Annotated in this window: 91 protein-coding genes, 2 tRNA genes, 1 other RNA gene and 5 pseudogenes; 48 read left to right on the top strand and 51 right to left on the bottom strand. The window is 41.1% G+C overall.

Translation table 11 applies throughout. The features are described 5' to 3' along the window. The 5 genes from RMY27_RS10415 to RMY27_RS10395 form a co-directional block, all read right to left on the bottom strand. Positions 1-2,571 (bottom strand): Hpt domain-containing protein (locus RMY27_RS10415; protein ID WP_322662868.1); only part of this gene is annotated, 2,571 nt, incomplete at its 3' end. Between the two features lie 143 nt (positions 2,572-2,714). Next, positions 2,715-5,651: a methyl-accepting chemotaxis protein gene (locus RMY27_RS10410; RefSeq protein WP_322662866.1), complete on the bottom strand. Its 2,937-nt coding sequence runs from the start codon at positions 5,649-5,651 to the stop codon at positions 2,715-2,717. Positions 5,652-5,665: 14 nt separating this feature from the next. Next, positions 5,666-6,196: a chemotaxis protein CheW gene (locus tag RMY27_RS10405; protein WP_322662863.1), complete on the bottom strand. Its 531-nt coding sequence runs from the start codon at positions 6,194-6,196 to the stop codon at positions 5,666-5,668. 13 nt (positions 6,197-6,209) lie between these two features. After that, positions 6,210-6,575 (bottom strand): response regulator transcription factor, encoded by a 366-nt coding sequence (locus tag RMY27_RS10400; protein WP_069073698.1) that lies wholly within the window; start codon positions 6,573-6,575, stop codon positions 6,210-6,212. Positions 6,576-6,836: 261 nt separating this feature from the next. Continuing rightward, complete coding sequence (locus RMY27_RS10395) at positions 6,837-8,015, bottom strand: response regulator (RefSeq protein WP_322662862.1); 1,179 nt, start codon at positions 8,013-8,015, stop codon at positions 6,837-6,839. 383 nt (positions 8,016-8,398) lie between these two features. Here RMY27_RS10395 and hmpF point away from each other — a divergent pair, with 383 nt between their 5' ends. Then, positions 8,399-10,162, top strand: coding sequence for a pilus motility taxis protein HmpF (gene hmpF, locus RMY27_RS10390; RefSeq protein WP_322662860.1), 1,764 nt, complete (start codon positions 8,399-8,401; stop codon positions 10,160-10,162). A gap of 56 nt (positions 10,163-10,218) precedes the next feature. Here the strand turns inward: hmpF and RMY27_RS10385 are convergent, their stop codons facing one another. The 4 genes from RMY27_RS10385 to RMY27_RS10370 form a co-directional block, all read right to left on the bottom strand. Continuing rightward, positions 10,219-10,620, bottom strand: coding sequence for a hypothetical protein (locus RMY27_RS10385; RefSeq protein WP_322662858.1), 402 nt, complete (start codon positions 10,618-10,620; stop codon positions 10,219-10,221). Continuing rightward, complete coding sequence (locus RMY27_RS10380; protein ID WP_322662857.1) at positions 10,604-10,903, bottom strand: type II toxin-antitoxin system HigB family toxin; 300 nt, start codon at positions 10,901-10,903, stop codon at positions 10,604-10,606. The genes RMY27_RS10385 and RMY27_RS10380 overlap by 17 nt, the downstream gene beginning before the upstream one ends. 30 nt (positions 10,904-10,933) lie before the next feature. Next, the gene (gene tilS, locus RMY27_RS10375; RefSeq protein WP_322662855.1) at positions 10,934-11,947 is read right to left on the bottom strand and encodes a tRNA lysidine(34) synthetase TilS; all 1,014 of its coding nucleotides are present in this window, start codon (positions 11,945-11,947) and stop codon (positions 10,934-10,936) included. Positions 11,948-12,014: 67 nt separating this feature from the next. Continuing rightward, entirely contained in the window at positions 12,015-12,353 is a 339-nt protein-coding gene (locus RMY27_RS10370) for a KGK domain-containing protein (protein WP_322662854.1), read from the bottom strand. Positions 12,354-12,762: 409 nt separating this feature from the next. Between RMY27_RS10370 and nrdJ (RMY27_RS10365) the strand changes: the two are divergent. The 3 genes and pseudogenes from nrdJ (RMY27_RS10365) to RMY27_RS10355 all read left to right on the top strand — a co-directional run. Next, positions 12,763-13,992, top strand: a pseudogene (gene nrdJ, locus RMY27_RS10365) (ribonucleoside-triphosphate reductase, adenosylcobalamin-dependent); the annotation flags it as partial. A 285-nt stretch (positions 13,993-14,277) separates the two neighbouring features. Next, a pseudogene (gene nrdJ, locus RMY27_RS10360) lies at positions 14,278-15,351 on the top strand (ribonucleoside-triphosphate reductase, adenosylcobalamin-dependent); the annotation flags it as partial. A gap of 182 nt (positions 15,352-15,533) precedes the next feature. After that, a complete protein-coding gene (locus tag RMY27_RS10355) occupies positions 15,534-15,752 on the top strand; it encodes a hypothetical protein (RefSeq protein ID WP_322662852.1) in 219 nt (72 codons plus the stop codon). 492 nt (positions 15,753-16,244) lie between these two features. Here RMY27_RS10355 and RMY27_RS10350 read toward each other — a convergent pair whose 3' ends face one another. After that, positions 16,245-18,014, bottom strand: a complete 1,770-nt coding sequence (locus RMY27_RS10350) for a WD40 repeat domain-containing protein (protein ID WP_322662850.1) — start codon at positions 18,012-18,014, stop codon at positions 16,245-16,247. A gap of 406 nt (positions 18,015-18,420) precedes the next feature. Beyond that, positions 18,421-18,816 carry a hypothetical protein gene (locus tag RMY27_RS10345; protein WP_322662848.1) on the bottom strand — a complete coding sequence of 132 codons (396 nt, stop codon included), beginning with the start codon at positions 18,814-18,816 and terminating at the stop codon, positions 18,421-18,423. 332 nt (positions 18,817-19,148) lie between these two features. Here RMY27_RS10345 and RMY27_RS10340 point away from each other — a divergent pair, with 332 nt between their 5' ends. Together RMY27_RS10340 and RMY27_RS10335 are read left to right on the top strand one after the other, a co-directional pair. Further along, positions 19,149-20,129 carry a dienelactone hydrolase gene (locus tag RMY27_RS10340; RefSeq protein WP_322662846.1) on the top strand — a complete coding sequence of 327 codons (981 nt, stop codon included), beginning with the start codon at positions 19,149-19,151 and terminating at the stop codon, positions 20,127-20,129. Positions 20,130-20,140: 11 nt separating this feature from the next. Then, positions 20,141-20,818, top strand: a complete 678-nt coding sequence (locus RMY27_RS10335) for an SDR family oxidoreductase (RefSeq protein ID WP_322662845.1) — start codon at positions 20,141-20,143, stop codon at positions 20,816-20,818. A gap of 1 nt (position 20,819) precedes the next feature. Here RMY27_RS10335 and RMY27_RS10330 read toward each other — a convergent pair whose 3' ends face one another. The 3 genes from RMY27_RS10330 to RMY27_RS10320 all read right to left on the bottom strand — a co-directional run bounded on the left by RMY27_RS10330 (position 20,820) and on the right by RMY27_RS10320 (position 23,894). Continuing rightward, the gene (locus tag RMY27_RS10330) at positions 20,820-21,872 is read right to left on the bottom strand and encodes an aromatic ring-hydroxylating dioxygenase subunit alpha (RefSeq protein WP_322662842.1); all 1,053 of its coding nucleotides are present in this window, start codon (positions 21,870-21,872) and stop codon (positions 20,820-20,822) included. A 183-nt stretch (positions 21,873-22,055) separates the two neighbouring features. Beyond that, positions 22,056-22,493, bottom strand: coding sequence for a secondary thiamine-phosphate synthase enzyme YjbQ (locus RMY27_RS10325; RefSeq protein WP_322662947.1), 438 nt, complete (start codon positions 22,491-22,493; stop codon positions 22,056-22,058). 210 nt (positions 22,494-22,703) lie between these two features. Beyond that, positions 22,704-23,894, bottom strand: a complete 1,191-nt coding sequence (locus RMY27_RS10320; protein WP_322662841.1) for a pyridoxal phosphate-dependent aminotransferase — start codon at positions 23,892-23,894, stop codon at positions 22,704-22,706. A gap of 148 nt (positions 23,895-24,042) precedes the next feature. Here RMY27_RS10320 and RMY27_RS10315 point away from each other — a divergent pair, with 148 nt between their 5' ends. The 5 genes from RMY27_RS10315 to RMY27_RS10295 all read left to right on the top strand — a co-directional run bounded on the left by RMY27_RS10315 (position 24,043) and on the right by RMY27_RS10295 (position 28,622). After that, positions 24,043-24,228, top strand: coding sequence for a hypothetical protein (locus RMY27_RS10315; RefSeq protein ID WP_322662839.1), 186 nt, complete (start codon positions 24,043-24,045; stop codon positions 24,226-24,228). 347 nt (positions 24,229-24,575) lie between these two features. Next, complete coding sequence (locus RMY27_RS10310; protein ID WP_322662837.1) at positions 24,576-25,568, top strand: hypothetical protein; 993 nt, start codon at positions 24,576-24,578, stop codon at positions 25,566-25,568. Positions 25,569-25,852: 284 nt separating this feature from the next. Then, a complete protein-coding gene (locus tag RMY27_RS10305; protein WP_322662834.1) occupies positions 25,853-26,044 on the top strand; it encodes a hypothetical protein in 192 nt (63 codons plus the stop codon). A 90-nt stretch (positions 26,045-26,134) separates the two neighbouring features. After that, positions 26,135-27,280, top strand: coding sequence for an AI-2E family transporter (locus RMY27_RS10300; protein ID WP_322662832.1), 1,146 nt, complete (start codon positions 26,135-26,137; stop codon positions 27,278-27,280). 172 nt (positions 27,281-27,452) lie between these two features. Beyond that, the gene (locus tag RMY27_RS10295) at positions 27,453-28,622 is read left to right on the top strand and encodes a homocysteine biosynthesis protein (protein ID WP_322662830.1); all 1,170 of its coding nucleotides are present in this window, start codon (positions 27,453-27,455) and stop codon (positions 28,620-28,622) included. A gap of 149 nt (positions 28,623-28,771) precedes the next feature. Here RMY27_RS10295 and RMY27_RS10290 read toward each other — a convergent pair whose 3' ends face one another. Continuing rightward, positions 28,772-29,797, bottom strand: coding sequence for a hypothetical protein (locus RMY27_RS10290; protein ID WP_322662829.1), 1,026 nt, complete (start codon positions 29,795-29,797; stop codon positions 28,772-28,774). Positions 29,798-30,175: 378 nt separating this feature from the next. Between RMY27_RS10290 and RMY27_RS10285 the strand changes: the two genes are divergently transcribed. Next, the gene (locus RMY27_RS10285) at positions 30,176-31,069 is read left to right on the top strand and encodes a tetratricopeptide repeat protein (protein WP_322662827.1); all 894 of its coding nucleotides are present in this window, start codon (positions 30,176-30,178) and stop codon (positions 31,067-31,069) included. A gap of 246 nt (positions 31,070-31,315) precedes the next feature. Here the strand turns inward: RMY27_RS10285 and RMY27_RS10280 are convergent, their stop codons facing one another. The 3 genes from RMY27_RS10280 to RMY27_RS10270 form a co-directional block, all read right to left on the bottom strand. After that, a complete protein-coding gene (locus RMY27_RS10280) occupies positions 31,316-31,936 on the bottom strand; it encodes a TMEM165/GDT1 family protein (protein WP_322662825.1) in 621 nt (206 codons plus the stop codon). A 312-nt stretch (positions 31,937-32,248) separates the two neighbouring features. After that, positions 32,249-32,380 carry a DUF29 family protein gene (locus RMY27_RS10275; RefSeq protein WP_322662823.1) on the bottom strand — a complete coding sequence of 44 codons (132 nt, stop codon included), beginning with the start codon at positions 32,378-32,380 and terminating at the stop codon, positions 32,249-32,251. A 162-nt stretch (positions 32,381-32,542) separates the two neighbouring features. Next, positions 32,543-33,502, bottom strand: coding sequence for a protochlorophyllide reductase (locus tag RMY27_RS10270; RefSeq protein ID WP_322662821.1), 960 nt, complete (start codon positions 33,500-33,502; stop codon positions 32,543-32,545). A gap of 424 nt (positions 33,503-33,926) precedes the next feature. Between RMY27_RS10270 and RMY27_RS10265 the strand changes: the two genes are divergently transcribed. The 4 genes from RMY27_RS10265 (at position 33,927) to RMY27_RS10250 (ending at position 40,225) form a co-directional block, all read left to right on the top strand. Beyond that, positions 33,927-35,333, top strand: a complete 1,407-nt coding sequence (locus tag RMY27_RS10265; RefSeq protein ID WP_322662819.1) for an AAA-like domain-containing protein — start codon at positions 33,927-33,929, stop codon at positions 35,331-35,333. 138 nt (positions 35,334-35,471) lie between these two features. Next, complete coding sequence (locus RMY27_RS10260) at positions 35,472-37,046, top strand: AAA-like domain-containing protein (protein WP_322662817.1); 1,575 nt, start codon at positions 35,472-35,474, stop codon at positions 37,044-37,046. Between the two features lie 346 nt (positions 37,047-37,392). Then, positions 37,393-39,558 carry a DNA helicase RecQ gene (recQ, locus tag RMY27_RS10255; RefSeq protein WP_322662815.1) on the top strand — a complete coding sequence of 722 codons (2,166 nt, stop codon included), beginning with the start codon at positions 37,393-37,395 and terminating at the stop codon, positions 39,556-39,558. Positions 39,559-39,661: 103 nt separating this feature from the next. Beyond that, positions 39,662-40,225, top strand: coding sequence for a Uma2 family endonuclease (locus tag RMY27_RS10250; RefSeq protein WP_416212327.1), 564 nt, complete (start codon positions 39,662-39,664; stop codon positions 40,223-40,225). Between the two features lie 138 nt (positions 40,226-40,363). Here RMY27_RS10250 and RMY27_RS10245 read toward each other — a convergent pair whose 3' ends face one another. Then, positions 40,364-40,531, bottom strand: a complete 168-nt coding sequence (locus RMY27_RS10245) for a hypothetical protein (RefSeq protein ID WP_322662811.1) — start codon at positions 40,529-40,531, stop codon at positions 40,364-40,366. An 835-nt stretch (positions 40,532-41,366) separates the two neighbouring features. Between RMY27_RS10245 and RMY27_RS10240 the strand changes: the two are divergent. Both RMY27_RS10240 and RMY27_RS10235 read left to right on the top strand, forming a co-directional pair. Next, positions 41,367-42,602 (top strand): annotated as a pseudogene (locus RMY27_RS10240) (glycosyltransferase family 4 protein); the annotation flags it as partial. A 470-nt stretch (positions 42,603-43,072) separates the two neighbouring features. Beyond that, positions 43,073-44,791, top strand: coding sequence for an NFACT family protein (locus RMY27_RS10235; protein ID WP_322662807.1), 1,719 nt, complete (start codon positions 43,073-43,075; stop codon positions 44,789-44,791). Positions 44,792-44,935: 144 nt separating this feature from the next. Here RMY27_RS10235 and tnpA read toward each other — a convergent pair whose 3' ends face one another. Both tnpA and RMY27_RS10225 read right to left on the bottom strand, forming a co-directional pair. Next, complete coding sequence (gene tnpA / locus RMY27_RS10230) at positions 44,936-45,346, bottom strand: IS200/IS605 family transposase (RefSeq protein WP_322662804.1); 411 nt, start codon at positions 45,344-45,346, stop codon at positions 44,936-44,938. 513 nt (positions 45,347-45,859) lie between these two features. Then, a complete protein-coding gene (locus tag RMY27_RS10225; protein ID WP_322662802.1) occupies positions 45,860-48,490 on the bottom strand; it encodes a DNA polymerase III subunit alpha in 2,631 nt (876 codons plus the stop codon). Between the two features lie 193 nt (positions 48,491-48,683). Between RMY27_RS10225 and RMY27_RS10220 the strand changes: the two genes are divergently transcribed. Further along, positions 48,684-49,976: a dicarboxylate/amino acid:cation symporter gene (locus RMY27_RS10220; RefSeq protein ID WP_322662801.1), complete on the top strand. Its 1,293-nt coding sequence runs from the start codon at positions 48,684-48,686 to the stop codon at positions 49,974-49,976. A gap of 526 nt (positions 49,977-50,502) precedes the next feature. On the opposite strand, the gene RMY27_RS10215 is transcribed toward RMY27_RS10220, so the two are convergent. Beyond that, the gene (locus RMY27_RS10215; RefSeq protein WP_322662800.1) at positions 50,503-50,658 is read right to left on the bottom strand and encodes a DUF4915 domain-containing protein; all 156 of its coding nucleotides are present in this window, start codon (positions 50,656-50,658) and stop codon (positions 50,503-50,505) included. A gap of 210 nt (positions 50,659-50,868) precedes the next feature. Between RMY27_RS10215 and RMY27_RS10210 the strand changes: the two genes are divergently transcribed. Next, positions 50,869-51,450, top strand: coding sequence for a calcium-binding protein (locus tag RMY27_RS10210; RefSeq protein WP_322662798.1), 582 nt, complete (start codon positions 50,869-50,871; stop codon positions 51,448-51,450). Positions 51,451-51,718: 268 nt separating this feature from the next. On the opposite strand, the gene RMY27_RS10205 is transcribed toward RMY27_RS10210, so the two are convergent. Together RMY27_RS10205 and RMY27_RS10200 are read right to left on the bottom strand one after the other, a co-directional pair. Continuing rightward, on the bottom strand, positions 51,719-53,431 hold the full coding sequence (locus tag RMY27_RS10205; RefSeq protein WP_322662796.1) for a diflavin flavoprotein: 1,713 nt from the start codon (positions 53,429-53,431) through the stop codon (positions 51,719-51,721). A 119-nt stretch (positions 53,432-53,550) separates the two neighbouring features. After that, entirely contained in the window at positions 53,551-55,290 is a 1,740-nt protein-coding gene (locus RMY27_RS10200; RefSeq protein WP_322662794.1) for a diflavin flavoprotein, read from the bottom strand. A 1,100-nt stretch (positions 55,291-56,390) separates the two neighbouring features. On the opposite strand from RMY27_RS10200, the gene RMY27_RS10195 reads away from it, so the two are divergent. Beyond that, positions 56,391-56,846 carry a helix-turn-helix domain-containing protein gene (locus RMY27_RS10195; RefSeq protein ID WP_289795030.1) on the top strand — a complete coding sequence of 152 codons (456 nt, stop codon included), beginning with the start codon at positions 56,391-56,393 and terminating at the stop codon, positions 56,844-56,846. An 848-nt stretch (positions 56,847-57,694) separates the two neighbouring features. Here RMY27_RS10195 and ssrA read toward each other — a convergent pair. From ssrA to petL, 11 genes are all read right to left on the bottom strand, one after another. Beyond that, positions 57,695-58,087, bottom strand: a transfer-messenger RNA (tmRNA) gene (ssrA, locus tag RMY27_RS10190). Between the two features lie 66 nt (positions 58,088-58,153). Then, on the bottom strand, positions 58,154-58,918 hold the full coding sequence (locus tag RMY27_RS10185; RefSeq protein ID WP_322662793.1) for a class I SAM-dependent methyltransferase: 765 nt from the start codon (positions 58,916-58,918) through the stop codon (positions 58,154-58,156). A 104-nt stretch (positions 58,919-59,022) separates the two neighbouring features. Beyond that, positions 59,023-59,970, bottom strand: a complete 948-nt coding sequence (locus RMY27_RS10180) for a F0F1 ATP synthase subunit gamma (RefSeq protein WP_322662790.1) — start codon at positions 59,968-59,970, stop codon at positions 59,023-59,025. 143 nt (positions 59,971-60,113) lie between these two features. Next, complete coding sequence (atpA, locus tag RMY27_RS10175; protein ID WP_322662789.1) at positions 60,114-61,628, bottom strand: F0F1 ATP synthase subunit alpha; 1,515 nt, start codon at positions 61,626-61,628, stop codon at positions 60,114-60,116. Positions 61,629-61,860: 232 nt separating this feature from the next. After that, positions 61,861-62,415 carry an ATP synthase F1 subunit delta gene (gene atpH, locus RMY27_RS10170; RefSeq protein WP_322662787.1) on the bottom strand — a complete coding sequence of 185 codons (555 nt, stop codon included), beginning with the start codon at positions 62,413-62,415 and terminating at the stop codon, positions 61,861-61,863. Then, complete coding sequence (locus RMY27_RS10165; RefSeq protein ID WP_322662785.1) at positions 62,412-62,984, bottom strand: F0F1 ATP synthase subunit B; 573 nt, start codon at positions 62,982-62,984, stop codon at positions 62,412-62,414. The genes atpH and RMY27_RS10165 overlap by 4 nt, the downstream gene beginning before the upstream one ends. Positions 62,985-63,147: 163 nt before the next feature. Beyond that, positions 63,148-63,579, bottom strand: a complete 432-nt coding sequence (locus RMY27_RS10160) for a F0F1 ATP synthase subunit B' (protein WP_190894666.1) — start codon at positions 63,577-63,579, stop codon at positions 63,148-63,150. A gap of 181 nt (positions 63,580-63,760) precedes the next feature. Further along, entirely contained in the window at positions 63,761-64,006 is a 246-nt protein-coding gene (gene atpE, locus RMY27_RS10155; protein ID WP_012411162.1) for an ATP synthase F0 subunit C, read from the bottom strand. A 222-nt stretch (positions 64,007-64,228) separates the two neighbouring features. After that, a complete protein-coding gene (gene atpB / locus RMY27_RS10150; RefSeq protein WP_175586935.1) occupies positions 64,229-64,990 on the bottom strand; it encodes a F0F1 ATP synthase subunit A in 762 nt (253 codons plus the stop codon). Positions 64,991-65,051: 61 nt separating this feature from the next. Continuing rightward, on the bottom strand, positions 65,052-65,492 hold the full coding sequence (locus RMY27_RS10145; protein ID WP_322662783.1) for an ATP synthase subunit I: 441 nt from the start codon (positions 65,490-65,492) through the stop codon (positions 65,052-65,054). Between the two features lie 268 nt (positions 65,493-65,760). Beyond that, on the bottom strand, positions 65,761-65,856 hold the full coding sequence (gene petL, locus RMY27_RS10140; RefSeq protein ID WP_099101760.1) for a cytochrome b6-f complex subunit PetL: 96 nt from the start codon (positions 65,854-65,856) through the stop codon (positions 65,761-65,763). Positions 65,857-66,052: 196 nt separating this feature from the next. Between petL and aroB the strand changes: the two genes are divergently transcribed. The 3 genes and pseudogenes from aroB (at position 66,053) to RMY27_RS10125 (ending at position 68,392) form a co-directional block, all read left to right on the top strand. Further along, positions 66,053-67,165 carry a 3-dehydroquinate synthase gene (aroB, locus tag RMY27_RS10135; protein WP_322662780.1) on the top strand — a complete coding sequence of 371 codons (1,113 nt, stop codon included), beginning with the start codon at positions 66,053-66,055 and terminating at the stop codon, positions 67,163-67,165. Between the two features lie 73 nt (positions 67,166-67,238). Continuing rightward, positions 67,239-67,787: pseudogene (locus RMY27_RS10130) on the top strand (Uma2 family endonuclease). 284 nt (positions 67,788-68,071) lie between these two features. Continuing rightward, positions 68,072-68,392, top strand: a complete 321-nt coding sequence (locus RMY27_RS10125) for a hypothetical protein (RefSeq protein WP_322662779.1) — start codon at positions 68,072-68,074, stop codon at positions 68,390-68,392. Between the two features lie 157 nt (positions 68,393-68,549). Here the strand turns inward: RMY27_RS10125 and RMY27_RS10120 are convergent, their stop codons facing one another. After that, positions 68,550-68,765, bottom strand: a complete 216-nt coding sequence (locus RMY27_RS10120; protein WP_322662778.1) for a hypothetical protein — start codon at positions 68,763-68,765, stop codon at positions 68,550-68,552. 479 nt (positions 68,766-69,244) lie between these two features. Between RMY27_RS10120 and RMY27_RS10115 the strand changes: the two genes are divergently transcribed. Together RMY27_RS10115 and trxA are read left to right on the top strand one after the other, a co-directional pair. Continuing rightward, positions 69,245-69,556 carry a hypothetical protein gene (locus RMY27_RS10115; protein ID WP_322662945.1) on the top strand — a complete coding sequence of 104 codons (312 nt, stop codon included), beginning with the start codon at positions 69,245-69,247 and terminating at the stop codon, positions 69,554-69,556. A gap of 235 nt (positions 69,557-69,791) precedes the next feature. Continuing rightward, a complete protein-coding gene (gene trxA / locus RMY27_RS10110) occupies positions 69,792-70,130 on the top strand; it encodes a thioredoxin (protein WP_289795041.1) in 339 nt (112 codons plus the stop codon). Positions 70,131-70,178: 48 nt separating this feature from the next. Here the strand turns inward: trxA and RMY27_RS10105 are convergent, their stop codons facing one another. The 4 genes and pseudogenes from RMY27_RS10105 to RMY27_RS10090 form a co-directional block, all read right to left on the bottom strand. Next, a complete protein-coding gene (locus tag RMY27_RS10105; protein WP_322662776.1) occupies positions 70,179-70,724 on the bottom strand; it encodes a dihydrofolate reductase family protein in 546 nt (181 codons plus the stop codon). Positions 70,725-70,869: 145 nt separating this feature from the next. Next, positions 70,870-71,124, bottom strand: a pseudogene (locus tag RMY27_RS10100) (TIGR03643 family protein). A gap of 45 nt (positions 71,125-71,169) precedes the next feature. Next, on the bottom strand, positions 71,170-72,972 hold the full coding sequence (locus RMY27_RS10095) for an ABC transporter ATP-binding protein (RefSeq protein WP_322662774.1): 1,803 nt from the start codon (positions 72,970-72,972) through the stop codon (positions 71,170-71,172). Next, complete coding sequence (locus tag RMY27_RS10090) at positions 72,969-74,747, bottom strand: ABC transporter ATP-binding protein (RefSeq protein ID WP_322662772.1); 1,779 nt, start codon at positions 74,745-74,747, stop codon at positions 72,969-72,971. The genes RMY27_RS10095 and RMY27_RS10090 overlap by 4 nt, the downstream gene beginning before the upstream one ends. Positions 74,748-74,960: 213 nt before the next feature. On the opposite strand from RMY27_RS10090, the gene RMY27_RS10085 reads away from it, so the two are divergent. Next, positions 74,961-76,022: an L-histidine N(alpha)-methyltransferase gene (locus RMY27_RS10085; protein ID WP_322662770.1), complete on the top strand. Its 1,062-nt coding sequence runs from the start codon at positions 74,961-74,963 to the stop codon at positions 76,020-76,022. Positions 76,023-76,293: 271 nt separating this feature from the next. Here the strand turns inward: RMY27_RS10085 and RMY27_RS10080 are convergent, their stop codons facing one another. Both RMY27_RS10080 and RMY27_RS10075 read right to left on the bottom strand, forming a co-directional pair. Continuing rightward, positions 76,294-76,503 carry a type II toxin-antitoxin system HicB family antitoxin gene (locus tag RMY27_RS10080; RefSeq protein WP_322662768.1) on the bottom strand — a complete coding sequence of 70 codons (210 nt, stop codon included), beginning with the start codon at positions 76,501-76,503 and terminating at the stop codon, positions 76,294-76,296. Beyond that, complete coding sequence (locus RMY27_RS10075) at positions 76,490-76,756, bottom strand: type II toxin-antitoxin system HicA family toxin (RefSeq protein ID WP_292703480.1); 267 nt, start codon at positions 76,754-76,756, stop codon at positions 76,490-76,492. The genes RMY27_RS10080 and RMY27_RS10075 overlap by 14 nt, the downstream gene beginning before the upstream one ends. 108 nt (positions 76,757-76,864) lie before the next feature. Between RMY27_RS10075 and RMY27_RS10070 the strand changes: the two genes are divergently transcribed. The 3 genes from RMY27_RS10070 to RMY27_RS10060 all read left to right on the top strand — a co-directional run bounded on the left by RMY27_RS10070 (position 76,865) and on the right by RMY27_RS10060 (position 78,711). Then, complete coding sequence (locus RMY27_RS10070; protein ID WP_322662765.1) at positions 76,865-77,050, top strand: hypothetical protein; 186 nt, start codon at positions 76,865-76,867, stop codon at positions 77,048-77,050. Positions 77,051-77,280: 230 nt separating this feature from the next. Further along, on the top strand, positions 77,281-78,051 hold the full coding sequence (locus RMY27_RS10065; RefSeq protein WP_322662764.1) for a pentapeptide repeat-containing protein: 771 nt from the start codon (positions 77,281-77,283) through the stop codon (positions 78,049-78,051). A 36-nt stretch (positions 78,052-78,087) separates the two neighbouring features. Next, on the top strand, positions 78,088-78,711 hold the full coding sequence (locus RMY27_RS10060; RefSeq protein WP_322662762.1) for a TenA family protein: 624 nt from the start codon (positions 78,088-78,090) through the stop codon (positions 78,709-78,711). A gap of 354 nt (positions 78,712-79,065) precedes the next feature. Here the strand turns inward: RMY27_RS10060 and RMY27_RS10055 are convergent, their stop codons facing one another. Further along, positions 79,066-80,670, bottom strand: a complete 1,605-nt coding sequence (locus tag RMY27_RS10055; protein WP_322662760.1) for an iron uptake porin — start codon at positions 80,668-80,670, stop codon at positions 79,066-79,068. A gap of 405 nt (positions 80,671-81,075) precedes the next feature. Here RMY27_RS10055 and RMY27_RS10050 point away from each other — a divergent pair, with 405 nt between their 5' ends. The 6 genes from RMY27_RS10050 to RMY27_RS10025 all read left to right on the top strand — a co-directional run bounded on the left by RMY27_RS10050 (position 81,076) and on the right by RMY27_RS10025 (position 85,303). Beyond that, positions 81,076-82,017, top strand: a complete 942-nt coding sequence (locus tag RMY27_RS10050) for a metal ABC transporter substrate-binding protein (RefSeq protein ID WP_416212326.1) — start codon at positions 81,076-81,078, stop codon at positions 82,015-82,017. A 93-nt stretch (positions 82,018-82,110) separates the two neighbouring features. Beyond that, positions 82,111-82,887: a metal ABC transporter ATP-binding protein gene (locus tag RMY27_RS10045; protein WP_322662756.1), complete on the top strand. Its 777-nt coding sequence runs from the start codon at positions 82,111-82,113 to the stop codon at positions 82,885-82,887. 12 nt (positions 82,888-82,899) lie between these two features. Further along, positions 82,900-83,769 carry a metal ABC transporter permease gene (locus RMY27_RS10040; RefSeq protein ID WP_322662754.1) on the top strand — a complete coding sequence of 290 codons (870 nt, stop codon included), beginning with the start codon at positions 82,900-82,902 and terminating at the stop codon, positions 83,767-83,769. A 74-nt stretch (positions 83,770-83,843) separates the two neighbouring features. Beyond that, positions 83,844-83,916: transfer RNA gene (locus RMY27_RS10035), tRNA-Phe, on the top strand. Positions 83,917-84,084: 168 nt separating this feature from the next. Continuing rightward, complete coding sequence (locus RMY27_RS10030; RefSeq protein WP_322662943.1) at positions 84,085-84,774, top strand: Uma2 family endonuclease; 690 nt, start codon at positions 84,085-84,087, stop codon at positions 84,772-84,774. A 142-nt stretch (positions 84,775-84,916) separates the two neighbouring features. Continuing rightward, the gene (locus RMY27_RS10025; RefSeq protein WP_322662752.1) at positions 84,917-85,303 is read left to right on the top strand and encodes a hypothetical protein; all 387 of its coding nucleotides are present in this window, start codon (positions 84,917-84,919) and stop codon (positions 85,301-85,303) included. A 41-nt stretch (positions 85,304-85,344) separates the two neighbouring features. Here the strand turns inward: RMY27_RS10025 and RMY27_RS10020 are convergent, their stop codons facing one another. Then, on the bottom strand, positions 85,345-86,688 hold the full coding sequence (locus RMY27_RS10020) for a lipid-A-disaccharide synthase (RefSeq protein ID WP_322662749.1): 1,344 nt from the start codon (positions 86,686-86,688) through the stop codon (positions 85,345-85,347). A gap of 798 nt (positions 86,689-87,486) precedes the next feature. On the opposite strand from RMY27_RS10020, the gene RMY27_RS10015 reads away from it, so the two are divergent. From RMY27_RS10015 to RMY27_RS10000, 4 genes are all read left to right on the top strand, one after another. Continuing rightward, positions 87,487-89,907: a hybrid sensor histidine kinase/response regulator gene (locus RMY27_RS10015; RefSeq protein ID WP_322662747.1), complete on the top strand. Its 2,421-nt coding sequence runs from the start codon at positions 87,487-87,489 to the stop codon at positions 89,905-89,907. 110 nt (positions 89,908-90,017) lie between these two features. Continuing rightward, a complete protein-coding gene (locus RMY27_RS10010; RefSeq protein WP_322662745.1) occupies positions 90,018-91,319 on the top strand; it encodes a sensor histidine kinase in 1,302 nt (433 codons plus the stop codon). Between the two features lie 522 nt (positions 91,320-91,841). Further along, positions 91,842-95,828: a magnesium chelatase subunit H gene (locus RMY27_RS10005; protein WP_322662743.1), complete on the top strand. Its 3,987-nt coding sequence runs from the start codon at positions 91,842-91,844 to the stop codon at positions 95,826-95,828. A gap of 54 nt (positions 95,829-95,882) precedes the next feature. Next, positions 95,883-96,458, top strand: a complete 576-nt coding sequence (locus tag RMY27_RS10000; protein WP_322662741.1) for a Uma2 family endonuclease — start codon at positions 95,883-95,885, stop codon at positions 96,456-96,458. A gap of 56 nt (positions 96,459-96,514) precedes the next feature. Here the strand turns inward: RMY27_RS10000 and RMY27_RS09995 are convergent, their stop codons facing one another. Then, positions 96,515-97,768 (bottom strand): STAS-like domain-containing protein, encoded by a 1,254-nt coding sequence (locus RMY27_RS09995; RefSeq protein WP_322662739.1) that lies wholly within the window; start codon positions 97,766-97,768, stop codon positions 96,515-96,517. A gap of 165 nt (positions 97,769-97,933) precedes the next feature. Between RMY27_RS09995 and RMY27_RS09990 the strand changes: the two genes are divergently transcribed. From RMY27_RS09990 to RMY27_RS09980, 3 genes are all read left to right on the top strand, one after another. After that, positions 97,934-98,068 (top strand): hypothetical protein, encoded by a 135-nt coding sequence (locus RMY27_RS09990; protein ID WP_322662737.1) that lies wholly within the window; start codon positions 97,934-97,936, stop codon positions 98,066-98,068. Positions 98,069-98,232: 164 nt separating this feature from the next. Beyond that, positions 98,233-98,457: an addiction module protein gene (locus tag RMY27_RS09985; RefSeq protein ID WP_322662735.1), complete on the top strand. Its 225-nt coding sequence runs from the start codon at positions 98,233-98,235 to the stop codon at positions 98,455-98,457. Then, positions 98,454-98,690: a type II toxin-antitoxin system RelE/ParE family toxin gene (locus tag RMY27_RS09980; protein WP_322662733.1), complete on the top strand. Its 237-nt coding sequence runs from the start codon at positions 98,454-98,456 to the stop codon at positions 98,688-98,690. Before RMY27_RS09985 ends, RMY27_RS09980 begins: the two co-directional genes overlap by 4 nt. Positions 98,691-98,907: 217 nt before the next feature. Here the strand turns inward: RMY27_RS09980 and RMY27_RS09975 are convergent, their stop codons facing one another. Further along, positions 98,908-99,351, bottom strand: a complete 444-nt coding sequence (locus RMY27_RS09975) for a type II toxin-antitoxin system VapC family toxin (RefSeq protein WP_322662731.1) — start codon at positions 99,349-99,351, stop codon at positions 98,908-98,910. After that, positions 99,339-99,560: a hypothetical protein gene (locus RMY27_RS09970; protein WP_322662728.1), complete on the bottom strand. Its 222-nt coding sequence runs from the start codon at positions 99,558-99,560 to the stop codon at positions 99,339-99,341. The genes RMY27_RS09975 and RMY27_RS09970 overlap by 13 nt, the downstream gene beginning before the upstream one ends. Before the next feature lie 151 nt (positions 99,561-99,711). On the opposite strand from RMY27_RS09970, the gene RMY27_RS35490 reads away from it, so the two are divergent. Further along, the gene (locus tag RMY27_RS35490) at positions 99,712-100,026 is read left to right on the top strand and encodes an addiction module protein (protein ID WP_416212324.1); all 315 of its coding nucleotides are present in this window, start codon (positions 99,712-99,714) and stop codon (positions 100,024-100,026) included. A 410-nt stretch (positions 100,027-100,436) separates the two neighbouring features. Here RMY27_RS35490 and murA read toward each other — a convergent pair whose 3' ends face one another. After that, positions 100,437-101,804 carry a UDP-N-acetylglucosamine 1-carboxyvinyltransferase gene (gene murA, locus RMY27_RS09960; RefSeq protein ID WP_322662941.1) on the bottom strand — a complete coding sequence of 456 codons (1,368 nt, stop codon included), beginning with the start codon at positions 101,802-101,804 and terminating at the stop codon, positions 100,437-100,439. A 406-nt stretch (positions 101,805-102,210) separates the two neighbouring features. Here murA and RMY27_RS09955 point away from each other — a divergent pair. Together RMY27_RS09955 and RMY27_RS09950 are read left to right on the top strand one after the other, a co-directional pair. Continuing rightward, positions 102,211-102,292, top strand: a tRNA-Leu gene (locus tag RMY27_RS09955). Between the two features lie 78 nt (positions 102,293-102,370). After that, the gene (locus RMY27_RS09950; protein ID WP_322662726.1) at positions 102,371-103,153 is read left to right on the top strand and encodes an RNA methyltransferase; all 783 of its coding nucleotides are present in this window, start codon (positions 102,371-102,373) and stop codon (positions 103,151-103,153) included. A 14-nt stretch (positions 103,154-103,167) separates the two neighbouring features. Here the strand turns inward: RMY27_RS09950 and RMY27_RS09945 are convergent, their stop codons facing one another. Beyond that, positions 103,168-103,416 carry a hypothetical protein gene (locus RMY27_RS09945; RefSeq protein ID WP_322662724.1) on the bottom strand — a complete coding sequence of 83 codons (249 nt, stop codon included), beginning with the start codon at positions 103,414-103,416 and terminating at the stop codon, positions 103,168-103,170. Between the two features lie 300 nt (positions 103,417-103,716). Between RMY27_RS09945 and RMY27_RS09940 the strand changes: the two genes are divergently transcribed. Further along, positions 103,717-105,387, top strand: a complete 1,671-nt coding sequence (locus tag RMY27_RS09940; RefSeq protein WP_322662722.1) for an ABC transporter ATP-binding protein — start codon at positions 103,717-103,719, stop codon at positions 105,385-105,387. 68 nt (positions 105,388-105,455) lie between these two features. Here the strand turns inward: RMY27_RS09940 and RMY27_RS09935 are convergent, their stop codons facing one another. Then, positions 105,456-106,394 (bottom strand): hypothetical protein, encoded by a 939-nt coding sequence (locus RMY27_RS09935; RefSeq protein WP_322662721.1) that lies wholly within the window; start codon positions 106,392-106,394, stop codon positions 105,456-105,458. 642 nt (positions 106,395-107,036) lie between these two features. Between RMY27_RS09935 and RMY27_RS09930 the strand changes: the two genes are divergently transcribed. Then, positions 107,037-107,540 carry an N-acetyltransferase family protein gene (locus RMY27_RS09930; protein WP_322662720.1) on the top strand — a complete coding sequence of 168 codons (504 nt, stop codon included), beginning with the start codon at positions 107,037-107,039 and terminating at the stop codon, positions 107,538-107,540. A gap of 65 nt (positions 107,541-107,605) precedes the next feature. Here RMY27_RS09930 and nadC read toward each other — a convergent pair. After that, positions 107,606-108,437, bottom strand: an 832-nt coding sequence (gene nadC / locus RMY27_RS09925; protein ID WP_322662718.1) for a carboxylating nicotinate-nucleotide diphosphorylase, incomplete at its 5' end; no start/stop codon positions are given.

Below are 108,437 nucleotides of genomic sequence, written 5' to 3'. Positions count from 1 at the left end.
AATATAGGTCAATTCATTTGTCGCGACATCTTCAAACAGCAGTTGTGGATTTTCATCGATAGAGTCTAATGAATTAACTTCCAGATCGACAGCAGATATATCTGGGCTTCCATTAGTAAATTCTGGAACAAAATCTAAAGATTCTGGTTGTTGTGGCCTGAGAATTTCTTCTCCAGCATGCTGCGCGAACAAAGGCGTTTCAGGTGTGGAGGTATTGTTGATTATAGGAGAAATAGTTAAGTTACTTGATGTTAATTCATCAAATAAATTATCTCCAGAGTCTGATGATAATATCAAATCTAGCTGTTCTTGATGCTGGAAATTGATATCAAAATCTTCTTCTATATCAAAATTGGCTATAGGAGAAGGTATGGACTGCTGATTATCAGCAAAAATGTCATCAGCCACCGCAGTAAACAGACTTTCATCTAACGCCCTTTCCACATTCTGCTCAATTAAGGAATCGAATTCGTCCTTTTCTTCTGTGGTTTCCTGATTCCAGAAGTTGCTCAGATCATTTTCTGATTCAGAAAACTCAGGTTTTGTTACTGGAGGTGTATCAAATAAATCACTGATTTCTGGTTCACTTGTCGATATTTGTGGCTGTTCTTCCATTTCAGCAAACAGGTTGTCTAAAGACAAGTCTGTTGGCTGGGGTAATTCTATGTAGTCACTAGGGGTAATTTCTTCTACCCAATTTGCATTTTTAGTTTCTAAGAATAAGTTATCAAAATTGTTTTGTTGGTTGGTAGATAGTTCTACACTGGCGAACGGCTCAGTTTCTGGTTGAGTAACTTCGCCTATTGGCAATAGTTCATCATCTAACTCCAGTGTCAAAAAATCTTCGACTACACTATTTTGGACAATCTCGGCAGTAGTCTGGTTTGTATCACTACGAATATCAATAAATTCTTGTAAATTTTCGGAAGAAGATGAGTCTAAATCTATATCAAATTCGTTAATATCGCTCAACTCTAAAGGCGTAGCAGATGTTTGTTGATTTTGCGGTTCTGAATTATCTTTTTCTAGGAAATGGTCGCCAAATAACAGGGATAAATCTTCTGTTGTAGCTGTGGTTGTTGAGTGCAGCGCGTTGCTTATCTCTTCATTAAAGGAGAGTAAGTCAGATAAATCGTTATGAGTGTCTTCAGCCTCAGTGCTGCTCAAATCAATTCCAAAGTCATCGGTAGTAACAATATCTAAGGTTTCTTCTTGATGCCAGCTTTCATCTAGTTCGGGAGTCTCACCGTCAAATAAATCGGCAAGGGTATTTAACTCAGCTATTCCTACCTCTGGGCCATTGGGATCGAGATTGTTACTGATTGGGTGTACTTCGTCATGTGTGGTGAAAGTAAGACTAGTGTTTCTATTTTCGTTTAGTGGTATTTCTTGTAACTGAAGGGAGGGGCGTTCGTCCGAGACGTTGGCGAAGCTAGACGCTCGTGGACTCGCTAACGCGGCGCTATCGCTATTATCTTTGTCTAGACTCAGTTCTTCAGTTGTCTGGGCTAACGCCTTGGTGTCAACAGATAGAATTGACTCTGATTCTGGCAAAATCGGAGATTGTTCATCAAATAAATCAGCGGTAATTTCTAATAACTCAATTTCTGCAAAGCTTAAAAGTGCTTCTAGTTGCTGACTAATTGCAATTTCGGCTTCTCTACCTTGCAGAACTAATTCTTGAGCTTGTTTGATTTCGGTAATGACAATTTTAGCTAAAGTCAGATAAGTATTTTCCGGATTGCCGATCGCACTCGCTGCTGCTTGACACAAACCACACCAGTTGGGCAAATTCCAAGTTTCACCAAGTTTGACTAACTGGTGACAGCATTGCTGGAGGTTTTGCCGAGTTGAAGGTGTTGTAGTTTGCTTAAATAATTGCAACATTTCCCGTAGTGTTTGCAGCACTTGGGCTTGAAACTCGCTCCAGTTATTATTTTCTTTAACGGTGGGCGATAGCGCAGCGTTAGCGAGTCCGCGAGAGTCTAGGGCCTCTTGGGGTGCTACCGAGTCTGGAGATTCCTGATGGGTGTATTCTGCCAGATCGGGAATATCTCGCTGCATGAAAATTTCTGTAAGTGTGGAGACATTCTCTATAGAGGTTGTAAGTTCTGTTGCGTCAGAACTGCTGGCTACTCCACTCTTTGCTTGTTCTACAAGTAGTTCCAGATGCTGATACAGCCATTGAAAAACTGGCTCAGTTTCTGACATCAAAGTATTAGCTGCATCTTCAGAAAGACCATAAGGCCCACTCAAATGCTCTAAAAGCGATTTTAGGGTATCAGAGACACCAAGAAATAAAGACTCTAACTTTTGGTCAATCTGAACCGGATTATCTTTGAGAATTTTGAAACAATCTTCCAGACGGTGGGAGGTATGCTGGATGCTAGTCAATCCAAGCATCGCTGCTCCTCCTTTGATGGAGTGAGCCGCCCGGAAGACTTCACTGATCATTTCCGGGTCGTTTAGAGTGCCCTCTAAATTCAGCAAGCCCTGCTCAATGGTATTCAGGTGATCCCTGGCTTCTTCGATAAAGTAACCCAAAATCCGCTGTTGTTGTTCCGGCAGCATAGTTTTTTAGTCAAGAGTCATTAGTCATTAGTTATTAGTCATTAGTCATTGGTCACTTGTACTGAGCGTTGCCGTTGGCGCAGCCTCTCGTAGAGAAGTATTGATCATTAGCAAATAACAAAGAACAAAAGACAAATGACAATTTATCTGGTTTCCATAGTTTCCACTCGGAAACGTTCAACGGAGGCGATCAAGTCACGGGATACACCTACTAAGTGTTGTAGGGCACCTGAAACTCGCTGTGCTTCTTGGGAAGTTTCTTGCGCGGTCAATTCTACTGATTGCATTACATGAGCAACGGCACGGGAGGTTTCCGTTTGTTCCACAGTGTCGCTAGTAATAGATCGCACAAGAATATCAATGCGATTCGCCACTTGAATAATGTTTTCGAGCGATCGCTTGGCATCTTCTGCCAATTTTGTACCCTTAATTACTTGTTGTGTGCCTTCTTCCATCGCGGTCATTACAGAGCCTGTTTCACTTTGGATTTGCATCACAATTTGTTCAATTTCCTTCAGGGATTTAGCAGATTTATCTGCTAACTGGCGCACTTCATCTGCAACGATCGCAAACCCGCGTCCCGCTTCTCCGGCTCTTGCCGCCTCAATACTAGCATTGAGTGCTAACAAGTTTGTTCTCGAAGCAATTTGAGAAATCAACGCCACAATTTTAGAAATTTCTTGGGAAGATTCCGCCAACCGCTTCACTTTGCGAGTGGTTTCGGCAACGGTTTCTCGAATTTCTAAAATCCCTGCTACGGTATTTTCTACTGCTTCGCCACCTTTGAGAGCGATCGTACTAGCATCACGAGCAACGGTTTCGGCTTCCCGCGCCGCCTCTGCTACCCGCTGAATCGAGTCGGTCATCACCTGTACAGAATTCAGCGTTACTGCCAACTCTTCTGCTTGCCGCAAAGCATCACTAGATAAAGCTCTCGCAAAGGTTTCAGAGTTGGTTGCACCTTTTGTCACATCCTTCGCCGCCACTTTTACCTGTTGAACGATATCCCGCAGGTTTTGAATTGTTAAGTTAAAGGCGTCAGCTACGGCTCCCAGTACGTCGGCTGTCACTTCCGCTTGGACTGTTAAATCGCCTCTAGCAGCTCCTTCCACATCATCCAAGAGCCGAATCACCTGACGTTGCAGGTTTTCTTTGGCTTCTTCTTGTTCATCGGCTTTGCGTTGGGCTTCACTTGTGGTTGTGAAAATTACCCGCGCCATTTCATTAAAGCCAGTGGCTAAATGCCCCAATTCATCTTCGGAAAACACTGTGGCTTGAGCATTCAGATTTCCTTGACGTACAGCCTCAAACTGAGCTTGGAGGTCATCAGTTGTGCGCCGAATTTGTTTAAGCGCTAGATTCCCCATAAAGCCTGCGGTAGCAAAACCTGCAATCCCAGCGGCTAGTGACATTGCCCAACCTGTGTTTCGTACTGATTCTCGTTGTTGGGGTGGCGAAAATGTGGTGGCGACAAAACTAACTGTGGCTACAACCAGCGCCGAGACTATGCCCACACTTCCAGCAATTAGCCATTGTTTCCGTTCGATGGAGGCATTTTCTAATGGTGCTAACCATCCCTGCTCGATGCTGACGTTGGGTTCTAGTTTGGAGATATCTGTTTGGCTAAAGACTGGAACGGCTTCATGGGAACCAGTCATAGAGAAAAGTTCCTCTTCGCGATCAACTGAATTACTTGCAAAAGCCTCTGCTACTTGAGGGCGTCCAGTGTCACTAGTTTCTGATGGAGCAGAATGCATTGTGACATTACCGAAGTTAGAATCTCCTTCGATCAGGTCAAACCCTGGAATATTGCCTAAATCGTCAAATTCCTCAAAGTCATCTAAAAACTCGATATTGCTCTTAGAATTTTCTCCATTCAGTATATTGCTTGAGTCTTCATAAGAGTTTAAACCCTCTGAGCCAAAGGCAGACTCAAATGCTTCCATATCAAAATTTTCATCATCGAAACTATTTTTACCGATGACTTCACCTGATTTAAACTGTTGTTCCTGCCGAGACAAATTACTATTAAAAGCTGATTCTTTATCGGCTGATTTTGTCTGAAAAGGTGATTCTGACTCTACTTCTTTTGGTGCTAACCAACCATGAGATTCAGTTTCAGAAAATTTATTTTGACTGCCGTTTTGCAAGTTATTTTTTGTTGGCAAATCATTTCTAGGTTCTTCTGAAACAATCAATAAAGTTTCGTCTCCAAAACTAGATTTTTTATATTCTAAATTTCCCATAGTCTGCTCTGGAGACTTTGGCTCACTCAACAAATCAGGGAAATTATTCTCGTTATTACCAGTTTGTGATTTAGAAGATGAAGAGTTATTATTGTCAATAGTTGAATTTCCGTCAGGAGAATTTATTCCATTATCTGAGAATTGACTATTTGCTAATGATTCTTCGGAAATATCTTCTGAGATACTTTCCTGCCAAAAAGCAGGCAACTCTAATTCTGTATTCTCCTCCCAGTTTTTATTTGACTCTTGTTCCTGTGATTCTTCATTTATGGCAAAAGGGTCATCACCAAAAGCTATAGAAGAATCTGATATTTTTTCTGTTCCAATACTATCTTCTGTGGGCAGATCGAATGGACTTTTTGAAGATGTATCTTCAACGCCATTCATATTTTCTTGCTGCTCTCCAAAAAAGTTTAAATCAAGGTTGTCGCTGTCAAACTCCTGATTAGGGCTTAAATCTGCTAATTCTGATTCGCTATATGCCAGTGGATCGGATATCTCTGAAGAGTTTATTTCCTCTTGACTTCCTGATGGATCGATCTGCCCACTAAATGACTCTAAATATTGATTGATATTGTCAATTCCATTCTTGGCAAAACCAATAATTTCTAGATCGTTAGTCAAGCCTAAGACCTGTTGATATTCTTCTTTTGCTACATCATAGTGCTGTAAAACATAGTAGATGTGACCCCTCAACAAATGAGTATTGGGGTCATCTGGTAAATTTTGCACCACTTGGTCAACTAAAGTGGCTGCAACCTCATAATTTCTTTGAACATAGGCGGTCATCGCCTGTTGATATGTTGGCTCGTAATTATCAATACTTGCTGCCATTTCCTCCTCCAATTTCATCCTGCCCACCTAGCACTTCGTACAATTGCCATTTGATCGAGCAGTCGTAGACACTGATTATTTTTAGCACCTAATGACCACTCTCCACGTAAAAAGGGAGCCATTGTATCTGGAACACTAGTTGGTGGCATCAGATTCTGGACATCCAACCAGTCCATACCACCGATTTCCTCTACTGCTAAACCCACTATTGTGTCTTGCTCTTCAATGGCAATCACCGAAATTTCAGCTCTATCCGTGTTTAATGCGCCTGCTTCCCCCAGAAATTGACCCAAATCGGCCACCCAAATAACTCGACCTCGTAAATTTAGAGTACCCAAAAGTAAAGGAGAAGCATTAGGAATCGGGGTGATTCTATCAGGACTTAGTTCAATTACCTCTCGGATGCCAGTTGCTTGTAGTGCAAACTCCTGATGCGAGGGAATGTAAAACCTCAAATGTAACTCACCTTCAGGACTTTCTACTTGTAATTCTGGTCGAAAGTGGTCTTGACCGCCGCCACTTAAAAAGTCCGGTTTGCTGACCATGTTGTTTTTATCCTTATCCTCGCAGCAGTTGTTTGACTGTTCCTACCAACTCGGTTGGTTGAAACGGTTTGGCTATGTAAGCATCTGCACCCTGCTTCATGCCCCAATAGCGATCGAATTCTTCGCCTTTGGAAGAACACATAACCACTGGGACATTTTGGGTTTTTGGATCGGATTTTAACCGCCGACAAACTTCGTAGCCGTTCATTCGGGGCATGACAATATCTAATACCACTAAATCTGGAGGTGCTATTTGAATTGCCTCTAAAGCTTCTAACCCATCACTAGCATGGGTAACTGTTAGGCCAGTTGCTTTTAGGAGGTCTGTAATCATCTCCCTTTGCGCTATACTGTCTTCCACAATCAGAACTGTACTCATAAGTGTCTATTTACCTCCTGATTTAGACGTTCCTAATTGGAACATTCCCTGATTCCTCCGCAAGTATTAACTGTATAAATTAATTTTAGGTTCTCACTATTTTCCTGGATATTGACGTTTCACTCAGTTAACTGACTCTGTGATAACATCTTTTAACTCATCTTTTAGTAGATCAACAAATCTTCGATCTGTTTATATGCCCCATAGACGACGGAGACGAAGAAGATGAGGGAGAAATAATCAATGACCTATGCCCAATTTTCATTGGTTGTTGATATATTTCTCTACGAGCATGAGTAACTCTGTCTCTGTAAACGGTTTTGTTAAATAATCTGTTGCCCCGACCATCCTAGCTTTGACTCTATCCATAAACCCATCTTTCCCAGTCAGCATGATAATCGGCGTGAGCCGAAATGCTGTTGAATGTCGCAGCATCGCGCAAACCTCGTATCCTTCCAATTCCGACATGGCAATGTCGCATAAAATTAAATCCGGTTTGAGTTGAAAAACCAGACTCAGTGCCTCTAAAGGATTGGTAAGAGCGATCGCTTCATAACCTTGTGGTTGTAAGATGGAATTTATAGTCTCACCGATGGCGATCGCATCGTCAATACATACTATCCGCCCCATCGGTTTTTCTTTCAATTCCCAGCTATGCGTGTGTGTATCTGGGTGATTAGTTTCTGAATATACTAGTTGTAGCCAACTTTGTTGCACATAAGGGTATATTGCCTTAGCGACTGTCAAAATATCTCGGTTGAGATGGCGAGCTAGTTGTCGCAAGGATGTTTTACCATCAGCCCAATGTTGTAGCTTATTTACGGTTGCTTCTGGTAAGGAAGATTGTAGCTGAACTTTGTCAGATAGCACTGGCAATTGCTCTGGAGACTGAATGTGTGGATAGAGTTGCTTCCATTGTTGCAGCTGCTTGGTAATTTTTGTCACCAATGGAGCAATCTCATAAGTGTTTAATTGTGGGGCAAGTGCCCCACTCTGATGGAAAATGAAGTTACCTTGGCGTAAACTCAGCAAATCAAAGAGAGTTTCATGCACCAAACCGTAAATGATACTACCAGCTATCTTTGGGTTGATGATATTCCGCTCCAAGAGTGCCCAAAGATAGGCATACTCTGGGGCGTCGGTTGGTGGTAGGGTAGCAATTTGTTTGTCGGTGAGTCGCATCTCAACTCGATAATGACGTAAATAATCGCTAATTCTGGATAAACTACTCTCGCCTTCTTGGCAATAGATAATTTGGCCGTTAAGGAAAAAAACGAACCAAGACTGTTGTTTAGAGCGATAAATGTTTGCTCCATCTCCACCCAGTTTGTTGTTATGGTGAGAGCTATAAGCTTCCACCCATAGTTGCCCAGTTCGCTGTCCTAATTCAATCAATTGCAGGATACTGCAAATATCAATTTCATTTAAATTTCCCTGCATTTAGCTAAAAAGTACTCCTTAAGTATTGCTGAATTCTGAATCGTGAATTATGACTTATTCTTTAAGTATTGATTATGGAGTATTGAAAAGATTTTTACTCTATTCTGATCGTCATAGGAAATACATTAAGCTATAAACCTTTATCTTTCGTAATACACTTTGACAAAGCTAGTGTTAACACGGAAGTCATCATCACTGTCATCAGTACAAAATATAAAGGCGCGACCAAATCGCTTCTATAAGTATCAAGACGTAACATTTTGCGTCTATAGTTTTGTCTGTCTTGTTCTTCTAAACCCTGGTTCAGTGAGACAAGTTAACAGAATTATTTAAGGTATATCTCAAAACACGAACTTTAAGTGCATCAATAAAGGACTAACGGTGTGCTGTATTTAGCAGAAGTACAAAAACAGAAAGGTGGTTTACTCAGTGGCGGTGGCAAAACCGAACTGAAACTGCTAGCTTGTCAGCGAACTGACCAGAATTGGAGTACTGTGTCGGAAGAAGTGATTGCCGCTGAGGACGCAAGCAAATTAAATGATGGTGCTTTGGTATTGGCTGAACTCAATCCCAATCGTCAAGTGCAGCGGATTCAAGAAGCAGGGCGTCCACTTGTCAACATTTTGCAAAATTTTTCCCGCCAGTTGGAGAAATTTAAGCTCAAGGAAGATGAGATCGATCAGTGGAAACAGTCACTAACATTTCAGGCGCAAGAGTTGAATCGCCGTGAAATGGACATGGAGGTACGAGCAGAACAGTTGCAGCAATTGGAGGATGAGGTACAACATCTAGAGGAGCAAAAACAGGAAGTTGACACCTCCCGCCAGGAAATTGAACGATTACAAGGAGAAATTGAGCGTAACCGCCAAGAGTTGGAAGGCGCTTGGGAGCATTTACGGGGTGAGCAGCGTCGCCTGGAAGAACGCCAAGCGGATTTTCAACAAGGGACGGTTTTGGATGAGGAGCAAAGTCGAGTAATGAGTGAGTTACTCGATCGCTTGTCTAGTCGTGTTAATCGTACGGAAAAAGTTAGAGAACACCTGCATCTAGCCTTTGAATTGGTCGAAAAGCAGCAAGCGACTCTTAGCCCGCACTGGCAAAAACTGGAGGAGCATAAAAGTGCGATCGCACAACAGCAAGAAGAAGTTGAGCGTTTATCACAAACTTTTAGCGATCGCCAAAATGCATTACAAGAAGCGCAAAATTCTCTAGTTCAGCAAACAGCCCAATTGCAGATAAATACAGCAGACCTTAGCAGCAAGCAAGAGTATGCTCGGCTTGTCAAAGAGCAGTTACGAAACGCCGAAGAGTTATATCAACAGATGCACTCTTTAGCTGCAACATCTGGCGACTTAGTTCTCGGCAAGCAAGCTGATTTGGAGGCTTTGGATAAAATGCCTTTAGAAGAACTACAAAAGATAGTGCAAGACTTGCAGCATAAGTTAGAAATTGACGCTAGCTTTGTTCACGATCAAGAACAAGAACTGAAATATAAACAAGAAGCTATAGAAGAACTCCAAACTAAATTAAATCAAGCATCTGACCATGACCACATCAATTTGGAATTAGAACTAACTGATGAAAAAGACCTTTATCAGATGCTAAACTCCAGTTTGGTGGGACAACGCCGCAATATGCTACAGCACCAGAAATTTCTCAAGCAACATCAAGCTGTATTACTACGACGGCAAGGGCATACTGTTACTGAAGAAGAAGAAAGTAACAACAAAATTAATTTAGAACCGATTCTGTTACAAATTGAAAGCCAGCGACAACAATATTCACAGGAAATCCAAAAGCTGGAACGTGAAATTGAGCAGATTCGTTCTGGTGTTGAACTAAATCAGGGAATGATTGACAATCAAACTCACGATCTAGATGAAAAGCGCCAAGAATTGAAAGCGATCGAGGAAAATTTACTATCCCTACGAAGAACAACCGCTGAATTATCTGGTCGAGTGAATCTTTATCAAGAAGCATTACAACCAATTCAGGATTCTCTAGATGGATTACGGCAAAAGCTGCAAGGAATTGGAGAATCTTTGGATCAATTCCAGGAAACTGGTGATTATCAAGTCCAAGCGATCGCTCAGATGCGTCATACTCTCCAGAGTTTAATGCCTCAGCCGGAATTACTAGCGTCTTAATAAGTTTTGGGGCTTTAGCTAGGCTAAAGCCCAAGTACGAACTAGGAGTTTAGTTATTACTCTATAAATAAACTAGATTCTACATGAAAAAACTCTCCCAGTTTACGAGCTTGTTCTGTATTTATCTTCTCTTGTCCATTTAAAATATTATCAACCAAAGTTTTTGTCCCTAAAACTGATACTAAATCATCTCTACTTATCTCAGATTGTTCTAAAATAAATAACAACATAGACGTAGGATTATTTTGCTGGCTTGACTGATAATATTCTTGTTCAAACTTTTCAATTAAAGTAATTAATAACTGATAAAGCTCGTCTTCTTCTGGGGTGCGTTCCCGGTGCATTAAATCTTCCACTATCCCTAAAGCTTGCTCGTTTTCAGTTTCACTTTTTATAAGTTTGGGAAGATAAGCTGTTAATAACTCCTTGTATTTATCTGGATTAAAAGTAAGGGTCATTTTTCCAGTTCTCCTTATCATATTCTGTATGGTTGAGGATATATTTAATATAAATTAACTGCCCTTCGTAATCTATACTAACAATCAAGCGATATTTATTTCCTTTAATATTGAATACTGTAAAATTACCAACAGCTTCAGCTTTAATAAAAATTTGCTGTACTTCAAGTAAATTTGACCATTTTGCTTTAGTAGCAACCTTATACCAATTGCTTAATGCTTCCTGACAATCTGCATGGTTTTCTGCATATTCTCTTAAGATTCTAAAACTAATAATGTGCATCGTCCCTGGTAACAAAAAGCCTTTAAATAACTATTTCAAACAGATCCAATCGCCTTCTACTTGAGCGATCGCACCACCAGGAAATGGATCAGTTTGGGATCGGTTGGGCGCTATGATTAAAGCGGTTAATTTTTCGATGTGTTCAAAACTGGGCGCATCAGTCAGTATTTGCTGCAATACCTGACGCATCACGCGACGTTGCAACGCCAGTGGTGCTTTCTGCAATACCCGACGATTTAACCGTAAAGGAAGAAGAGGAGTAAGAGAATCTTTTTCATGTCTCGCCCATACCCCATGCCCAATGCCCAATGCCGCATCCCGCAACTCCTGGGCAGCTTTTTCCAAATATTCCACTTCGGCTTGGAGAAGTTCTGCTGTTTGGGCTAAGGCTGATTCTACTTGAGGGTTGAAATTATCTCGCAAATATGGTAATAATTCTTGGCGAATCCGATTACGAGCATATTGCAAATCTTGATTGGTGGAATCTTCCCAAATTGGTAATTTAAATTCTTGACAAAATTGCTCTGTTTGTATTCGAGTAATTTCTAAAAGTGGACGCACTAACACAATGCCCGTAGTTAGAGGGCGTTGCCAAGTTAGGGCTTGCAAACCATCAGCACCAGTACCGCGAATTAAATTGTAGAGGAGAGTTTCGGCGCGATCGCTGGCGGTGTGTCCTGTCACTATATATTGATAATTATTTACCTGAGCGATCGCACTTAAAACTTGATAGCGCCAATCGCGTGCAGCAGCTTCACTATTTATCGGTTTGTTCGCTGTTTCTAAATAAAAGGATATACCCCAAGTTTTAGCTAAATTTTCGACGTGGTTAGCATTAGCTTCGGAGTCAGAACGCCAGCGATGATCGCAGTGAGCAATACCTAAATACCATCCCCATTTGGATTGTAAATCTAAAAGTAATTTTATTAAACACAGAGAATCTTGTCCGCCGGAGACAGCAACTAATAGCCGCTGGTTGCGCTCAAATAAGTGGCGCGATCGGATGGTGCGATGAATTTTTGCATGTAGGGGAGTCCATACCATTTTATTTTTTTCAGCGCACACAGACACAGATAATTTTCTATTATATCTGTGTATATCAACTTGAGTATTAGTTTTTACCTTCCTTTAGTTGCTGCCGAAGGTCATCAAGGGGAGAGTTTTCGTGTTTGATGTCTAATCGATTATCTTCGATTTCAGTTTCATCAGAGCAGAATTCTAGGCGCACTCTAATTTTACCTGTCCGCCATTGTTGACTGGGTATTAAAACACAACATTCAAATCCTTCTCCAAATACTCTTGATCCTGACGATGTAAAGTGTTCTGCCCAAATTTTTTTGATTTCCTTGAATAACTGAAACACTATTTGAGTGCGGGATAAATTTTCAAATGCTTCTTGATAAAAATGCACAACATCATCAGAATTTAGAGGTTCCCATTCATCATTCATAATCAATTTCCTGTAACTAAATTTATAGTTCCCAAGAGATTGAAATTAATTGTTTGGATTTGACTGACAGCCGCAACTTATTTAACTATCACTGCTAGTTAGGGGAAACTAATGAAGAGTCCTGAGTACAATTAGCGGTAGCGGAGCGTTGAGCCATTGCTGAGTAGCGATCATCAGCCTGAAAATGGGGTGATAGAGATAATTTACTTAAAATTAATAGTGCTAATTATAACTTAGTATCTATCTCTTATCCAAGGGTAGAGGACATTATACATCATAAATTTCTGTTGTAATTAGTGCCGGGTAGAGCTAGCGTAAAGTGGACAATTTGACAATCTTTAATACTCAAACTACTTGGCGTATAGTCATAATCTGTCCGCACGTAAGAAGAACGCAAGACACTTAATATATGGTTCAGAATCTCGAAAGAACACGCCAGAGTGCAAGGTTTCCAGAAACTGCACCGGCTGCTAATCCCGTATTTTTTAGAACCTATAGCCGCCGTACAAAGGCCGGACTAAGGGAAACATGGGATGAGGTATGCGATCGCACTATACTCGGCTTAGTCGAGTTGGGAAAGTTAACTCAAGAAGAAGCTGCCACACTGGATAAGATGCAGCGCAGCTTGAAAGCTATGCCTAGTGGGCGCTGGCTATGGGTTGGTGGTACAGACTGGATAACCAAGCCAAAGAACTTTTCCGGGGCTTATAATTGCACTTCTACCAATCTCGAAGACTGGAGCGCCTTCGGCTTAATGATGGATTTGGCAATGATGGGCTGTGGTACTGGGGCCGTCCTAGAACCACAATTTATTAACCAGTTGCCCCACATCCGTAATCGACTAAATGTCACTGTAAAAGGTGAAATTGGCAGCACTCCTGTCCAACTGCGACGTGAATATACTGAAACTCATATAGAAGGAAATAACGTCACTATTCACGTTGGAGATAGCCGTGAAGGTTGGGTTGAATCATATCAAGCCTTATTAGAACTCTCTACTGATGAGCAATTTTCAGCAGAAGTGGAAGTATTAGTTGATATTAGCGATGTCCGAAAAGCAGGAGAAACTCTCAACGGCTTTGGAGGAGTTGCAAATCCGGTGAAATTGCCTGGACTTTATCAGCGTTGTGCTTCTATCCTGAATAAAACTGTAGGGCGGCAATTAAATTCAGTTGAATGCTGTCTGTTAATCGATCAAGCTGCTGTAACAATTGTTGCCGGTAACATTAGGCGATCGGCTGGTATGAGGCAAGGTTCTAGCGAAGATAGTTTGTTTGCCGATGCCAAAGATAACTTATGGCAGCAAGATGAAAATGGCAACTGGCGAATCGATCCAGAGCGTGATGCACTCAGGATGGCAAATCATACCAGAGTTTTTCACCGTAAGCCGACCTTAGAAGAATGTGTTGGTGCTGTCCGCAAACAATATTACAGTGGCGAGGGAGCGATTCAATGGGCTGGTGAAGCCGTAGCGCGATCAAACATAGATTTGCTACCAACACAAGCTTTGAAAGTTGAGTTTTTACAAGCTTATGAACAAGGAACAGCAAAACAGTGGTTAAAAGAACGTTATTCAAATCTTCATGCCAATGAGTTAGAACATCGTTTAGCTCGCTATGGGCTAAATCCGTGTGGTAAGTGATTTTGCCTCACGTTAAAAACCTCGCAAAAACGGGGAAAGCTGAGATGCTAATCCCGTGGTAATCAAAGGAATTAAAAAGTCTTTGACACCGTACAGCGTAGAGAGTGAAACTAGATTACATCCGAAATTAGTGTCTAGAATATAATCTTTCCAAGAGTGCGGGGGCATTTGTGAAAAACACTTTTATTATCTAAAGTCACATCTGCAAAATGTACGCGGAACTACTGCAAATAATCAAGCAGTAGAACTAGAGGATAAAAAGCTTCTAGGGTAACAAATCTGGAAATCATCGGTTCTAATTTCCACTGTAATTTGTCAGAGGTTCACCTTAATCAAATTGACCCACATAACTACAAAGAACAGGAGGAAGCTTTCACTGCTGGGGCGCTATCTGTAGCAGCACTTTTAAATCACAAATTCTTGGAACCACGCTATCAATACAGCCGTGAATTAGACCCGATTGTGGGAGTTTCTTTTACAGGTCTATTTGATTTCTTTGTCCATGCTTTTGGTGTTAATTGGCTGCACTGGTGGGAGGAAGGAAGACCCGCAACTCCACGAGGATTAGCTTTCAAGCGTGAGGAAGAGAAATACCTAAGTTCTTGGAGAGATATTGTACATCGGGCGGTTTGGGATTACTGCGATCGCCACAATCTCAAGCGCCCAAATCGCTGCACTACAGTGCAACCCAGTGGTACTAAGGCTTTATTAACTAATGCTAGTTCAGGGTGGCATCCTCCCAAAGCTCAAAGATTTATTCGCCGGATCACCTTCGGTAAAAATGACCCAGTAGCTTTAGCTTGTATTGACTATGGTTACAACGTCATTCCTTCTCAATCAGACAAAGATGAACAAGGTAATTTGCTTAATGATCCCTTCGATCCACGGGTGAGTGAATGGCTAGTAGAAATCCCTGTTTCTGTAACTTGGGCTGATTTACCAGGAGCTGATGAAATTGATGTTTCTAAGTTTTCAGTCTTAGCCCAATTTGATTTTGTCCTCCAGGTTCAACGTTGGTACGTGACTCACAACACATCAGCAACTTTGGAATTGCGCTCTGATGAAATCGAGCCTTTGGGACAGCGCATTTACGAAACCATTCAGAATGATGAAGGATATATTTCAGCGGCTCTTTTAGCTCGTTTTGATGATTTGCAATCATTCCCACGTTTGCCATTTGAACCAATAAATAAATCAACCTACGATCGCTTAACTCAAGAAGTGAAAGCACGGCGTAAAACAGATGATTTCTGTGCAGTACTAAGCCGCTACGATTTAGGCGAAATGACAGAAGCTGGCCCTAGTGGTTGTGATTCTGATAAGTGTATGTTTCCCGATCAGCAACCAAGCTTGTAAGGGGAGATGAGCAGGGAGTTGGAAAATGAGGGAGATGAGGGAGACAAGGGGGACAAGGGAGAATTTACTCTCCCCTCTCTTCCTTGCCTCTTCTCCATGCTCAATGCCCCATCGCCAATGCCGTAACACGTTACGATCAATTAAGAAGTAATAATTTTTTACGGCAGTGCCAGGAGTCTCTTATGTTCATTGATGAATTGTCACCTATATTCAGAGAATTTACCCAGCATCCAGTCTCATTTGTGGGTGGGTTCTTCTCTGGTGTGCTTCGGCTCAATCTTGCAGACGATCCCGTTAAAAGCTGGCTGGATAAACAAATCCGCTCAAATAGTTACACTAGCAACACAACGGAGGCGCATAACGGCAAAGCCACCGGTCCTCAGCAGATTTCGATTGACTAAAAACTCCATCCATACATAGTTAAATTTACTACAAAAGAAGGAGTCAGTGCTGCCGACGCAGCACTGACTCCTTCTTTCTACAATAGACCTGCCTTGAAAATAAGGCAGAAGGCAGGAGGAAAAGACATTTTCATTGTTCCTTGTGAGCGTAGCTCATGGAGTCTCTTGCAAAAATATATTTTTGCACTCTTAAGGGACTTGCAAAAAATAAATTATCCCAAATTATTTATAGATTTATAGGGGCGCAAGTCCTTGCGCCCCTATGACGGAATATTTTTTAACTGGAAGTCTCTAGGGAAAAGCAATTTAAACTAGATTTTTGCTCATTAATTGTTGTCTCCAGGCTAAACAAAGTTTGTAGCAACAGACTTTTTAAAGTTTGTTGTCCACGATTCTCAAAGACTCCACAAGCACGAATTACATTAGCGAATCATTGTAATCCTGCAAGAAGCAAGCTAAGTAGAAAATGTGAGGATCAATTACAAACTACCATTAACTGCGTTGCCAAATTTTAATTGTCTTATCCAAACTTCCACTGACTAACATTTCACCGGAAGCTGTGAAGGCTAATGCTGTGACTATATTACTATGACCTGTAAATGTACCCAGTAATTCCCCAGTTTGTAAATGCCACAACTTGATAGTTTTATCAGCACTACCGCTGGCGATAATTTGTCCATCGGGACTTAAAGCGATCGCATAAACTCTACCTCTATGCCCTTTAAGGGTATGAAGTAATTCTCCAGTCTCCAATTGCCAAACTTTAATCGTTTGATCCCAGCTACCACTCACAAGCAGTTTAGCATCTGCACTGATTGCTAAGGAACAAACGATGTGAGAATGACCCATAAGGGTGTGTAATGGTTGTGCATCTTTTAAACTTTTGATTCCCGTTTGGGGTGAAGTGCGCCAAACTTTGATTTTGCGGTAACTACCTGTAACGAGAGTTTCGCCATCTCGACTTAAAACTAGGGAATGAGCAGCTGTATCATCTAAAGAAAGTGCGATCGCTACTTGACGTTGCATCAAATCCCAAAAGAGAATTTTTCTGTCATCTCCGCCTGTCGCTAACATTCTGCCATCTGGGGTGAAAGCAGCACACCGCACTACTCCATTGTGTTTGTGCAAAATATCTATCAAGTCTAAAGCGCCTACGTGCCAAAGCTTAATTGTCGAATCTGCACCGCAACTCACTAAAGTCTGTCCATCTGAACTAAAAGCTAGGGAATTCACTTCATCCACCAGCCCAGATATTACCCAAGGATACTCTGATAATGTCTCAATTAATTCACCCTTGCTTAAATCCCAGAGTTTCGTTTCTCCACGACTACCACTTGCCAATATGGGTAAGGCTTTGCCATTGTTACACGCAAAACTGAAAGCGAGGCAATTAATCCCTCTGGTGTGTCCTTGCAAAGTCTGCCAGCATTCCCAGTCACCGACTATATTCTTAAGGTAATGATCTGATGGTAGAGTTTGTATTGTATCTGCGATCGCCATCTCATTAATTACTGGCGACGTGTCTTTTTTACCAATAAGTGATTCTAAATACCAATTTAACCCCCCTGCATACAACAAGTTACTCGGAGTGACATAGAGTTTTGGTTCAGTCAATTCAAGTTGATTTGTAGGTAAAAAGCCTGTTATTATACTTTGTTTCTCGTAACCTAAATTACCTGTAGATGGATAAAACAAACACAGAAAAATTAATACTTGGTGATTTTTTAAATCTTCTTGAGTAACTGACCACCTAATTTTGTCTTTCTTAATACCATTAAAACTTTCTCCATCAGCAACGTAAACTTGAACACTTAGCTGAGGATGATCTTTGAGTGTATAAGGAAATTTACTTTCGCCACACAAATTTCCCTCATCATCTAAAATCATGTTTTGCAAAGTATCTTGTGACACCTTTTTTACCAATTTGCCCAAGCGTTCAGTTATTACTCTGTCAACAATATGCTCCCGGAAAAGATAATCTTGGGCTTGTTGTTGGAAGTATTTGGGAAAAGGTATCGTCCAGTCAGGCGGCTCAGGATATTCCGGCGGGGTTGGCGGCGGATTTTTAGCGAGAACTTCTGCTTGTTGACGAGAAAGTTCTTGGAGTCTAGCCAATGGCTCGCCCCAAAAGGCTATAACTTCAGTGTGACAACCTTTAACTTGACTTTCCAGTAAAGATAAGTCATAAGTTTTAGGTTTTTTCACACGTTGAAGGAAGTCAATTTGTTGAGCTTTGAGTAAGCTAATCCAATCCATCTCCATTCCTGCGGCAAACTATTGCATACCTACGGTAAGCTATACAAATGCAATTACTCAAGTTTAGAATCTTAGTTAATTAAAAATTCAGTAATATTAACAGTCTAATAAAACACAGCCATTGACAAATGTTTCCGTGAAAGAGATAGATGGATAGCACTTAGACATTTCATGAACTGATGCAGTTGAAGTATATAGAATTAGATGATATCAGTCAATTCTAACGGAGATAGAGAATGAGATACTGTTTCCCTAGAAACACTTCTAGCTGTAAAGGAAAGTTGAATTTGAGACGGATTTTAAAGACTACAGTAAGCTGAAGTCAGCAAATAGCTACATAAAAATAACCTAGTAACGATAATTCTCGGAAATATCATCTGAAATCGAAATAAATTCTGAAGATTGGCTAATTTTAACCTTTGCGTTTCGGTTGTCTGGGTGTAGTACTTAGATCAGAAGAGTCGCCAAAAGTATCCCTTGCTTCGATCTGTTTAATTTTCATTTGCAAGTTCAAGTCATCACTGCTAACAATTGTTTCCAAATTCGCTAATCTCCGCTCTAGCAGTTCTATTTGCTGCTGTTGCAAATAGTTAGTTTTGGATTTTTGCTCATCAGAACGCCAAACAGCAACTGTACCAACAGCCGCGCCACCAATAGCAACTAAAGGAAGAATAGCACCGCTTCTAGTAACGGCTGACAGTGGGACGCAAACTCCCAGAATGGCTACTGTAATTACCCAAATTCTTGTGGTGGCAGATAATCTGACATCTTGGTATTGTTCTAGATTTGATTGAGATTTTTTAGCCATAAATTTATCCAAAGAAAAGTTATTTGCTACATTCGCACAAATGTTGACTAAATTACTTCCTACAATCGGGTTAAGTATAATTGCTATCCTAGTATTATCTTTGTAATTATGGTTACTCAGTTATTTATGATCGCTAGATTAGGATTACTGGGAGTAGTTGCAATACGGTTCGGTTCAAGGGGAAAGGGAAAGGGGAAAAACTTTTAACCCTTAACCTTTAACCTTTTCCCCAAAGGTAATTCTGAGTTCAAAATGCTTATCCGAACCGTATTGGGAGTAGTTGTACCTGGGCAATAGAATAATTTTCGGAAAATGATATTAGGAAAAACCAGATGACAGTTGATAATTTTTTCCAAGCTGCTAAAATTGAGGGTTTCCAGTCTCCTTACGATACCATTCACCTGAAAATTTTCTATCCAGCACAGATGCCGAGTCAGGTAGAAATAAATAGAGAAATTTTGCCAGTAGATTTAGAAAAAGCACCTTTTCCAGTAGTGATTTTCTTCAACGGCTTTAACTGTGATGCTCAACAATATCAATGGTTGGCGGTTAAACTCGCTGAACGTGGACTAGTGGTGATTCTGTTTAACTGGATTGCAGAAGTTATGCCAGGAATAATTAGTCTGACTCCAGGGATTGATGTTGAAAAGAGGAAACCAACAATTTATCGTACTGTTCCGACTGCTTCGGCTTTGCCTGCACTGCTAGCGAAAGTGGAACAGTTACAGTCTGAGGGTATTTTAGCTGGAATGCTCGATCTGCAACGAATAATTTTAGGTGGACACTCCGCAGGTGGTAGAGTAGCAATCGAAAATGCCGATCCTGATTTTTTTCCTCAAATTGCAGCATCTTTTGGCTATGGTTTACACACTATGGCAACGTTATCGCTAGGGTATGAGGCAGGTACTATTTTACCCTTACCAGACTCCCTACCACTTCTACTGATGGGAGGAACCTGCGATGGAATAATTGCCAACAGCTGCGATCGCTATGGTATAAGTCCTGGAAATGCTACCACCTCAGTCATCCGTACATTCCAAGAAGCAATTACTGGCGGACGAAATGATAGCTATCTACTACTTTTGGAAGGGGCAAATCACTTTTCGATAGTTAATCAGCCAGACTCCACCTTAAAGACACCCTTGTTGGACTTTCCCGCCACCCAACCCCAACAAAGCTTCCGTTTGCTTATGGGTGAAATCATTAATTTGTTTATTGACACTCATGTTCGTCATCAACCAGAAGCATCTCAGTCGCTTGAGCAATTATTAAATACTGCCAATCCTCTGATAAAATCCTTTGAGCGTAAATAGTTAAATTTATTATGACAATTGGATCTTATATTTTTCTCGCTGGAGCAAGTCGCGGTGTTGGTCGAGAAATTGCTCAATATCTGACATCTCAACAGCTAAAGGTTAAAGCACTCCTGAGAACAGCAACAGTTGCTAGTGAGCTAGAAGCAATGGGTATTGAAGTAGTTCAGGGAGATGCCTTGAATATTGGCGATGTCGAACGCGCAATCGTGACAGATGAACCTATTCACACCGTTATTAGTACAATTGGCGGTTTACCTTCAGATGTAGAAAGGCCGGATTACCCTGGTAATAGAAATCTAATCGATGCAGCAGTTAAAGCTGGAGTGCAAAAGTTTATTCTTGTATCTTCCATAGGTGCTGGCAGTAGTGTTGTTGCTGCGTCACCCCAAGTTTTAGAGGTACTGGGAAAAGTTTTAGCTGAGAAAGACAAAGCCGAACAACACTTAATTGCCAGTGGACTCACCTATACAATCATCCGTCCTGGTGGACTCAAGTCAGAACCAGCAACGGGTAATGGTGTTTTGACTGAAGATCCGCACATTATTGGTAGCATCAATCGTGCAGATGTGGCGCAGTTAGTTGTTCGCTCTTTAAATAGCCAACGTGCCAATAATAAAGTCTTGTCAGCCGTAGACCGAAATATGCTATTCGGGCAAGGAGAATTTGCCGAATTTTCTTTGGAGTAATTTAAGCACGCCAGCGCAGTATTTGACCCTTGACAGGATTGACAAATTCTCGTCTTTCAGCAACAGAACGAGCATACTCCCGCTTTAACTGGTAATACCACTGTGCCTGCATATCTGAGTCTTTAATCAGCCGCAGCACAGGATTATATTTCAAACCAATTTGCTGTTTTTCCACAACCGTTCGGTCTTGGCCAATGAAAGTCCGCGCTAGTACGTGTAACAGTGGCTTGAAAAATCCCACCCAAGGAAGTGTCCAGTAAAGAGCAAAAGTTACTTCAGTTTCTGTGTCTGAAATTGGTGTAACTGCCGTCAAATTAACGACTCGATTATTACCAATGGTGGTTTCTTCAATTCTGACTCCAGGCAAACGAAAGGAAATCTCCGTTTCTGGGACACCACCGCCAATCAGCCAGTATAATCGACCCCCATTTGCTGGTAATCGGTGTCGTCGCATCGTAAAGCCGTAGGGCGAAGCATCAAATTGCTTTACTTCCTCGTGCAATTGCTCATTTCGCCACCACCAAGCACGATGAACGTAGGGTGAATGAGCCGGGTCCATCAGACCTACTACTGCATGATCTATAAAACAAGGAAATTTTACTACTTCTACAAACTGGTGCGATCGCCCATCAAACCCTGGAATTACCGGAATTTCCATCTCAGATGCAGGTTGAGGGTTATCGGGATCGGGCATATATATCCAGATATTCCCTTGGGCTTCGCGAATACTATATGACTGCACGTCGAAGCGACTCAAATCCATTTGCTGCTCCTCCACAAGAGAAGGTATCGCAGTACAGCGCCCAGCAGAGTTAAAGCGCCAACCGTGATAACAGCATTCAACTTCCTGCCCATTGAATCTCCCACAACTCAAGGGCACACCACGATGGGGACAAATGTCTGTCATTGCAGACACTTTGCCATCCTGACTGCGAACTAACAGCACAGGTTCTCCCAAGAAAATGCGGCTGATCATCATACCTGGCTTGATTCGATCGCTAGGCAGAGCATAGTACCAAGTATTACGTAATACAAAATTATCGTTATTTTTCATAACTAATGGCCTCTGCCTTTGACACAACAAAAGTCCTGGTTTGTGGAAAGGAAGGTGATGCTGGAAAACATTCTTTCAGGTTTTTAATTACTGTAGGTAAGTTCAACTGATGTACTTATTAGTCGTGTTCGTAATTCTCTCAGATTTAGGTTGTTCTAAAAGCATTGCGGGTGTGAAATTGGATTATTCGCCAGAAATCTGTACAAATACCGTTCTTTTACGCGGCCCATCCAACTCAAAAAACAATACAGATTGCCAGGTTCCCAAAGCTAATTTACCATCCACAATGGGAATTATCTCACTCGTGGTCAGCATCATTGCCATTAAATGAGAGTGAGCATTAATCGGCTCATCTTCTGGGACATCTCTTAAATGCAAGTCATTATGTAAATAGCTGTCTGATTCCGGTGCTATTTTTTGCAAGAATACTTTTATATCTTCTAATAATCTGATTTCATTTTCATTGATAGACAACGCTGTTGTTGTGTGTTGAGAAAATACTAAAACTTGTCCATTTTTAATTGATGTTGAGGCAATAAAATCTTGAATTTGTGGGGTGATATTATGAATATTAATTTTTGGCTCAGTTTCAATTTCAATTAACTTATTAATAATTGGCATCTGTTGAATTTTATATTTGGGATTGCGGACGAGTACCGCAAGGAAGAAGTCAAAAGTTAACACTGAGCGGAGTCGAAGTGTCAAAAGTCAAAATAATTATATTCTAAGCTCTTGCGTCATTTGAAATCGTATGTTTATTTCCGCTGTTCTGTATTAGGTAGACTAACACAGCTTAACGTCTTCTTGAAGGAGGCAGGAATTGAATGACTTCTAACTTGTAACTATAGTTTCCAAACCCTGTACCAATCTTTCTATACCTTCTTTTGCTGTCTCTTTTTGCAGCGCCCCATAGGCAACACGTAGGTAGCATCCGTCATCCATACCAAAGGTTGTACCTGGAATAACTGCTACTTTATGTTCCTGGATCAGTCTTTTGACTAACTCAAAAGCATCCATTTGGGTATGAACTTTGAGGAAAAAGTAGAAAGCGCCATCTGCGGGAATAATGCTACATAAGCCTTGTAGACGGTTGAGGGAGTCTAATACTAGTTGGCGTACTTGAGCGATGCCTACGGCGGGGTGCGCCAACGCTCCTATATGACTCTTCAAATAATCCTCTTTTGCCTGCAATGCCCCTAAAGCTGCATATTGAGAAATGACTGGCGGACAAATCAAAATTGTATCCTGGACTTTTTTAACGGCGACAAGTAAGTGTTTGGGAATCACCATATAGCCAATGCGCCAACTGGCAAAACCGTATGCTTTAGAAAAACTATAGAGAGAAATGGTGTACTCACTGCTATTATCAAATGACCCAGGTGAAACGTGTTTTACCCCGTTATAGGTAAAGAATTGATATGCTTCATCGCTGATGTGGTAAATACTGTGAGTAGCACAAATTTGATTTACTTGGCGTAATGCGGCTTCAGGATAGACAACTCCAGTGGGATTATTGGGTGAAATTGTCACCACAGCGCGTGTTTTGGGAGTAATTGCTTGAGCGATCGCTTCTGGACGCAGTTGGTAATTTTCATCTGTGGCCACTAATACCGGACGACAACCAGCCATTGCGATCGCCATTTCGTGGTTGAAATAGTAGGGTGTGTTCAGAATAATTTCGTCGCCTGGATTAGTGATAGCAAGAATGGCATTCATAAATCCCATATTGCTCCCTGCTGTCACAACGATACAGTTTTCCTCATTGATTTCAATCCCGTTGAAGGCTTGCAATTGTTCCGCAAGTGCTGTCAGTAAAGGGGGAATTCCCTCTACTGATTTGTATAAATTATTAGCGGGTTCGGCTAAGAATTTAGCTAAAAATTCTATTGCTTCATGTGGTGGGTTGTAAGAAACAACACCTTGTCCTAGAGAAATGGTTCCAGGAGAGTTTTTAATCAGTTCCCCAACCACAGGAATAATTGGCGATTGTACCGCCTGCATACGAGAGGTAAGGGATTCCATATTTTCTTGCCTATATACCTGCTTTTAGTATCTCTTAATAGGGAATAAGCAACTAGTACAGCACAGTGGAAATAAAGCACCCCTTCGGGTTCGGCATTTCCTCATGGGGGCAACCCCCTTTGAGCGACTGTCTCACCATTGCAAATTAATGAAATGTTTACTTGCTACTATCTCAATTCCCGAAGTCAAAATCAAAGTTATACCAATACTCCAAGCTGTGGAAAGTTTAGCGTTGCATCGCGATCGTCAAAGAACTGATTTTAAGGGACTTCCAGTTAAAAAACATTCCATAGTATGGGCGCAAGACCTTGCGCCCATACAAATATACAAATAATTTGGGATAATTGATTTTTTGCAAGCAACTAATATCAAGTTAATAGATGTAATAAAAATCTATTTTCTACATTTAATTTTAGGCTTGGATGAATATAAAATTCGATATCTGTGTTGTTTATTGCTGTACATATCGCTTTTTGTTTTAACCTATCTATACTTTGAATTTTTTTTCAAAGTATAGATAGGTTGGTGTCAATAGATTAGAATAAAATTTAAACCATACTTTACGGACACTTTATATAAAATTTAAGCTTAGTTGATATTAGTAGATATTCGTTCTTTGGCGTGTAAGGTAGAATGCAGCTAGACAACTAAAGCTTGGTTACTACTAATTAGTAAAAAATAATGTTGATTTCACAACGTGGTATTATCACATATGCTTACGGAGCGTCTTATTATCTTGAAATGGCAAAGTCATTAGCACGTTCTCTACGTCTTCATTCACCAAATGTTCCGCGTGCTATTGTTACTGATAATAAAAACGATAAAGATTTACTAGAACTTTATGATTACGTTATAAATCTTAGAGAGGAATACGGTTCTAACGTCAAACAAAAGCTTCATGTTTATGATTATTCTCCATTTGAATATACACTTTGTATTGATAGTGATTGCATAGCAGTAAGAGATATTAACTTTATTTTTGATGATTTTAAAGGCAGAAGTTTTAGTGTGGTAGGTAATGAATATCTTCAAGCAGGTGATAAAGATAAATTCATGGATGTAGATAACACACTCAAACAATTTAATTTGACAAAATTACCTAGATTTAATGGAGGTCTCTATTATTTTGAAAAAAACGATACTACTAAGGCATTTTTTGAAACAGCACTAGAATTTTCAAGAGACTGGAAAAAGCTAGGTATTAGTGAATTTCGTGGTGATGGCCCTAATGATGAACGTATTTTTGGTCTAGCTATGATGTTACACAATCAAAGTATGTTTGAAGATAATGGTCAGACGATGCGAACACCTATCGGTCTTCGTGGTTCTTTTGATATAGATGCGATTACAGGTAAATCTACTTTTCAAAAATACAATCAGGTGGTATCTCCTGCTCTTGTACACTTTGCCTGTGTTTGGGGAGAACATCCCGTATATCGTCGTGAAGTATCAAAGTTAAAAAACATAGACAATGGTTCAGGCAACGAGGCCAAGTCTAATATATTTACCACAATTAAATATAAGTTTGGCTATCAGATTGCTTTATTAAGATATATAGCTAAACGTGTACCTAAAAATCCTAAATATATTCAAGCTAGAGTGAAAAAACTTTTGATAGAAATGCCTGAATTGATTAAAGCTAAATATAGAATTGAGCCAGGTCGGAGCAAATAAAGTTTGCTAAAACTCTGCATTTATTTGTGCTTAACTTGAATTAATCAAAGGCTGCTTTGGTTACTTTCTGTAAAGCTTTAATAGTGTATAATGTGCTGTCTGAGGTTCAGGCAGCACTAACAACGTGTAATAGCGATCGCACTTCACATCCTTCGCTCCTGACAGGTACTGGAAATTATATTTTTGTGAAAACTACAAGGATTGTATCTGTGGGTTTATTCTAGAAACTACAGGGTACAACGCAAATTTGTATGTACCACAAAAATCTGTATTGCCGTACTTTTATGAAAAATCAACTAGGATTAATTCTAAAACTGCTTTTACTCTCGGCTTTCTTATCAGTATTGATTAAGTATGCAGGGCCAAGTCTACCAATTCCGGCGACAGCAACCAACGCGCTGATTATAGTATTGTTGCCGATTGCGATGGTAGCGATCGCTCTACTGTGGCGATTTCAAGCACAAAAACAAAATTAACTCAAACTATCTACGCACAAGTTCCTAAAATCAGCTAACCTAGCTGAATTACAAGAAAATTGCATCTTGCCAACCGTTGGGAGTTAGCCTGTGAACCTGGGTCAATGGATCGGCTTAATCGCCATACTTCTTTGTTTATACATCCTGTGGCAAATTCGGGAAGTGCTTTTGCTGATGTTTGCCGCAGTTGTGTTAGCCACCACCTTAAATCGCCTAGCTAAACGCTTTCAAAGATTGGGGATGAGGCGTGGATTCGCCGTCCTCTTAGCAGTAGCTATCTTTTTCGCAGGTATCGTGGGTTTTTTCTGGCTTATTGTACCGCCATTTGCCCAGCAGTTTCAAGAATTAACCTATCAAGTTCCTAAAGGCTTTGGACGCTTTAATAGTTGGCTTGATGCTTTGAGAACTCGTATTCCTGACCAGTTAGTTCCTTATATCCCAGATATCAATAGTCTCATCCAACAAGTACAGCCCTTCGCCAATCGGCTACTGGGAAACTCCTTTGCCTTTGTATCTGGCTCTTTGGAAGTTGTCCTCAAGATTTTGCTAGTATTGGTTTTAACAGGAATGATCTTAGCGGACCCCGTGGCTTACCGCAAAGTATTTGTGCGGCTTTTCCCCTCATTTTATCGGCGGCGGGTAGATGGGATTTTAGATAAATGTGAAGTCTCTTTGGAGGGATGGATTACAGGCGCTTTCATTGCCATCTTTGTAGTGGGGGTGATGAGTTTGATTGGGTTATCAATTTTGCATGTCAAGGCAGCACTTGCTTTATCGGTTTTAGCGGGATTTTTTAACTTGATTCCCAATTTGGGGCCAACAATGAGTGTAATCCCAGCAATGGCGATCGCTTTCTTAGATGAACCTTGGAAAGCGATCGCTGTCTTGATTCTCTACTTTATTATTCAACAGATTGAGAGTAATTTCATTACGCCTGTTGTCATGGCGCATCAAGTCTCATTGCTACCCGCTATCACCTTAATAGCCCAGCTATTTTTCGTAACTTTCTTTGGCTTTTTAGGATTATTCCTAGCGCTACCTTTAACTGTTGTCGCTAAGATTTGGTTACAAGAGGTGTTAATTAAAGATGTTTTAGATGAATGGGGAAATCATCATAAAAAAGAGACTGAGTTTGTAATAGTGTCTGAATCTCCTGAAACAGATGATAATTGGACGGCAGAAAATCCAGATAGAAATGATAATCCCTCGATTGATGATGATATCTTGAAAAAATAAGATTAGTCACTTGGAGTTATATGAAATTTTGCAAATTTTGAAGCGATTGGGATAATGAGTGCTGGAGTGAAAAAACAATAAGATTCCCAACTTTTTTTATAAGTTGGAAATCTCATACTTTTGAGTCTTTCTCCCCATTCACCATTCAGCAGGAAGCGCAAGCACTGAGAAGATGCGAACAATTGCAGAAATTAACGAGAAAATTAAGCGCCAACGTGCGGTGGTGTTGACAACTGAAGAATTAAAAGCACGAGTTGTAGAAATCGGTGTTATTAAAGCTGCTAAAGAAGTTGATGTAATTACCACTGGTACTTTTGAGCCGATGGAATCAAGTGGTGCAATTATTAATCTGGGACATACCGATCCCCCAATAAAAATTCGCCGTTGTTGGTTAGATGGCGTGCCAGCATACTCTGGTTTTGGGGCAGTAGATTTATATTTGGGTGCGAGTTGCCCTGTGGAGACGACAGATGGGGAAGAAGTGCGAGAACGTGGTGGTGGTCATATAATCGAAGATTTGATTGCTGGTAAATCTATACACGTGAAAGCGCAAGGACAAGTAACAGATTGTTACCCCAGAGCAAATTTTGAAACTACAATTACCAGTGACACAATTAATCAGTTTTATTTATTCAATCCGCGCAATCTTTATCAAAATTTTATTGTTGGTGTAAATGGTGGCGATCGCCCCCTCTTCACCTATCTCGGTCCTTTACAACCGCGTCTGGGGAATGCTGTTTATTCTAATCCTGGTGCGATTTCCCCCTTACTCAACGACCCCGATTTGCAACTCGTTGGTATAGGTACTCGAATTTTTTTAGGCGGCGGTATTGGCTATGTCGCTTGGGAAGGCACTCAGCACTTCCCCTTGCAAAAGCGTTTAGCTAATCGTACACCAATTGGGCCTTCTGCCACCTTAGCTTTAATTGGTGATGCCAAGCAAATGGATGCTCATTGGGTGCGGGGGTGTTACTTCAAAAGTTATGGCCCATCATTAATGTTAGGGGTTGGTGTACCACTACCTGTATTAAATGAACAAGTAATTGAACACTGCGCCGTCCAAGATCAAGAATTAGTAGCCCCAATAGTGGATTTTTCCATTCCCCGGCGCGTCCGTCCCACCTTTGGTTTGGTAAGTTACGCCCAACTCAAATCTGGGTGGATCACCATAGAGGGCAAAGCAGTACGCTCAGCCCCCTTAGCGAGTTTGTTTTTTTCTAGGCAAGTCGCCCTAGAGTTGAAAAAGTGGATCGAAGCAGGTACGTTTACCCTTACAGAACCAGTTTCCCCAATTCCGATGGAGCGATCTTTTCTACCCCAAGACCGTCGGACGGATTTTTGATTGGAGCAGGGGAGCAGGACTTCGGCTCATTTCGGCTACGCTCAATGACCAACGCTCAGTGACTGAGGAGAAGTAGGAGTAAGCCTTTCCCCTCTGCACCTCTGCCTATTGTGCCCCATGCCCCATACCCCATGCCCAATGCCCCATACCTACTCTTGAGTCGGTTTCGGTCGCTTGATGGGTTTAGGAGCGGGTGTTCTTGGTATAGGTTTTGACACCACTGAAGGGTCGCCGCCTGTACTTGTTTTCTTGATGGGACGAGGAGTTTCGCCAGTGCGTCTGGGAGGGAATGGTTTTCTACCACCAGCACCACCACCGCTGCCAGCACGAGGCCCACCTTTAAATGGTGGTTTGCGTTTTTTGGGTAAATCAGCGATCGCTTCAGCTTTTTCTACTACTAAAACGTCTGCTTCCCTCTTGGCTTGGAAGTCCCAGAATTTTCCCACTGCTTTAGTAGTTAGCACACCCCTCAATTTCAACTTAAAATACTTGGGTTTATCAGTTGATTTGCGTGGAGCCTGCCTAATTTTGACTACCAAACTTTTAGCATCAAAAGATTGGTATACTACTTCACCACGAACAGAAAAACCACCATCTGCAACTTCTGATGAAGGTCTGGGGGCAGTTGTATTTAGTTCAGAGTTCTCGGATAAGCCATCATCGAGTGTCTGTAATTGCAACTCAAAATCCGATTCGTCCTCATCTGTTGAGTTTTTAGCCAGATTTTCTGGCTCCCAAACTCCGACGATTTGGATATGCAAGGTATCATTTTCTTGTCTGGTACGTGGATATACTACCCACAAGTGTTCTTTTTCTAAGTCTAGATGATTCTTGACTAAGCTCATAATCCGGCCTAGGAGGACGGCATTGAGTTCTACACCATCTGGAGTCAGCAGAGTACCTTGAGTAAATTGTTCGCTACTAGCATGATAGCGACCCCGGACTAACCCGATCGCTCGATACTGCATCGGTTCGCTGGGAGGCGGAATCGGTTGCTGGCGATTAATCAAGTTCCCATTTGAGTCAGTTTCGCTGGGGTTGACAGGCAAATTGTCAACTTGTTTAGAGGGCTGGGCTGCTATATGAACATTAGCGGCTGCCTCTACATTAGTTGGGCCCTGGTTAGAGGCAGAAGAATTGGAAGATTCAGGCAACGGCATCAGGTCGGAATTCATAAAAACTCCTTGCGGCGGAGACACATCCCATTGTGGGATTTTACAAAGGCAGCTGGAAAGAGCATTTGTGCGACTGATGAAAGTATATTGGCTTTTCACAAAATCACACTAGGGTACTCTATACAATCCTAAAGGCGCTAAATTTAATGTATAAACACTAAATGTCTAATTTAGCGGCTTTACACTAGTTTCGGAAGCATATCATAGCTACAATTCTGACGGCTCCTCCTAAAGTCATCACTTACTTTAGCAGTGTGGATAGTTAATTGTTATAAAATTCACAGGCAATTGGCGGTATTCCGCAAAGTTTTGGAAATTTTTAACTTTACGATTTGTGTAAATGATAATGTCATTAAAATTTAGGAGAAAGACAAAATTGTGTCTCAACCGCGTAATCGTTGGATAGTTCAAGTCGTCTTAGCGGTGGCAATTCTTGCTTTTGTGGGTGTTTCGGTGATTCCCATAATTGGAGCATTTAATAATACGCCACCCTCAAACCAAAATACCGCTAGCACTAGAGGCAGTTTGACCTCCGCTGACCAAAAATCAAAACTGGAAGACGAAGTACGGGGTTATGAACAGGTTTTGCAAAGAGAACCAGAAAATCAGACTGCGCTTAAGGGTTTATTACAGGCACGGCTGCAATTACTGAGTCAAAAAGATAAAAGTGAGGTTAAACCAGCTGATATCCAAGTTGTCATTGAACCCCTAGAAAAGCTAGCCAAGTTGAATCCCGAACAGTCAGAATATTCAGTGTTACTAGCTCAAGCCAAACAGCAAATTGGCGATCGCGAAGGAGCTGCTCAAGCTTATCGCTCGATTTTGTCCACGAAACCAGGTGATTTGAAAGCTTTGCAAGGAATGGTGGCTTTATTGATCAGTCAGCAACGACCCGAAGCAGCCATTGGTTTGTTGCAAGAAACCCTCGCTAATGCAGCCCAAGCAAATACAATTCAGCCTGGTAGTGTAGATATAGTAGCCGTGCAGGTGCTGTTAGGTTCTGTTCATGCTTCCCAGAAACGTTATGCTCAAGCTAGCTCTGTTTATGACCAGGCAATTAAGAAAGATCCCAAGGATTTTCGCCCCGTCGTGGCAAAAGCGATGCTCCTGAAACAACAGGGCAAAGACGCAGATGCAAAACCTTTATTTGATAGTGCCGCAGCTTTAGCACCTGCTAAGTACAGAGACGAAATTAAGAAGGCAGGAACGGTTTCTCCCATTCCTAAATCTGCTAACTCTCCCGCATCTTTACCGGAAAGTACGCCTAAGTAATGGGCATAGGGTATGGGCATGGGGCACAAAAGGCAGAGGTGCAAAGGGGCAGAGGGCAATACTTCTCGGGTTTTGCATTTTTAACTCGGAATCGGGTTTGGGGTAAAGGGTAAAGGGTAAGGGTTAAAGGTTTTTTCTTTCCCTTTTCCCTTTCCCCTTTTTCCCAAAACCCGAGAAGTATTGGGGCAGAGGGGAAAGACTTACTCCTACCTCTCCTCTGCTCCTCTGCTCACCTGCTTCTTTCCCTCACGCTCCTTCAATGGCAGCAACAATACCAAATACTAAAAACAGACATCCGCCAATCAGGGTGAGTTGACGCTCAGAAATGCGTCCGGCAATCATTTTGCCGCCGATAACTGCGATCGCAGCACAAATAGCATGTCCTAAAATTGCACCTATTGTCACTCCAATGGGGTTATTGCCTGCTGCTAGGGCAATAGTGGCAATTTGGGTGCGATCACCCCACTCTGCCATAAATGTCAACGCAAAGGCTTCTACAACAATTGCCAATCCAGTCTTTTGCTTTGGTAACTGCAAATCGGCTTGTTTCACCGCAGCTTCTGCTTCTTGTACAACTTCAGTATCACAAGCAGCAGCAGACATCTTACTAGCGTCATACAACAGCTTGATACCAAAGGCAATAAATAAAGCTATTTCAGCGTAATGAATAAAAACTTTTGGTAAAAAAGATACCGCTTGTCCAAATATCACCGAAAGGATTGTCATCGCCGCCAAAGCAGCTGTCACACCTATAAATACCAGCCGCCGCGGGTGGTGCATTGCTAAAATCACAGCAATAAAAAATGTTTTATCGCCTAGTTCTGAAACTGTAATTAGTAATAAACCTGCGGTAAAAGCTGTTAACACTCTCTCAAGCTCCTGAAGAATCGTTTACCGATGTGAAGCTTGATGAGAACCAAAAGACCTCACCAAGTTTACACTTTTCGGTGTGAACTTAGTGAAGGTCTCGCTTTCAAATATTTGATTACTTGCCATCTGAACCAGGCTCATCGCCAGTATGTTGATTCAGATGTACTGGCTTTCAAGTTTTTTTGCCAGCAGCTACTCCCCTTCTATGCGTCCGTCATTATACATATTTTCCATGTATTAAGTCAAGAGAGTAGCCAATATAGAGGTATAACTGTAGAGTGAAGTGTGAGATACAGACCGATTCAGGGCTTATTGAGGTAAAAACTCATCATCTGTGACTTCTACTAGCTGGTATGGGCAGTTCAGAGGAAACGATTCCATTGATAAGCCAGTTTCAGTTTTTGCTTGCTTAACCGCACTAAATAATAGCTTTTTTAACAACTGTATTGGCTCTGTAGCGCTACTTAAAATAAAGCTATTAATAAAGTCAGAGGTGACGTAATAATCACCTCAACCATTTTTACCTCTACATGATGCCAATTTAAAAAAGTGGATTGATGAATCGATGAATCATGCACAAGGGTAACGCCAAATCATATTCCATTATGCAATTCCAACCAACTTGGCGCTTAGTTCCCATAAGCGATCGCCTTTGTCGTCATCGCGGGCTTGAGGAGAGACTTTTTGCACAAAAGACTTGCCATCTTTCTTCTGGCGATTTCCCCAACTCCAATAGACACCGGATTGATTATACTCAGGATCGGCAACTACGGCAGCAACCCTTTCTCCCGCCAACTCCTGAGACACATATCCCCCAGTAATATACTTCTGGAATAATGGGAAGATTTTCTGAAACAGGGGATAGTGGTTTCTAAATAGCGGCGTTTCTGCAACACATCCCGGATAAAGAGAATTGAAGACGATACCAGTTGACTCGTGAAAGCGCTCATGCAGTTCCCGCATAGTCAGCACGTTGCAAACCTTGCTGTCTTTGTAAGCTTTGACTGGTTCAAATTTCTTGCCATCAATCATCGATATTGGCTCTTTAAACCCTTCTGCAAAGCCTTGCAAATCGCCTAAGTCGGGACGTGGTGGAATTTTTCCACCTAGTTCGTCTGGATTGTGCGTGACTGTTCCTAATATTACCAGCCTTGGCTCTAAAGAAGATTTTTTCAGATCCTCTAGCATCAGGTTGCACAATAAGAAATGCCCTAGATGATTAGTAGTGACAGTTAACTCGTAACCTTCTGGGCTGCGTAACGGCTCTTTGATTAAGGGCATATAAATTGCAGCGTTGCACACCAAAGCGTCTAAAGACTTGCCAGTGGCTCGGAAGTTCTTCACAAACTGTCGAACACTTTCCAAGGAGCCAAGGTCAATATGTATGCTGGTATAACTGTTGTAGGGAATTTCCACATCTTGAGCAGCTTTTTGTGCCTTCGCTAAATCCCGACAGGCTAACACCACATACCATCCTTTATCAGCAAGAGCTTTTGCAGCATACAAACCCACCCCCGAAGAGGCACCCGTAATTACAACCGTTGGCTTCTGATGTTGTTCCATTGTGTTCGCACTCCATTGACTGTCTCTAGGATCTCATACCAGTGAGCCATGATTCTCATCAGCTTTTTCAAGGCTACATTAGCCTGAACTAACTTCCTACTCCAAATAACAGAGAATAATCGTCAATAAAAAAGTATCTAATTATACAAAAACTTAGCAAAAAAATATAATTACAATAATATTTGCGAGCTATTAATAGCGTTTAAAATTGTATCAATGCAATCTTTAATTTTTCTGGTTTCAAGTATTTTTTCAGATGTATATTATTAGTGGGCCAAAAATTATATAGCGTTTCCTAATCACATAAGGTACATCATAGTTACCTTCTCGCTTGTGGGGAGGTGGTTGGGGTGAGGTTCTCATACTTTACTCAACCGATAACCGCTATAAGTAAGTTGCCTACCTGTTTAACAATTTATACACTGTGGATAAGCTTCTACAATCTGTAAAAAAAATTCTCCAAGACAAGCCTCTCGATTCAATTCAGTGGTTTGTGCTTTATCAATCGTGGTTAGGTAAAACTTATGGTGAGATGGCAGAGGTATCAGGCTACGGCAACAATTACATCAAGGAAGTTGGTTCTGAGTTGTGGCAAGACCTTTCTATCGCACTTGGAAAAAGAATAACGAAAAAAAATTTGCATTTAGCCTTGAATAAATACTTACAAGACGAGTTAGGTAATCAAGAAAACCAGATTCAAGAAAAGTTCGGTGAAGAATCTAGCTTAGAAATTGTTTCTCCAGACTTTTTTTCAGCAAGCAAGATAGAATTTCCTAGCGGCCCTGTAGCACTAGCTTCTCATCTATATATCAATCGCCCTTCCCTGGAAGAACTTGTTTGTAATGAGATTTTACACCCTGGTTGCTTAATCAGGCTGAAAGCACCTAGAAAGATGGGAAAAAGTTCTCTACTCAATCGGATGATTGCTTATGCTAAAGAGCAAGATTATCAAATTGTCTATTTAGACTTTCAAGAAGCTGACCAAGACGTTTTTGCTTGCCTGGATAAATTTTTGCGTTGGTTTTGTGTAAATGTCAGTAGGCAGTTAAATCTCTTTCCTTGTATAGATGATTTTTGGGATATAGAAATGGGCAGCAAGGTAAGCTGCAAAATCTATTTTGAAGCTTATCTGTTGCAATACATTAATGATAGCCCTTTAGTTTTGGCTTTGAATGAAGTTCATCGGATTTTTGAACATCCCAAAATTGCCCAAGACTTTCTGCCAATGCTGCGATTTTGGCATGAACAAGCAAAGCAAGATCAAACTTGGCAAAAACTACGGATGGTAGTGGTTCACACCACAGAAATTTATATTCCGCTTAAGCTCAATCAATCGCCTTTCAATGTAGGCATAACAATTACACTGCCACCATTTACCCTTAAGCAAGTACAGAGTTTAGCATTACGTTACGGGCTAGATTGGGCAGGAAACTCGGAAGGGGCAAAACGCCTTGCACCCCTACAAGCAATGGTAGGAGGACATCCCTATCTGGTGAGCCTTGCATTTTATCATCTATGTCAGAGTGGAATGACGCTAGAGGTGTTATTAGAAACTGCATCTACACCAGTAGGAATTTACGGTCAGCATTTACGAGAACTGTTGACACTACTGCAAGAAGAACCAGAATTAATGTCAGCTATGGAACAGGTAATTGCAACAGATGAAAAAGTGGAGTTAGATGCGATCGCTGCTTACAAACTAGAAAGTATGGGTTTGGTTCAACTAAACGGCAATCAAGCTAGTGCCATGTGCGAATTATATCGTCTTTATTTTAGTCAACAGTTTGGAAAGCAAAATAGTGCTAATACTTCTATTAAACTTTCACACTAGTTTTAAGAGTTCATAGTAAATAATAAAGTTTTTACTATGAACCTAATATTTCATCGGGATTATGATAATTTATCAAATTTAGCTATGCAAATTTCCTGATTGAAATATAGAAGAAATTTAAAATTACAAATAAATTAAATGAAAAATTATCGATACCAAGTTGGTGGTACTCTTACTAATGACGCTCCTAGCTATGTTCAGCGGAGAGCGGATGTGGAACTTTACGAAGCTTTAAAACAGGGTGAATTTTGCCACATTTTAAGCTGTAGACAAATGGGTAAATCCTCACTTATGGTGAAAACAAAGCACCGCTTGCAAAAAGAGGGCTTTAGATGTGCCACTGTTGATATGACTAATATTGGTTGTGAAAATATAACTCCAGAACAGTGGTATAAAGGAGTTGTCGGCGATTTATGGTTGAGTTTTAAACTTTTAGGAAAAGTTAATTTAAAAACCTGGTGGCAAGAACAAAACGATCTTTCTTTAGTTCAGAAAACCAGTCGATTTATTTCAGACATTTTGTTAACTCAGTTTCCTAACGAAAAACTATTTATTTTTATTGATGAAATTGATAGTATACTAAGCCTCGATTTCTCTGTGGATGACTTTTTTAATTTGATTCGGTTCTGTTACAATCAACGAGCAATAAATCCAGAGTATTATCGGATTACATTTGCAATTTTTGGGGTTGCTACACCTTCAGACTTAATTATATATCAAAATAATACTACCCCGTTTAATCTTGGTAAAACCATCCAAGTAAATGGTTTCACCTTTGAAGAAGCTCAACCACTTTCTTTGGGGCTAGATATTAAAGACAATCATCCTCAGAAAGTTTTGAAAGAAGTATTAGCTTGGACAGATGGGCAACCATTTCTTACTCAAAAGCTGTGTCGGCTACTTGTGAGTTTATCTCAAGATGATGTGGGTAGAAAGCTGAAAATTCCCCCTGGCACAGAAGAATTTTGGATAGAAAATGTGGTGCGATCGTACATCATTGAGAAATGGGAATCACAAGATGAACCAGAACATTTACGAACTATTCGCGATCGTATCCTCAGAAATGAAAAATTTGCCGCCAGATTGTTAGGAATTTATCAACAAATCCTCCAAGGATTGAAAGTACCAGCCGACGATAGTCGAGAACAGGTAGAACTGTTGCTGTCTGGTTTGGTAATCAAAAAACAAGGTTGTCTCAAAATAAAAAATCGAATCTATCAAGAAGTTTTCAATTTAGAATGGGTTGGAAAAAAATTAGCTTACTTACGCCCCTACTACGAAACCTTTAATGCATGGATAGCCTCAGAAGAAAAAGATAAATCTCGCCTATTGCGTGGACAAGCCTTGATAGATGCTCAAATGTGGGCAAATGGTAAAAGCTTGAGCAACTTAGATTATCGGTTTTTAGCTGCTAGTGAAGAATTAGATCGGCGAGAAGTACAGCAAGCATTAGAGGCTGAACGTGCTCAAGAAGTCGAAGCAAGGCTTGCAGAGCAACAAAAAAGGCTGGCTCAACAAAAGAGAAATGCCACAATAGTGACACTTTTGCTCGTAGGTATGACTATCAAGTTGGTGATTTCTATAGTGTGGGGAGTATCGCTTTTACGAAAGATTGATGTTTTAGAATCACAGCTAAAATGTGCCGAGCCGACTACACCCCTTCAATTTACTCACTGTCCAAAATCAAGAACTGCTAGGGAAACCTCAGAATAACGAGCGTTAAAAAAACTCTCAATACCCCAAGTGCATCCGATGTATAGGTTAATTATCACGAGCAAATTTAAAACAGCTTTCCGAAAATTTACTCGTCGTAATGCTGACTTACTTATGACGATGTTTATTAGCTCAATACAAGTGCGATCGCTAATATTGTAGCGACAGTCTTTAAAGTCAAGAGTAGGCGTAGCCCGTCGTAGACATCGCATCATGTATGATGGTTGATCGGCGTGCGATCACCGTATAGAAACGCAGTTGTGGCCAAAGCTGCCGATGATGTGAGTTAAAATCCTGATATCTTCAATCACTACTAACGCAGACAGCCCCCGAAAAAGCGATCGCTATGCTTCAGTATCCCCATCTCGAACAAGCGCTAAAATATCACTTCGGTTATGACCAATTCCGCCCCGGACAACGGCAAATTATCGAAGATGCGCTGCAAAATCGAGATTTAATGGTTGTGATGCCGACTGGCGGGGGGAAATCTCTATGTTTTCAGCTACCAGCATTGTTGAAAAATGGACTAACTGTGGTAGTATCGCCCTTAATTGCTTTGATGCAAGACCAAGTAGAAGCACTGCGAAATAATAATATTAACGCGACATTTCTCAATAGCAGTTTGAACGCTTACCAAGTGCGATCGCGGGAAGAAGCCATCCTCGGCGGTAAAGTAAAATTACTCTACGTCGCCCCGGAACGTCTGCTCAGTGAAAGGTTTCTCCCGTTTATCGATTTAGTTAAAGAAAAAATCGGTATTTCTAGCTTTGCTATTGATGAAGCGCACTGTGTTTCGGAATGGGGACACGATTTTCGTCCAGAATATCGCCAGTTAAAATCTCTGCGGAAACGCTATCCTGATGTGCCTACAGTCGCTCTCACCGCCACAGCAACCGATCGCGTCCGTAGTGATATCATTCAACAACTAGGACTAAAGCAACCAAGCATCCATCTTGCCAGCTTTAACCGTGAAAATCTTTATTACGAAGTTCGTCCTAAAACTAAATATGCTTACGCTGAATTGTTAGAACTAATTCGAGAAACTGAAGGTTCGACAATTATTTATTCTTTAACTCGTAAAAAAGTTGATGAACTCACGTTTAAACTACAAAATGATAAAGTTATTGCTCTGCCTTATCACGCCGGATTAAGTGATGAAGAACGTAGTAGTAATCAAACACGATTTATTCGAGATGATGTCCGGGTGATGGTGGCAACAATCGCCTTTGGGATGGGAATTAATAAACCCGATGTGCGATTGGTAGTTCACTTCGATCTGCCCAGAAATATAGAAAGTTATTATCAAGAATCGGGTAGAGCCGGTAGAGACGGAGAACCATCTAGGTGTACAATATTTTTCAGCTTTGGTGATGTTAAAACAATTGAATGGAGTATCGATCAAAAAACCGATCCTCAAGAACAGTTGATTGCTAAACAACAACTGCGGCAGATGATCGATTACGCTGAAGGCACTGATTGTCGGCGAACAATTCAACTGGGTTATTTTGGCGAAAGGTTTCTTGGAAATTGCGGTAATTGTGACAATTGTCGTCATCCCAAACCCGTGCAAGATTGGACAATTGAAGCCATGAAGTTTTTATCTTGTGTGGCGCGTTGCAAAGAAAGGTTTGGAATGCTACACATAATTGATGTGTTGCGAGGAGCAAAAAAAGACAAAATTATCCAGTACGAACACGATAAACTTTCTACCTACGGTATTGGTAAAGATAGAACTGTAGATGAATGGCGAATGTTGGGGCGATCGCTTTTACATCAGGGGTTAATAGAACAAACTAGCGATGGCTACTCAGTTTTAAAACTAAATGCCTTAAGTTGGCAAGTCATGCGAAAACAACGCACAGTTTCGCTAGCTGTAACCACAGTGCAAAAGATTGCTTGGGAACCAGAAAGTGAAAAAGCAGAAGTTGCAGAAATATTATTACAGAAGTTGCGATCGCTACGTAAACAATTAGCTGATGAGCAATCTGTACCACCTTACGTCATCTTCCACGATTCCACTTTAAAATTGATGGTACAGGTGCAACCCCAAAACTTAGCTGAATTTGCCAAACTTTCTGGTGTAGGTAGTCACAAACTCGCTCAATATGGCGAAAAGTTCATTACAGAAATTCGCGCCTACCGCCAAGAAAAAGGTTTGCAAAATAAATCGGCTAATAATAATTATGTATTCTCTGCCAACTCATCTTCTTCTTACACTGAATTGCAGACATTACAATTGCATCAACAAGGTTTAAATATAGCTCAAATTGCCCAAAAGCGAAACCTCAGTCCGGCAACAGTTAGCAATCATCTAGAAAAACTAATTGAGAAAAATCAGCCAGTTGATTTAAATCAATTAGTACCTATAGAACATCAACAAAAAATTTGGCAAGTTTTAGAAGTACTCGGTGACATTTCCCTCACTCCCATTAAAGAACAACTAGGCGAAAGCTACACTTTTGATGAAATTCGTTTAGTGCGGAGTAAGTGGCGGCGCGAAAATCGCAAGTGATGATTGAAGAAGAATACAGAATTCAAAATTAATTAGTATGATTTTTGAATTCTGTTTTATTCAAATACAACAGCAAGATTAAAGGAGTTAGCTGATGAGTGAGATGCTTAATACAGGAGTACGTTGGACAATTCATGATGTGGAACTATTCGCAGAAAATGAAGGGACGCGCTACGAGATAGTTGATGGAGAATTATTTATGACCAGGGCACCTCACTTTAAACATCAGCAAACTTGTGGCAGAATTTTCCAACAGCTTAACATTTGGTCAGAGTCTACTGGTTTAGGAGAAGCTGTAATCAATCCCGGCGTTTTGTTTTCAGAATCAGATAATGTGATTCCCGATGTAGTTTGGGCTACTAAAGAAACCTTGGCGCTAACATTGGATGAAGCGGGACATTTAACTGGCGCACCAGATTTGGTAGTCGAAGTCTTGTCTGAAAGTAAGTCAGACGAAAGACGGGATAAGGAAGCAAAACTTAAACTTTATTCTTCCAGAGGAGTAAAAGAATATTGGATTGCTGATTGGCGATCGCGTAAACTAGAGGTCTATCGGCGCGAACAAAGTCAACTGAATTTGGTAGCAACCCTATTTAGTAATGATAATATAATTTCTCCGCTATTGCCTGGTTTTAGCTGTACTGTAGACCAGTTTTTTCCTGTATAAATTTTAGGTTGAATGGAAAAACAGCTTTTATTCTTTTCCCAAAACACAATCTGTATAATTTATTGTTCAGATATCGCCTTGCACCAATAACTAACTTTTCTCCTCATCAAGGCGATATCTCTAGCTCGTCAGTTTACATTAAGAAAAACTGGGAATTTCAGACTTGGAATCTTGTGATGTAAGAGTTGACTGTAAAGGTACAGTTTTTTGGTTTTTGGCAGACAGAATTACAGATAGCAGCTTAGGCAGTGCTAGACAGACAACAGTATTTAACAGCGTCAGAAATATACCATCTATCAAACTCATATATTAATCTTCTCCGTTTGAAAACTGGTGTTGACTATATTTTTAGTTTGAAGCAAAATCAGTAGAATTGCGTAAAAACAAAATTTGGATTTCTTTTAGTGAATATAAGATAAATATATATATATTTATCTTATAGCCAGCCAATTTGATTTTTGAAAGCATCTAAGTATATGTAGGAGATGTTATCGCGTAGCCTAAAGTCGTTTGTCGCCGCTCAAACCTACTTGTAATCCTAGTTTGCTTAGAGATATTGCTGATTGTCCGCACCCAGATGGGAATAAGACAGCAAAATTTTTGTCTACGTATAATACTCGCAATTTATCGTACATTTTCATGTACATATTTCTTTTTGGGAATAATGCAAGAGCTATTTATATTCTTTGTTTTTGGTATTTCCCCTTGATTTTTTGAATGCAGCGTCATACCTCTACTTTTTATGTCTTTTGACTTCCTGCTCTGAGATGTCTTAGGAGGTCAAACCCCCTATTTACCAGATTATATCCTCGCAGAAGTCAGATATCTGAGTCTCTAGAGAGCAAATTAAAATTGCCATATCTATTGCCATATCTATGAAATTAGAGCTAGATATGAATGCAAAAATCTGATTTTTATCTATCAAAAGGATGAGATATAGGTATAACAATTTCCTATATCTAAAGAAACTAAATGTTTATTTTTAACTTAAAAGTATACTTCTGACAGAGGATGTTAAAAAAAATTAGACATAGTAAATTAAAATCAATAATAATCAAAGTTCCTAAACAATTCAGGCAAGTGTGCTATACACGTGCTTGGAACACCCTAAAACTTTGTTAAAATCAGCAACACACAAACTATGAACTCTACCACCGAAAAACGTATCGCCTTGATTTCCGTCCACGGAGACCCAGCGATTGAAATAGGGAAAGAAGAAGCAGGGGGACAAAATGTTTATGTGCGTAATGTGGGTGAAGCACTAGCGCAGCTGGGATGGCAAGTTGATATGTTTACCCGCAAAGTGAGTCTGGAGCAAGACTCGATAGTTGAACATAGGAACAATTGTCGAACTATCCGTTTAAAAGCTGGCCCCCTTGAGTTTGTGCCGCGAGATGAAATTTTTGAATATCTGCCAGAATTTGTGGATAATTTCCTCAAATTTCAAGTAAAAAATGATTTTACATACGAGTTAGTTCATACTAACTACTGGCTTTCTAGTTGGGTGGGGATGCAGTTAAATAAAATCCAACAGAGCAAACAGGTTCACACCTACCACTCCTTAGGAGCAGTCAAGTACAACACTATAGAAAATATTCCTTTGATTGCTAGTCAGCGATTAGCAGTGGAAAAACAAGTGTTGGAAAAAGCAGAGCGAATTGTAGCGACAAGTCCGCAAGAACAGGAACACATGCGATCGCTAGTTTCCACAAAAGGCAATATCGACATCATTCCCTGTGGAACAGATATTCAGCGCTTTGGCTCCATTGCACGAGAAGCAGCCAGGGCTGAATTGGGAATTGATAAAGAAGCCAAAGTTGTATTATACGTGGGGCGCTTTGACCAACGCAAAGGTATAGAAACTTTGGTACGGGCGGTAAACAAGTCTAAACTACGCGACTCGAAAAATATCCAGCTAATTATTGGTGGTGGTAGTACTCCAGGTAACAGCGACGGCATTGAACGCGATCGCATTGAGCAAATCGTCAACGAATTGGGAATGAGCGACTTTACCACCTTTGCGGGTCGTTTGAGTCAAGACATTTTACCTACTTATTACGCCGCTGCCGATGTTTGCGTTGTTCCCAGCCACTACGAACCCTTTGGATTAGTGGCGATCGAAGCTATGGCAAGTGGTACACCAGTAGTAGCAAGCGATGTCGGCGGACTTCAGTTTACTGTAGTTAACGAAAAAACTGGTTTATTGGCTCCAGCGCAAGATGTAAATGCTTTTGCTTCTGCGATTGACCGAATTCTCTTAAGTCCAGAATGGCGAGATGAATTGGGTAAAGCTGGTAGAAAGCGCGTCGAAACTAAGTTTAGCTGGGATGGTGTCGCAAATCAACTGAGTGAACTTTACACCCAATTGTTGCAGCCACAACCAGTAGCGGCAACAGCAAAAGAACTAGTACAATCAACCGCCGAATTAGTGCAATCAAAAGCAAAAGAACTAGTACACTCAACTACAGAGCTAGTGCAGTCAGCAGCAAAAAAGCCAGTTTTAGCTGCTAAATAATGCTTTTGCATAACAGATAATGGTGAGTGAGTAACTCGGATAAAATTTTGGGTTTAAATTTGGCAGCGTAGGCGTAGGCGTAGCCTCTCCAAGAGTTGCCCGCCGTAGGCATCGCTTGAGCTTGGAAAACTCAACACCAACAACAAACTGTATAAAAAACGAACTTATCAGTTAAACGCAGAACCTTATCTTACGATAATTTCTGCGTTTTTTGATTCGCAGCTATCACCAAAGCAAGTAACCGCTATGATAGTTGAGGTCTGTTATGCTTTAACTAAACAAAAATAAAAGCATAGCGATCGCTACCATTTGAATGTTAACAACTAATCGCTTTGCAACCAGTTGACTTTACCACTCTCACAGCTGCTTGTAGCGAAATCCGCGCTAACTGGCTACCATCACGTTTAGAACAGGTTTACCAGCGCGATCGCTACACGATTGCTATGGCATTACGCACCCTGCAACAGCGAGATTGGCTACAGATTTCTTGGCATCCCCAAGCTGCACATATTTGTATTGGCGATCCGCCACCGCGATCGCCAGATACCTTTACCTTTAGCCAACAATTAATACACCAATTGGGTGGTTTAGCACTGGTGGCGATTGAAGCGATCGCTCCTTGGGAGCGTGTGATTGATTTACAATTTGCCCGTCGTCCTGGAGAAAGCGCTCTATATCATGTCTATGCAGAAATCATGGGCAAGTATAGCAACGTCATTCTCACCGACGCTAACAATATAATTATCACCGCCGCTCATCAAGTCAGTCAGCAACAATCTAGCGTCCGTCCCATCCAAACCGGACAATTTTATGAAACACCACCGAAACTAACTGGAAGTGTCCCCTACTTGAGTGAATCTCAAGAACGTTGGCAAGAACGGGTAAGTTTAGTACCAGGAGCAATCAAGCGGCAATTGCTCAAAAGTTATAGTGGTTTGAGTGCTGCACTAGTGGAGTTAATGCTGCTAGAAGCAAATATCGCACCAGAAACATCCACCGATACACTCAATCCCGATGACTGGCGACGGTTGTTTGAGCGTTGGCAAGAATGGCTGCAAGCCTTAGATTCCAAAGAATTTCAACCCGCTTGGACAAAAGATGGTTACACCGTAATGGGTTGGGGTGCAGTTGAAAAGGTCAAAAATATCCAGGAGTTGCTCAACCGCTACTACAGTAACCAAATTGACCAACAGTTATTTTCCCAATTGCGCCATCAGTTGAGTCAGAAATTGAATAATATTTTGACGAAATTACGCAATAAAGCTCAAACCTTTCAGACGCGCTTGCAGCAATCAGATCAAGCCGATGAGTATCGGCAAAAAGCTGATTTATTGATGGCTCATTTGCAAAACTGGGAACCAGGGATGAAAGAAATTATCATTGCTGATTTTGAGACAAATTTGCCAGTAGCGATCGCTCTCCAGCCAGATAAAAATGCTGTCCAAAATGCCCAAAGTCTTTATAAACAGCACCAAAAGCTGAAACGCGCTCGTGCTGCTGTAGAACCGCTATTATTGGAAGTGCAGACAGAAATTGAGTATTTAGAGCAAGTAGAAGCTGCGATCGGCCAAATAGATAACTACCAAACAGCAGAAGATTTGCGAGCTTTAGAAGAAATCCGTGAAGAATTGATTGGGCAAAAGTATCTGGAAGATCCAGAATATCGCAGCCGCAGTGCCAATGAACCCCCCAGCACCAACTTTCATCGTTACCTTACTCCCAGTGGCTTTGAAGTATTAATCGGTCGTAACAATCGCCAGAATGACCAATTGACCTTCCGGGTAGCAGGGGATTATGACCTATGGTTTCACGCTCAAGAAATTCCAGGGAGTCATGTATTACTACGTTTAGAACCGGGTGCTGTGGCAGAAGAAGCTGATTTGCAATTTGTAGCTAATCTCGCTGCATACTACAGTCGTGCCCGTCAAAGCGATCAAGTGCCAGTAGTTTACACTCAGCCAAAACACGTCTACAAACCTAAAGGAGCAAAACCGGGAATTGCCATTTACAAGCAGGAAACCATACTTTGGGGAAAACCACAATTAGAATAATTCAAAATTCAAAATGACGCTCTCTACTTCACCAAAACCTAAATCAGTTATTTTAGTTTTCTCCGCTTGCTTTTTTTGGGTGCAAATTGATTAAATCAATCAGCTTTGATTTGCCCGTAGATATTAGCAGTTTTTTTTTCTTGGTTATGCATCTGCTTTTTCTAAATGGGAATTTACTGTGCCTTCAAGATGATGTATTTTTTGATTTTGAACATATATAACAGCTTGCTTAAGTTGCTTACTGCCCAAAGAGAATATACCATATCCTTCTTGCCAAGCAAATTTTTCTGATGTAGGGCAAAGATTGTGGTTGAAATGGTGAGAACTACTTCCTTTAATTTTTTTCACAAACTCTGCGATCGCGATTGTTGGCGGGATAGATACTACTAAATGTATGTGGTCTTCAATACCTCCAATGGCATGGAGTATACAATTTAAACTATTGGATTTATCAATGATGTAATTATAAAGCTCAGTTTTTTTATTGGAGGTAATTAGAGGTTGGCGTTCTTTTGTTGCCCAAACAATATGATAATAAAGTCGCCACAGAGACATATATTTTTTAAATTTTGTATTTACTTACATATATTTATGTTTCCCATATTGCTCGAAAAAATTATCATATTAGCAGTGTCCATCAGCCAGAAGGCAGCAGCCAGGGAATGAAATTCCCTGTCTGAAAGCTAAAGTCGTCTGAAGACGACTATATGAAACTAGTGAATAATTAAACCAAGTTTTTTCTAGTCCTCTTCTAGAGGACTTGCACCATTAGACAGGGAATTCTATTCCCTGGCGGTCTGGTTGGTAAACCAATGAATTTGGTTAGCGGGACGCCCCCCAATACGGTTCGGATAAGCATTTTTCACTTTCCTTATGATCTGGGGAATGGGTTTGCGGGTAAAGGGGAAAGGATGTATTCAAAACCTTTCCCCTTTCCCCTTTACCCTTTAACCGAACCGTATTGGGACGCCCCCGACTAAAACCCATCAAACCCTGGTATTATTGGCGCATCTTCTTTAATTTTACGCGGTTTCCACCCCACAATAGTTAAAACGAATACCCCTCCTCTCAATTCGGTAAACCCTCTACCCGCATTAAATCCAATTCCCGTTCAAATATTTCATCAATCGGCAACATTTGACCATCAGCAGTCATAAATTTATGGTCTTTTGTTGCCCGAATCAATGAACCATCTTCCAAACAATATTCAAACACCTCTTGTTGCCCGCGATCGTGCCACTGTGCTACAGGTTGCGTATAAATATTTCCATTATTATCAACACTGTACACACTACATTCAATGCCTTTTTCAACAATTTCTCCAATCGGCATTAATCCATATTCTACAGTCAATATTTCCGTGTCATAGCTTAAACAATATTCAGCAAACTTTAACATTTGCTCAAATAATTCATCCGCAACTTTTTTGGGAACACCGTTTTTCGCTGCACCATCGACGAATTTTTCTCGCTGCTTTTGCATCTCAGAAACTTTCTTTTTACCCATCGCGCGGCGCAGCAAGTCAGCTTGTCCTAAAGAATATCCAGCCATATCTTGAGCAATTTTCATAATTTGCTCTTGATAGACCATAATTCCATAAGTTTCATCTAATATTGGTTCTAAAACAGTGTGTTGATAATCAATATTTTCTCGACCATGTTTACGGTTAATAAACTTAGGAATCAGCCCTGCATCTAATGGCCCTGGTCGATAAAGTGCCAAAATTGAAGAAATATCTTCTATATTAGAAGGCTTCAAATCTCGCACTATCTGACGCATCCCAGAAGATTCTAATTGAAATATCCCTTCTAACTCACCTGCTTCTAATAATTCATAAGTTTTTTGTACATCTTTTGGTAAAGTGCTATGTTCACCTTTAGCTAATATCTTCTGGGCTTTTCTTTCCTGGCGCGGAATTTCATCAGGATCAACCCGATACCCTCTAGTTTCTTGAATCAAATCAAGGGTTTTTTGAATCAATGTCAAGTTCCGTAAACCCAGAAAATCCATTTTCAACAAACCCATTGATTCCAAGTCTTCCATGAAATACTGGGTAATCACAGAACCATCATTATTCTTCTGTAGCGGCACAATTTCATCAAGTGGTTCGTCTGAAATCACTACGCCTGCTGCATGAACACCAAAAGTTTTGTTGGTTCCTTCAATTCGCATCGCCATATCAAGCCAGTGGCGAACATGGGGTTCTCTATCATATTTCTCTTTAAACTCTGGTTCTGGAGTTTTATCGGAAACCATCACCTTGAGTTTCGTTGGTTTCCCCCGCACTACAGGAATTAATTTTGCCATTTTGTCAGCTTCCCCATAGGGAATATTCAATACTCTGGCAACATCTTTCAAAACGGCTTTAGAAGTTAGACGGTTAAAAGTAATAATTTGGGCAACTCTATCTGCACCATATTTTTCAGTTACATAATCAATAACTTTATCCCGTTGTTCAATACAGAAATCTGTATCAATATCAGGCATGGATTTCCGTTCTGGGTTCAGAAAACGTTCAAATAGTAGCCCATGATGCACAGGATCAATATTAGTAATTCGCATCGCATAAGCAACTAACGAACCAGCCGCCGAACCCCGACCTGGCCCTACGGGAATATTATTATCTCTAGCAAATTTGATGTAATCCCATACAACTAAAAAGTATTTGGAAAAACCCATCTGCTGAATCATTTTTAGTTCGTATTCCAATCTTTCTTTATAGACGGAATCGACTTCCTGGCGAGATTTGCGATTTAAGCGTTCTAACAGTCCACTCCATGCAACATCTTCGGCGTAAGTGTCAGCAGTATGGCCAGAGGGAATGGGAGGCGTAGGAATCTGAGGCTCACCCATAATATGGTAAGGCTCGACTTTATCAGCGACTTCTTCAGTAGTTGCGATCGCTTCCGCAATAACATCATCCGGCAAATGGTCGCGAAATAGCTGCCGCATCTCCTCACCAGATTTGAGATACTCTGTGCCGCTATAACGCATCCGCTTATCTTCAATAATTAGCTTGCCAGTTTGAATACATAGCAAAGCGTCGTGGGCTTCAACGTCAAAACAAGAAATAAAATGTGAATCATTAGTGGCAACAATTTTAATTCCTAGCTCCCGCGCAATTTTGACTATTTCAACATTCACAATTCGGTCTTCTTGGGAGCCGTGGTCTTGAATTTCTAAATAATAATCATCACCAAATACCTCTTTATACCACTGAGCAACTTTACGGGCTGCATCTGGTCTATTACTGAGAATTGCTTGGGGAACTTCTCCACCCAAACAAGCGCTGGTGACAATCAAGCCTTCATGATATTGTTTTAATAAATCTTTATTAATACAAGGACGAGAAAAAATTCCTTTACCTTGAACACCTTGGAGGTGAGAAATTGTGGTTAATTTGACTAAATTTTTGTAACCTTTGGTATTTTTAGCTAAAACTACTTGATGATATTTTGGTCGGCGTTCTTGTTTCTCAATATCGCCATTAATTACATACATTTCATTGCCGATAATCGGCTTAATATTTTGACTACGGCAGATTTTGATCAGTTCAACGGCTCCATACATGACACCATGATCGGTAAGGGCGATCGCTTTCATTCCCAATGCGATCGCTTGATTCACCAACTCTGGAAGCTGACTTGCCCCATCAAGTAGACTGTAGTCACTGTGAATATGTAAAGGAACAAAGGACATAAGCATCTCCAACCATAAGCCAAGATCCCTCTAGGGGCCTACCTTGTGGTATACCCTTTCGAGCCAGATTTTGCAAAGCAACGGAATCTTAGATTAACAGTTTTTCACCAAAATTAAAGCTGTTCTTTTTCAGGAATTATCACTATTATGAGTGTTGTTTTAATAGTTACAGCAGTTAACCAGTATCTAGCCAATGAGTCAAACAGAGAGAACTACTTCGCCTGAAACCAAAGCTAGCCCTTGGTGGCAGCGTATCCCTCTCACGTTGCAAATTCTCATCGCCTTAATAGCGGCAGTCAGCGTCGGAATTGCCCTTGGTGCAGGGAATCCCAATCCCAGCAATGCTGCCTTAATCAACAATTTAGCAATTCCGGCTGAATTAGTGCTAAAGGCTCTCCGCGCCTTGGCTACACCCCTAATTCTGGTAGCGGTGCTGCATACTTTGATGACTACCAATATCCCTGGTACAGCCGGACGGCGTCTGGCAGTGCTACTTTTAACCAATACTACTGTAGCCATTTTGGTGGGGCTGTTCGTAGCTAATGTACTGCGTCCGGGGACTTGGGGCAATGTAAACACCTCAATAAGTACGGCAATTACTGCTCAGAGTCTCGACCCTTGGGGAATACTCAAAGATGCTGTACCGGAAGCCGTCCTCAAGCCATTGGTTGATAATAATGTCATCCAGCTGATTGTGATTGCCCTGAGCTTTGGTATCGTCCTGCGGGGATTAAAATCTGAACAAATCGCTCAAGGCAAGAATGGATTCCAGCCGATAGAGGATGTCATCGGAATTTTATTTGAAGCGGTAGTCTGCATCCTCAACTGGGTAATTGCCTTAGTGCCGTTTGCAGTCTTTGGGATTGTAGCTAAAACTATTGCGATGCAGGGCTTTGCACCATTTAAATCTTTGGGTGCATTTATCGTCGCTGTATTGTTAGCACTAGTATTGCAGGCGTGCTACTACCTGATCAGAGTAAAATTTGGTTCTTGGGTACACCCACTAAAATTCCTCGCTGGTGGTTCTGATGCCTTTTTGACAGCTTTCTCAACTTCTTCCTCTGCGGCGGCAATGCCCATAACCTTTGAGGTTTTGCAAACAAAAGTCGGTTTAAAGGAATCTTCTGCTGCTTTAGGAGCATTAGTCGGGGCAAATTTCAATAATGATGGCACTGCTCTCTATGAAGCAATGTCTGCGTTGTATATTTCCCAACTGATTGGACAACATCTGAGTCTGACACAGCAGTTAATTGTCATCTTGACCTCGATTTTTGCATCGGTAGGTGCGGCCAATATTCCTAATGCGGGATTGGTAACGATGACACTGGTGTTTACTTCTGTCGGCTTACCTACGCAGTACATCGCTTTGCTAGTTACTGTAGACTGGTTTTTGGATCGCTGCCGCACCGCAATTAATGTTATGGGAGATATGACTGTCAGTGCTTTACTTGATGGCAAAAAGCCACGTTCTGTAGACGAGGCTTAGTTTGCCAGCTTTTAGTTGAGTTCAGCAGCCTTTCAAATATCTAATGCTGTTGAGGTCCTTTGGCGTCACATGCTTTAGTCCAGCAACGTTCTAAAAGTTGTAGACGCCAGATCAATACAAAGCGTTGGGGATTCAATACTAATTTAGTATCCCGACTAAATAATGGCTGGTTCAAATACTGCCAAAGAGGAAATTTAATTTGGGTGTGTTTTGAAGTCATAAGAACAAGAAAAATAATATAAAAGTTGTGTCTAGGAATTACCTAATACTGTTTTTCTAGTTAAAGGCTACCCTGCGTTTTTGCTATTGTCTTTGTGGCAATTGCGGAATTCCAGCAAGTGAATCTATGTTGTTTACGCTTTAATACTGAAATTGCACGCGCGATTTTTCTGATTCTAGATCGCCAAGCCGTTGCTGCCATTGAGATTAGATAGGTAAAAAATTACTTAATTAAACATCATTGATGTTGATTTTTTTATTTTGAATTGCTTTTCATTCCACTGTTACCACCCGCCGAATTTTGTCGCTACGAAACCCGATCGCCATTGGACGACGTACCCCCAAAAGTGCTACCAGCAAAGCCAAACTCGCCCGTACCTGAGTTGAGTAGCCAGAGTTTTTCCTGATGCCAACGCGGGGAGTGGAGCATAGACAGCCTCTGCAAGGTATTTATAGAACCCATATCGAAATCTGCAATTCTCAATATTGCGTGAGATTATCTTCATTACACAAGTCTTGAAGTCTATTTGTAGCTTAGACTACTATTTTTTCTTGTTCAGGAACGACTATTTAAGTTTGTATGTAAATTTATGTAACTTGTTATTTTATCCAGTCATAGATAAAACACAATCTTCAACGTAGTCTAATGTAGTACTTTGAAGGAAGAATAATCATGGCTAATCCAGTTTTTACCGATATTTTTGATAGCAACCTAAACGACAATAACACCACAACAGGTACTAATTTAGACGATGTAATCCTTGGTGATAATGGGAACGACATTCTAACAGGCTTGGCTGGTAACGATCTTCTGTTCGGCAATAACGGCAACGATACAATTAACGGTGGATTGGGCAACGATATAATCAACGGTGGAAATGGCAACGATATTCTTATCGGTGGTGCAGGTACTGACACAATAACTGACGGCGATGGCGACGATATCTACAAGTACTTCAGTACTTCTGAAAGTCAGGTAGGTGTGACACGGGATATTCTCACAGATTTCACATCAGGGTTTGACAAGATCGACTTGTCGGCGATAGATGCCGAACTCTTAACTGCTGGCGATCAAGCCTTTAAATTTATCGGTACTGCTGCCTTCACTGGAACTGCTGGCGAAGTACGCTACTTTACGAGCGGCAGCAACCTATTCGTTCAGGCAGAGATCAATAACGACGGTAACATAACCGCAGATTTAGAAATTCAACTGAATGGAGTGGCAACGATCGCTGCGACTAGTTTCATCCTTTAAGCATTTAGGGTTCGTTTTTAGCGATGTCTATGACGGGCTACGCCTACGCATTTAGAGGATGTTTTAAAAGGGTCTTTTGCTCTTATACCGAGACTTTTAAGACATCCTCTTAGACTTCAGCTTAAAATTGCTTAAGTTTTGTCGATTAACCACAAAAAAATTGGGACGGGCAAGATACCCATCCCACAAGAAAAAAGAATTTTTCTCATCAAAAGCCTTGGTTATGTTAATAGCTAAGGCTTTTTCGTTAAGTTAAATTTCTCACTATTTAATAATGAGTGCCCGTTTTACGATGGTTGATGGCAGTAACAGCATCAGGCTTGAGTAATTTCCCTTCGTCCACAGTTGCATACACAACCCAGTGATCGCCACATTCCAGACGTTGGTTGACTGAACATTCCAAATATGCTGATGAATCGGTGAGGATGGTACAACCGTTATCTGCAACTGCTGTACTAAAGTTGGCAAATCGATCTTCCCCAGGCGCGAAAGATTTACGGAAATGCTTCATGTAGTCTTGATGATTGCCTTCAGGTAGAATATTTAAGGCAAACTTACCGCCTGGATACATCAAAGATTCGATCGCTCGCTCTTTAGCGATCGCCACTGTTATTCCAGGTGGGTTGAAGGTAGCTTGAGAAACCCAAGCGCCTAACATTGCGGTAGACACTTCTCCTTGTTTCGCTGTCACCACGCAAACGGAACCAACAATCCGACCAACAGCCTGTTCTACTGGAGTAGCGGCTTGTTGGGGTAGGCGTACCTTTTTAGCCTTTTTCAGTGCTTGGGCAAAGTCTGTACCTAATTCCTCACAGAATTTGAGAGTGACATCATCAGGTTTAAACTTCACCTTCAGGGTGTCAAAACCAAAGCGATATCCAGCATCCCGGAGTTTACCTTCGATTAAGTCAAATGCTTCGCCACTCCAGCCGTAGGAACCAAATACCCCAGCGAGTTTACTGTTGTCACCACTCGATAACACAATCCCTAAAGCAGTATGAATGGGAGTTGGCGCATGACCACCAATGGTAGGAGAACCGATGATAAAACCCTCTGACTGTGCGAGGTTGATGCGAATTTCATCAGGGGTAGCAAATTCGCAGTTGATTGATTTGACTGCGACTCCACCTTTAGTTAGTCCCAGAGCGATCGCTTGTGCTAAAGTCGCTGTATTCCCGTAAGCTGAAGCGTAAAGTAGGGCAACAGAAATCTCGCGATCGTTGTGAGAACGGCTCCACTCTCCATAAGCTTTGGTGAGTTCGATTAAGCTGCTGCGTACTAAAGGCCCATGACCTACAGCATACATTCTCACCTGCAAATCTGATATTTTCTCCAAAGCTGCTTGCACATGAGGAGTTTGGGGAGCCATCAGGCAGTTAAAGTAGTAACGCTGATCTTCTTTGAGCGCTTCCCAGTTATCATCAAACACCTCATCACCACAAAGATGAGTTGCAAATAACTTATCTGTGTAGAGAATTTGGGTTTGCTGGTCGTAGGTACAAAGTCCTTCCGGCCAACGTGGGCTGGGAGTGGGCAGGAATTTCAAAACATGACCCTTGCCTAAATCCAGAGTTTCTTTCCCCCGCATCACCAAGACATTTAAATCTTGCTCTAAGAAAGCAGCACGCAAATTGTTCGCACCAGGAAGAGAACAGACAAAAGTTACCTGTGGTGCCAGTTCTAAAATTGCTTTGAGGGTTGCAACTCGATTGGGGCTAAAATGACCCAGGATTATATAATCCAAACTTTGTAAATCTAAAGTCTGCCGCAATGCCTCTAAATAAATTTCGGTAAAGCTTTCTGGCGGTGGATCAATAAGTGCGGTTTTATCAGCTTCAATTAAATAGCAATTGGAAGTAGTACCTCTTTCAAGTGCGTATTCAATTTCAAACCGCAGACGTGACCAACTACGCGCTCTGATAGCTTTAGTATTGGTAGCAATTGGTAAAACTTGTACGTCGCGTGGCTTGGAATTGGTCATAGCTGTTGGATAAAGTTAGGGAACAGGAAATAGGGAATAGGTTATAGGGTATAGATCATAGGAAACAGGGGATAGTTTTCTTTGCTGTCCCCTGTCACCTGTTACCTCTTGCCTCTTTCTTAGTAGTAATTACCTACTTTGCGATGGCGAACGGCTGTCAATCCATCGTTTTTGGAGACACGACCTTCTTGCACAGTGCAGTATAAAATCCAGTGGTCGCTGCATTCCATGCTGGTCTGTATTTCACATTCCATGTATGCCAGAGCATCAGTTAGAATCGGCGAACCGTTTTTCGCGGTTTGAGTTTTCACTCCCGCAAAGCGATCAGCACCAGGATGCAAGCGCTTGAGGAAATGTTTCTTGAGTTCTTGATAATTGCCTTCTTCTAAAACGTTGAGGACGAAGCGATCGCCTACTTGCATTAAGGAATCAATGGCGCGGTCTTTCGCAACGGCAATTGTGAATCCTAATGGTTGCAAACTCGCTTGTGTTACCCACGATGCCAGCATTGCACTTGAGACATTATCTTTTTTCGTCGTGACTATATATAGTCCACTACTAATCCGACCTAATGCCTTTTCCATGTTGACATCAAGGGACTTGATTTGCTTGATGTTGCGATCGCGCACCAGCAATTGTCCGATGTCTTTACCCGCTTCTTCACACAACTGGAATGTTGAGGCGCTGGGAGTCTCTTTAATCCGAATGGGTGGGAAAGCTTCTTTGATACCAGAGTTGAGAAATTGTCTGCGGATTGTATCAATGGGTTCATCATCCCCACCGTAACATTCAAACAGCCCAATCAGTTGCTTGTTTTTGGCGACAGCTAGCACCGAACTGATACTAGCTTGGGCGGCAGCGGAAGTTGTCGGGGGCATACCAATAATGATGCCTGCTGCTCTCCCGGCTAGTTCTTGAATTTCTTGGCTTTCAGCAGTACTCAGATCCAGTACTTCTACGCCAACGCCAGTTTTCAGGATACCTTCGGCAATTGCGTGACCAAGACGCTCGCCATAACCATATTCTGAGACAAAAAACAAGCCAACTGTTGTTTCTGCTTTAGCTTGTCTTTGGCTCCAATTTTCGTAACACCCAGTCAGAACATCTAAATGGTGGTATAATAATGGGCCGTGACCATTTGCGATAATATTAATCTTTCCGAGATCGCCCATCCGCTTCATCGCATTCAGCAGCGAACGAGCGTTAGGACCCATCAAGCAGTCGTAGTAAAATCTAAAGTCAGCTTCAATCGCTTCTAAATCTTCATCGAAGGTGCGATCGTCACAAAAATGCATCCCAAAAGCATCACAGGTATAGAGAATTTGGGTTTTGCGGTCAAAGCTAAAGATTGTATCCGGCCAGTGCAGGTTAGGCGCACTCACGAATTCCATTTCGTGTCCTTTGCCGATATCGATGCGATCGCCAGTTTTCACAACCCGCTTGGAAAAAGGATCGTGTACTAAGCCTTCCAAAAACTGAAGCGCAACTTTTGAGGCTAAAACAGTAGCTCTAGGAGCTAACTGGAGGACATCTTCTACTAAACCGCTATGGTCTGGCTCTGTGTGACTAACAATTATGTAATCAATTGTTTTGGGATTTACAAGACCTTTAAGGGTCTCTAAATACAGATCGCGAAACTTCTGGTGAGAAGTATCAATTAAAACTGTTTGTTCGCCCCTAATTAGATATGAATTGTAGGTTGTACCGTTTTGCAGTCCGAATTCGATATCAAAGCGATCGCGATCCCAGTCAAGAGAGCGAATCGCCGTTGTGTTAGGGGCAATTTCTACAGTTTGTATAGTTAGCCGATGTTGAGCGTTCTCTGCGTTGGCCTTGCCGGTCGTAGACATCGCTACCATTATTCGTCTCCGAGCGCAAATTAACAGGTTTTTCTTCTGCCCCCATTCTCCCTATTATTTTTATTTGAAGTTGTAATGAATATCAGTTTTTGAAAAGTTTAACTTGTATCAATTATTGCTGTTTTTTAGCAAAAAATATGACTCAAAAAATTTACCAAATATTAATCTATACCTAAATTTTACTGAATGCTTATTTTGGATATTTATCTGGTTTTATCTTAATCCAAAAATATCATAACGATTATATTTTTAACTAGAAAAACATAATTTAAACAATATTAGATTACTGACCAAGCTACAAACTCAAAATTACTTATAATGCTTAATATCGTCAGAGTATATATTTATTAAATAGAAACATTTATTTTTTTTGGTACTCCCTTAATTAGAAAAAGTAGGAAAGGTAGGAAAGGTAGGAAAAGTAGGAAAGGTAGGAAAGGTAGGAAAGGTGTGACAAATCTGATTAGGTTCCAAAAATCATCAAACAAGCTGCTAGCATTAGTTTATTCAATGGATATTCAATATGTTGTTGCCTTAATCATAAATATGATGGCATAGAATATAAACTTTATGTAAAGTCGATAAAACAGATATTTTTTTAGAGATAATTAAGTCAAATTTCCAGAAACTAGTTGAATAAAAAGGAACTAGGCTTGTATATCTTCTTCTGCTCATCCAAATGGAAACTAGCGTCAAAAGGATTTTTAAAGTTTCGATAAACCTCCGTAAGCACAGGAATAATGTTAGGAATTTAATGATACAGTCCTTTATTATCGACTTTAAACATTAATCAAGATAACGCCAACAAATTTTCTTGTTATAGGTATAAACTACAGCTTTAGTCTATCTGATAAATTTACCTATATAGATTAATGATGTAATCTCGATATGCCTAAATTTTTATAAAAATCCATTGTTGATGAAAAACTGCAAACTTTAATAGTGTTCTCAAGCCAATACTTATCGTGTAGCAGCCTTATTAGACGCCAACATCCTTAATACTTGTAGTCGCTTTTTTAGAATGTATGATCAAATACCTAAGTAATGCAGTGTACAGACGTAAATAGATACAAAAATTGATTGTCAAAAGGTTATTGTTTATGGGATGCCGATTAAAAGTGTTTCTCACAGAAGAAGAAAAGCTGACTTTAGAAGAGTTGAGAAAAGCCAAAGATGTTCCTCAACGTACTAAGGATCGCGCTCAAGTTTTACTGTTGAATACTCGTGGCTTAAAAAATGAGCAAATTGCAAAAGGCTTGAATTGGGCGATTTCAACAGTGCGTCAAACCCTTCATCGTTGGGAAAAAATGGGTTTAGCAGGTTTATGGGATGCTCCTGGTCGAGGAGGAAAACCTCGATATTCGGAATCAGATTTGGTTTATCTAGAAAATTGTTTAGCTCAAGAGTCAGAGACTTATAACTCTAAACAATTAGCAAAAAAACTAGCATCTGAACGTCAAGTAAACTTGAGTGCAGATCGACTACGACGGGTACTGAAAAAAAGGGGAAGAAGGTTTGGAAGCACACGCACGCAAACCCAGAAACAGCAAGCATAATTAGCTAACTAAACCATCTTGGACTCGAATAACTTGCAATACTTTTTGCTTAAGGGGGAAAAGGGAAAGGTTTAGGTTTACCTTTACCCCAAGTCCAATAAGCTTTCCTCAGAGCAAAAGAGAGATTGTTGAGTTTATCCGAAAAGTATTGGAATTACTCTTTTCATTTGAGATGCGATCGCTAGATCGTGAATGACCATCACGATTATCTTCTTGACAAATTCCTGCTTTTTGCAGAGAGAGTGCTTGTTGTTGCTTTACTTCTGCACCGGCTTAATCGATATCTTTTTGGCAGGTTTTTGCTTTTTGCAGAGATAGTGCTTGTTGCGCTTCTTTGTGTTAATTGGGTTTAACTGAACGGTATTGCTATAAGCTAACGCGCCTACATATTGCACTATTCTCTGTGTAGACGGTCATTAGTTATCAGTCACTTGTACTGAGCGTACCCCTCCGGGGAAGCAAGCTACGCGTAGCGTCTCGCAGAGAAGCCGAAGTATTAGTCATTTGTGTTTACCAAGGACAAAGGACAATTGACTTAGGACAACCTCACCCAGTTGATGTGCAATCTTATTTGCGTAACAGCTTATATCATGTCCGCCTAATTAGTTATGATTTCCACAGTCATTGCACCCTACCCCTTAATCCCCTCCCCGCTCTTCGGGAGGGGAGACGAAGCGTAGCTTTGGCGGGGTGGGGTTCTTCGGGTTTAGTAAGTAATCAAGCGAACATGATATTATTAGCTGTTGAACTCAAATTAGCTGTGCATTATAGAAAATTATCATGGGAGTTTCCCATAAAACAAAGTCCACTTACACATCACAGTGTCAAGTGGACTTGTTAACTATTTTTAGTGGATCCGAGCAGAGTCGAACTGCTGTCCAAATTGGGTATTGACCCCCCGCTCATTCACAGGTTTAGCCTTTCTAATCCTCAAGGCGGGAATCGTTCATTATCCCGAACGTAGGATGCTCTGATTTAATCTTAGCTAGCAAGCCAACCAGAGAACGCTTACTAGAGCATCCGTTGGGGGTTGGTCTTCAGTCCTTAACGGAGTCAAACTAAAGACGCTCGAACCTGTAAGAGGTTTTTAGGCAGCTGCTACTAGAGCAGGCTTACGAGCAAAGCTAACGATGTTATTCGCATTTACTTTTTGTTTGAGCCTTTGATTTTCGAGAGGAGACTCACTCTCGACCTGAATCACAGAGCAGCGTTCGCCAACCTGTCGAAACCGTGACGGACCCATGCGCTTCATACTTCGATTATAATACGCAATTCTGCAAATGTGTTAATAGACAAAAATTTTTGCTTTATGCAAGTGCTGCTGAGAAACACATGGTGTCTTGGTAGGAGCTTGGCTGGAGATCATCATTATAGTTGGCACACAGGGTGATGTTTTTGTAGCCGTTTTCCTTTAAACACATGATAAATTCGTCACGCCCAAACCAATGTAGGGGAAGATTTTGTAACTCTGTGGCAACGAGTTTGCTGTCTTTCCATTTTTCGTAACGAATCACAGTCGTGTTAAGTTGATTAAGCCAGTCTATCCGAGATGTAGATTGCAAAAGGATTGTTGATCCATCAGGGCAGTCAATTGGCGATCGCTGTTTAACAATGTTCTCTGTTTTAAAATCTTCGATGGGCAACTCTAAATCAATAAAGATTCGCCCTTGTGGTTCCAGATGTCGAGCAAAAGCTTGTAGAGCGGACATAGCAGCAGTTCGGTTTTCAAGCAGCATAAATGAGCCGAAGGAAACTGCGATCGCATTAAATTTACCAGGAATTTCAAGATTTTTTACACAACCTTGATGCAGAACAGGATTTAAATTTCGATCGCTACAGTGCTTTTGACAAGCAGCCAGCATATCTGGTGAAATATCAATTCCCTCAATATTGATACCAGCTTCTAGCAGTGGAATGAGTAATCGTCCCGTCCCAACCATCGCCTCTAAAATTCTGCCACCAATTGACGAAAGGTGTTTTATGTAGTAACTAACATCAGGATAATCTCGATCGATGGGCTTGGTTATTTGATAAACTTCAGTACATAAAGGCCCATACACCGTCAATGTCATCTAGTTAAAAGTCCCAAATACTAAAATAGCCAATTGCTAATCTTAAAATAATTAGCAATTGGCTATATATTACAACGCACTACAAATAAATAATTAGTTATACCCTAAGTTAGTGCTTCAGCACCGCCCACAACCTCAAGAAGTTCTTGGGTAATTGCAGCTTGTCGAGCTTTGTTGTAAGACAGCGTGAGGGTGTTAATCAGTTCACCAGCATTTTCACTAGCATTACTCATAGCTGTCATCCGCGCTGCTAGTTCGCTAGCTGCTGATTCTTGTAGCGCCCGCAATAGCTGGTTACTTAAATACAGGGGCAATAAAGAATCGAGAATCTGTACGGGATCTTGCTCAAAAATCATGTCAGGAGCCAACGTGCGGACTTGGCTAGTCACTTTCTCCCGTTCTACTTCAAATTTACCACCACGGGTTGTCAAGCGGAAGATTTCATCATCGCCTGCTTCTAGACCTTGGGGATCGAGGGGCAGTAAGGTTTGTACCACAGGACGGGAGCTAACTAAGGAAATGAATCTGGTATAGATTAATTCGATGCGATCGACTTCTTCTGAAAGGAACAAGGAAAGTAGTTGATCGGCAATCTGATTGGCTTCTGCTGCGGTGGGAATTTGCTCTAAGCCGCTGTAGGTGGCATCAATTGGCTGATTGCGGCGTTGAAAGTACTGTGTAGCTTTGCGTCCGACGATCACAAATTGATAGTCTAAACCTTCTGCCTGGATTTCTTTAACGCGGTTTTCTGCACGACGGATAACGTTACTATTGTAGCCGCCGCATAGACCACGATCGCCTGAAATAACCAACAACCCAACTGACTTAACTTGGCGTTTTCTCAGTAGAGGTAGGTTTGCTTCTTCAAAGCGCAGACGGCTTTGCAAACCATACAATACTTGTGCCAAGCGATCGGCAAAGGGGCGAGTTGCTAGCACTTGTTCTTGCGCCCGGCGCACTCTAGCCGCAGCTACGAGACGCATGGCTTCTGTAATTTTTTTGGTATTTTTGACCGACTGAATGCGATCGCGTATTGCTTTTAGATTGGGCATATTCTTGTCCTTAGTCCTTAGTCATTTGTCATTTATCCTCTCTTACAAAGTTCTGAGCGGAGGAAACCTCCGATCAGACTTTGCGCTTTGTCACTAGTCATTAGTTATTTACCAATGACTAATGACTAATGACTGATGACTAATTACGCTGCTGCTTTGAAGGTCTTCTTGTATTCGGTAAGTGCTTCCTTTAAGGCAGCTTCTTCTGCATCACCTAGTGCTTTGGAGGCTCTTACTCCTTCGGCATACTTACCAGTCTTTAAGTATTCCCGCAGACCTTGGGTAAAGGTTGTGACTTTATCTACAGGCACATCATCCAAGTAACCATTAATACCAGCGTAAAGAATTGCTACTTGCTCGTATACTGAGAGTGGCGAATTTTGTGGCTGCTTGAGAAGTTCGCGTAACCGTTGACCCCGTGCCAACTGGTCTTGAGTGGCTTTATCTAAGTCAGAAGCAAATTGAGCGAAGGCTTGCAGGTCGTCAAATTGGGCTAGTTCCAATTTAATTTTACCGGCAACTTTTTTCATTGCTTTGGTTTGCGCCGCAGAACCCACGCGGGATACAGAAATACCTGGGTTCACAGCCGGACGGATACCAGCGTTGAACAAGTCAGAAGATAGGAATATCTGACCATCGGTAATAGAAATTACGTTGGTGGGGATGTATGCCGAAACGTCACCAGCTTGGGTTTCGATGATTGGTAGGGCGGTCATGCTGCCTTTACCTAATTCGTCACTTAGCTTTGCTGCTCTTTCTAGCAAGCGGGAGTGAATGTAGAATACATCTCCGGGGTAAGCTTCGCGTCCGGGTGGACGACGCAGCAACAGGGACATTTGGCGATAAGCTTGGGCTTGCTTGGAAAGATCATCATAAATTACCAGGGTAGCTTTGCCTTTGTACATAAAGTACTCAGCAATAGTTGCGCCTGTGTAGGGAGCTAGGAATTGCAAGGTTGCTGGGTCACTGGCGTTAGCAGCGACGACGATGGTGTAGTCGAGTGCGCCTTTTTCTTGCAATGTCTGCACCACGTTAGCTACGGTGGAAGCCTTTTGACCGATCGCAACGTATACACAAATTACATCTTCTTCTTTTTGGTTGATGATTGTGTCGATTGCGATCGCAGTTTTACCTGTTTGGCGATCCCCAATAATCAATTCCCGTTGACCACGACCGATAGGAATCATTGAGTCAATAGCTGTGATCCCCGTTTGCATGGGTTCGTGTACTGACCGACGAGCAATGATACCGGGTGCTGGAGATTCAATCAAACGGCTGTCTGAGGATTTGATGTCTCCTTTACCATCAATGGGACGACCCAAAGCGTCTACAACTCGTCCAATTAAGGCTTCTCCTACTGGAATCTGGGCAATTCTACCAGTAGCGGTTACGGAACTACCTTCTTGAATTTCTAACCCTTCACCCATAAGCACCGCACCCACGTTGTCTTCTTCCAAATTCTGGGCGATGCCAACTGTGCCATCTTCAAATTCTAAGAGTTCCCCAGCCATAGCCTTTTCCAGACCATAGATCCGGGCAATACCGTCACCTACCTGTAGGACTGTACCAACGTTAGCAACTTTGACCTCTTGATCGTATTGCTCGATTTGTTGTTGGATAATGCTGCTAATTTCGTCAGGTCTAATTGATATGCTCATGTGTCTATCTTGTTTGCTTTCGAGACGGAAAAATTAATTCAGTTAGAGGTTAAGAGTTAGGAGTGATGAGTTAAGAGTGAGTAGTGATGCGTTAAGAGTGATGAGTTAAAAAAGTAAAGGTTAAAAGTTAAAAGTCAAAATAAATTATTGTTTACTTAACTCCTAACTCTTAACTTCCAACTCCTAACTCCTAACTTCTAACCTCTAACTCCTAACTTCTAATCCTAACCTTCTAGCTATTAGTTAAGCGCAATGAAAGGCGACGCAGCTGACCCCTGATACTGGCATCAATTACCTGCGAACCTACTTTAATGATCACACCACCAATTAACTCACTGTCTACCCTGGTTTCTAGTTCTACCTGGCGAGCATTAGTTATGGCAATGACTTTTTCTGTAATTGCCTGCTGTTGAGCTTCTGTGAGGGGAACGGCTGAAACTACTTCCGCTAATACGGTTTGATTCAGCTGCCGCAACAGCGCCAGATATTGTTGAAAAATCGATTCCAAGAATGCAATGCGGCGTTTGTCTACTAGTACCAACAAAAAGTTGCGTAAGTAGGGGTTAGAGCCTTCACCGAGTATTTGTTTGATGAGAGCTTTTTTGTTCTCAGCCTGAATAAACGGGTTGCTGAAGAAGTTTTGTAGCTGTTTGTCTGCTCTTAAGAGTCCCAGTAAAGTACGCGCATCTTCCCCGAACTCTTCTGTCAAATTTTTCGATTGCGCTATTGACAAAAGTGCCTGTGCGTAAGGTTGGGCTACTTCGGCTGACGCTACCTGACTTGTCATACATTGCCTCCCAGTTGTGCGATGCTGCGATCAATTAAACTTTGTTGAGCATCGTCAGCAATCCCGCCTTTGAGTTGTGATTCGACTTTCTGCAATGCTAGTGTAGCAACTCGTTGCCGCAGTTGAGCGATCGCTCGCTCTGTTTCGGTGTTTAAATCTGCTGCTGCCGTTTGTTTCAGGCGTTCTACGTCTTGCGCTGCTTTCGCTAACAAGGCTTCTTTCGTCTTTTGGGCGTTTTCTGTAGCAGATTGGCGGATGCGTTCTGCCTCTGCCTGAGATTGCTTCAATTGCTCTTGCGCTTGGGAAAGGGCAGTCTTTGCCTCTTTTAAGCGCCCTTCTGCTTCCTGAATTGCAGTGGCAATATTGGATTGTCGCTCGTTCAGGATATTGCTTAAAACCTTACGTCCGAAGTAGAATAATATGCCAATCAGAATCGTTAGATTGATCAGATTGGTTTCAAAAATGTCTAGGTTTAGACCGAAACCACCTTCTGCTGCGCCTTCTGCCAATTCAGAGTGAACAGCGTTCGCTTCTGCGGCAAGTAATAAGAATGTGCCCATGATACCCATTTACAAGTGCGCTGCTCGCTTGCTAATACGTTGTATTTTCCCAAGGGGAAATAAAGTATCTTTATCTCGTAGGGAAAAAGTGCCTTTTTTTGACACTTAAATTTTGCGCTCTGGACTAGGGGCCCAGTTGCGCGTATGCTTTCACAGAGCCAGTTTAGTTAGCTTATCTAACTGGAGTTGGCCCCAATAGTTTTTCTAGAATCTGCCTGCTTAGAGCATCAACTTGTTGCTCTAAGGTACGAAAAGCTTCTTGCTTTTGTTGTTCTATTTCAACAGAAGCTTGTTCTCGTTGAGACTGAGCTTCTTTTTGGGCTTCAGCAATTTTCTCGGCAGTAATTTTCTTAGCTTCAAGTTGAGCGGCTTCTACGGTAGCTTGCGATTGTCTGCGAGCGTCTGCGAGTTGTTGCTCATATTCGGTAGCCAAGCGCTCGGCTTTAGCCAAGCTCTCCCGCGCCTCAAGGGTATTCGTTCGGATATAACTATCGCGATCGTCTAATACCTTGGTCAGTGGCTTATAGAAAATTGCATTCAACAAAGCTGCTAGTAGCAGGAATTGCAATGCCATGAAGGGCAAGGTAGCATCGAAATCAAACATTTGTCTCCTCTTTGGCTGGAGTAGCAGTTTTCATGGCTAGCAACGTCATCCAACCTTTCGTATTTTAGAGACCCATAGCCAACAAGGGTCAACTGAACATTAGAAATATTACGATACCCAAAAGATTTTGATTGTAGAGGCGTGATGGTTCACGTCTCCACACTCACAAAAATTTCAGGTATTAGCCGAAGGGGTTAGCAAACAGTAATACCAGGGCAATTACTAGACCATAGATAGTCAAGGATTCCATGAATGCCAAGGTTAATAGCAGAGTACCGCGAATTTTTCCTTCTGCTTCAGGTTGACGAGCAATACCTTCTACTGCTTGTCCAGCAGCGTTTCCTTGACCAATACCAGGGCCAATTGCAGCTAAACCAATCGCTAAAGCAGCAGCGAGAACTGAAGCAGCCTGAACTAATGGATCCATGTTGATTTTCCTTGCTTTGATTACAAAACTACAAAAGTACGTTAACAATTAACAAACGTGGTTTTCACGCTGCACATGAGTTCTTTGATCGCTCTTTGCGATGTTTTGAGCGAATATGCTCTTGGAACTGTGCTATCAACTGAGAAGCTTAACAGTTATCAGTTATCAGTTATCAGTTGTCAGTTTCGCCGCACCCTTGATAACTGTTGACTGTTGACTGGTTTAATGCTCCTCATGTTCATCTCCGCCATGCCCCTCCATTGCCTCATGAATGTATGCTCCGGCTAGGGTGGCAAAAACCAGGGCTTGAATGGCACTGGTAAATAAACCCAAGGCCATTACAGGCAGAGGTACAAATAGAGGAACTAGCAGCACCAGCACCGCTACTACCAATTCATCCGCCAAAATATTACCAAATAGCCGGAAGCTTAGGGAGAGGGGCTTAGTGAAATCTTCAAGAATTGCGATCGGCAACAAAACAGGTGTTGGCTCTATATATTTCTTAAAGTAGCCTAAACCCCGTTTGCTAAAACCTGCGTAAAAGTACGCTAAGGAGGTCAGCAATGCCAATGCGACAGTCGTATTGATGTCATTGGTGGGAGCAGCTAATTCGCCTGAAGGCAGCTTGATGAGCTTCCAGGGAATTAGTGCGCCTGACCAATTCGATACGAAAATAAACAGGAACAGTGTGCCAATAAATGGCACCCAAGGGCGGTACTCTTTCTCACCAAGTTGGTTTTTTGCCAAATCACGAATAAATTCTAAGGCGTATTCCATCAAATTCTGGATGCCCTTGGGAATTCTTTGTGCGTTGCGAGTAGCAGCTATTGAAGCCACTACTAGAATACTAATCACAAACCATGAGGTAAGAAAAACTTGCCCATGAATTTTAAGATTGCCCAACTGCCAGTAGAAATGATGTCCTACTTCTAATTCGGCGAGGGGAAAAGAATTAAAGGCGTTTAAGACACTAAGCATTTGCATTCTTCAAGCATTTTCCCCAACGAGCGAGGATGGGATTACTATCTTTAGTGAGCCTGACTTTTTAAGAATCAGGAATGAACGCAATTTGCACCATATAGACGAAGAGGGTGGCTTTGTAAGTTAGAAATCCCAAAAAAATGGGCAAAATCTGTAGCTCACGCCATTGAGTTGCCACGATCATCACTCCAATAAACAGAGCAAAACGAGTTTTGCTCAGACTGGTTTTCTGACTACCAAGCTGCTCAACGTCTCTAGCCAACATTTTTAAGTAAACCACACCTGTACACGCCCCAATTAAATAATTTAGGGCAATGTTTAAGGAATAAAAAATCCACACAGAGATAAAAATAACCCCCGTCAAGACAAGCGTGATTACCAACAATCGCTGGAAGAGTTCATGGAACTCTTGCATGGAGTTACCTGATTCTGTGCCTCCAGAACCAGTTTTAGCATCTTGTTGCGTTGTCGGAGTGGGCGCAATTGATTCGTCTGACAAGCTCACGGGACTTGAAACCAGTACAGTTAAATATGATGACTGCACATTCAGTCAGCTGAATCATATCATGATGCGGTAACAATACTTTAGGAAAAAACAATTAACTTCTTGTCAACATCAGAGAGTAAGTACCGACAGATTAAAGCCTACAGTAGTTTTACCAAGTCCGCCGAGGTGGGCTTGGTGAAAAGTAAGGGTTTTATAGGATATTGATAAATCGAGGGCAGGCAAGATGCCTACCCCACATGAGTTTTGGGTTGAATATACCTCTCGATTAAATTATCTTGGCAGTCCGCAGACCGAACAGCAATCCTACAGATAAGCCAAAGAATAAACCCAAGAAGACGATATAAGATACAATTGCAAACATTTATTGCTCTCCAGAATACTTCCTAAATCTATTGAATCATTAGTTGTTGGGTATTGGGCATTGGGCATGGGGCATGAGGGTAGAGGATAAATACTTACAACTTCTTTGCTGCTTGCCTGCTTCTTACCAATGCCCTATGCCCATTTCCTAGATTGCGATACAATACAGCCCACGGACGCTTGTTTGGGGTTGGGCAATGACTTCTGTAATTAATGTAAATCTACCAGAGCAGTCTTATGAGATTGCGATAACTTCGTTGAGCTACGCTAACGCACCTTCGAGTTTAGATCAACTGGGTCAACACATGGCCAGTCTCAATCTAGGCAAGAAGGTACTGCTAGTTTCTAATCCGACGATTTTTAAGTATTTTGGCGAAAGAGCAATTACATCCCTAAAATCTGCTGGATTTGAAGTTGCTAGTTGTACTTTACCACCTGGTGAACGCTATAAAACCCTCAATTCCATTCAAAAACTCTACGATGTAGCCTTAGAAAACCGCCTAGAACGTTCTTCTACGATGGTGGCTTTGGGCGGAGGTGTAATTGGGGATATGACTGGCTTTGCAGCTGCAACTTGGCTACGTGGTATTAATGTTGTCCAAGTGCCTACCTCTTTGTTGGCGATGGTAGATTCGGCAATTGGTGGCAAAACTGGCGTGAATCATCCCCACGGTAAAAACTTAATTGGGGCATTCCATCAACCGCGTTTGGTTTTGATTGACCCAGATGTGTTAAAAACTCTACCTATGCGCGAGTTTCGGGCAGGAATGGCAGAAGTTATTAAGTACGGAGTGATTTGGGATGCCGAATTGTTTGCCCAGTTAGAAGCAAGTAAACGCCTCGACCAACTCCGCTATGTAAAACCTGACTTAATAACAAACATATTAATGCGCTCTTGTCAAGCAAAAGCTGATGTTGTTGGCAAAGATGAGAAAGAAGGCGGATTACGCGCAATTCTCAACTATGGACACACCATTGGTCATACAGTGGAAAGTTTGACTGGTTATCGTTTAGTAAATCATGGTGAAGCGGTGGCTATTGGTATGGTAGCAGCCGGTCAAATTGCTGTGGATTTAGGACTGTGGCAAAAGGAAGACACAGAACGTCAAAATGCTTTAATTCAAAAAGCGGGTTTACCGACTCAGTTACCAGATGGGGTAGATATTGAAGCAATTATTGAGGCGTTGCAATTAGATAAGAAAGTCCAAGCCGGCAAAGTTCGGTTTGTTTTACCAACAGAGATTGGTGTAGTAACAATTACTGATGAAGTGCCATCGGATATTATTCGGCAAGTGTTGCGAGGAATGTAAACACTTTGAAGAAGAATTCAGGAGTCAGAATAAAAGTTAGTTGCTCTGTCCTTCAATTACGAATTAATGAGCCATGGTACTCCAAGCCAAAAATCAATTAACTTTGCAAGAGTTCTTGAATCTTCCACTAGGCGAGGGAGATATCACCTACGAACTTATTGATGGTCAAGCAAGTCCTAAGATACAAGCAAAAAAATTCCACTCGAAACTTACCCGTGCCCTTCTCAATTTAATTGAGCAATGCTGTGAGGCAAAAGGAGAAGTTTGCCCAGAATTAGCTATCGCATTAACTTGTCGAGGACGAGATTGGATGCCAATACCTAATATTTTATATATTTCTAATGAACGTTTACCCCTTGATTGGGAGTAAGAAGGAATATGTTCTATTCCTCCTGATTTGGTGATTGAGATTATTTCACCAGGGCAAACCTTTGGACAAATGGCGGCTAAAGCCAAAGACTATTTGGATGCTAAGGTGCTACGGGTGTGGGTATTAGATAGTAAAGCCAGAAGCATTACTGTTTTTTATCCAGATGCAGCACCACAAACTTATATGGGAGAAGAACTACTTACAGATTCTTTGTTTGAAGGACTGCAATTTACTGTTGAACAGGTGTTTTAAAAGGCGAAAATTCCATTCACTACTGAATAGCACAATTCTCTTGCTTTAAACATCCATCAAAATTTAAAGTCATGGAAGGTTTGCCTAACTTTAACCAGTTGCTTGGGCAACTTATCTGGTTAATTTAGATGGTAGCTGTATTTACGCTGTACTGTACTAATAGTTTAGCTGATTAATCATCCATTTGTAGGAGGTAATTAGTAAAGGAATAAGTGTAATTTATTTATAATCAGACCAACACTAATATGCTTGGAAGCTGTATTCACTCAAAAAATATATCAACTATGTTAAACCTAATAATCACCGGATGTATAAAAATAAAACCTTTGGTGCTTTCAACAACTTTTTTACTGGCTGTACAGACTTCTGCCAATGCTGAACAAGCATTTCCTAGTTTGACTCCAAGACAAGCTCAACATTTATCGCGTGACTTGGTTCCATATAATTCTCAAGAATTTTTTAGACAAGGAAAAGATTCAATTGAGAGAGAAATTCAAATTCTTAATCAAAGGCAACAGCGCCCAATTAAACCTATTCTTAAGATTGATTCGGTACCGCAAAGCAAAAAACCACATACTCAACAAAAACCCCAACCTCTTATCTAAGCGAGAATCATCACCCTTCTATGGCTCCTGCTAGTGCTGTTAATTCTTAAGCTGTAGCACATAAGCTATATATCTATGCATCACAACCACTATGCTTTGCTTGTGGTTAACAGAGGTTTTGTATTTTCAATAAATTTTGTTGCAAAATTTTACAATCTTATTCGTCTAGCAAACTCATTAACGCTTGAATTTCAACGTCTTGCTCTTGCGGCTCTGATAATTGAGACTGTAGCTTTAATAATTGACTCTGTAATTCTTCTGCTACATGAAGCATCTCAGACTCTTGGGCAATTTTTAGCTGATTTTCTTTAATTTTGATTTGTTTAAGCAAGTTATTTTCAACATGAATTGAGTTGTAATGTTGAGCAATCATAGCTTTACATTTATTATCAATCTATGGAGTGCGATTTAATTTTCTATCTATGTATTATTCCACACTTTTGTCATTTTTTAAATATCTGGTGATTTAATCTTGATTGTTCATAGTTTTTAGCCTGTTCTGCTCTCAAAATTTTGCAAATATTGACTTAAGGGACTTTCAGCTAAACAACATCTCATATTGAGGGCGCACATTGGTGTCCCTCTAATACAAATGTACGAATAATTTGGGATAATTTCTTTTTTATAAGTTTTTAATCAGAGAAGTTGCAATGCAAGATACTCGTGAGGGCGTATAGCGAGCTGTGCCAGTTTACCTTTGTAGCATATCTATATTTTTATGGGTTTTTACAAAAATGGAAATCATGAGATAAAATTATTTGACTTGGAGCAATGTTTTAGACAACATACATTAACTTGTCTGTTGATTTTCCAAGTCTTGTAGATATATTAAATATTCTTGTTGTGAACAGTATGGATTTAAAGTTTATCAAGAAAAAGATGTATTTTTTTATAAAAATTATTTCTACAGTGCTTATAACAAGCGCAATTGGATTAGAATCGTGGAATATTTATGCAGTAATAACTAATATTAATGTGCCCAGCAGCCTTAATCCAATTTTTTGGATTGAGCGTTTTGCCATGATGAGCCATTTTATTGAGAGCATTATAGCAGCTTTTTATGCACCTTCAAGACAAAAGATACCAATAAAATATGCAACTTATACTTTTTTTGTCGGCACAATTGGGTTATTAGAACTATTTGGTCAACAGGATGACTATTGACGCTTCTACGCCTTGAAGGTATGGGTTTTTGGATTAGATTGGTTAGTAAAATTATGCGATCGCACCCTAAGTACAATACATTATTAAGTTATTAAATATACTCTAGCAGACCAAATTCAGCTATGGGGTTTCCCAATCAATGTAAGTAACTAATAAATCTGGCACTCAGAAGGGAGTATAGTTTGTATAGTTAGCTTTTTGCTGAAATTTTAGTTTGACACTAAGGAATTAAAAAATGTCTACTGATACTGACATAGTTACTTACGTTGAAGAAAGTGAATTTGATGTTGTTTTAAATGGAAGTGAAGAGAAAGTTGTTGTTGTTGATTTTACTGCTACTTGGTGTGGCCCCTGTCGCTTAGTTAGTCCGTTAATGGATCAACTTGCTGAAGAATACAAAGGTCGCGCTAAAGTCGTTAAGGTAGACGTTGACAGCAATAAGCCCATTTTCAAAAAATTCGGTCTTCGCAGTATTCCAGCAGTTTTAATTTTCAAAGATGGTATTTTAGCAGAAACTATAGTAGGGGTTTCTCCTTACGAAGACTTTAGTAATGCTGTTCAGAAGCTTCTTTAGATAATTCGTAATTCGTAATTCGTAATTCGTAGATAGCATCATTAAGAATTACGAATTATTTTCAAGATTACTTTTTCGCCTATAATGCGCTTGCAGTAAACCACTTGGATATTGTTTTGAGTTAATCAGCTCCAATTTTTCTTCAGGGGTAGGTGGTGGGAAAAGATATATACCGCCACCTAAGATAGTTGGAATAATTGAAATAATATATTCGTCAATCAAGCTGTGCTGAAGAAACGAATTGATTAATTTTCCGCCACCAACTAGCCAGATATTTTTAAAACCTTGAGCCTCTATATTAGCTAACGCCTGTTTTACTGGGTCAGAAATAAACACAACGTCCTCACGATCAGATTGGAGATGACGCTGGGTGAATACAAAAGATTTTTTTTCTGGATAAGGCCATCGATCAAAACCCAGCCCTACTTCATACGTCTTGCTACCTAAGACGATCGCATCAATCGATTCGTAAAAATCAGTGTAACCGTAGTCTTCATCTTCTGTATCAAGGAGGGATAGCCAATCAATTCCGCCATCGCTGCGAGCAATGTAGCCATCCAAACTAGCTGCAATGTAGAGTGTAACTTTTGTCATTGTGCTTGTGAATTTGGTAGTTTTCACTCAATGAGTTCAAGCGATGCCTGTGGCAACGCGAAGCGCGATCGCAGGCTTATTTTTTATACAGCATTTTAGCCCTTGATGGTTTATATGACAAAAGAGCAATCGCTTACCTAATTACTTAGGTTTTTTGATTATGCGATTTAAACCGACCTGTAATAAATTCTCGCTGAGATAAATGCTTCGTATTGCGTTTGGTAACTCGTTCTCGCCACATCTTGAAACTAGATTCTTTCATTTCGCGCCTCATTATGGCGATTACCTGTTTCTCCAGTAGCCCAAACTAAGCCTCAATAGCATCAAAAGATGTTCTATCTTCCCATGCCATTTCAATGATGCGATCTATGGTTTCCGAATCTAGGTTAGGGAGCTTCATTTTTTTGTTAGCAATTAGTAAATCTGAGCTATGTATCTATATATTTTACTTTTCGTTTTGAAGAACCATTGTGTCTGCTGCACCCAGTTGCAGAGCATAAAGGTTGGCATAAACACCTTGCTGATTAACGAGTTCGGCGTGAGTACCTTGTTCTACAATTTGTCCCTGCTGAATTACTAAAACCTGATCTGCCTGCGTAACTGTACTGAGGCGGTGGGCAATTACAAAACTAGTACGACCTTGAAGCAAACGAGCGATCGCACTTTGTACTAGTGCTTCTGTGCGGGTGTCAATACTGCTGGTGGCTTCATCAAGAATCAGAATTTGGGGATTAATTAATACCGCACGAGCAATACTGATTAGTTGTCGCTGTCCTTGGCTCAGAGGCGCTCCCCGTTCACCTAATTGAGTTGTATAACCCTGTGGTAGTGAAGTAATGAACTCATGCACATTTGCCAGTTGTGCAGCCGCTTCGATATCAGCTTGGGTGGCGTAAGGAGCGCCAAAAGCTATATTTTCGGCAACAGTACCAGTGAACAAAATATTATCTTGCAGGACAATACCAATTTGACGGCGCAGACTTGCTTGAGTCACGCTACGCACATCAATATTATCAATTTTCACCGCACCGCTTGATACATCATAGAAGCGCAAAATCAAGTTAATAATTGTACTTTTTCCTGAACCGGTTGGCCCGACTAATGCAACCATCTGTCCTGGATAGGCGTGTAAATTCACGCCTTTGAGAACCAGTTGATCTGGATTGTAGCCAAATTTGACATTCTCGAATGTCACCTCACCTTGAATGGGCGGCATTTCTGTGGCATCGGGTGCATCTTTGAGTACTGATGGTTCATCTAATAGTAGAAATATTCGCTCTAATCCGGCGAAAGCAGATTGAGCTTGAGTATAAAACTGACTAAGAATTTGGATAGGGCGGAAGAACTGCTGGACATAAAGTAAAAAGGATGTCACTACACCTACTGTTACAACTCCTGTTACCGCCAGATAACCGCCATAGGCTAGTACGCCTGCGGTTGCTAATGTGTTGAGAAAATCGATCGAGGGTAAAAAAGCTGAAGTAATTGCCACAGCCTCAACGTTGGCATCTCTATTGGCGGCGTTAAGAACGTCGAATTCTTTGATATTCATCTGTACGCGATTAAATGCTTGCGCTTCTCGCACGCTGCCAATATCTTCTTCTAACTTGGCAGAAAGCTCCCCAATAGTTTGTCGGGTGACGCGAAATCTGACTCTTGCCCAACGTGCAAATAAACTTGTGGTAAAAATCATCAGTGGCACAACTAGATTGCTCAATAAACCAAGTTGCAGGTTGATTGAGAGCATGGCAATTACAATGCCCACCAAACTGAAAGTATTGCCCAGCATTTGGGCGATCGTCAGTCCAAATGCTTGATTCACGGTGTTGACATCATTGAGCAATCGGCTCATTAAATCGCCTGCTTCGCTGCGATCGAAAAAGCTGAGTGGCAGACTTTGGATTTTAATGAAAATATCTTGCCTCAATTGAGCCAGCAATCGCTGCATAATCCAGCCGACTCGAATAATTTGACCCCGAATTGCTAAAACACTAAGTCCATAGTTCAGCCCTAGTAGTCCTAACAACAGCAGCAGTCCTTGCAAATTACCTTGTGCAATCAGATGATCGATCGACCAGCCGAGAAAGAATGGCCCAACGGCCTGAGTTATGGCACCAATTAATACTAATGTCAGGGCGATGGGAATTTCTTTGCGATAAAGTAGTACGTATTGTAAAAAGCGCCGCAGGGTGGAAAGTTGCTGACTCGCGTTTTCCTCAGATGCAACAACGGGAACAGTGCCTCTCATTTTTTCTCCTTCGGCTTTACCTGAGATTCCAAAATCACACCGTAGAGTGGACTGGTTTGCATCAATTCTTCGTGAGTGCCTTGTGCTACCAAACGTCCTTTATCCATGAGAAAAATGCGGTCGGCATTTTTCACGGTGCTAATACGTTGAGCTACTACAAAGGTTGTACAAGCTTTTTGACGCATTAAGCCATCTAGTTCGGCTTGAATTTGGGCAGCAGTTTTGGCATCTACAGCCGAGGTACTATCGTCCAAAATCAGAATGCTGTAATCGGTTAGTAAGGTACGAGCGATCGCAATTCGCTGCTTTTGTCCACCAGATAAACCCACGCCTCGTTCACCCACAATCGTCTCGTAGCCATCGGCTAGACCGCTAATAAAATCGTGCATTTGGGCGGTTTTCGCAACTTCAATCACTTGCTCTAAGGTGGCATCAGGTTTGGCATAGGCAATATTTTCGCGGATTGTGCCAGAAAAGAGGGTGGTTTCCTGAAAGACAATACCAATATGCGATCTGAGGCTTTTGAGTGTGAAACTTTTTATATCTCGTCCATCAATGCGAACTGCTCCCTTGGTGACATCGTAAAAGCGGGGAATCAAGTTCATAATTGTGCTTTTTCCCGAACCAGTCATTCCGAGAACGGCGATTAGCTCGTTAGGCTTGGTTTCAAAGGATACTTCTTTGAGAGTTTCGCTTGTCGCTCCGGGATAGCGAAAGGAAACATTTTCAAAGGTAATTCTACCACCACAGGTGTCAAAGGGTACAGCACCGGGGCGATCGCGAATTTCTACCTCTGCATCTACAACTTCGTAGACACGTTCGGCGGAAGCTGCTGCTTGAGCGATCGCGGGTGCGGCAAATCCAATCAACAAAATCGGTTGGAGAATCAACGCTAGGTAGGAGTTAAACGCCACCAGTTCGCCAATGGAAAATCTGCGCCCAATCACCTGCGCTCCCCCGTAGGCGAAAACTGCCAGTGTTACCAAATTACTCAGCAAGAATATCAAGGGGAAGGTATCGCGGATGGCGCTAATGGTCTTCATGTTTGCCTTGACTAGGCCATCATTGAGAGTTGTGTAACGCGACCTTTCGGTTGACTCCCGCACAAAGGCTTTTACTACGCGAATTCCTAGCAAGTTCTCTTGCAATATAGCATTGAGGTTGCTCAGTTGCTCTTGTACTTGCCGAAAAAGTTTGTTATTTCGGCTGACGAATCGTGCCATTAACCATGCGGTTATTGGCACTGCTGTTAGGCTAATCAGTGCTAATTGCCAGTTCATCACCAGCAAAACCACCGAAATACTCACCAATGTCACAACTGAACTGACGACCTGAATTAAACTAGTACCAACAAAGGTACGAATTTGTTCAATGTCGCTGGTGACACGGGTTAGTAGTTGGGAAGTCTGCGCCTGGTCATGAAAGCTGAAACTGAGATTTTGAATTTTGCTGAAAATTTTGTTTCGCAGGTCATAAGCAACACCCTGAGACGCTGCTTCTGCTAAATAGCTTTGTCCAAAGTTAAATACACCACGAGCGATCGCCGCGACTACCATCCAGGCGGCGCTATATAGCACAATTTGGAGATTTTTTGGCGCGATTCCCTCATCAATTCCCCACCGAAATAGTTGTGGAGTGAGTGCGTTTGCGATCGTCAACAGCAACAGGCTGACCAATGCTCCAAGCGAAGTCCATCGGTAAGTGCTTAAACTTTTAAGTACGCGCTGGGTTGCCTTTATCGACGAATTTTCCTGGAGTTCTGGTTGCTGAACCACTACAATTGACCCCTGTATCTTTGGAAAATTATCGTACTTTGATTGTAAAAAAACAATTAGCCATTAGAGAGTGGCGAATGTGAGATTATAGAGCAACTCTCCTATTCGCGGTGAAAATTCCGAGTTTTGGGACAGTGGTATCCGAGAATACCTGCTTGGCAAGCACTGCGGCTAATCAATTTCAATACCGAAGAAAACCAAAGAACAAGAATAATGGCTCAAAATTTTCATAGCAATTCCCAGCTTCCCTTAGATATTTCATCTGCTATCAGTCGCACAGCAAAGCCAAGTTCTGAGTTCTACTCTCTTTTTTCTGAAGAAGAAGTTTCAGGGATAATTCATGCATTAGAAGTCAGACGAGAAGTCCCTCTCAAGTATTCTTATAAAGGGAGAGGTGCAAAAATTTGGAACGATTTTTATCTGAAACACGCTATTCCTAGATGGTATGGAAGAGCAAATGTAGAAATTGACCTTTTAAAAGAAAATTTTAAATACCTGAATAGTAATATAAAAGCTGGCGATAGAGTAAATATTATAGACGTTGGTGCAGGTAATTCATATCCAGTTAAAAAGTTTATCTGCAAACTAAATCAATTAAAAAAGGTTAATAAATATATTGCTTTAGATATTAGCGAAGAATTGCTTCATGTCTCCAAAAGTAATTTCAAAAAATGGTTTCCATTAATCGATTTTCTCAGTTCCACAATTGATATAGAAAGTAGTTGTGTACCCAAAAGTTTATTCCAAAATCAAGCTAGCCTTGAAATTGACGACACAGCCAAAATATTTTTACACTTAGGAGTTACCATTGGAAATCATCAAAATAGAGATCAGGTGTTCAAAAACTTTAGAGATAGCATGGGAAAAAATGATCTTTTAGTATTTACTAATGAAACTGGTTCTAACTCAACATGGGATGGAGTAGTTAGAGGTGGCTGCAAGTATCATGTAGAAGAAGTATATGAATGGGTTCAAAAGAAGATTGGGATAAAATCTGAAGATTGCGAACTAGTCAGAAAATATGATTTAAAAACAGATAGTATTGTTGCTAATCTGAAACTACGTCATGATTACACTATAAATTTTAGTCGAATGGGTGTAGATAAAAATATTGAAATCTCTAAAGGTGAAGAGATTACTATTTGGCGACATCACAAGTATGAAATACCTAAACTATTGCAAGAGCTAGAACGTTCTGGACTACAACTTATTCACTATACTACTAACAAATACAAATCACATATTATGGTGATTTGTAAAGTTGCCAGTAACTAAGCTTTTCAATTAGACTTGCTCTGCGATCTCCAAAACAGTAAGTCTACAGCAAATTGGATATTACTCAATACGCTTGAGTTAGTGCCACAAACCTTAAACTGCATAGCTTGGAGAGTTAAGATTCAAAGCCTCTCTCCTTTTAGGAGAGAGGTCAGGTATATTGCATACAAATGAGACGCACTATAACGAAAATTTTTCCGATCCGTATCTAATGTGGTATTAAATATTTCTGATGATGCTAAAAAATCAGTTTAACTTGCTTTGGTATCAATTAAATATACATCAAACGTGGTCTAGGCTCAGGAACTGGACGCCCCAAATCTTTAGCAGTTTCTATCCATTCTTGCACAACTAATTCTACATTATGCAGTGCTTCTTGATAAGTATCACCGTCAGCAGCACAGCCTGATAACTCTGGAACTTCAGCAATAAAAGCTCGATCTAATTCACTCCAGTAGAGAATAATTTCATACCGAAACATCGTTTTTACTTCCTAGCTTATATTTGAGAATCACTGCCCGAACTTGTTTAATTTGATAACTTTTGGCTTTTCCTTTTTTATGTTGCAGGTTCAATATCTCCTCAACATCAGCTTTGACAAAAATACGATGATCGCCACGAATCCGTTCTTCAAAGCCTAATGTATATAAAAGTTGCCACAGTTGGGCGAAAGGGATATCTGTATCAGAAGTCCCAGAGAGAATTTTGTCTAAGAGTTTGTCTTGCTGACTCACGTTTTTCTGACTGCTTTAATGTTTCTATAGTCTCATATTTATTTAAAATCAGGGTATCCAAAAGCAAATCTATAATTTTGCTCCTGAGTTAGAACATCCCTGATGACAATGACTAGTCCAGTTATAGGGCAAACTTTAGGCTTGGATACTGCTCTGCTAATTGACTTGATTTTAAATAATACTAATTATTTGGATGTTACAGATAATTTCTTTGAAGCGATATTTTGCAGTGAGTTTAATTTTGTAACATCAGTTGCGCCTCTAGTAAAGTGTATTATTTATCTTGACGAATGATGCTCATCTATCCTTGATACTGGGGTTAATAGCTTTAATATCGGCTCAATTTATACTTTTACGACTTTTCTAGAATCCTTTAGCATAGCCTTCTATAGGAAAGTATCGCCAATTTATCAGTGATGTAGGCAACTACAGAGGACAAATTATTGAGATTGCTCATATCATAATGCTGAGGTATAAATCCATCTCACTCAATATTGATATTTAGTAAAAAATATTACACAGCTATGAAAAACCAACTTCTGGGTGCAGTTGCATTTTTAACCACGATTAGTTTGACAACGACCGTACAAGCGGCTAATTCTGAACATGTTAAACAGTTATTAGCAACCAAACAATGTCAAAACTGTGATTTGACAAGTGCAGGTTTAGTGATGGCTGACTTATCTGGAGCCAATTTGAGCGGTGCTAATCTCACAGGTGCTAACCTCAGCCGTGCAAACTTGAGCGGTGCAGATTTGCGGGGTGCAAACTTAAGTGGCGCGAGTTTATTTGGCGTTAACCTGAGCGAAGCTAAATTTAATGGGGCAAATTTGACGGGTGCTGATTTGAGAAATACTTATTTAGCAAATGCAGAACTAACTGGCGCTTACTTAAATGGGACTAACTTCCAAGGTGCAGTTGCGATACCATCACAAATTGCTTCACCAGCAGATTTTTATGCTTTGGGTATAGCAGAAGGGCAAAAAGGCAACCAACAGCAAGCAATCAGTTATTTTAATCAAGCGATCGCAATTAAACCAGAATATGCGGATGCTTATCTTGCTCGTGGTGTCGCTCGTTACCAAGTATTAGATAGACAAGGGGCATTCCAAGATGCTCAAGTTGCCCAAAAATTGTTTACATCCCAAAACAACAGTACTGGAACCCTAACAGCCCAAGCTTTTATAAAAGAACTGCAAACACCCGTCAATGAGAAGGTAAGTACTGGTAAGCCCAACTTCGTTGACTTTTTGGGAAGTATTGGCTCAGTCTTGCTCCAGTTCTTCCCTTTTTAAAGGAGATAATAACAGTTGACAAATGACAAATGACAAATGACTTTATCTAACGAATTATGGGCAGCAAATCAAGACTTAGCCCAAGCTTGCCTAGAACATCCTTTCGTTCAAGGTATCGGCGATGGTACTCTTGAGCGAGCTAAATTTGCTTACTACGTAGGGCAAGATGCTTTTTTCTTAGAAGCTTTTGCCCGTGCCTATAGTATCGCCGCAGCTAAAGCACCAGACTGGTTAGGTTTCACCACATTTCATCATTTAGCTAGTGGAGTTTTAGAAGAACTACGGTTGCATAGTGCCTATGCTTCAGAGTGGGGAGTCAATTTGTATGCTGTAGAACCTGCATCTGCCACCCGCCGCTATACTGATTTTTTGTTAGCAACTGCTTGGAGCAAAGATGTGGGTTTAACTGCTGCGGCGATGTCTCCTTGTATGCGTTTGTATGCCTTTTTAGGAGAAAAATTGGCTTGTAACGGTATTTCTAATCATCAATATGCAGACTGGATTCGTACTTATAGCAGCGCAGATTTTCAGCCACTAACACAACAATTAGAAAATTTGGTTGACAATTATGCCGCTACTGATTCTGTTGTGCATTCAACTTATCGTTATGCGATGTTTTGTGAACGCGACTTTTTTCAAGCTGCGTGGATGTTCAGTTGAGCAAATTCATATCTAGCGACCTTTTTGACCTTTTCTATCTAACTTACGTTGTTTGAAGATATCATATCATGTTCGCTTGATTACTTATTAAACCCGAAGAACCCCACCCCGCCAAAGCTACGCTTCGTCTCCCCTCCCGAAGAGCGGGGAGGGGATTAAGGGGAGCCAGTGCGGTCTTGGGGTCTCCCCAAGTGGAGCATCTGGCGTGTGGGGTGCAATAACTGTGGAAATCATAACTAATTATGCGGACATGATATCAAGCCCAATAAAAATGTTGAGTTCTGTTTTTAAATCTATACACAAAAGAAAAGACGCAAATTTATCTTTTGCGTCTTCTTTTAAGATTTTAAAAAATTAGAAACTGAATGTGGTTCTCAATGCACCAATAACAACATCATCATTAGCGTCGTTATGATCTGGAGATGTTAACCAGATGACTCCAGGAGTAATGGTGATATTGTCACTCAGCTTATACTGGTAGAAGGCCTCAAGATGATAGGATGTATCAGGATCGCTATCCAACCCTGCGATGTCAGAACTTGTCACTTTCGGCTCCATACCAGCGATGATGCCTGCTAAGTTACCTTTTTTACCGAGGTCAGGGAAGCCTAAGGTGACAGCATAGTTCCAAATATCAACGTCTCCACGGGTTCCTCTCAAGCTTTGGCTGTTGGTGTATCCAGCCCAACCACCCAAGACGATATTATCAGTAATGCCAATGGATGCTTGGACGCCGTAAGAATTACTGGAAAAACCCACTTGATCTTCTGGTAAACCCTGGATAGCTGCTATATCCTGGAAAGTGGCGGCATTACTACCTGTGAGTAGTGGTTGATTGTAGGAATTGATGTAAGTTAAACCGATAGAAATGCGATCGCTTGGTTTAACTGTCAGCTGTGCCAATGCACCATAAGAACCATTGAACAAACCATTATTCGGTGTAGGGTTATTAGCTGTACCACTCAAATACCCTAGACTTAATGCCAATTTTTCGCTGAACTCGTATGTTACTCCCAATCCCGCACCATTTATTTGGTTATAAATTGGGTTACGTGTACCAAAGGTAGACAAAGCACCAAAAGCACCATCACCATCAAAGAGATTGACAGTGCTGGTAAGATCGTCTGCTGCACCAGCATTAGCAATAGCGACAACCTCTGTTTTTTCACCCAAGGGAAATCTGTAAAACAGTGCATCGATCGCAGCATCAGTAGTACCATCCTCGCCAGTAAAAAATAAGTTCCCCTCTGGTGTACCAATGTTAGGGCTGAGAATATTATTAGCTTGGATTCTCGTGAACAGCGTATCTTTCCCTGTGAAACTGGTTACTAATTCTAGCCGTGCCCGTACCCCTAAAGTTGTATTCTCGTCTGTAATTTCTGCACCGTTGACTGTATTTCCTGACAACACATCGCTAACAACTGCAACAACTTGTCCTTGCAATTTAGTTGTAGTTGAGAACTGATTCGCCTCCAATTCAGCAGTTCGCGCTTCTACTGCATCCACACGACCTCGCAGTGTCGCCAGTTCTGCGGAAAAATCTTCTTGCAACTTTTGTAATGTGGCTAAATCTTGTTTGTTAACTAAATCGCCAGTGGCTGTAGCAATAAGTTCGTTAACGCGATCGAGACAAGCATTCAAACCAGCAGCAAACTCATATCGTGTTAATGCCCGATTACCCCGATAAGTGCTATTTGGGTATCCTGCGATACAGCCATACCGCTCAACCAAGGACTGCAATGCTTGGAATGCCCAGTCAGTGGGTTGTACATCGGAAAATTGAGATACAGAGGTAACTTGCCCTATGTTCTGATCTTTTGTGTCTGGATTAGCCAAAACTTGCGGTTGATTGATTTCAGACTTATCCGATGTTTCACCTGCAAATGTAGCAGTATTAACAAATATCATGACACCGCAGACTGCTGGACTAACTAACAGATATTTCCAGAATTTTTGCATTTTTCTCCTCACACTGATCTTCAATTCACACCCAAACCACGTTTTTTTTAACGGGTATTTTATGAAAATATTTGTCAGCAATCTTATCAGAAATAAGCAACCTTTTTAACAAAAAAAGTCAATAAATCCTAATTATTTAGGGAAAACTAAATTGCAGAGGGCTGTACCGTCTGAAAAAGTTTTGTTGTTACTCATTACACAGCAAACCCAGAATGATATTATGCACTAAAAATGAGAATGAGAATTATTATAGTATAAAATTTAGAATACTTCCCATTGTCAATAGCGATGATGACAGAGGTAGAGCAAGCATCCGTTTTGAGGAAAAATATCGTGATTGTGAATTGTAGAGAAATTAGAAAAGGCAGGCAAAGAAGCGGCATCTTGCCCATAATTACTCTGCTAATGTTGTCGATGGCTACTGGGTGTAGCCAATCGAATCCAAATCAGGGAACAACTTCCGAACAGTCGCCGCAAGCACAAGAAGCTGCTTCTATCCCACAGGCGCAGTCGGGAAAAACTAAAGTAGTAGCGACATTTTTGCCGATATATTTGTTTACTAAGGCAGTAGCTGGGGATGTGGCAGATGTAGAAATTGTAGTGCCACCTGGTACGGAGGTACATGAATACCAAGCGACACCAGGAAATGTCAAAGCGATCGCTACTGCTAAGGTGTTAGTAAAAAATGGTTTAGGCTTGGAGGAATTTCTGGAAGGTACTGTCAAAAATGCCCAAAATCCCAAATTAGCTGAAATTGATGCAAGTATTGGTATTAAACCCTTAAATGAAATTTCACCCGTTGTCAAAACGACGCCAGATGAAAAAGACCACAAACATAGTCAGGGTAATCCTCACGTTTGGTTAGATCCAGTTTTAGCAAAACAGCAGGTAACAAATATTCGAGATGGATTAATTGCTGCCGATCCGAGGAACAAAGCTACTTACGAAGCAAATGCTACAGCTTATATTAAAGAATTAGAAAGTTTAAACAGTGAATTTCAACAGACTTTGCAGAAAAATCCCAGTTGTACCTTTATTACCTTTCATGATGCGTTTCCATATTTAGCCAAACGCTATAACCTCAAGCAAGTTGCTGTGGTGCAAATTCCCGAAGATCAACTTTCACCAACAGATGTCCAAAATGCCGTCAACGCTGTCAAAAAATACAAAGTTAAAGCTTTATTTAGCGAACCAGGAGTAGATAATAAACTGCTGAACAGCCTCTCTAAAGACTTGAAATTAAATTTGCGTACTCTGGATTCTCTAGAAACTGGCGAAACAGACCCACAGCATTATTTCAAGGCAATGAAAGCTAATTTGCAAACTCTGGAAATATCGTGTAAATAGATTAGTCATTTGTCAGTTGTCCTTTGACCAATGACCAATGACCAACGACCAATGACCAATGACCAACGACCAATGACCAATGACCAATAACTAATGACTAATGACATTCCTATTTTGAAAGTAGAAGGATTAACTGTTTATCAAGGCAGCTATCTAGCTGTTCGAGATGTTTCCTTTGAATTATTGCCAGGAACAGATACAGCCATTGTTGGCCCCAATGGTGCTGGTAAAAGTACCTTGGTAAAAGCGGTGTTGGATTTGATACCTCGAAGCGCTGGGACGATTGAAATCTTGGGTCGTCCAATTTCCAGATTGGGGCATTTACGCCACACGTTGGGCTATATGCCGCAAAACTTTATTTTTGACCGCAGCTTTCCCATTTCTGTCAGCGAATTAGTCGGACTGGGATGGACTAAGGAAGGGAAAAAAAAGAATTCATTTTTTTCCAAGCTGTGGAGACAAGACCGGGAAAAATCGGCAGCAGTAACAGAAGCTTTACGGCGAACTGATGCTTATCATTTACAGCATCAAGCTATTGGTACTCTTAGTGGCGGTCAACTCAAGCGGGTTTTATTGGCTTATTGTTTGGTAATGCCTCGGAAACTCTTGGTACTAGATGAAGCCTTTGCTGGTGTTGATGTACAAGGTGCAGCAGATTTTTACGCTTTGTTAAATGAATTAAAGCGAGAGGAAGGTTGGACAGTATTACAAATTTCTCACGATATTGATATGGTAAATCGGCATTGCGATCGCGTGCTTTGCCTGAACCAAAGCATTGTCTGTACTGGTAAGCCAGAAATTGCCCTGTCACCGCAAAACCTGTTAGCAACCTATGGCCCAGGTTTCAGCCGCTACCAGCACCAACATTAAATTTCCATAAATATGAATTTATTCAATGATTATCAGATAACTTGGCTTGCGATCGCTAGTAGTAATGACTTGCTAGAGTTGTTACAACTTGCCTCAATACAGCGTGCATTTATGGGTGCTGCCTTGATGGGAATACTTGGCGGGATGTTGGGTAGTTTTGTCACCTTGCGCCAGTTGTCATTTTTCAGCCACGCGGTTGGTCATGCAGCATTGGTAGGTGTAGCGTTAGGTGTGCTGCTACAAATAAATCCTACTTGGATGCTGTTACCTTTTACCTTAGTTTTTGGGGTTATTGTCCTCTACTTTATCGACAAAACCGACTTAGCTAGCGATAGCATACTTAGCATCGTGCTATCTGGGGCATTAGCGATCGGTTTAATTCTCACGAGCCTAATTAAAGGATATCGTGGCAACTTGATGGCTGTACTGTTTGGGGATATTCTAGCGATCGACACCACAGATTTGATTTTGACGCTGCTAGTCCTTGTGGGAGGTAGCATATTTTTACTATCAACTCTGCGACAGCAAATTTTATTGACCCTTAACCCCGATGTCGCCCAAGTTCAAGGCGTTCCCGTTCAATTATACCGCTACGCTTTTGTGGTCTTGCTTTCACTCGCCGTTGCTGTGGCGATTAAAGCCGTCGGTGTTTTACTGGTGAACGCCTTTTTGGTCATTCCTGCCTCCACCGCCAAACTGATGAGTCACCACTTTAGCCGCTTTCTAGTCATGTCGGTAATAGTTGGTTCTATTAGCAGCATTGCTGGCATCATTGTCTCAGGTATTTTCAACCTTGCTTCTGGGCCAAGTATTGTTCTTGTCCAGTTTCTCCTATTTGTAGCCGTTTTCATCTGGTTTAAGTTGAGTTTGAAACCTGCATAACTATTTTTCTCCAAAGACTTGCTATATTCTTTTATCTTTGCTACATTGATTAATCGTGGCTCACAAAAGCCCCAGCCGGGATAGCTCAGTTGGTAGAGCAGAGGACTGAAAATCCTCGTGTCACCGGTTCAAGTCCGGTTCCTGGCATACTTTACAGACAAAAACACTTCTGACATATTGCATAAGCAAAAAAGTTGCCTGCAAGTTGTTTTTAGCTGGGCTGGAGAACGCTATTAGAATGCGTTCCTTCCCTACAGCCTTGGCAAGTTGAATTTACCTATAATCAAAGAAACCGAAGCCACCGCGGTAATAGTCATGCTGTCAGAAAACCTTAAAGTTGTTGGGCTTCCAAGCACTGACGAACTAGCCTGCTCGGACGATATACCTGTGGATAATGAGGAGCAAAATTTTCTGCCCAACATTTTACTGTTCCTATTAACCTCGATTTGGGCAACGCGCACCGATTGGTTTTTCGGCGTAGACATGGCAATCTACCACACGACAGGGGCTAATGCGAGAGTCCCCATAGTACCAGATGGGTTTCTGAGTTTGGGAGTCGATCGCAAAAAAGGTGGTAAATCGCGTAAAAATTACGCTGTCTGGGAAGAAAATGAGGTAGTACCGATACTAACATTGGAGATGGTATCCCATTCCCCAGGAAGTGAATACGACGAAAAGTTAGAAATTTATCGGAAACTTGGCGTACTTTACTACATTATTTACAACCCCGAATATTGGCAACGCGATCGACACCAACCATTTGAAATTTACAAATTGGTAGATAAAAATTATCAATTACAAATTGGCGAACCCCATTGGATGCCAGAGGTTGGTTTAGGAATTGGACGACATCAAGGTGTTATTGGTGGAATTGGTCAGGAATTTCTATCTTGGTATGACGAACAAGGAAATCGGTATTTAACGGCAGAAGAAAAAGCAGAAAAGTTTGCACAGCATTTACGTTCTCTTGGTATCGACCCCGAGAATTTACCTAGCAATCCGTAAATTAGGTTTGCTTCAAGCTAAAAAGCGGAAAGTTGTTAAGTAGTTGAAATCTTGTTAGCTTTTATGCTTAAAATTGCACAAGAGGTTTATTTAGCATCTACTCACAGCTAAAGTTGACCCTTTGCAGGACTAACCCCAAGCAATGCTGACTGAAATTTTACCTTTCCGTTTTGAGTTAGACACGATCGCGATCGCTGGAGCGAGTTTGTGGTCATTGGCGCTATATCTAGGTTTTTCCAAAGTCAATGAATGGGTAATTGAGCAACTCAATCGCTGGTTTAACTTTGCCGAGCGATCGCTCTACACCAGCAAATCAGAATTTGAAAAGACTCGTAAAGCCAGAGAATCCCAAAATGCTTTTTACGCCTCACTGTTTAGCATTGTGCCTTTTTTGGTAGTTGGCGCTTTATTTAACTGGGGTGTAGAACTCAGTTTAGGGCCTAGTTGGGGAATCAGCTTAGGTATACTTGCGTGTATTAGTTGTGGCATTTTTGAACTGGGACGCCGGAATGGAGAATCTTCAGATTAAGCCAGAGTAAAAATGAGGGAGATGTTGCTCCCATTACTCCCTCATCTCTCCTGCTTCTTAATTTCCTCACCAACAATCTGTGCTATCTTCTGCGCTGCACCGCTTTCACCGCGAATATTACGGAGTTTAGCGCGCATATTATCCAATTTTTCTGGATTCGCCAAAAAGTCTAAAACCATTTCTCCAACTTCTTGCGGTTGAAGTTTACCCATAAGTTCTGGAACTATCTCTTCCTGTGCCCAGATATTTGGCCATGCTAATAAGCCTTTGCGTCTCACAAATCTCAGAAATGACCAATTAATCACCTTAGCGCATAGCGTACCGACTACTGGCAGATTTGCCAACAATCCAGGTAAACCATCCCAAGAACGCATGGCATCAAGTTGCTGCGTTGGCAGTAAAACAATCATTGGCACTCCTAAAGCACCAAGTTCGGCAGTGTTTGCCCCCACCGTAGTCAAGCAGATGCAGCACTGGGATAATAAGTGATATGCAGGGTTTTCTTGCCACAGTTCCACAGTTAAGCCCGTTGCAGTTTTGAGCAATGGCTTGCCTTGAGCATCCTCTGGGATAATTAAGGAAGCACCGCCAAAGCCAAAGATTTCAGCAATAGAGTTCTTTTGGGGATTGGCAAAACTAGCTAAAGTTTGTAAATCCAAAGTTGGGGCTAGAGGAATTACAAATCTGGTTTGCGGTCTTTTTGCATGAACGTATTCGGCAATAGCTAAAGATAATGGTACTCCTTGGGCTAATTTTGCTGCTTTTGAACCAGGGAGTAAACCAATTAATTCAGTCTTTTGTACTACGCTGTGGGAAGTCGCTGACGCGTTTATGTCATTAGTCATTTGTCCTTTGTCGTTTGCTAAGGACAAATGACCAATGACTAATGACTCTTGACTACTAGCTTCTACCATCAAATCACCGACAACAGTGAATTTGTGAGCATATTTTGCAGGAACTTTGGCTGCTACTTCGAGTTTCATCACGCCAAAGCGATCAATCCAGTTATGCCATCTGGCTTCCCATTCGGCGTAAACAACTGTGCGGTATCCAAGCTTTTTGCCTATAATCACTGGAAAAATTTGATCGCCGCCCAAAAAAACGATAACACCGCAACTTCTCCAATCCCAATTTTCAAATGTTTTACCCCAAAGCAAAAATTGCCAAAAATGTTCTGCTCCCTGAACTCTATCTACTTCGGGGAAAGAAAGAGCGATCGCTGCTTCTTTACCACTGGCATTTGAGCAAGGTGACAATACCACAGAAATCCTCGTTAAAGAACGGTCATCCCCTAATTCTTGCCGCAACGCCTTTACTACTGGACGCACCCAGGTTGTTACTTCACCTGGGCCATTTGAAAGGATCAGAATATCTACTTGAGTCATTAGTCAAAAGGCAAATATTACCTAATTCGTTCTTATGTTATAGATATCTACTGTAGCTTGTTAGTGAGATTTGATAACCTCTTCAACATTGAATTTGCATAGATTCGGCAGTCATTTCATCGCCACTACTGTCACCTATATCATGACTATTGGCTTTCACATACCTTTAGTTGTTGTTATCAAGTATTCCAAAGCTTTTGATTTTTAATGCCTGTTTTACTAAATAAAAACCGATCTTTCTTAGAAACTAAAATGTCGATAATTTTGTCTACTTTATTAAGGATAATATAACGATAAAATTGATTATTATATTTTCTTTGAAGAAGTCAAAAGTCAGAATCAAGACGCTCGTGACCTCGTTCGCGTAGCGTGTTGCAGACAAAACTCCCTAACGCGACGCTATCGCCCTTGGCGTCTCCCCTTGGCAGAAGAATCGCTAACGCTTTGCTATCAGTCGAGGATTCAGATCCGCGACTGTCTTGTTAACTCTAAATCAATGATTTAGTAGGTTTATTAAACCCTTTGATTTATCCGCTAGGCGCACAAAATCCATTCTGAATTCTGGCTCCTGACTTCTGAATTATGTTTTGATAAAATGTATATTTTTCAACTAACCCGATATTAACCCTATAAGTCCTTCCCAATACAGGTCTGTAAAGGATGGTTAGCAAAGTTTAGGGTATTGATAATCGCAGCTATGGTTGTTAATCATAGCTGCGATTATTAATAGTTTTTTGGGCAATCTAAATATAGCCCTTTTTTTTGCTTACCAAACCTATTGTTTAGAGGGTGAACCCTGTGATAAAAGGCAACCACAGCCCATCTGACACTAAAATGTATTCTTCGCGGAATTTGCTGATCCGATTTATTCTCGGTGGCACTACTCTTATTGTAAGTATTTCTGCTTATTTTAGCTATCAAGCTGCTCGGAAAATAACGCTACAAGACTTGAGAGGAAAAGCTTTTTTAGAGGTAAAAAGAGGGGTTGATGAAATTGAGGAGTGGTTGCATGTCCGCAAAGTAGAAGTGCAAACTCTTGCTCATACTTCAACTGTACGCTCCTTAAACTGGTCTATCACAGAACCCTATTTAAAGTCAGAAGTTGAGCGGATCGATGAATTTTTCTTTTTCCAAATAGCTACCCTGGATGGTTCGTATTTTAATACTAAGGTTGGTCGGTCAAATAAAAATATTAAGGATCGAGACTACTTTCAAAAAGCACTAGCTGGAAACAGAATCATTTCCGATCCCTTTATCAGCCGTTCCACAAATATTCCTTTAATTGCGATCGCCACCCCAATCTGGTCAAATTCTCCTACCAATCGGTCACCGATCGGGGTTTTCCACGGCAATGTTAAAGTCGATCGCATTGCTAAGGTGGTCAACTCGTTGCGCTACGGCAAGAATAGCTATGCTTTTGCCCTGAATTCTCAAGGAGAAGCGATCGTTCATCCCAACTCAACCTTAATGTCAACGGTAGAAAAACCTGCACCCAGCCTGTTGAAAATTCCAGATCGCAATTTAAATGCGATCGCAGAGAAAATGGTAGACAAACAACAGGGAATTCAGTTGATGGAAATTGACGGTAGCAAAAAGTATATTGCTTATATGCCGTTGCGAGAAGCTAACTGGTCTGTGGCTTTGGTAATTCCGCGCCAAAATATTGAATCTCGGCTACAATTTCTTGATCTGATTGCCCTAATTGTGGGCGGATTAACAGTGACGATGATTGCTGTCTTGTGGCAGGTACAAGCCTTTGAACAAGCTCAACTGAAAAAATCTAAAGCAGCAGCTGATACTGCAAACCGTGCTAAAAGCGAATTTTTAGCCAATATGAGCCATGAACTGCGAACACCCTTGAATGGTATTTTGGGTTGTGCTCAAATTTTGCTGCGTTCTAAAGGTTTGCCGGAGCCAGAGCAATATCATGTAAACATCATTGAACAGTGTGGCTCTCATCTACTGACTTTAATTAATGACATTTTGGATCTTTCCAAAATTGAAGCGCGAAAACTGGAACTGTATCCTCAAGATGTGCATTTTCCCTCTTTTTTACAGGGTATTGGGGAAATTTGCCAGATTCGGGCAGAGCAAAAAGGCATTTTATTTGTCTATGAACCCGCAAGCAACTTACCCGCAGGAGTTAATGTCGATGTCAAAAGGTTACGTCAGGTTCTCTTGAATCTGCTGGGAAATGCCATTAAATTTACCGATGAGGGTAAGGTTAGCTTCCAGGTTGAGGTAATCGATCGACTTCCTGCTGATGGGCAGACGGAGATATATCACATTCACTTCAGTGTAAAAGACACAGGAATTGGCATAACTCCAACACAATTAGACAACATTTTTTTGCCATTTGAACAAGTAGGTGAGAAAAAGCATCAGATAGAAGGGACAGGGCTGGGTTTAGCTATTACTCGGCAGTTGGTGCAGATGATGGGTAGCGATATCCAGGTTAAAAGTGAGATTGGTCAGGGTAGTACTTTCTGGTTTGAAATTGCGATCGCCCAAGCCAGCGAATGGGTACAGTTTACTATGGCTGCATCCAAGGAACAAATCATTGGCTTTGAAGGTAGTCCTCGCACCATCCTGATGGTGGACGATCGCTGGGAGAATCGCACAGTAATTACAAACTTATTGCAACCATTGGGTTTCAATGTGATTGAAGCCATCAACGGTAAAGATGGTTTAGAAAAAGCGATCGCCCTGAAACCAGACCTGGTGATTACAGATTTGCTGATGCCAGAAATGGATGGGTTTGAATTGATTAAACACCTGCGTCATACCCCAGATATCCAGGATGTCAAGATTATCGTCTCTTCTGCTAGTGTCTTTGAAGCCGACCAACATCGCAGTCTGCAAGCAGGAGGTGACACCTTTTTGAGCAAACCTGTACAGGCAGATGAATTACTGCATCAATTAGAGCGCAATTTAGGTTTGACATGGATTTACCAGCAGTCTGAGGAACAAAAAATCAATTCTTCGCCTACAACACTTGATAATTCACCAGATAAATTGATTCCTCCTTCCTCCGATGTATTGTGGGAACTGATGAATTTAGCCAGTAAAGGTAACTTCAATGACATTCTAAAATGGGCAGATAAACTAGAAGAAACAGACGCAAAATTCAGTTCCTTTGCTAACCAATTGCGGCAGCTAGCGAGGCAGTTTGACGAAGATTTAATCCTTAACTTTTTGACCGAAAAATCAAAGTATTAATTTTCCAAAATTTATTGATGGGAATTTTAATGCATGAATTTTTAATTTTAAGTGTTCTCCTTTGGTGTCTTGCAAAGAAGCAACGTGAATCAATATAGGATAGAAACATTATGACAGTAACTATAGGCGAGCAAAAAAATTCCCTAAATAGCGATCCTACCAGAGGAATTATTTTAGTCGTGGACGATAACCCTGCCAACTTACAAGTTTTATCGAGCTTTTTGGATCAGTCTAGCTTTGAAGTTTGGGCAGCTCGCAGTGGTGAAAAAGCCATTCAGAGATTAGACAACGATAATTTACCTGATTTAATATTGCTTGATATCATGATGCCGGGTATCGATGGGTTTGAAACTTGTAAATACCTCAAAAGTGAAAGCAATCCTCGTATTCGGGATATTCCGATCATTTTTATGACTGCTCTTTCAGATACTGCTGATAAGGTTAAAGGATTGCGATTAGGAGCCGTAGATTATATTACTAAACCTTTTCAGTATGAAGAGGTATTGGTGCGAATAGAGCATCAACTGAAGCTGAGAAATTTGACGAAAACCTTGACTGCCAAAAACGCTGAATTACAACAGGCTCAAACCCAACTGATTCAAGCAGAAAAGGTTGCAACCTTGGGTCAAATGACAGCAGGAATTGCCCATGAAGTAAATAATCCCATCAATTTTATTGCTGGGAACTTAAATTTTATTGAAGAATATTTCCAAGAGATTGTTAATTTACTGGAACTATATCAAAAGTATCTGCCTGATCCCCCAGATGAAATTCAAAATGCTATTAAAACAAAAGATATCAATTATTTGTTAAATGATTTATCCAAAATTATTCAATCTATGCAACTAGGTACAGATCGCGTTACAGAAATTGTGTCATCGTTGAATAAGTTCTCTCGACACGGAGAAGCAGGGAAAAAGCTGGCTAACTTGCATGAAGGCTTAGAAACTACGCTACTCATTCTTGGACATCGATTTAAAGCAAATGCTCATCGTCCAGCAATTAAATTAATCAAAGAATATGGAGAATTACCACTTATTGAGTGCTATCCAGGCGAACTAAATCAAGTTTTTATGAATTTAATTAGTAATGGAATCGATGCAATTGAAGAAATACAAAAAAATCAGTATTTTGATGAAAACTTTCAACATATTGGGATGATTTGGATTAAAACTGAAGCAAGTGGAGAGCGAGTGATTATCAGAATTGCAGACAATGGCTCAGGAATCAGCGAAGCAAACCGGACAAAGATATTCGATGCTTTCTACACTACAAAAGTCATCGGTAAAGGAACAGGACTAGGTTTATCTATTGCTTACCAAATTGTAGTTAACAATCATGGCGGTAAGCTAAGTTGCCATTCAACACAAGGTGAGGGTACAGAGTTTGTGATTGAATTAGCTATACGATAAATTAGAATCCTAAATCCTAAACTGTATCGGCATTCAGAAAATACTTGCAATTGCTGAATTATCGGTCAAAACTGCAACGAGGGTCATTCAAATTAAGGGAGCGATGCCTGTGGCGGGCTACGCCTACGCGCCCTTTTTGCTATTAGTAGATTGATTTGAATGATTATCCCGTTCCACCAGTGAAAAAACTATTGGAAAGGTTGATTCAGAATTAATTTTTACAAACCGCTTGCATGGTTTTCTTTTTAAAACATTATATAGCTAAATAGTTATTTAAATAATAAAAATATATTACAAAAAATTTACAAAAAAGTGAGTAAACACTTTTAGATAAAGTCAACAATTACGAAGAAATATTTCGTTTTTTATATCGATTTGTGTCATATAGGGGATAAAATGCCTACTGGGCAAGCGTTTTCTGATAAAAAACAGATATTGCCTAAAAGATCACGAGTTACCTGTGGCTGATGATGCCGCTAGGAACTTCCTTCAGAGAACACGCATCAAAGGAGCCGAAGAAGCATGTTCACACACGTCAAGTCCACCATTAGACACATTGCGCCTGATAACTTACGCGGACGTAGTTTAATCAAGGTGGTCTATGTCGTGCTTGAGTCCCAGTACCAGAGTGCTTTGTCGCAAGCAGTTCGCACTATTAACGCGAACAATCCCAACTTGGCGATTGAAATCAGCGGGTACTTGATTGAGGAACTCCGCGACCCAGAGAATTACGAAGAGTTCAAACGAGAAATGGAGAGTGCGAATATCTTCATCGCTTCTCTAATTTTTATCGAAGACTTAGCACAGAAAGTAGTAGCAGCAGTAGAACCACACCGTGATCGCCTGGACGTTTCCGTTGTCTTTCCCTCGATGCCAGAGGTAATGCGCCTGAGTAAAATGGGTAGCTTTTCTCTAGCACAGTTGGGTCAGTCAAAAAGTGCGATCGCTCAATTCATGCGGAAACGCAAAGAAAAATCCGGTGCGGGATTTCAAGATGGGATGCTGAAGCTTTTGCGAACACTGCCGCAAGTGCTGAAGTTTTTACCGATGGACAAGGCACAGGATGCCCGAAATTTCATGCTCAGTTTTCAGTATTGGCTAGGTGGTTCTCCAGAAAATCTGGAAAACTTCTTGCTGATGCTAGCTGATAAATATGTATTTAAAGGTTTAGAAAAACAGAATTTTGCACCTTCTACATACGAACAGCCGGTGGTTTATCCCGATCTAGGGATTTGGCATCCTTTGGCTCCCAGTATGTTTGAAGATGTCAGAGAGTACCTCAATTGGTATACAGCTCGTAAGGATATTTCTAGCGATCTCAAAGATCCCCTAGCTCCTTGTGTCGGGTTAGTATTGCAACGCACCCACCTAGTTACAGGGGATGATGCCCATTATGTGGCAATGGTGCAGGAATTGGAAGCATTAGGCGCACGGGTATTACCTGTGTTTGCTGGTGGTTTGGACTTCTCCAAGCCTGTGGATGCTTACTTCTATGAACCAACTACTAACACACAGTTGGTAGATGCAGTGATATCGCTGACTGGTTTTGCTTTAGTGGGTGGGCCAGCCAGACAAGATCATCCCAAGGCAATTGAGTCACTCAAACGCTTAAACCGTCCTTATATGGTGGCGTTACCCTTAGTATTCCAAACCACAGAAGAGTGGATGGATAGTGATTTAGGGTTACATCCAATTCAAGTAGCTTTGCAAATTGCAATTCCTGAATTGGATGGAGCAATTGAGCCAATTATATTATCGGGTAGAGATGGGGCTACAGGGAAAGCGATCGCACTGCGCGATCGGGTTGAAGCTGTAGCCGAACGCGCCTTAAAATGGGCTAACCTCCGCCGCAAACCAAAGCTTGATAAAAAAGTCGCCATCACCGTTTTCAGCTTCCCACCAGATAAAGGCAACGTCGGAACCGCCGCTTATTTGGATGTATTCGGCTCAATCTACGAGGTGATGAAAGCCCTCAAGAATAACGGCTACGACTTACCAGAGTTGCCAGAATCAGCCGAAGCGTTGATGCAAGAAGTCATCCATGACGCTCAAGCGCAGTACAACAGCCCAGAACTGAACGTTGCTTATAAAATGTCGGTTCCTGAGTATGAGGCGCTGACACCCTACTCTCAACGCTTAGAGGAAAACTGGGGTCCACCTCCCGGACATCTCAACAGCGATGGGCAAAACTTGCTAATTTATGGTAAGCAATTTGGTAACGTCTTCATCGGTGTGCAACCCACATTTGGTTACGAAGGCGACCCGATGCGGCTGTTGTTCTCCCGTTCAGCTAGTCCTCACCACGGTTTTGCTGCTTACTACACTTACCTAGAGCAAGTTTGGAAAGCTGATGCTGTACTGCACTTTGGTACACACGGTTCCTTGGAATTCATGCCAGGTAAACAGATGGGGATGTCTGGTGATTGTTATCCAGATAACTTGATTGGCTCAATTCCCAACTTGTATTACTACGCAGCTAATAATCCGAGTGAAGCGACAATTGCCAAACGCCGGAGTTATGCCGAAACAATTTCTTACTTGACACCGCCGGCAGAAAATGCTGGTTTGTATAAAGGTTTGAAGGAACTCAGCGAATTAATTGCTTCCTACCAAACCTTAAAAGATAGTGGACGCGGTGTTTCCATTGTCAACAGCATCATGGATAAATGCCGGATCGTAAATCTGGATAAGGATATTGACCTGCCAGAAACCGATGCCAGAGATATGAGTGCCGACGATCGCGATAATATTGTTGGCAACGTCTACCGCAAGTTGATGGAAATCGAGTCACGGTTGTTGCCTTGTGGGTTGCACGTTATTGGTAAACCGCCAAGTGCAGAAGAAGCGATCGCAACTTTGGTCAATATTGCCAGTCTAGATCGTCAAGAAGAAGGACTTCAAGGCTTGCCCGGAATTATCGCCAATAGCATTGGGCGTAACATTGACGATATTTATCAAAATAGCGATCGAGGTATTTTAGAAGATGTCCAGTTATTGCAAGATATCACTTTGGCAACCCGTGCAGCAGTAACTGCCCTTGTGCAAGAGCAAATCGACGCCGAAGGACGAGTTTCTCTGGTTTCTCGATTGAATTTCTTCAACATGGGCAAAAAGGAACCTTGGGTAGAAGCATTGCATAAGCTCGGTTATCCCAAAGTCGATGGCGCAGCCCTAAAACCCCTGTTTGAGTACTTAGAATTCTGCCTCCAGCAAGTTTGTGCCGATAACGAACTGGGAGCATTACTCAAAGGCTTAGAAGGTGAGTATGTTTTACCCGGCCCTGGTGGCGATCCCATCCGCAATCCGGATGTCTTGCCCACGGGTAAGAATATTCATGCACTCGATCCGCAATCCATTCCCACAACCGCAGCAGTCCAATCAGCCAAAATCGTTGTAGACAGGCTATTGGCACGTAACAAAGCTGAAAACGATGGAAAATGGCCAGAAACCATTGCCTGCGTCCTTTGGGGAACCGATAACATCAAAACTTACGGTGAATCCCTAGCGCAAATTATGTGGATGGTAGGTGTGCGTCCAGTTCCAGATGCCTTGGGACGGGTGAACAAGTTGGAATTGATATCTCTAGAAGAGTTGGGACGCCCCAGAATTGATGTAGTAATCAACTGTTCTGGTGTATTCCGCGACTTGTTCATCAACCAAATGAACCTGCTAGACCAAGGGGTGAAGATGGCAGCTGAGGCGGATGAACCCTTAGAAATGAACTTTGTTCGCAAACACGCTTTGCAACAAGCTGAGGAAATGGGGATTAATCTACGTCAAGCAGCGACGCGCGTTTTCTCTAACGCTTCTGGTTCCTACTCGTCAAATATCAACTTGGCGGTAGAAAACAGCACTTGGGATAGCGAAGCCGAGTTGCAGGAAATGTATCTCAACCGGAAATCTTTCTCCTTCAATTCCGATAACCCCGGAATTATGGACGAATCCCGGCAGATTTTTGAAAGTACATTAAAAACTGCTGATGCAACCTTCCAAAATTTGGATTCTTCCGAGATTAGCTTAACGGACGTTTCCCACTACTTCGATTCCGATCCTACTAAGCTTGTGGCAAATCTGCGGGGTGATGGTAAAAAACCAGCATCTTATATTGCAGATACAACCACAGCTAACGCCCAAGTGCGGACATTATCAGAAACCGTGCGCTTGGATGCGCGTACCAAATTGTTAAATCCCAAATGGTACGAGGGGATGCTGTCTCACGGTTACGAAGGTGTGCGCGAACTCTCCAAGCGGTTGGTGAATACCACAGGTTGGAGTGCGACTGCCGGCGCTGTGGATAACTGGATTTATGAGGATACTAACGAAACCTTCATCAAAGATGAAGAAATGCAGAAACGGTTGTTGAACCTCAATCCCCATTCTTTCCGCAAGATTGTATCAACTTTGTTGGAAGTGAATGGACGCGGTTATTGGGAGACTAGCGAGGATAATTTAGATCGTCTGCGCGAGTTGTACCAAGAGGTTGAAGACCGAATTGAAGGGATAGACTAGGATTACATGGGCAGGTATAATGCCTGCCTTAACTTTTCAATCCGAGATATGACTATGAATGCTTTAACGGTCAACCTTCAATCAGTATTGGAACTGACAGATGAGCAGTTTTTTAACTTATGTCAGGCAAACCGTGACTTGAGGTTTGAACGCACTGCAACCGGAGAGTTAATTATCATGCCACCAACCGGGGGAGAAACCGGAAATCGTAATGGTAGACTAAATCAACAATTATTTAACTGGTCAGATACCGATTTGACTGGCATCGCTTTTGATTCTTCTACTTGTTTTAAATTACCTAATGGTGCAGATCGTTCACCTGATGCTTCTTGGATAAAGTTAGAACGATGGGATGCTTTAACTGAAGAAGAAAAACAAAAGTTTCCACCCATTTGTCCTGATTTTATTGTTGAGTTACTTTCGCCAAGTGATAGTTTGAAAGTTGCTCAAGAAAAAATGAGGGAATACATAGATAATGGTGTGCGTTTGGGTTGGTTAATTAATCGTAAATCACGGCAAGTGGAGATTTATCGGCAAGGACAAGAGGTTGAGGTGTTGGAATCGCCTGTTACCTTGTCAGGAGAAGATGTGCTGTCTGAATTTATTTTAAATCTAGAAGTAGTTTGGTAACATTAGTGGATTTTCTGAAAATAAGTAGTTTTTAACCGAGGAATTTAATAGTTATTTTAGGAACCCTCTTGAAGACTATTCATCATTCTCTGAGCAACAGACCTGTGTAGAATTCCTTGTATTACTGGGTTCATACCTTGTAGAGTAATTATATTTTGAAAATTAAAAAAGCCAAACTTGACAACAAGTTTACCAATGAATTCGTCAGCAAAACTAGAAGAAATAACTGCAATTCCTGAGAAGTCAAGTATAACTTTTGAGCCACCTTCATTAATCACATTAAGCACAACATTTCGTATCTGTATGGCAGCAAGCCTAGTACCAGTGCCATGAGTATGATCTTTAATTATTATACAGTGTTCACCTGTATTAGTTTCTAAATTTTCAAGCCTTAAATTTACAGGTTTATGACCGCTGAGAGCGCTGGCTATATCAATACCTTGACTAGCATCAATTTGAAAATCTACAATCGTCCCTTGATGAGATTTGTCTAAGTATGGAAGTTTAGAAAATGGTTTGGATTCATTATCACGGATAAATAAAGAAGCAGAACCCGAAGTAATAGTAAGAAGACCGCTATTATTTTTAACAATTTCTAATAAACCCCATAGGCCATTGCCCTGACCTATTTGAGGGTCTCTAGTTACACCTTCTTTCACAGCTAAAGTTATAGCATCAACAGCTGATCGGGGTTTATGAATAGATTGAGCAAGAGAGTTATAAATTCCAATACCAGTATCAGCAATACACACAGCTAATCGCTTAGAATCAGCATGGACTTGAACCATAGCGAATCCTTCAGAGGCTTTAGAATGCTGCAAAATATTGTCTATTACTTCAGTCAAACACCACTCAAAAGCCTCCACAACTCCAGAGCTACATTCTATCCTGCGGGTAATAGCTGTAACCAGTGCTGATACTAGTTGAAATACCATCACCTCGTCTTGAAAGTGCCATACTTTTGATAAAAGATCTATCTCGTTTGTTAATGCATTAGTAGTTGCAAGTAATGGTTGGTTAAAATGAGCAATTTCAAGTATACGAGGTTGATCATACACTTCTATATTAAAATCAAGCTTTCTGTAATACTGAATGATAGCGGCTATAGGAACACAAGCATTAGGAAAAACGGCTTTGACTTCTTTGAGAACAATCGCAATATCTTTATAACCACTTCTACAGACATTGTATAAAGCTCTGAGAAATTCGCTTACATGTCTTGGGTGACTGAGGTTTTGTATAAAAATATAATCATCCTCACTCCAAACAGATCGCTCTTGATTTCGCCTATCTAAATTATTTGAATTCATATTTTTTATATAATCAAACCAATTATAGCTATTAGTTTAAAATTAATAACTGTAAATATACTTAGGATATTGTGTTTATCATAACGCTTTCTCTCTGCTGTTGACATCATCAAAAACCAGCGATAAGCAAAGACAAATATTTGTATTTAGCAAATTAAGAATTGAATGCCTAAACAATGTGATCGCACTGACTCTTCCACAACTGCTGATCGCTTAATTTTTGAGGTTTTCTACAAGGCGATCGCACTGACTCTTCCACAACTGCCGATCGCTTTATTTTTTAGGTTTTCTGTAAAGTGATCGCTCACTCTTAGACAACAAGTGATCACCGTGTTTTTGAGGTTTTCTGCAAAGCGATCACTCTATTGAGCATCAAAGCAGATGCAGCGTTTGATTTGATGGACAAAATCTTGTCCGCTATATTTAAGGTGTACCAGTTGCTTCCTCACTTTAAGTTAATCAGTATGGATATCATAGCTATTTTGAACGAAATCGCAACTCTCAGTGTTGAAGATAGAATCCGTATTGTGCAGGCAATTTGGGATACCATCGCTGCGGAGCAAGTTTACCCTGATTTAACCGATGCACAAAAGCAAGAGCTTGATCGTCGAACTGCTGACTATGATTCAAATCCAGATAATGTGCTGACTTGGGAGGAAATCAAAGCATCAATTAAGGGGCAGCAATGAATTATGTTCTGGTGTTTCGCCCAGAGGTTCGAGAAGAACTCAATGAGGCACACAGTTGGTACGAGAGCCAGAAACCCGGTCTGGGTGACGAGTTTTTAGACTGTGTAGACGAAACAGTGAATCGAATTTCTCAGATGCCAGAATCCTATGTAATTGTTTACGGTGATATTCGACGAGCAGTAGTGCGACGATTTCCCTATGCTGTGTACTATCGGATGTGTCGAGTCGAGTAATAGTGACGGCAATTTTTCATGGTCGCAGAGATCCAAAATCGTGGCAGACGCGAACCTAACACTATAATTACGGGCGATATCTAGCGGCAAGCCGTTACGCGTCTACGCTTTATTTTTGAGGTTTTCTGCAAAGTGATCGCATTGTTTTTGAAGTTTTCTACAAGGCGATCGCCTACAATGCCATCATACAATCAGCGATCGCAACAGACAAAAAGACTCAAACTATTAGTTGATCCAACACTAACACTGTTAACGCTGGTAAAGACGGCAACCGCGCATCATTTTTCTTGACAAATGATGCACCTCCACGAATAGCAGTAGCGATCTGAATAGCATCTGGGGTTCTTAAGTTATAATTTGCCCTTAATTGTGCTGCATTTTCAGCAATGTCAGGGAAAACTTCTATAGTAGTCAAACCTTGGGAATTAAATAGAATTTCACGATATTGTTGAGCTAATGCTGTGTTTCCTTGTCGCAAGGGATAGACTAACACTTCCGTGATAGTCAAAACTGATGTTACAACGCTAAACTCACCACGAAACATAGCTTCAAAAAAAGCATCTGTAACATCCAAATAATTAGGATTTTCTTCAATAAAGTAAATTAGTGGAGCAGTATCCAAACCTACAATTTGCCCCTGTAGCTGGACTAGCCATTCCATGAATCACGTTCCTGATTAATGTATTCTTGAGCATCAATGCCATTCCAGATTTCTTTACCTAATCCACGTAATTCGAGGATGCTATGCTTTTGCTTAGGTGTCATCGTTACCTGTTGACGAATTAAGCTTGACAATTCTTCAATTAAGCGTATTTGCTCTTCAGGAGTTAGGCTTTGAGCTTGCAATAGTACTTCTTGATAATTAGACATAAAATATACACTGCCACTTCTCTGGACTTTAACTCAAATATACACAGATAGACTGCGTTTCTTTGTTTTATAAATAAACGTAGACAAGCTTGATATCTGCTTGTTTATCAGAATAACCATTGCGATCGCATTCACTCTTCCATAACAAGCGATGTCTAACAAACAGCAAGCCGTTACGGGTCTAGGCTTAGTTTTTGAGGTTTTCTGTAAGGCAATCGCTCTATTGGGCATCAAGGCAGATGTAGCGTTTGATTTGATGGACAAAATCTTGTCCGCTATATTTAAGGTATACCAGTTCCTTCCTCACTTTAAGTTAATCAGTATGGATATCACAGCTACTTTGAACGAAATCGCAACTCTTAGTGTTGAAGATAGAATCCGTATTGTACAGGCGATTTGGGATAGCATCGCAGCAGAGCAAGTTTACCCTGATTTAACCGATGCACAAGTTTATTTTAAACCTTGAGGCGATTTGGTAACTGAATAACCAATGTATTACAAACCTATAAAACAGTATTAGCATTATATCCAAACCTGTAAGTATAATTTATGACAACTCTAAATACAAAAAGACCAGCCTCCCACAGCTGGTCTTATAAATGTTTTTGCGTTGTCTTCTCAAGAGAGTTAAAACCCAATTGCGCATTCCCAAAATACAACGGGCAACTTTTCTTAACAATATTGTAACAGCCAACACAGATTTTTCCAGAATATTCATCAAAAAAAGATATATACAAAGCTTAAAAGCCTCTATCTATCAGGAGAATTCAGCAGATCGCAGGGTATAGATGGCAGAGATAAAGGCAGACAAGGGAGAAAATTTTACCTTGTCTCCCTTATTCTTCTTATCCCCGCGTCAGTCTCAATCGATCAATTTCAACTTGACAGGCTGCTGATGCTGGGAGCGATTTCTGCATCTGTTGATGTTTCGCCCACACGGAGGATTTTAGCCCCCAATTGCTGCAACTTCACATCAAGTCGATCGTAGCCGCGATCTAGGTGCTGTAAACCTTGAATTGTGGTTTGTCCTTCTGCTGCTAGTCCAGCGATGACTAACGCTGCCGATGCTCGTAAGTCTGTACCTAATACTGGTGCGCCAGATAATTTTGGTACTCCTCGAACGAAAGCAGCATTGCCTTTGACACGAATATCTGCTCCCAAACGATTCAACTCAGAGGCATGACGCAAGCGATTTTCAAAGACGGATTCGTTAATTACGCTGTCGCCTTCTGCCAATGCCAGTAAAGCCATGAATGGCGCTTGCATATCTGTGGGGAAACCTGGATGGTATTGAGTTTCAATATCCGTTGCCTTAAGAGTTTCCGCTGGCAAAATGTGCAAGTGGTTAGGCTTTTCATCAATTATTGTCACTCCAATATCCCGCAGCTTGGCAATTACTGGGATGAGATGTTCTGGAGCCACTGGCGAGAGAAGAAGTTCTGAGCGGGTAATTGCTGCTGCCAGCAAAAACGTCCCAGCCTCAATGCGATCGGGAATAATGCTGTAGTCAACAGAATGTAACTTGGGGACTCCTTCGATAATAATTCTGCTAGTCCCCGCGCCCTTAATCTTCGCTCCCATTGCATTACAAAAGTTAGCTAGATCGACTACTTCCGGTTCTCTGGCAGCATTTTCGATGATCGTTTCACCCTCTGCTAGGGTAGCCGCCATCATCAAGTTTTCTGTCGCTCCAACGCTAGCAATGTCTAAGTAAATCTTCGCACCTTTTAATCTCCGATTGCTGCCAGGGACATAGGCATTACAAATGCCATGCTCAATTTGTACTTCCGCTCCCATTGCTTGCAGTCCTCGAACATGCAAGTCAACTGGTCTTGCCCCGATCGCACAACCGCCTGGTAAGGGCATCTGTGCTACTCCCAGTCTTGCCAAAATGGCTCCAATGGCGAAAAAACTCGCTCTCAACTGGGTAACTAATTCGTAGGGAGCTTTTGATGTTTTAATCTCGCTAGCGTTGATGTCTAAAATGTCGCCTTGTCGCGTTAATTGCACACCCAAAGCTGATAACACCTGACCCATCCGCTCTACGTCCGCTAATAAAGGGACATTACGGATACGACAATCGCCCGGACACAGCAAGGCTCCAGCCATGATGACCAGTGCTGAATTTTTTGCCCCGCTAATTTTCACATGACCCCGCAAAGGATGCCCACCCCAAATTTGCAAGACTGAGGAGTCTGCTTCTGGAGTAATTTTGGCATCTGGTAAGATGGTAGAAGGATTAATAAGCCTACCTCCAAAAGTAATACGTATTTTATATGTTTGAAGTTGGTTTTGATTCTACAGTAAAGATTCAAAATGTCCACATTTTAAAACACTGTTTGGTATAAAAAAATTGTTTTTTGGGTGAGAATCCAGGCTGGGAAGAAGCGCTAGCAAGCTTTTTGAGCTTTTTAAAAAATTTAAAAAAAGAATGAATAAGTAGTAGTTTTAAGCAAAAATAAATACTCAGTAAAATAACTTAAGTGTTCTCTAAAAATCAATGCTGTATTGTCCAGTTAATATTTTGATTCAACCTTGTACGTGAAAAACTCGTTTCCAGTTAAAGACTTTTAACGAGGCATTATGCTTTTACTTGACAAAGGTAAAACATAACGCAATAATAAGAAATTGTCGATAAGCACAAATGCCAGCGGAACTGGCGGAATTGGCAGACGCGCTAGATTCAGGTTCTAGTGCCGCAAGGCTTCCGGGTTCAAGTCCCGGGTTCCGCATAAGCAGTGCTGAGTGCCGAGTAGTGAGTGCTGAGAAGGAAAAACTCAGCACTCACTACTGGGCACTCACAACTAAAAATGTTGACCAGTTTACAAAATTCCTTAGTCAAGCAAATTCGTAAGCTGCACTCCACCAAGGAGAGGCACAAGCAACAGTTATTTTTACTAGAAGGGACACACCTGTTAGAAGAAGCTTGTGCGGTCAATTACCCACTAGAGACAGTGTGTTGTACCCCAGATTGGCAAGTAGCCCATTCTTCGCTGTGGGAAGAAGCTTGTAGCCGATGCGATCGCGCCGAAATTGTCAGTCAAGAAGTCTTGGATGTGATCGCTACCACAGTCCAACCGGATGGTGTGGTGGCAACGGCAAAACGAAGCCAACGCCAAACTCAACTACCATTTACTGGTTTAGTGCTAGCTTTAGAAACCGTGCAAGATCCTGGGAACCTGGGTACAATGATTCGCACGGCCGCCGCCGCAGGAGCATCAGGGCTGTGGGTAAGTGGGGATAGTGTAGATTTAGATAGTCCTAAAGTTCTACGTGCTTCCGCAGGACAATGGTTTCGCCTCGCAACAGCCGTAACCGAAGATTTAAAAGCGACAGTCCAACAAAGTCAGCAGGCAGGAATGCAGGTAGTGGCAACTTTACCAGATGCGACTTTAACTTATTGGGAAGTAGACTGGCGAAAACCCAGTATGATTTTACTGGGAAATGAAGGTGCTGGATTGTCAGCAGATTTAGCAGCGATCGCAGATCGGCAAGTCAAAATTCCTTTGAGTCCTGGAGTGGAATCTTTGAATGTGGCGATCGCAGCCGCTTTAATGTTGTACGAAGCTCAACGGCAACTAATTTGTCAGTAATAAATTTTAACTTTTTACCCCAATTGGGTTTTTGTTATTTCTTCGAGATATTGTTCAATATCAGCAACTGCGTCCTCAAGAGCGGCTAAATCAATATCTATCAAGTCTTCATCGAGTTCGACTTCAGTGAAAGTACTACTATGCAGTTGGGGGATTTCTTCTTCCTCAGTCGAACTTTCTTGTAAGATATCCTCCAACTGTTCGAGGGACTGTTGAAATACTTGATCGGCAGCACGGCGCTGTTCTGGCTGATTTTGCTCCATAATATTAACTTGAAAATCCTAATTTACTGACTTAATTTTGATTCTAGTTCCTACAGATTTAAATTTTGCACTTATAACATCATAGTTGTGTGCTGTATCAACTTTAGCAATGGTTATCCAGAATATCGATAGCTGTCTCCAATTGCTAAGACGGGAGATTTATTGCCATGCTACGGGTACACTAAATCAAGTTTGGCTAATGTTTAGGCAAGTTTTATAAAACAGGTCTAATACTTAATTTGATAGACTATCCTAAATTTGAAATTATAAAAACTGGTAGCTCAGGGCTGATAACTAACTATGAGTGAAGCCTTATTCTGTATCGAAAATCTGCGAGTTGCCTATCCTGGGCGAAGTGAAGAAGAAGCAAGCTGGGCGGTTAATGAGGTATCTTTCACCTTGAAACCAGGTGAAAGAATGGGATTGGTGGGAGAGTCAGGTTGTGGTAAATCAACTATCGGACGGGCAGTAATGCGTTTACTACCAACCTCTAGCCGGATTGAGGGACGGGTGACATTTCAAGGACAGTCGGTGTTTGACTTGACACCTAACCAGTTGCGGAAATTTCGGGGAGAAGCGATCGCCTTAATTTTTCAAGATCCCATGACACGGCTCGATCCGTTGATGACCATTGGTAAGCATTGTATCGAAACTCTCCAGGCGCACTCACCAGAATTATCAACGCGGGAAGCTAAAGAAAAAGCACTTGCTACCTTGGCAAAAGTGAATATTCCAGTCAGTCGCTGGAATCAGTATCCTCATGAGTTTAGCGGTGGAATGCGACAAAGGGTAGCGATTGCTTTAGCTTTACTTCTCAAACCCAAGTTTATTGTTGCCGATGAACCCACTACCAGCTTAGATGTCACTGTTTCCGCGCAGATATTGCAAGAATTAACTCGCCTGTGCGGTGAAGAAAATATGGGATTGCTGCTGATTTCTCACGATTTAGCAATGGTGGCTGAGTATTGCGATCGCATTGGCGTGATGTACAACGGCAAAATGGTCGAAATGGGTTCTACAGAAACCGTATTTAGGCAACCTCAACATGAATATACGCGATCGCTTTTAAAAGCAGCATTACATATTCAAGCAGTAACTGATAGTGGAGAATTGATAATTGCCAATGATGAAGAAAAGCAATTACCGATTATTAATCAGCAATCTCCAATTTTGAGTGTTACAGAACTCAAGCAACACTACACTATAGAACCTAATTTTATCGAACGACTGCTTAACACACAAGCGCAGACAATTAAAGCAGTAGATGGAATTAACTTGGATCTTTATTCAGGAGAAATTCTTGGTTTAGTCGGGGAATCAGGTTGTGGTAAAAGCACACTATCACGAACAATATTGCAACTAATTCGTCCCACTAGTGGCAAAGTTGAGTTTTTAGGACAGGATTTAACTAAACTATCGCGTCAAGAAATTCGTTCCTCGCGGCGACAAATACAAATGGTTTTTCAAGATCCTCATGCTTGTCTCAATCCAGCGATGACAGTGGGGCAAAGTATTGCAGATCCTTTATTTATCCACAATTTAGCCAATCCTGCCAAAGCAAAAGAACAGGTTTTGTGGATGCTAAATAAAGTTGGCTTAACACCGCCAGAAGTGTATTATGAGCGTTATCCGTCGGATTTGTCTGGTGGACAACAGCAAAGAGTAGCGATCGCTCGTGCTTTGATTACTCACCCTAAACTTTTAATCTGTGATGAACCCGTGAGTATGTTAGATGCCAGCGTTCAGTCGCAAGTGCTAGATTTAATGTTGCAATTAAAGGAAGAATTTGAGTTAACTTATCTATTCATTACTCACGACCTTTGGTTAGCTAGATTTTTGTGCGATCGTATTGCCGTGATGAATGGCGGTAAAATTGTCGAACTCGGTCCTACAAAAAAGATTTTTGCCAATCCTCAGCACCCTTATACCAAAACCTTACTAGCTGCTGCTCCCTTATTAGCACGCGCTTAACTAAATAAAATTAAGAGTTAGAAGTTTTAAACTTCTAACTCCTGTGCAGACGCGATTAATCGTGTCTCCTAACTCTCTTTGCTTCCCTCAGGTAATTTAGTTGTTTCTCCACTCGAACCATATAGCTCAACAAACCTTTTAAACAGCAACGCACTCTCGTGATTTGAAGTCCTACTTAAATTGAATAAACGCTCTATATTTTTTTCAGCTAAAGCTCTTAGATACGGCAAATCTTCAAAGAGTGTCAAACAAGAAGCAAAATGCAATATTATTTGTAATAATGGTTTTGGCCACTCTAAATCACTATAAATATCTATAAACAACTGATGTTCTGAGTCATTTAAAGGGAAAGCATGAAATATAACAATTATCCTTTTGTTATTGTAGACTGGAATACTCAGTTCAACAGCGTAGGGAGTATGTAATATTAAATCTACCTCCACAGTTGGTTGTCGCCAAATTCTTAGAGGATTAGCTGGTGAATCTAATATCGTTTGAAATGTGATTTTACCACCGACGTTTGTAGTTTGGAACTGGCTAATACTAAGAATTTTAAGATTATTAAGGCTAAACCTATGAATTGTTTCTAAATGCTTTAAGTTCAATAGATGATATATTTGGCAAATATAAGGAAATGGTAAAATATACTCCTGGCTAATCATGTGTAGCTTTTTTAATTGAAGTTTATTAGCTTGAGTACGATCGAGATATTCCTGATATTGGCTGGGCTCTAAATCATTGCTATTAAAGCTTTCTTCCGGCTTGAGATATAGCCAACTTACAAAAAAGAAAAAGGCTGTAAATAGTTGAAATATTTCTATAGGAGATAAATAACCATCGACGAATGCAGCTATGCTTCTATCGGTTATTCCGAAAAGCCAAGATGGAATGCCAAATACCCAAATACTACTTTTGATTTTATCTATAAAAAGCGCAATATCAACAATATTTGAAATATTACTATCTTGCTTTACACTTAATTTATTATTAAAACAATTAATAGACATGGTATTTGGGCTTACAAGTAATCCATATAAACTTATATTTATATTAACTTTAAATAAAAAAATATGATGATGACCTCTATCTTTAGCTATATATACAATTTGTACTCATTCATACAAACTTACATCCAGTTTTTATAAACATGGCTACAAAATAAAATTCTTGCTGTTAAAGGATTTAAAATTCTATTCTTTGGTTTAAAAAAACTTTGCTAAACCATTTATGTTCACTGAGTTAAAAATTACAACTCTCTCAATCTGACAAAAGTAGTATATAAATATTCAGATAAAATAGTTTATTTTTATTGATATAAGAAAATTATCTATTTCTCTAGAAGTAATACGGAATGAGACGTTAGAAATAAAAACTTAGAATGTCCAACTAAGGAGTTATAAATTTTATCTAGTATAAAAAATAAAACAGGTAAGGCTTAGGGACATTCCTCTATTTATTGTAACCGTGACGTCTTTTGTAGTGGCTCATTGCATACTTGCTAGTAGAGTTAGCCATTATATATGTAAGCGAGGTACAAGTACCCTAGCTGGCAAAGTACCTGTGACAATTACGATAGAAGCGGTAGAATTGCTACTCTTAACACTGTATTATTTTTGAATATTTTCTGAAGATTTTTCGAGACGGTAGCAATGACTATTCGCCATGCGACTGAAACTGACTTGCCTGCAATTGTGGCAATTTACAACACTGCAATTCCTAGCCGCATGGCAACCGCTGACTTAGAACCAGTATCCGTGGAAAGTCGCCTTGCTTGGTTTAAGGGGCGATCGCCTTCACAACGCCCACTTTGGGTAATTGAAGTAGACGGAATAATTGCTGGATGGCTTAGTTTTCAATCCTTTTATGAGCGACCTGCCTATAGTAAGACTGCCGAAATTAGTATTTATATCGCCCCTAGCTTTCATCGGTGTGGTTTGGGACGACAACTCTTAGCACAAGCAATTAGTGAAAGTCCTAGTTTGGGTATAAAGAGCCTAGTATGCTTCATTTTTGCCCACAATCGGCCCAGTTTAAAACTTTTTGAAACATTTGGTTTTCAACGTTGGGGACATTTGCCTAAAATTGCCGAACTTGACAGCATTGAACGGGACTTAGTAATCATGGGACTGCAAATTAGTAAACCTGTTGTTTAAAGCGATCGCTATTTTATTTTTCCTATACACTTATAAAGTATTACTGATTACTGACATTTTGACAATTACAGTGCAATCCTCATACTCAAATCCAACCACTTCGATTGAGTAATCGGCGCACTGCTAGAAATATAGTCAACACCCGTTTCCGCTACAGCACGAATCGTTTCCAAAGTCACATTCCCCGAAGCTTCAATTTTCACCCTACTATCCTCATGGCGAATCAGCTGTACCGCCTGACGCATCATATCCAAAGACATATTGTCCAACATAATAATGTCAGTGTTGTGCTGCAAAGCTTCTTTCACCTGCTCTAAACTTTCTGTCTCAACTTCTATAGTTAAGGGATAAGGAATCTGAGAACGAATACGCGTAACAGCCTCTGCAATGCTCCCAGCCGCAGCAATGTGATTATCCTTAATCATTACTGCATCATCCAACCCCATGCGGTGATTAATCGCTCCACCCAACGCAGTCGCGTACTTTTCCAACAGTCTCAGCCCTGGGGTTGTTTTACGCGTATCCACCAATTGAGCAGGTAAATCAGCAATTTTCTCTACATATATATTAGTCAGCGTAGCAATCCCACTCAAGCGCATAGCCAAGTTGAGCGTGACTCGTTCTCCCATTAGCAGCGCATCCAACGAACCATGAATTTCAGCTACTACCTGTCCCGGCTCACACCATGTACCTTCAGCCACCACAGCCACAAAGCTAACTTTTTCATTCAAAATCTGAAACACCCTCGCTGCAACTGGTAAGCCAGTAATTATCCCTGAAGCTTTAGCGATCCATTTAGCAGAGCCTAGCGTCACATCTTTAACTAGTAGTGTATTTGTTGTGCGATCGCCCCGACCAATATCCTCCAATAACCAGCTACGCAAAAGAGGATCTAAA

The organism is Nostoc sp. DedQUE09, assembly GCF_034530915.1.
In the GTDB taxonomy this organism is placed as follows: domain Bacteria; phylum Cyanobacteriota; class Cyanobacteriia; order Cyanobacteriales; family Nostocaceae; genus Nostoc.
Note: the sequence above shows the minus strand (reverse complement) of the source record. Positions and strands in the feature narration are given on the sequence as shown.

Excerpts from the sequence above, each read along its gene's own strand:
- RMY27_RS10410 (WP_322662866.1), bottom strand. The coding sequence starts at position 5,651 with ATGGCAGCAAGTATTGATAATTACGAGCCAACATATCAACAGGCGATG.
- RMY27_RS10405 (WP_322662863.1), bottom strand. The coding sequence starts at position 6,196 with ATGGTCAGCAAACCGGACTTTTTAAGTGGCGGCGGTCAAGACCACTTT.
- RMY27_RS10400 (WP_069073698.1), bottom strand. The coding sequence starts at position 6,575 with ATGAGTACAGTTCTGATTGTGGAAGACAGTATAGCGCAAAGGGAGATG.
- RMY27_RS10395 (WP_322662862.1), bottom strand. The coding sequence starts at position 8,015 with ATGCAGGGAAATTTAAATGAAATTGATATTTGCAGTATCCTGCAATTG.
- RMY27_RS10385 (WP_322662858.1), bottom strand. The coding sequence starts at position 10,620 with ATGACCCTTACTTTTAATCCAGATAAATACAAGGAGTTATTAACAGCT.
- RMY27_RS10380 (WP_322662857.1), bottom strand. The coding sequence starts at position 10,903 with ATGCACATTATTAGTTTTAGAATCTTAAGAGAATATGCAGAAAACCAT.
- tilS (WP_322662855.1), bottom strand. The coding sequence starts at position 11,947 with ATGGTATGGACTCCCCTACATGCAAAAATTCATCGCACCATCCGATCG.
- RMY27_RS10370 (WP_322662854.1), bottom strand. The coding sequence starts at position 12,353 with ATGAATGATGAATGGGAACCTCTAAATTCTGATGATGTTGTGCATTTT.
- RMY27_RS10355 (WP_322662852.1), top strand. The coding sequence starts at position 15,534 with ATGTTCATTGATGAATTGTCACCTATATTCAGAGAATTTACCCAGCAT.
- RMY27_RS10350 (WP_322662850.1), bottom strand. The coding sequence starts at position 18,014 with ATGGAGATGGATTGGATTAGCTTACTCAAAGCTCAACAAATTGACTTC.
- RMY27_RS10345 (WP_322662848.1), bottom strand. The coding sequence starts at position 18,816 with ATGGCTAAAAAATCTCAATCAAATCTAGAACAATACCAAGATGTCAGA.
- RMY27_RS10340 (WP_322662846.1), top strand. The coding sequence starts at position 19,149 with ATGACAGTTGATAATTTTTTCCAAGCTGCTAAAATTGAGGGTTTCCAG.
- RMY27_RS10335 (WP_322662845.1), top strand. The coding sequence starts at position 20,141 with ATGACAATTGGATCTTATATTTTTCTCGCTGGAGCAAGTCGCGGTGTT.
- RMY27_RS10330 (WP_322662842.1), bottom strand. The coding sequence starts at position 21,872 with ATGAAAAATAACGATAATTTTGTATTACGTAATACTTGGTACTATGCT.
- RMY27_RS10325 (WP_322662947.1), bottom strand. The coding sequence starts at position 22,493 with ATGCCAATTATTAATAAGTTAATTGAAATTGAAACTGAGCCAAAAATT.
- RMY27_RS10320 (WP_322662841.1), bottom strand. The coding sequence starts at position 23,894 with ATGGAATCCCTTACCTCTCGTATGCAGGCGGTACAATCGCCAATTATT.
- RMY27_RS10315 (WP_322662839.1), top strand. The coding sequence starts at position 24,043 with ATGAAATGTTTACTTGCTACTATCTCAATTCCCGAAGTCAAAATCAAA.
- RMY27_RS10310 (WP_322662837.1), top strand. The coding sequence starts at position 24,576 with ATGTTGATTTCACAACGTGGTATTATCACATATGCTTACGGAGCGTCT.
- RMY27_RS10305 (WP_322662834.1), top strand. The coding sequence starts at position 25,853 with ATGAAAAATCAACTAGGATTAATTCTAAAACTGCTTTTACTCTCGGCT.
- RMY27_RS10295 (WP_322662830.1), top strand. The coding sequence starts at position 27,453 with ATGCGAACAATTGCAGAAATTAACGAGAAAATTAAGCGCCAACGTGCG.
- RMY27_RS10290 (WP_322662829.1), bottom strand. The coding sequence starts at position 29,797 with ATGAATTCCGACCTGATGCCGTTGCCTGAATCTTCCAATTCTTCTGCC.
- RMY27_RS10270 (WP_322662821.1), bottom strand. The coding sequence starts at position 33,502 with ATGGAACAACATCAGAAGCCAACGGTTGTAATTACGGGTGCCTCTTCG.
- RMY27_RS10260 (WP_322662817.1), top strand. The coding sequence starts at position 35,472 with ATGAAAAATTATCGATACCAAGTTGGTGGTACTCTTACTAATGACGCT.
- recQ (WP_322662815.1), top strand. The coding sequence starts at position 37,393 with ATGCTTCAGTATCCCCATCTCGAACAAGCGCTAAAATATCACTTCGGT.
- RMY27_RS10250 (WP_416212327.1), top strand. The coding sequence starts at position 39,662 with ATGCTTAATACAGGAGTACGTTGGACAATTCATGATGTGGAACTATTC.
- RMY27_RS10245 (WP_322662811.1), bottom strand. The coding sequence starts at position 40,531 with ATGAGTTTGATAGATGGTATATTTCTGACGCTGTTAAATACTGTTGTC.
- tnpA (WP_322662804.1), bottom strand. The coding sequence starts at position 45,346 with ATGTCTCTGTGGCGACTTTATTATCATATTGTTTGGGCAACAAAAGAA.
- RMY27_RS10225 (WP_322662802.1), bottom strand. The coding sequence starts at position 48,490 with ATGTCCTTTGTTCCTTTACATATTCACAGTGACTACAGTCTACTTGAT.
- RMY27_RS10220 (WP_322662801.1), top strand. The coding sequence starts at position 48,684 with ATGAGTCAAACAGAGAGAACTACTTCGCCTGAAACCAAAGCTAGCCCT.
- RMY27_RS10215 (WP_322662800.1), bottom strand. The coding sequence starts at position 50,658 with ATGGGTTCTATAAATACCTTGCAGAGGCTGTCTATGCTCCACTCCCCG.
- RMY27_RS10210 (WP_322662798.1), top strand. The coding sequence starts at position 50,869 with ATGGCTAATCCAGTTTTTACCGATATTTTTGATAGCAACCTAAACGAC.
- RMY27_RS10205 (WP_322662796.1), bottom strand. The coding sequence starts at position 53,431 with ATGACCAATTCCAAGCCACGCGACGTACAAGTTTTACCAATTGCTACC.
- RMY27_RS10200 (WP_322662794.1), bottom strand. The coding sequence starts at position 55,290 with ATGGTAGCGATGTCTACGACCGGCAAGGCCAACGCAGAGAACGCTCAA.
- RMY27_RS10195 (WP_289795030.1), top strand. The coding sequence starts at position 56,391 with ATGGGATGCCGATTAAAAGTGTTTCTCACAGAAGAAGAAAAGCTGACT.
- RMY27_RS10185 (WP_322662793.1), bottom strand. The coding sequence starts at position 58,918 with ATGACATTGACGGTGTATGGGCCTTTATGTACTGAAGTTTATCAAATA.
- RMY27_RS10180 (WP_322662790.1), bottom strand. The coding sequence starts at position 59,970 with ATGCCCAATCTAAAAGCAATACGCGATCGCATTCAGTCGGTCAAAAAT.
- atpA (WP_322662789.1), bottom strand. The coding sequence starts at position 61,628 with ATGAGCATATCAATTAGACCTGACGAAATTAGCAGCATTATCCAACAA.
- atpH (WP_322662787.1), bottom strand. The coding sequence starts at position 62,415 with ATGACAAGTCAGGTAGCGTCAGCCGAAGTAGCCCAACCTTACGCACAG.
- RMY27_RS10165 (WP_322662785.1), bottom strand. The coding sequence starts at position 62,984 with ATGGGTATCATGGGCACATTCTTATTACTTGCCGCAGAAGCGAACGCT.
- RMY27_RS10160 (WP_190894666.1), bottom strand. The coding sequence starts at position 63,579 with ATGTTTGATTTCGATGCTACCTTGCCCTTCATGGCATTGCAATTCCTG.
- atpE (WP_012411162.1), bottom strand. The coding sequence starts at position 64,006 with ATGGATCCATTAGTTCAGGCTGCTTCAGTTCTCGCTGCTGCTTTAGCG.
- atpB (WP_175586935.1), bottom strand. The coding sequence starts at position 64,990 with ATGCAAATGCTTAGTGTCTTAAACGCCTTTAATTCTTTTCCCCTCGCC.
- petL (WP_099101760.1), bottom strand. The coding sequence starts at position 65,856 with ATGTTTGCAATTGTATCTTATATCGTCTTCTTGGGTTTATTCTTTGGC.
- aroB (WP_322662780.1), top strand. The coding sequence starts at position 66,053 with ATGACTTCTGTAATTAATGTAAATCTACCAGAGCAGTCTTATGAGATT.
- RMY27_RS10125 (WP_322662779.1), top strand. The coding sequence starts at position 68,072 with ATGTTAAACCTAATAATCACCGGATGTATAAAAATAAAACCTTTGGTG.
- RMY27_RS10120 (WP_322662778.1), bottom strand. The coding sequence starts at position 68,765 with ATGATTGCTCAACATTACAACTCAATTCATGTTGAAAATAACTTGCTT.
- RMY27_RS10115 (WP_322662945.1), top strand. The coding sequence starts at position 69,245 with ATGGATTTAAAGTTTATCAAGAAAAAGATGTATTTTTTTATAAAAATT.
- trxA (WP_289795041.1), top strand. The coding sequence starts at position 69,792 with ATGTCTACTGATACTGACATAGTTACTTACGTTGAAGAAAGTGAATTT.
- RMY27_RS10105 (WP_322662776.1), bottom strand. The coding sequence starts at position 70,724 with ATGACAAAAGTTACACTCTACATTGCAGCTAGTTTGGATGGCTACATT.
- RMY27_RS10095 (WP_322662774.1), bottom strand. The coding sequence starts at position 72,972 with ATGAGAGGCACTGTTCCCGTTGTTGCATCTGAGGAAAACGCGAGTCAG.
- RMY27_RS10085 (WP_322662770.1), top strand. The coding sequence starts at position 74,961 with ATGGCTCAAAATTTTCATAGCAATTCCCAGCTTCCCTTAGATATTTCA.
- RMY27_RS10080 (WP_322662768.1), bottom strand. The coding sequence starts at position 76,503 with ATGTTTCGGTATGAAATTATTCTCTACTGGAGTGAATTAGATCGAGCT.
- RMY27_RS10070 (WP_322662765.1), top strand. The coding sequence starts at position 76,865 with ATGACTAGTCCAGTTATAGGGCAAACTTTAGGCTTGGATACTGCTCTG.
- RMY27_RS10065 (WP_322662764.1), top strand. The coding sequence starts at position 77,281 with ATGAAAAACCAACTTCTGGGTGCAGTTGCATTTTTAACCACGATTAGT.
- RMY27_RS10060 (WP_322662762.1), top strand. The coding sequence starts at position 78,088 with ATGACTTTATCTAACGAATTATGGGCAGCAAATCAAGACTTAGCCCAA.
- RMY27_RS10055 (WP_322662760.1), bottom strand. The coding sequence starts at position 80,670 with ATGCAAAAATTCTGGAAATATCTGTTAGTTAGTCCAGCAGTCTGCGGT.
- RMY27_RS10050 (WP_416212326.1), top strand. The coding sequence starts at position 81,076 with ATGTTGTCGATGGCTACTGGGTGTAGCCAATCGAATCCAAATCAGGGA.
- RMY27_RS10045 (WP_322662756.1), top strand. The coding sequence starts at position 82,111 with ATGACTAATGACATTCCTATTTTGAAAGTAGAAGGATTAACTGTTTAT.
- RMY27_RS10040 (WP_322662754.1), top strand. The coding sequence starts at position 82,900 with ATGAATTTATTCAATGATTATCAGATAACTTGGCTTGCGATCGCTAGT.
- RMY27_RS10030 (WP_322662943.1), top strand. The coding sequence starts at position 84,085 with ATGCTGTCAGAAAACCTTAAAGTTGTTGGGCTTCCAAGCACTGACGAA.
- RMY27_RS10025 (WP_322662752.1), top strand. The coding sequence starts at position 84,917 with ATGCTGACTGAAATTTTACCTTTCCGTTTTGAGTTAGACACGATCGCG.
- RMY27_RS10020 (WP_322662749.1), bottom strand. The coding sequence starts at position 86,688 with ATGACTCAAGTAGATATTCTGATCCTTTCAAATGGCCCAGGTGAAGTA.
- RMY27_RS10010 (WP_322662745.1), top strand. The coding sequence starts at position 90,018 with ATGACAGTAACTATAGGCGAGCAAAAAAATTCCCTAAATAGCGATCCT.
- RMY27_RS10005 (WP_322662743.1), top strand. The coding sequence starts at position 91,842 with ATGTTCACACACGTCAAGTCCACCATTAGACACATTGCGCCTGATAAC.
- RMY27_RS10000 (WP_322662741.1), top strand. The coding sequence starts at position 95,883 with ATGAATGCTTTAACGGTCAACCTTCAATCAGTATTGGAACTGACAGAT.
- RMY27_RS09995 (WP_322662739.1), bottom strand. The coding sequence starts at position 97,768 with ATGAATTCAAATAATTTAGATAGGCGAAATCAAGAGCGATCTGTTTGG.
- RMY27_RS09990 (WP_322662737.1), top strand. The coding sequence starts at position 97,934 with ATGCCTAAACAATGTGATCGCACTGACTCTTCCACAACTGCTGATCGC.
- RMY27_RS09985 (WP_322662735.1), top strand. The coding sequence starts at position 98,233 with ATGGATATCATAGCTATTTTGAACGAAATCGCAACTCTCAGTGTTGAA.
- RMY27_RS09980 (WP_322662733.1), top strand. The coding sequence starts at position 98,454 with ATGAATTATGTTCTGGTGTTTCGCCCAGAGGTTCGAGAAGAACTCAAT.
- RMY27_RS09975 (WP_322662731.1), bottom strand. The coding sequence starts at position 99,351 with ATGGAATGGCTAGTCCAGCTACAGGGGCAAATTGTAGGTTTGGATACT.
- RMY27_RS09970 (WP_322662728.1), bottom strand. The coding sequence starts at position 99,560 with ATGTCTAATTATCAAGAAGTACTATTGCAAGCTCAAAGCCTAACTCCT.
- RMY27_RS35490 (WP_416212324.1), top strand. The coding sequence starts at position 99,712 with ATGTCTAACAAACAGCAAGCCGTTACGGGTCTAGGCTTAGTTTTTGAG.
- RMY27_RS09950 (WP_322662726.1), top strand. The coding sequence starts at position 102,371 with ATGTTGACCAGTTTACAAAATTCCTTAGTCAAGCAAATTCGTAAGCTG.
- RMY27_RS09945 (WP_322662724.1), bottom strand. The coding sequence starts at position 103,416 with ATGGAGCAAAATCAGCCAGAACAGCGCCGTGCTGCCGATCAAGTATTT.
- RMY27_RS09940 (WP_322662722.1), top strand. The coding sequence starts at position 103,717 with ATGAGTGAAGCCTTATTCTGTATCGAAAATCTGCGAGTTGCCTATCCT.
- RMY27_RS09935 (WP_322662721.1), bottom strand. The coding sequence starts at position 106,394 with ATGTCTATTAATTGTTTTAATAATAAATTAAGTGTAAAGCAAGATAGT.
- RMY27_RS09930 (WP_322662720.1), top strand. The coding sequence starts at position 107,037 with ATGACTATTCGCCATGCGACTGAAACTGACTTGCCTGCAATTGTGGCA.